The organism is Agrobacterium fabrum str. C58 (assembly GCF_000092025.1).
Classification (GTDB): domain Bacteria; phylum Pseudomonadota; class Alphaproteobacteria; order Rhizobiales; family Rhizobiaceae; genus Agrobacterium; species Agrobacterium fabrum.
This window is the reverse complement of the sequence record NC_003062.2, coordinates 2520001-2635343: the sequence shown is the minus strand read 5'-3', so window position 1 is coordinate 2635343 and position 115343 is coordinate 2520001. Positions and strand designations below refer to the sequence as shown.

The 115343-nt window shown below is 59.1% G+C and carries 99 protein-coding genes, 1 pseudogene and 1 riboswitch (2 of these 101 only partly in view); of the genes and pseudogenes, 56 read left to right on the top strand and 44 right to left on the bottom strand.

Features of this window, described 5'->3' with window-relative positions; all coding sequences use genetic code 11:
- The 5 genes from tsaD to ATU_RS12885 form a co-directional block, all read left to right on the top strand.
- Positions 1-834 carry the 3' portion of a tRNA (adenosine(37)-N6)-threonylcarbamoyltransferase complex transferase subunit TsaD gene (gene tsaD, locus ATU_RS12905; protein ID WP_010972465.1) on the top strand. 264 nt of this gene lie to the left of the window's left edge, so only the last 834 of its 1098 coding nucleotides appear in the window; the start codon falls outside the window, past its left edge; it ends in the stop codon at positions 832-834.
- Positions 834-1817 carry an NAD(P)H-dependent glycerol-3-phosphate dehydrogenase gene (locus ATU_RS12900; RefSeq protein WP_010972464.1) on the top strand — a complete coding sequence of 328 codons (984 nt, stop codon included), beginning with the start codon at positions 834-836 and terminating at the stop codon, positions 1815-1817. Before tsaD ends, ATU_RS12900 begins: the two co-directional genes overlap by 1 nt.
- 87 nt (positions 1818-1904) lie before the next feature.
- The gene (locus tag ATU_RS12895; RefSeq protein WP_010972463.1) at positions 1905-2198 is read left to right on the top strand and encodes a YciI-like protein; all 294 of its coding nucleotides are present in this window, start codon (positions 1905-1907) and stop codon (positions 2196-2198) included.
- A 6-nt stretch (positions 2199-2204) separates the two neighbouring features.
- On the top strand, positions 2205-2648 hold the full coding sequence (locus ATU_RS12890; protein ID WP_010972462.1) for an EVE domain-containing protein: 444 nt from the start codon (positions 2205-2207) through the stop codon (positions 2646-2648).
- 7 nt (positions 2649-2655) lie between these two features.
- Positions 2656-3300 (top strand): class I SAM-dependent methyltransferase, encoded by a 645-nt coding sequence (locus ATU_RS12885; RefSeq protein ID WP_010972461.1) that lies wholly within the window; start codon positions 2656-2658, stop codon positions 3298-3300.
- Here ATU_RS12885 and ATU_RS12880 read toward each other — a convergent pair whose 3' ends face one another.
- Positions 3301-3669: a hypothetical protein gene (locus ATU_RS12880; protein WP_035257985.1), complete on the bottom strand. Its 369-nt coding sequence runs from the start codon at positions 3667-3669 to the stop codon at positions 3301-3303.
- Positions 3670-3974: 305 nt separating this feature from the next.
- Here ATU_RS12880 and sdhC point away from each other — a divergent pair, with 305 nt between their 5' ends.
- The 16 genes from sdhC (at position 3975) to ATU_RS12800 (ending at position 20974) form a co-directional block, all read left to right on the top strand.
- On the top strand, positions 3975-4367 hold the full coding sequence (sdhC, locus tag ATU_RS12875; protein ID WP_006310797.1) for a succinate dehydrogenase, cytochrome b556 subunit: 393 nt from the start codon (positions 3975-3977) through the stop codon (positions 4365-4367).
- 12 nt (positions 4368-4379) lie between these two features.
- Entirely contained in the window at positions 4380-4760 is a 381-nt protein-coding gene (gene sdhD / locus ATU_RS12870; RefSeq protein WP_003504989.1) for a succinate dehydrogenase, hydrophobic membrane anchor protein, read from the top strand.
- A gap of 7 nt (positions 4761-4767) precedes the next feature.
- Complete coding sequence (gene sdhA / locus ATU_RS12865; protein WP_010972459.1) at positions 4768-6609, top strand: succinate dehydrogenase flavoprotein subunit; 1842 nt, start codon at positions 4768-4770, stop codon at positions 6607-6609.
- Between the two features lie 15 nt (positions 6610-6624).
- Positions 6625-7404 (top strand): succinate dehydrogenase iron-sulfur subunit, encoded by a 780-nt coding sequence (locus ATU_RS12860; RefSeq protein WP_010972458.1) that lies wholly within the window; start codon positions 6625-6627, stop codon positions 7402-7404.
- 205 nt (positions 7405-7609) lie between these two features.
- Positions 7610-8152, top strand: coding sequence for a protease inhibitor Inh/omp19 family protein (locus tag ATU_RS12855; RefSeq protein ID WP_010972457.1), 543 nt, complete (start codon positions 7610-7612; stop codon positions 8150-8152).
- 92 nt (positions 8153-8244) lie between these two features.
- Positions 8245-9408 (top strand): cell division protein ZapE, encoded by a 1164-nt coding sequence (zapE, locus tag ATU_RS12850; RefSeq protein ID WP_010972456.1) that lies wholly within the window; start codon positions 8245-8247, stop codon positions 9406-9408.
- 178 nt (positions 9409-9586) lie between these two features.
- Positions 9587-10549, top strand: a complete 963-nt coding sequence (gene mdh, locus ATU_RS12845) for a malate dehydrogenase (protein ID WP_010972455.1) — start codon at positions 9587-9589, stop codon at positions 10547-10549.
- 33 nt (positions 10550-10582) lie between these two features.
- On the top strand, positions 10583-11776 hold the full coding sequence (sucC, locus tag ATU_RS12840) for an ADP-forming succinate--CoA ligase subunit beta (protein WP_010972454.1): 1194 nt from the start codon (positions 10583-10585) through the stop codon (positions 11774-11776).
- Positions 11777-11793: 17 nt separating this feature from the next.
- A complete protein-coding gene (gene sucD, locus ATU_RS12835) occupies positions 11794-12696 on the top strand; it encodes a succinate--CoA ligase subunit alpha (RefSeq protein WP_006310787.1) in 903 nt (300 codons plus the stop codon).
- Positions 12697-12871: 175 nt separating this feature from the next.
- The gene (locus ATU_RS12830; RefSeq protein ID WP_010972453.1) at positions 12872-15868 is read left to right on the top strand and encodes a 2-oxoglutarate dehydrogenase E1 component; all 2997 of its coding nucleotides are present in this window, start codon (positions 12872-12874) and stop codon (positions 15866-15868) included.
- 53 nt (positions 15869-15921) lie between these two features.
- Positions 15922-17154, top strand: a complete 1233-nt coding sequence (odhB, locus tag ATU_RS12825; RefSeq protein ID WP_010972452.1) for a 2-oxoglutarate dehydrogenase complex dihydrolipoyllysine-residue succinyltransferase — start codon at positions 15922-15924, stop codon at positions 17152-17154.
- A 69-nt stretch (positions 17155-17223) separates the two neighbouring features.
- Positions 17224-17637, top strand: a complete 414-nt coding sequence (locus ATU_RS12820; protein WP_010972451.1) for an MAPEG family protein — start codon at positions 17224-17226, stop codon at positions 17635-17637.
- An 11-nt stretch (positions 17638-17648) separates the two neighbouring features.
- Positions 17649-18296 (top strand): LysE family translocator, encoded by a 648-nt coding sequence (locus ATU_RS12815; protein WP_035258084.1) that lies wholly within the window; start codon positions 17649-17651, stop codon positions 18294-18296.
- Between the two features lie 63 nt (positions 18297-18359).
- Positions 18360-19766: a dihydrolipoyl dehydrogenase gene (lpdA, locus tag ATU_RS12810; protein WP_010972449.1), complete on the top strand. Its 1407-nt coding sequence runs from the start codon at positions 18360-18362 to the stop codon at positions 19764-19766.
- A gap of 126 nt (positions 19767-19892) precedes the next feature.
- Positions 19893-20393: a cytochrome b gene (locus tag ATU_RS12805; RefSeq protein ID WP_006310780.1), complete on the top strand. Its 501-nt coding sequence runs from the start codon at positions 19893-19895 to the stop codon at positions 20391-20393.
- 86 nt (positions 20394-20479) lie between these two features.
- Entirely contained in the window at positions 20480-20974 is a 495-nt protein-coding gene (locus ATU_RS12800; RefSeq protein WP_035258082.1) for a DUF2867 domain-containing protein, read from the top strand.
- On the opposite strand, the gene ATU_RS12795 is transcribed toward ATU_RS12800, so the two are convergent.
- Entirely contained in the window at positions 20952-22049 is a 1098-nt protein-coding gene (locus ATU_RS12795) for a TraB/GumN family protein (protein ID WP_010972447.1), read from the bottom strand. The genes ATU_RS12800 and ATU_RS12795 overlap by 23 nt on opposite strands.
- A gap of 80 nt (positions 22050-22129) precedes the next feature.
- A complete protein-coding gene (locus tag ATU_RS12790; protein WP_010972446.1) occupies positions 22130-23077 on the bottom strand; it encodes a tyrosine recombinase XerC in 948 nt (315 codons plus the stop codon).
- Positions 23078-23198: 121 nt separating this feature from the next.
- On the opposite strand from ATU_RS12790, the gene ATU_RS12785 reads away from it, so the two are divergent.
- The 8 genes from ATU_RS12785 to fdhD all read left to right on the top strand — a co-directional run bounded on the left by ATU_RS12785 (position 23199) and on the right by fdhD (position 32255).
- Positions 23199-25415, top strand: coding sequence for a primosomal protein N' (locus ATU_RS12785; RefSeq protein WP_010972445.1), 2217 nt, complete (start codon positions 23199-23201; stop codon positions 25413-25415).
- 80 nt (positions 25416-25495) lie between these two features.
- A complete protein-coding gene (locus ATU_RS12780) occupies positions 25496-25882 on the top strand; it encodes an AGROH133_08824 family phage infection protein (RefSeq protein ID WP_006310775.1) in 387 nt (128 codons plus the stop codon).
- 261 nt (positions 25883-26143) lie between these two features.
- Positions 26144-26710: a F0F1 ATP synthase subunit delta gene (locus tag ATU_RS12775; RefSeq protein WP_169539095.1), complete on the top strand. Its 567-nt coding sequence runs from the start codon at positions 26144-26146 to the stop codon at positions 26708-26710.
- The gene (gene atpA / locus ATU_RS12770; RefSeq protein ID WP_006310773.1) at positions 26710-28239 is read left to right on the top strand and encodes a F0F1 ATP synthase subunit alpha; all 1530 of its coding nucleotides are present in this window, start codon (positions 26710-26712) and stop codon (positions 28237-28239) included. The genes ATU_RS12775 and atpA overlap by 1 nt, the downstream gene beginning before the upstream one ends.
- Positions 28240-28270: 31 nt before the next feature.
- Complete coding sequence (locus tag ATU_RS12765) at positions 28271-29149, top strand: F0F1 ATP synthase subunit gamma (RefSeq protein WP_006310772.1); 879 nt, start codon at positions 28271-28273, stop codon at positions 29147-29149.
- Positions 29150-29172: 23 nt separating this feature from the next.
- Positions 29173-30627, top strand: a complete 1455-nt coding sequence (gene atpD, locus ATU_RS12760) for a F0F1 ATP synthase subunit beta (protein WP_006310767.1) — start codon at positions 29173-29175, stop codon at positions 30625-30627.
- Between the two features lie 131 nt (positions 30628-30758).
- On the top strand, positions 30759-31169 hold the full coding sequence (locus ATU_RS12755) for a F0F1 ATP synthase subunit epsilon (protein ID WP_006310765.1): 411 nt from the start codon (positions 30759-30761) through the stop codon (positions 31167-31169).
- A 270-nt stretch (positions 31170-31439) separates the two neighbouring features.
- Positions 31440-32255 carry a formate dehydrogenase accessory sulfurtransferase FdhD gene (fdhD, locus tag ATU_RS12750; RefSeq protein ID WP_010972442.1) on the top strand — a complete coding sequence of 272 codons (816 nt, stop codon included), beginning with the start codon at positions 31440-31442 and terminating at the stop codon, positions 32253-32255.
- A 30-nt stretch (positions 32256-32285) separates the two neighbouring features.
- On the opposite strand, the gene ATU_RS12745 is transcribed toward fdhD, so the two are convergent.
- From ATU_RS12745 to ATU_RS12725, 5 genes are all read right to left on the bottom strand, one after another.
- Complete coding sequence (locus ATU_RS12745; protein WP_035257979.1) at positions 32286-34022, bottom strand: methyl-accepting chemotaxis protein; 1737 nt, start codon at positions 34020-34022, stop codon at positions 32286-32288.
- A 372-nt stretch (positions 34023-34394) separates the two neighbouring features.
- Entirely contained in the window at positions 34395-34871 is a 477-nt protein-coding gene (locus ATU_RS12740) for a chemotaxis protein CheW (protein WP_003504949.1), read from the bottom strand.
- Between the two features lie 168 nt (positions 34872-35039).
- Positions 35040-39200 (bottom strand): translocation/assembly module TamB domain-containing protein, encoded by a 4161-nt coding sequence (locus ATU_RS12735; protein WP_010972439.1) that lies wholly within the window; start codon positions 39198-39200, stop codon positions 35040-35042.
- A gap of 45 nt (positions 39201-39245) precedes the next feature.
- Positions 39246-41171 (bottom strand): autotransporter assembly complex protein TamA, encoded by a 1926-nt coding sequence (locus ATU_RS12730; protein WP_010972438.1) that lies wholly within the window; start codon positions 41169-41171, stop codon positions 39246-39248.
- Positions 41172-41346: 175 nt separating this feature from the next.
- Positions 41347-41598, bottom strand: a complete 252-nt coding sequence (locus ATU_RS12725) for a YMGG-like glycine zipper-containing protein (RefSeq protein WP_004443753.1) — start codon at positions 41596-41598, stop codon at positions 41347-41349.
- Between the two features lie 370 nt (positions 41599-41968).
- On the opposite strand from ATU_RS12725, the gene hemA reads away from it, so the two are divergent.
- Positions 41969-43186: a 5-aminolevulinate synthase gene (hemA, locus tag ATU_RS12720; protein WP_035257975.1), complete on the top strand. Its 1218-nt coding sequence runs from the start codon at positions 41969-41971 to the stop codon at positions 43184-43186.
- Between the two features lie 35 nt (positions 43187-43221).
- On the opposite strand, the gene dxr is transcribed toward hemA, so the two are convergent.
- Positions 43222-44415, bottom strand: a complete 1194-nt coding sequence (dxr, locus tag ATU_RS12715) for a 1-deoxy-D-xylulose-5-phosphate reductoisomerase (protein ID WP_010972436.1) — start codon at positions 44413-44415, stop codon at positions 43222-43224.
- Between the two features lie 130 nt (positions 44416-44545).
- On the opposite strand from dxr, the gene ATU_RS12710 reads away from it, so the two are divergent.
- Positions 44546-45247, top strand: coding sequence for a phosphatase PAP2 family protein (locus ATU_RS12710; protein WP_035258076.1), 702 nt, complete (start codon positions 44546-44548; stop codon positions 45245-45247).
- A gap of 34 nt (positions 45248-45281) precedes the next feature.
- Positions 45282-46538, top strand: a complete 1257-nt coding sequence (locus ATU_RS12705) for an FAD-dependent oxidoreductase (RefSeq protein ID WP_035257972.1) — start codon at positions 45282-45284, stop codon at positions 46536-46538.
- A gap of 6 nt (positions 46539-46544) precedes the next feature.
- Here the strand turns inward: ATU_RS12705 and ATU_RS12700 are convergent, their stop codons facing one another.
- The 4 genes from ATU_RS12700 to ATU_RS12685 are packed head-to-tail and all read right to left on the bottom strand — an operon-like array spanning position 46545 to position 50437.
- Positions 46545-47471, bottom strand: a complete 927-nt coding sequence (locus ATU_RS12700) for an ROK family protein (protein WP_010972433.1) — start codon at positions 47469-47471, stop codon at positions 46545-46547.
- A gap of 3 nt (positions 47472-47474) precedes the next feature.
- Positions 47475-48641, bottom strand: coding sequence for an N-acetylglucosamine-6-phosphate deacetylase (nagA, locus tag ATU_RS12695; RefSeq protein WP_010972432.1), 1167 nt, complete (start codon positions 48639-48641; stop codon positions 47475-47477).
- Complete coding sequence (locus ATU_RS12690) at positions 48638-49660, bottom strand: SIS domain-containing protein (protein WP_006310751.1); 1023 nt, start codon at positions 49658-49660, stop codon at positions 48638-48640. The genes nagA and ATU_RS12690 overlap by 4 nt, the downstream gene beginning before the upstream one ends.
- A gap of 24 nt (positions 49661-49684) precedes the next feature.
- On the bottom strand, positions 49685-50437 hold the full coding sequence (locus ATU_RS12685) for a GntR family transcriptional regulator (RefSeq protein WP_010972431.1): 753 nt from the start codon (positions 50435-50437) through the stop codon (positions 49685-49687).
- A 440-nt stretch (positions 50438-50877) separates the two neighbouring features.
- On the opposite strand from ATU_RS12685, the gene ATU_RS12680 reads away from it, so the two are divergent.
- From ATU_RS12680 to ATU_RS12660, 5 genes are all read left to right on the top strand, one after another.
- Positions 50878-52059 carry a Gfo/Idh/MocA family protein gene (locus ATU_RS12680; RefSeq protein WP_006310749.1) on the top strand — a complete coding sequence of 394 codons (1182 nt, stop codon included), beginning with the start codon at positions 50878-50880 and terminating at the stop codon, positions 52057-52059.
- Positions 52060-52072: 13 nt separating this feature from the next.
- On the top strand, positions 52073-52957 hold the full coding sequence (locus ATU_RS12675; protein ID WP_006310748.1) for a carbohydrate ABC transporter permease: 885 nt from the start codon (positions 52073-52075) through the stop codon (positions 52955-52957).
- Positions 52954-53811, top strand: a complete 858-nt coding sequence (locus tag ATU_RS12670) for a carbohydrate ABC transporter permease (protein ID WP_006310747.1) — start codon at positions 52954-52956, stop codon at positions 53809-53811. The genes ATU_RS12675 and ATU_RS12670 overlap by 4 nt, the downstream gene beginning before the upstream one ends.
- Positions 53812-53849: 38 nt before the next feature.
- Positions 53850-55082: an extracellular solute-binding protein gene (locus ATU_RS12665; RefSeq protein ID WP_006310746.1), complete on the top strand. Its 1233-nt coding sequence runs from the start codon at positions 53850-53852 to the stop codon at positions 55080-55082.
- A 188-nt stretch (positions 55083-55270) separates the two neighbouring features.
- On the top strand, positions 55271-56383 hold the full coding sequence (locus ATU_RS12660; RefSeq protein WP_010972429.1) for an ABC transporter ATP-binding protein: 1113 nt from the start codon (positions 55271-55273) through the stop codon (positions 56381-56383).
- Between the two features lie 150 nt (positions 56384-56533).
- On the opposite strand, the gene ATU_RS12655 is transcribed toward ATU_RS12660, so the two are convergent.
- Positions 56534-57019 carry a hypothetical protein gene (locus ATU_RS12655; RefSeq protein ID WP_010972671.1) on the bottom strand — a complete coding sequence of 162 codons (486 nt, stop codon included), beginning with the start codon at positions 57017-57019 and terminating at the stop codon, positions 56534-56536.
- A 243-nt stretch (positions 57020-57262) separates the two neighbouring features.
- Here ATU_RS12655 and ATU_RS12650 point away from each other — a divergent pair, with 243 nt between their 5' ends.
- The 6 genes from ATU_RS12650 to ATU_RS12625 all read left to right on the top strand — a co-directional run bounded on the left by ATU_RS12650 (position 57263) and on the right by ATU_RS12625 (position 64432).
- Positions 57263-58126: a MurR/RpiR family transcriptional regulator gene (locus ATU_RS12650; RefSeq protein ID WP_006310742.1), complete on the top strand. Its 864-nt coding sequence runs from the start codon at positions 57263-57265 to the stop codon at positions 58124-58126.
- Between the two features lie 77 nt (positions 58127-58203).
- Positions 58204-58986 carry an SDR family oxidoreductase gene (locus ATU_RS12645; protein WP_010972428.1) on the top strand — a complete coding sequence of 261 codons (783 nt, stop codon included), beginning with the start codon at positions 58204-58206 and terminating at the stop codon, positions 58984-58986.
- A gap of 44 nt (positions 58987-59030) precedes the next feature.
- The gene (locus ATU_RS12640) at positions 59031-60950 is read left to right on the top strand and encodes a beta-N-acetylhexosaminidase (protein WP_010972427.1); all 1920 of its coding nucleotides are present in this window, start codon (positions 59031-59033) and stop codon (positions 60948-60950) included.
- Between the two features lie 12 nt (positions 60951-60962).
- Positions 60963-62396 (top strand): M81 family metallopeptidase, encoded by a 1434-nt coding sequence (locus ATU_RS12635; protein WP_010972426.1) that lies wholly within the window; start codon positions 60963-60965, stop codon positions 62394-62396.
- Between the two features lie 63 nt (positions 62397-62459).
- Entirely contained in the window at positions 62460-63665 is a 1206-nt protein-coding gene (locus tag ATU_RS12630) for an MFS transporter (protein ID WP_010972425.1), read from the top strand.
- Positions 63666-63691: 26 nt separating this feature from the next.
- On the top strand, positions 63692-64432 hold the full coding sequence (locus ATU_RS12625) for a copper homeostasis protein CutC (protein WP_010972424.1): 741 nt from the start codon (positions 63692-63694) through the stop codon (positions 64430-64432).
- On the opposite strand, the gene ATU_RS12620 is transcribed toward ATU_RS12625, so the two are convergent.
- The 7 genes from ATU_RS12620 to ATU_RS12590 all read right to left on the bottom strand — a co-directional run bounded on the left by ATU_RS12620 (position 64398) and on the right by ATU_RS12590 (position 74080).
- Positions 64398-65549: a glycosyltransferase family protein gene (locus ATU_RS12620; RefSeq protein ID WP_010972423.1), complete on the bottom strand. Its 1152-nt coding sequence runs from the start codon at positions 65547-65549 to the stop codon at positions 64398-64400. The genes ATU_RS12625 and ATU_RS12620 overlap by 35 nt on opposite strands.
- Entirely contained in the window at positions 65546-66793 is a 1248-nt protein-coding gene (locus ATU_RS12615; protein WP_035257964.1) for a glycosyltransferase family 4 protein, read from the bottom strand. The genes ATU_RS12620 and ATU_RS12615 overlap by 4 nt, the downstream gene beginning before the upstream one ends.
- Positions 66794-66836: 43 nt before the next feature.
- Complete coding sequence (locus ATU_RS12610) at positions 66837-68045, bottom strand: glycosyltransferase family protein (protein WP_006310733.1); 1209 nt, start codon at positions 68043-68045, stop codon at positions 66837-66839.
- Between the two features lie 72 nt (positions 68046-68117).
- The gene (locus ATU_RS12605; protein ID WP_006310732.1) at positions 68118-69293 is read right to left on the bottom strand and encodes an ABC transporter permease; all 1176 of its coding nucleotides are present in this window, start codon (positions 69291-69293) and stop codon (positions 68118-68120) included.
- Positions 69290-70288, bottom strand: coding sequence for an ABC transporter permease (locus tag ATU_RS12600; RefSeq protein WP_010972421.1), 999 nt, complete (start codon positions 70286-70288; stop codon positions 69290-69292). The genes ATU_RS12605 and ATU_RS12600 overlap by 4 nt, the downstream gene beginning before the upstream one ends.
- A 1-nt stretch (position 70289) precedes the next feature.
- Positions 70290-72191 carry an ABC transporter substrate-binding protein gene (locus ATU_RS12595; RefSeq protein WP_010972420.1) on the bottom strand — a complete coding sequence of 634 codons (1902 nt, stop codon included), beginning with the start codon at positions 72189-72191 and terminating at the stop codon, positions 70290-70292.
- Positions 72188-74080, bottom strand: coding sequence for an ABC transporter ATP-binding protein (locus ATU_RS12590; RefSeq protein WP_010972419.1), 1893 nt, complete (start codon positions 74078-74080; stop codon positions 72188-72190). Before ATU_RS12590 ends, ATU_RS12595 begins: the two co-directional genes overlap by 4 nt.
- Before the next feature lie 209 nt (positions 74081-74289).
- Between ATU_RS12590 and ATU_RS12585 the strand changes: the two genes are divergently transcribed.
- Positions 74290-75252 carry a glycosyltransferase family 32 protein gene (locus ATU_RS12585; protein WP_035257959.1) on the top strand — a complete coding sequence of 321 codons (963 nt, stop codon included), beginning with the start codon at positions 74290-74292 and terminating at the stop codon, positions 75250-75252.
- On the opposite strand, the gene ATU_RS12580 is transcribed toward ATU_RS12585, so the two are convergent.
- Both ATU_RS12580 and ATU_RS12575 read right to left on the bottom strand, forming a co-directional pair.
- Positions 75244-75987 carry a polysaccharide deacetylase family protein gene (locus ATU_RS12580; protein WP_006310727.1) on the bottom strand — a complete coding sequence of 248 codons (744 nt, stop codon included), beginning with the start codon at positions 75985-75987 and terminating at the stop codon, positions 75244-75246. The two genes, ATU_RS12585 and ATU_RS12580, sit on opposite strands and share 9 nt — an antisense overlap.
- On the bottom strand, positions 75984-77081 hold the full coding sequence (locus ATU_RS12575) for a glycosyltransferase family 4 protein (RefSeq protein WP_006310726.1): 1098 nt from the start codon (positions 77079-77081) through the stop codon (positions 75984-75986). The genes ATU_RS12580 and ATU_RS12575 overlap by 4 nt, the downstream gene beginning before the upstream one ends.
- Positions 77082-77208: 127 nt before the next feature.
- Between ATU_RS12575 and ATU_RS12570 the strand changes: the two genes are divergently transcribed.
- Together ATU_RS12570 and ATU_RS12565 are read left to right on the top strand one after the other, a co-directional pair.
- Positions 77209-78549, top strand: coding sequence for a nucleotide sugar dehydrogenase (locus tag ATU_RS12570; RefSeq protein ID WP_035257956.1), 1341 nt, complete (start codon positions 77209-77211; stop codon positions 78547-78549).
- Positions 78550-78553: 4 nt separating this feature from the next.
- Positions 78554-79036, top strand: a complete 483-nt coding sequence (locus tag ATU_RS12565) for a class I SAM-dependent methyltransferase (protein WP_006310724.1) — start codon at positions 78554-78556, stop codon at positions 79034-79036.
- A 37-nt stretch (positions 79037-79073) separates the two neighbouring features.
- Here the strand turns inward: ATU_RS12565 and ATU_RS12560 are convergent, their stop codons facing one another.
- The 4 genes from ATU_RS12560 to ATU_RS12545 all read right to left on the bottom strand — a co-directional run bounded on the left by ATU_RS12560 (position 79074) and on the right by ATU_RS12545 (position 85304).
- Positions 79074-80768: an adenylate/guanylate cyclase domain-containing protein gene (locus tag ATU_RS12560; RefSeq protein WP_010972416.1), complete on the bottom strand. Its 1695-nt coding sequence runs from the start codon at positions 80766-80768 to the stop codon at positions 79074-79076.
- A 267-nt stretch (positions 80769-81035) separates the two neighbouring features.
- Positions 81036-81896 (bottom strand): MBL fold metallo-hydrolase, encoded by an 861-nt coding sequence (locus ATU_RS12555; RefSeq protein WP_010972415.1) that lies wholly within the window; start codon positions 81894-81896, stop codon positions 81036-81038.
- A gap of 191 nt (positions 81897-82087) precedes the next feature.
- Entirely contained in the window at positions 82088-82543 is a 456-nt protein-coding gene (locus tag ATU_RS12550; protein ID WP_006310720.1) for a cyclic nucleotide-binding domain-containing protein, read from the bottom strand.
- Between the two features lie 43 nt (positions 82544-82586).
- On the bottom strand, positions 82587-85304 hold the full coding sequence (locus tag ATU_RS12545) for an ABC transporter ATP-binding protein (protein WP_006310719.1): 2718 nt from the start codon (positions 85302-85304) through the stop codon (positions 82587-82589).
- A gap of 343 nt (positions 85305-85647) precedes the next feature.
- On the opposite strand from ATU_RS12545, the gene ATU_RS12540 reads away from it, so the two are divergent.
- Entirely contained in the window at positions 85648-87468 is a 1821-nt protein-coding gene (locus tag ATU_RS12540; RefSeq protein ID WP_169539094.1) for a serine aminopeptidase domain-containing protein, read from the top strand.
- On the opposite strand, the gene ATU_RS12535 is transcribed toward ATU_RS12540, so the two are convergent.
- The 5 genes from ATU_RS12535 to ATU_RS12515 are packed head-to-tail and all read right to left on the bottom strand — an operon-like array spanning position 87436 to position 93224.
- Positions 87436-89892: a glycoside hydrolase family 2 protein gene (locus ATU_RS12535; RefSeq protein WP_010972413.1), complete on the bottom strand. Its 2457-nt coding sequence runs from the start codon at positions 89890-89892 to the stop codon at positions 87436-87438. The genes ATU_RS12540 and ATU_RS12535 overlap by 33 nt on opposite strands.
- Positions 89889-90872 carry a DUF1839 family protein gene (locus tag ATU_RS12530; RefSeq protein ID WP_035257950.1) on the bottom strand — a complete coding sequence of 328 codons (984 nt, stop codon included), beginning with the start codon at positions 90870-90872 and terminating at the stop codon, positions 89889-89891. Before ATU_RS12530 ends, ATU_RS12535 begins: the two co-directional genes overlap by 4 nt.
- A gap of 6 nt (positions 90873-90878) precedes the next feature.
- Positions 90879-91787 (bottom strand): amino acid--[acyl-carrier-protein] ligase, encoded by a 909-nt coding sequence (locus tag ATU_RS12525; RefSeq protein WP_035257947.1) that lies wholly within the window; start codon positions 91785-91787, stop codon positions 90879-90881.
- Positions 91788-91791: 4 nt separating this feature from the next.
- Positions 91792-92973, bottom strand: a complete 1182-nt coding sequence (locus ATU_RS12520) for an acyl-CoA dehydrogenase family protein (protein ID WP_010972410.1) — start codon at positions 92971-92973, stop codon at positions 91792-91794.
- The gene (locus tag ATU_RS12515) at positions 92973-93224 is read right to left on the bottom strand and encodes an acyl carrier protein (RefSeq protein WP_003504852.1); all 252 of its coding nucleotides are present in this window, start codon (positions 93222-93224) and stop codon (positions 92973-92975) included. Before ATU_RS12515 ends, ATU_RS12520 begins: the two co-directional genes overlap by 1 nt.
- 182 nt (positions 93225-93406) lie before the next feature.
- Positions 93407-93518: riboswitch (TPP riboswitch) on the top strand.
- A gap of 95 nt (positions 93519-93613) precedes the next feature.
- Between ATU_RS12515 and thiC the strand changes: the two genes are divergently transcribed.
- From thiC to ATU_RS12485, 6 genes and pseudogenes are all read left to right on the top strand, one after another.
- The gene (thiC, locus tag ATU_RS12510; protein WP_010972409.1) at positions 93614-95437 is read left to right on the top strand and encodes a phosphomethylpyrimidine synthase ThiC; all 1824 of its coding nucleotides are present in this window, start codon (positions 93614-93616) and stop codon (positions 95435-95437) included.
- A gap of 1 nt (position 95438) precedes the next feature.
- A pseudogene (gene thiO / locus ATU_RS12505) lies at positions 95439-96441 on the top strand (glycine oxidase ThiO).
- On the top strand, positions 96410-96607 hold the full coding sequence (gene thiS / locus ATU_RS12500; protein WP_010972407.1) for a sulfur carrier protein ThiS: 198 nt from the start codon (positions 96410-96412) through the stop codon (positions 96605-96607). The pseudogene thiO and the gene thiS overlap by 32 nt, the downstream one beginning before the upstream one ends.
- Positions 96608-96611: 4 nt before the next feature.
- The gene (locus ATU_RS12495; protein WP_010972406.1) at positions 96612-97385 is read left to right on the top strand and encodes a thiazole synthase; all 774 of its coding nucleotides are present in this window, start codon (positions 96612-96614) and stop codon (positions 97383-97385) included.
- Positions 97386-97473: 88 nt separating this feature from the next.
- Entirely contained in the window at positions 97474-98478 is a 1005-nt protein-coding gene (locus ATU_RS12490) for a P1 family peptidase (protein WP_010972405.1), read from the top strand.
- A 3-nt stretch (positions 98479-98481) separates the two neighbouring features.
- Positions 98482-98877 (top strand): winged helix-turn-helix domain-containing protein, encoded by a 396-nt coding sequence (locus ATU_RS12485; protein ID WP_010972404.1) that lies wholly within the window; start codon positions 98482-98484, stop codon positions 98875-98877.
- Here the strand turns inward: ATU_RS12485 and modC are convergent.
- The 4 genes from modC to ATU_RS12465 form a co-directional block, all read right to left on the bottom strand.
- Positions 98846-99922 carry a molybdenum ABC transporter ATP-binding protein gene (modC, locus tag ATU_RS12480; protein ID WP_010972403.1) on the bottom strand — a complete coding sequence of 359 codons (1077 nt, stop codon included), beginning with the start codon at positions 99920-99922 and terminating at the stop codon, positions 98846-98848. The two genes, ATU_RS12485 and modC, sit on opposite strands and share 32 nt — an antisense overlap.
- Positions 99919-100626, bottom strand: coding sequence for a molybdate ABC transporter permease subunit (modB, locus tag ATU_RS12475; RefSeq protein WP_010972402.1), 708 nt, complete (start codon positions 100624-100626; stop codon positions 99919-99921). The genes modC and modB overlap by 4 nt, the downstream gene beginning before the upstream one ends.
- Before the next feature lie 53 nt (positions 100627-100679).
- Entirely contained in the window at positions 100680-101471 is a 792-nt protein-coding gene (gene modA, locus ATU_RS12470) for a molybdate ABC transporter substrate-binding protein (RefSeq protein ID WP_010972401.1), read from the bottom strand.
- Between the two features lie 233 nt (positions 101472-101704).
- Positions 101705-102988 carry an NAD(P)/FAD-dependent oxidoreductase gene (locus ATU_RS12465; RefSeq protein WP_010972400.1) on the bottom strand — a complete coding sequence of 428 codons (1284 nt, stop codon included), beginning with the start codon at positions 102986-102988 and terminating at the stop codon, positions 101705-101707.
- Positions 102989-103118: 130 nt separating this feature from the next.
- On the opposite strand from ATU_RS12465, the gene ATU_RS12460 reads away from it, so the two are divergent.
- Positions 103119-104045 (top strand): LysR family transcriptional regulator, encoded by a 927-nt coding sequence (locus ATU_RS12460; protein ID WP_010972399.1) that lies wholly within the window; start codon positions 103119-103121, stop codon positions 104043-104045.
- Positions 104046-104147: 102 nt separating this feature from the next.
- On the top strand, positions 104148-104384 hold the full coding sequence (locus ATU_RS12455) for an Lrp/AsnC ligand binding domain-containing protein (protein WP_006313966.1): 237 nt from the start codon (positions 104148-104150) through the stop codon (positions 104382-104384).
- 351 nt (positions 104385-104735) lie between these two features.
- Here the strand turns inward: ATU_RS12455 and ATU_RS12450 are convergent, their stop codons facing one another.
- The 3 genes from ATU_RS12450 to epmA form a co-directional block, all read right to left on the bottom strand.
- A complete protein-coding gene (locus ATU_RS12450) occupies positions 104736-104924 on the bottom strand; it encodes a hypothetical protein (RefSeq protein ID WP_006313965.1) in 189 nt (62 codons plus the stop codon).
- A gap of 379 nt (positions 104925-105303) precedes the next feature.
- On the bottom strand, positions 105304-106368 hold the full coding sequence (locus ATU_RS12445) for a lysine-2,3-aminomutase-like protein (RefSeq protein WP_035257942.1): 1065 nt from the start codon (positions 106366-106368) through the stop codon (positions 105304-105306).
- A complete protein-coding gene (gene epmA / locus ATU_RS12440) occupies positions 106365-107429 on the bottom strand; it encodes an EF-P lysine aminoacylase EpmA (protein ID WP_010972397.1) in 1065 nt (354 codons plus the stop codon). Before epmA ends, ATU_RS12445 begins: the two co-directional genes overlap by 4 nt.
- Positions 107430-107680: 251 nt before the next feature.
- On the opposite strand from epmA, the gene efp reads away from it, so the two are divergent.
- Entirely contained in the window at positions 107681-108250 is a 570-nt protein-coding gene (gene efp, locus ATU_RS12435; protein WP_006313960.1) for an elongation factor P, read from the top strand.
- A gap of 120 nt (positions 108251-108370) precedes the next feature.
- Here efp and ATU_RS12430 read toward each other — a convergent pair whose 3' ends face one another.
- From ATU_RS12430 to ATU_RS12410, 5 genes are all read right to left on the bottom strand, one after another.
- Complete coding sequence (locus tag ATU_RS12430) at positions 108371-109825, bottom strand: efflux transporter outer membrane subunit (RefSeq protein ID WP_010972396.1); 1455 nt, start codon at positions 109823-109825, stop codon at positions 108371-108373.
- A gap of 149 nt (positions 109826-109974) precedes the next feature.
- Complete coding sequence (locus ATU_RS12425) at positions 109975-113064, bottom strand: efflux RND transporter permease subunit (protein WP_010972395.1); 3090 nt, start codon at positions 113062-113064, stop codon at positions 109975-109977.
- Between the two features lie 53 nt (positions 113065-113117).
- Positions 113118-114320 carry an efflux RND transporter periplasmic adaptor subunit gene (locus ATU_RS12420; RefSeq protein ID WP_010972394.1) on the bottom strand — a complete coding sequence of 401 codons (1203 nt, stop codon included), beginning with the start codon at positions 114318-114320 and terminating at the stop codon, positions 113118-113120.
- Positions 114321-114519: 199 nt separating this feature from the next.
- Positions 114520-115179, bottom strand: a complete 660-nt coding sequence (gene ameR / locus ATU_RS12415; RefSeq protein WP_010972393.1) for a TetR family transcriptional regulator AmeR — start codon at positions 115177-115179, stop codon at positions 114520-114522.
- 3 nt (positions 115180-115182) lie between these two features.
- Positions 115183-115343: the final stretch of a phosphoribosylaminoimidazolesuccinocarboxamide synthase gene (locus ATU_RS12410; protein ID WP_010972392.1), read on the bottom strand. It continues 790 nt past the right edge of the window; 161 of the gene's 951 nt are visible here — the last part of the coding sequence; the start codon falls outside the window, past its right edge — the gene reads right to left on this strand; it ends in the stop codon at positions 115183-115185.

The following is a 115343-nucleotide window of genomic DNA, read 5'->3' as shown; positions in this document are numbered from 1 at the left end:
GGCCCTGGGCTCATCGGTGGGCTACTGGTGGGGCTGATGACCGGCAAGGCCATCGCCAAGGCGGCCGGCAAACCGCTCTACGCCATCAATCATCTGGAAGGCCACGCGCTGACGGCGCGACTGACCGATGGTCTGTCTTTTCCCTATCTGATGTTGCTCGTCTCCGGCGGTCACACCCAACTGGTGCTGGTGCGCGGGGTGGGGGAATACGAGCGCTGGGGCACCACCATCGACGACGCGCTCGGCGAGGCCTTCGACAAGACCGCCAAACTTCTCGGGCTGCCCTATCCCGGTGGGCCTGCCGTCGAGAACGCGGCGGCGAAGGGTGACCCGGACCGTTTTCCGCTCCCGCGCCCGATGGTTGGGGAAGCACGGCTCGATTTTTCCTTCTCGGGCTTGAAGACAGCGGTGCGGCAGGCTGCGACCGCCATCGCGCCGCTTTCGGAGCAGGATATTGCCGATATCTGCGCCTCCTTCCAGAAGGCGGTGTCGCGCACCCTGAAAGACCGTATCGGCCGTGGCCTTGCGCGTTTCAAAGTAGAATTTCCGCATATCAATGGAGAACCGGCTCTTGTGGTGGCCGGCGGCGTAGCCGCCAACCAGGAAATCCGCCAGACCCTGCAGGCACTTTGCGATACACACGGCTTCCGCTTCGTCGCGCCGCCGCACCGGCTTTGCACCGATAATGCTGCGATGATCGCCTGGGCGGGTCTGGAGCGCATGGCGGAAGGCAGGCAAGCCGATGCGCTTGAGGTCGCGCCGCGCTCTCGCTGGCCGCTTGACGGTAGCGCGGAGACATTGATTGGTTTCGGTAAAAGGGGAGCCAAGGCCTGATGCAGCGGGAAAAAATCGTCGTCATCGGCGCCGGTGCCTTCGGAACCGCGCTTGCCGTCGTCATCGCGCTGGAAAACCGGCATGATGTGACCCTGCTCGGCCGCGATCCGTCGCTGATGGCCGATCTAAGGAACGAACGCGTACACGAGGCCGCCCTACCGGGTGTGGAGTTGCCGGATGCACTTGGATTCTCGGCCGAGCCTGACGTGCTGGCTGGCGCCAGTATCGTGTTGTTCGCCATGCCTTCGCAGGCCCATGCCGACGCGGCCCAACACTATGGCCCTTATCTGGCCAGTGACTCTATCATCGTCACCTGCGCGAAAGGTATCGACCGCAACTCCGGTCGTCTGCTGACGGAACTTCTGGAGACGGAACTGCCGCATCATCCCATTGCTGTTCTGTCCGGGCCGGGCTTTGCTGCCGATATCGCGCGCGGCTTGCCGACCGCCATGGCGATTGCGGCGGAGGACGCCACGGTTGCCGAACGGCTGGCGACCACGATTTCGGGCAAGACCTTCCGGCTTTATGCCTCGACGGACCGCATCGGCGTGCAGCTTGGCGGTGCGCTGAAGAATGTTCTCGCCATTGCCGCCGGCATTGTCGAAGGAGCGGGGCTCGGCGATTCCGCCCGGGCGGCGCTGATTTCGCGTGGGCTTGCCGAAATGTCTCGTCTCATCGTCGCCATGGGCGGCAAGGCCGATACGGTGCGCGGTCTTTCCGGCCTCGGCGATCTGGTGCTGACCGCCACCAGCCACCAGTCGCGCAACCTGCGTTTCGGCATCGCGCTTGGCCGGGGTGAGGGCAAGGACATGTCCGGCGGGCTGGTGGAGGGTGCCTTTGCGGCAGCCGTTGCCGCTCGGCTCGGCGAACACCACGCAATCGACATGCCGGTGACCGAGGCGGTGGCCGCCATTATTGATGGCAATCTGGATGTGGCGAGCGCCATGCAACAATTGATGACACGGCCGATCACCACCGAATGAGGTGAGGCGGTCGAATAATATTTTACGCATGTCCTGGTCCCAAACCGCTGACCCATTTGGGAGACATGCTCTAGCAAGGAGACGACAATGCTGTTTGCCTTTATCTGCAAGGACAAGCCCGGCCATCTGAACGTGCGCATGGAAACGCGCCCCGCTCATCTGGAGCATCTGAACAGGCTGAACGCCGAGGGCACGCTGAAGATCGCCGGCCCGTTTCTGGATGCCGAAGGCAAGCCGAATGGCAGCCTTGTGATCGTGGAGGCGTCCGATATCGATGCGGCGAAGGCTCTCGCCGATGCCGATCCCTATGCCAAGGCCGGCCTGTTCGAGAGCGTGGATGTGAAGCCCTATAACTGGGTCTTCAACAATCCGGGAGCGTGACCGGAGATGGCGAATTATTGGCTGTACAAGTCCGAGCCGTTCAAGTGGTCCTGGGAAATGCAGAAGGCCAAGGGCGAGACCGGCGAAGAATGGACCGGCGTGCGCAACTATCAGGCCCGCAACAACATGCGCGCCATGAAGATCGGCGACAAGGGTTTCTTCTATCACTCCAATGAGGGGCTGGATGTCGTCGGTATCGTCGAAGTCTGTGCCTTGTCGCATCCGGATTCGACTGCGGAGGGTGATCTGAAGTGGGATTGCGTTGATATCCGCGCCGTCTGCGATATGCCGCAGCCGGTTTCCCTGAAGGATGTGAAGGCGAACCCAAAGCTCGAAAAGATGTCGCTCGTCACCTCGATGCGGCTTTCCGTGCAGCCGGTGACGGAAGAGGAATATCTTGAGGTCTGCCGCATGGGCGGCCTCGCCAATCCGCCGAAATCGCCGGACTGATGCTTCGGTGAGGACCGATCCCGAGCGCTTCATTCTCGACAATGCTGCCATCATGCATCCGCCGCATGTGCCGGAATTGCGTCTTCATCTCGCCACCGAGGCGCACGAGCTTTGGCTGAAGACGGAGGAGGAACTGGAGGAGATCGGCCTGCCGCCGCCCTTCTGGGCCTTCGCCTGGGCCGGCGGGCAGGGGCTTGCCCGTTATATTCTCGATCACCCTGAAAGCGTTTGCGGCAAGCGTGTGCTGGATTTCGCCAGTGGCTCCGGTCTGGTTGCCATCGCGGCGGCAAAGGCCGGTGCAGCAAAGGTTCTCGCTGCCGACATCGATCCGTGGACGGAAACGGCCATTCGCTTGAATGCGGCGCTCAATGGCGTGGATATCGGTTTTACGGGGCTCGACCTCGTCGGCAAGCCGGTCGATGCCGATGTCCTCTTGGCTGGCGACGTGTTCTACGACCGCGCTTTTGCCGATCTTCTCGTGCCGTGGTTTGTGGAGCTGACGGAGAAGGGTATGATCGTGCTCGTCGGCGATCCGGGACGGGCCTATCTGCCCAAAGAGCGGCTTCGCGCCGAGGCGACCTATCAGGTGCCGGTGACGCGGGCGCTGGAAGACAGCGACGTGAAGAAGACCACGGTGTGGCGTTTTATCTGATCAGGGCCTGATGATGCAGACGCCATGTTCGTATGCGCAGGCATCGTCTGCGTTTTCGGCATGGACAGAGATGATTTTCGCCTTGGGCGCAAGTTGCAGGCCCGCTCGATCCGTAATACCTTTTCGTGAAAATCCGCTGCTGATCGCGAAATAATTGCCGTTTCCACGCACCCGCAGGGCCGATATGCCGCCGACATAGGTGCCGCCGGGCAGGGCGGATGGCAACCCATCGGTAGAGAAGCTTACTTCGGATTGATGATGCCGATATGGGTGGCGGCCATAAAAATCTTCTGCCGCTGCCGGTGGCACAAAGGTTAAAATGGCGCCTGCAACCATCATGATCAGGGCGGCGATTCGGCGCTGTAACATGAGCTTCATGCTCCGGTTTTATTGGTTAACCGCTCGTAAATTACACCTTTTCTGAATTACGTAAAGGTAAATATTTTGAGGGCGTAAATCTTGGAAACGCTCGATTTTTTATTTTGACATGAAAAAATCCAAAAAAAATTCGTGAACCAATCGATTAAATTCGAATCGGTCATGAAATGTGCTTGTGATGACGCCCCCATGTGATTAAACGTCGCGGTTGGTGCAATGCACATTCTTTCGTCATGTGCTGTTGCTTGGGGGCGTCCTGTCTGAATGGACGCACGGGAAAACGCCGCGAGGTTCTGATGGCGAATGTGACAAATAACCGGCCTCTGTCGCCGCATCTTCAAATTTACAAGCCTATCCCGACGATGGTTGCATCCATCGTGCACCGCATCACGGGCGGGGCGCTTTATTTCGGGACGCTTCTGGTCGCCTGGTGGCTGATCGCGCTTGCTTCGGGCCCTGCCTATTACGACTGGGTCAACTGGGCGATGGGCACGATCATCGGCAGGCTCATCCTGATCGGCTATACCTGGGCTCTGGTTCACCACATGCTGGGCGGTCTTCGCCACTTCATGTGGGATTTGGGTCATGGCTTCGACAAGCACTTTACCACCAAGCTGGCAAAGGCCTCGTGGGTCGCGTCGATCTGTCTGACCGCGCTGATCTGGGTCATTGTCCTGATCGTGCGCTGAGGAGATTTTTTCATGGATATGCGTACACCTCTCGGAAAGGTTCGCGGTCTGGGCTCCGCCAAGGAAGGCACCGACCATTTCCTGCGCCAGCGCGTCACCGCGGTCGCCAACGTTCCGCTGCTGATCTTCTTCGTGATCTTCCTCATCAAATATGCCGGTGCGCCTTATCCGGAAGTCGTCGCCGCGCTGTCGAACCCGCTCGTTGCGGTCATCATGGCTCTGGTGCTGGTGTCCGGCCTCATCCACATGAAGCTCGGCATGCAGGTCATCATCGAAGACTACGTTCACGCCGAGGTTTCGAAGCTCGTTCTTCTGATGCTCAATACGTTTTTCGCGATTCTGATTGGCGGTCTTTCCATCTTCGCCATTCTGAAAATCGCATTCGCAGGATAAGTCCGCCATGGCATCGATCAGTTCACCTTCCCAGAATGGCAAGGCCTACACCTATGTCGATCACTCCTATGACGTGATCGTGGTGGGCGCCGGTGGCGCCGGTCTACGCGCAACGCTCGGCATGGCGGAACAGGGTTTCCGCACGGCCTGCATCACCAAGGTTTTCCCGACCCGCTCCCACACGGTCGCGGCGCAGGGCGGCATTGCCGCATCGCTTACCAACATGACGCCCGACTGTTGGCAGTGGCACCTTTACGACACCGTAAAGGGCTCCGACTGGCTGGGCGACGTCGATGCGATGCAATATCTCGCCATGGAAGCGCCGAAGGCGGTCTATGAGCTGGAACATTACGGCGTGCCCTTCTCGCGCAATGCCGAGGGCAAGATTTACCAGCGCCCGTTCGGCGGTCACATGCAGAATTACGGCGAAGGCCCACCGGTACAGCGCACCTGTGCTGCCGCCGACCGTACCGGCCACGCCATTCTGCACACGCTCTATGGCCAGTCGCTGCGCAACAATGCGGAATTCTTCATCGAATATTTCGCGCTCGACCTCATCATGGCGCCAGATGGTCGTTGCACGGGCGTCGTTGCCTGGAACCTCGATGACGGCACGATCCATCGATTCTCCGCCAAGATGGTGGTGCTGGCGACCGGCGGTTACGGCCGCGCCTATTTCTCGGCGACCTCTGCTCACACCTGCACCGGCGACGGCGGCGGCATGATTGCCCGTGCCGGCCTGCCGCTTCAGGACATGGAATTCGTACAGTTCCATCCAACCGGCATTTATGGCGCAGGCTGCCTCATCACCGAAGGCGCGCGTGGCGAAGGCGGTTACCTCGTCAACTCAGAAGGCGAACGCTTCATGGAGCGTTATGCGCCATCGGCGAAGGACCTTGCCTCCCGTGACGTTGTCTCCCGCTGCATGACGATGGAAATCCGTGAAGGCCGCGGCGTCGGCAAGAACAAGGATCACATCTTCCTGCATCTGGATCACCTCGATCCTGCGATCCTGCATGAGCGGCTTCCGGGCATTTCCGAAAGCGCCAAGATTTTTGCCGGCGTGGACGTGACGCGCGAGCCCATCCCGGTTCTGCCGACGGTTCACTATAATATGGGCGGTATTCCGACCAACTATTGGGGTGAAGTGCTGAATGCCGATGCCAATAACCCGGAACGTATCGCGCCCGGTCTGATGGCCGTCGGCGAAGCCGGTTGCGCCTCGGTTCACGGTGCCAACCGCCTCGGCTCCAACTCGCTGATCGACCTCGTGGTCTTCGGCCGCGCCGCCGCTATTCGTGCAGCACAGGTCATCGACCGCGATGCGCCCGTTCCTGCGCTCGACATTGCGGCCTGCGACAAGATCATGGAGCGCTTCGACAGCCTGCGTTACGCCAATGGCTCGACGCCGACGGCGGTGCTGCGCGACAAGATGCAGCGCGCCATGCAGGACGATGCGGCCGTTTTCCGCACGCAGGAATCGCTGGAGAGCGGTTGCCAGCGTCTTTCCGCCATCTGGAAGGAGCTGCCGGACGTCAAGGTCACCGACCGTTCGATGGTCTGGAACTCCGATCTGGTCGAGACGCTCGAGCTACACAATCTGATGGCCAACGCGATCACCACGGTCTATGGCGCTGAAGCGCGCAAGGAAAGCCGCGGTTCACACGCCCGTGAGGATTTCGTCGATGGTCCTTTCGGCGGTCGCGACGACGTGAACTGGCGCAAGCACACGCTCGCCTGGGTCAGCCCCGAAGGGGACGTCAAACTCGATTATCGCCCGGTTCACACCGACCTGATCGCCGACGGCATCGATCCCAAAAAGATCGAGCCGAAGGCGCGCGTCTACTGATTTGAGGAACTGGATATGGTTGAACTCGCTCTCCCCAAGAATTCCCAGATCAGCGAAGGCAAGGTCTGGCCGAAGCCTGACGGTGCCAAGAATGTGCGCGAATACCGCATCTATCGCTGGAACCCGGATGACGGTCAGAACCCGCGCATCGATACCTATTACATCGATGTCGATGATTGCGGGCCGATGGTTCTCGATGCACTGCTTTACATCAAGAATAATATCGACCCGACGCTGACGCTGCGTCGCTCCTGCCGCGAAGGCATTTGTGGTTCCTGTGCGATGAACATCGACGGCACCAATACGCTTGCCTGCACCAAGGGTATGGAAGAGATCAAGGGTACGGTAAAGGTTTATCCGCTGCCGCATATGCCTGTCGTGAAGGACCTCGTTCCCGATCTGTCGAACTTCTACGCCCAGCACCGCTCCATCGAGCCCTGGCTGAAGACGGTGTCTCCGACGCCCGCCAAGGAATGGAAGCAGAGCCATGAGGATCGTCTGAAGCTGGATGGTCTTTACGAGTGCATCCTGTGCGCCTGCTGCTCCACCTCCTGTCCCAGCTACTGGTGGAATGGCGACCGTTATCTCGGCCCCGCCGTTCTGCTGCAGGCCTATCGCTGGCTGATCGACAGCCGCGATGAGGCAACCGGTGAGCGTCTCGACAATCTCGAGGACCCGTTCCGCCTTTATCGTTGCCACACCATCATGAACTGCGCACAGGCTTGCCCGAAGGGCTTGAACCCGGCCAAGGCGATCGCGGAAATCAAGAAGATGATGGTCGAGCGTCGCGTCTAACGGCGATTCGCTTGAGAGAGAAAATCTATCCGGCCGCGGTCTCGACCGCGGCTCTTTTTACAACCGGGCCTGGGAAAATTCGGTAAAAATCGACCGAAATGGTAATTATCCCGGCCATCGCTTGCGCAAGGTAAGGCTTTGGTAATAATTCAGCCTTCTTGTTTGATCATGGTCTTTCCGGAAGCGAGAGAATCGGGAGCTTGATATGCAATTCAGATATGTGGTGACGGGCCTAGCGGTTGTGATGAGCCTTGCCGGTTGCCAACGTACCTCCTACGATTACAACAATAACGGCAGCAACAATCCCGGTTATACACCGCCGTTGCAGGCGCAGCCGGTGCCCTCGGTCCAGTCCGGCGCCTTGCCGCCGCCTGATGGCGCTTCCGGCAGCCAGTTCCCATCGGCGCCTGCATCCGCAGCACCTGGCGGCGTGAATGTCGCTTCTGCTGCTCCTCCGGCAACGGCGCTCGACGTGACCAAGGAATCCATGGTTGGCAACTGGCGCGTTTCCAATGGCGGTGCCAATTGCGACATGTTCCTGACGCTCACCAACCTCGGCAGCGGTTCGCGTGGCGGCACGCGTGGTTGCTCGGGTGAGCTGACGGCAATGGGTTCCTGGGAAGTGTCCGGCAAGATGGTCCTCTTCAAGAACCGTTCGGGCGATACGATCGGCCGCGTCTACAAGAGCGCCGATGCGCGCTTCGACGGCACGACCAATAGCGGCCAGCCGCTCAGCCTCAGCCGATGAGCCTATCCGGTGCAGCCGGATCGCTTCGCTTGTTCTGAGCCATTCCATTCCTCGCGGGTGCTTTGCTGCGCCCGCGACCGGAGCGCTTTTTCATGAAGCCATTGCCTGATTACAATCATAGTGTCGTTGAACAACTCAACGCATTGACGGCAGCTGGCACCTTGCAGGCCGATGCCGCCCAGCTGGGGGTCGCGGCTCATCTCGACCGCATTCTTGCCGATCTGAAGGCGCGCAAGCCCGCCAGGAAAAAAAGCGCGCTCGGCTGGATGTTCGCGCGCAAGGCCGGGCCCGCCGCCTTCGTCAAGGGATTATATGTTCATGGCAGCGTCGGCCGCGGCAAGACGATGCTGATGGACATGTTCTACGAGATGGCGCCCGTCTCTTCGAAACGGCGTTGTCATTTCCACGAATTCATGGCGGATGTGCATAATCGCGTGCATACGCACCGGCAGAAACTGAAAAATGGCGAGACCAAACAGGCCGATCCCATTCCGCCCGTCGCGGCCCAGCTTCTGGCGGAAGCAGAGCTTCTGTGCTTCGACGAGTTCACCGTCACGGATATTGCCGATGCAATGATCCTCGCCCGGCTGTTCAGCGAGCTTTTCGCCAATGGTTGCACATTGGTGACGACCTCCAACGTGGTGCCTGACAATCTCTACAAGGACGGGCTCAATCGCGGCCTGTTTCTGCCCTTCGTCGATCTGCTGAAAAAATATGTTGAGGTGGTAACTCTGGACAGCCCGACAGACTACCGGATGGAGAAGCTGGAGAGCCTGCCAGTCTATATCACGCCGCTCGACGGTTCAGCGGATCAGGCGATGGATATGGCATGGCGGCACATGACTGCCGGCCATCTCGTCGCGCCGACTGAGATACCCATGAAGGGCCGTTCCATTCTGGTGCCGCGCGCCAGCGGCCGGGTTGCCCGTTTTTCCTTTTCCGACCTTTGCGAAAAGCCGCTCGGAGCTTCCGACTTTCTCGCCATCGCCAATCGTTTCGATACGGTCTTCATCGATCACATTCCGCTTCTCAATGCCGACAAGCGTAACGAGACGAAGCGCTTTATCATCCTCATCGATGCGCTTTACGATCACACCGTCAGGCTTTTCGCCTCTGCCGCCGCCATGCCGGAAGACCTGCTGGGCAAGCGCAAGGGGACAGAAGGTTTCGAGTTCGATCGCACCGCCTCGCGCCTGTTTGAGATGCGCAGCGCCGATTACCTGGCGCTCCACCACGAAAAGCGGCAGAAAGTTTGACACTTTCGTGACGCATTATCTTACGTTTACGTAAGAAAATAATGATCTAAACGATTGAAAATACTCATCAGAAAAGAATCTGTTGCCAATTTTGGCCAATGGGGCTAATCGAAGTGCGACAATTTGGCTGCCGGTTTGGCGCGGTAAAATTGAATTGAAGCTCAAGAGGAAGCATTCGATGGCTCGCAAAAAAATTGCACTTATTGGTTCTGGCATGATCGGCGGCACGCTGGCGCATCTCGCCAGCCTGAAGGAACTGGGCGATATCGTCCTCTTCGACATCGCCGACGGCATCCCGCAGGGCAAGGGTCTGGATATTGCCCAGTCCGGCCCGGTTGAAGGCTTCAATGCAAAGCTCTCCGGCGCTTCCGATTACGCCGCCATCGAAGGCGCAGACGTCTGCATCGTCACCGCAGGTGTCGCCCGCAAGCCCGGCATGAGCCGCGATGATCTTCTTGGCATCAACCTCAAGGTCATGGAACAGGTCGGCGCCGGCATCAAGAAATATGCTCCGAACGCTTTCGTGATCTGCATCACCAACCCGCTCGACGCCATGGTCTGGGCGCTGCAGAAGTTCTCCGGCCTGCCGAAGAACAAGGTCGTCGGCATGGCTGGCGTTCTCGACAGCGCACGCTTCCGCCTGTTCCTTGCCGAAGAATTCAACGTTTCGGTCCAGGACGTCACCGCCTTCGTTCTCGGCGGTCATGGCGACACCATGGTGCCGCTCGCCCGTTATTCCACCGTTGGCGGCGTTCCGCTTACCGATCTCGTCAAGATGGGCTGGTTGACCGCCGAACGTCTTGAGCAGATCATCCAGCGCACCCGTGACGGCGGCGCGGAAATCGTCGGCCTCTTGAAGACCGGCTCGGCCTATTACGCGCCGGCCGCTTCGGCTATCGAAATGGCCGAATCCTACCTCAAGGACAAGAAGCGCGTTCTGCCCGCTGCTGCCCACCTTTCGGGCCAGTATGGCGTAGACGACATGTATGTCGGCGTGCCCACCATCATCGGTGCCGGCGGTATCGAGCGCGTCATCGAGATCGAACTGAACAAGGAAGAAGAAGCCGCCTTCCAGAAATCCGTCGGCGCTGTCGCTGGTCTTTGCGAAGCCTGCATCAACATCGCTCCGTCGCTGAAGTAATAACTTCAAGCGGTTCCAAACAGGGATTATTCCATGAATATTCACGAATATCAGGCTAAGGCTCTTCTGAAGGGCTACGGCGCGCCGGTTGCTGAAGGCGTCGCCATCCTCAAGGTCGAAGAAGCCGAAGCTGCCGCAAAGCAGCTTCCCGGCCCGCTTTACGTCGTCAAGAGCCAGATTCACGCTGGCGGTCGCGGCAAGGGCAAGTTCAAGGAGCTCGGCCCCGACGCCAAGGGCGGCGTTCGCCTAGCGAAGTCGATCGAGGAAGTCGTTTCTCATTCCAGGGACATGCTCGGCAACACGCTGGTAACGGCGCAGACGGGCGACGCCGGCAAACAGGTCAACCGCCTCTACATCGAAGACGGTGCGGACATTGCCCGCGAACTCTATTGCTCGCTTCTGGTTGACCGTTCGGTCGGTCAGGTCGCATTCGTGGTTTCCACTGAAGGCGGCATGGATATCGAAGCTGTCGCCCATGACACGCCGGAAAAGATCCACACCATCGCCATCAACCCGGAAAAGGGCGTGAGCGACGCTGACGTTGCCGCAATCTCCAAGGCTCTCGAGCTTGATGGTGTTGCAGCCGAAGACGCCAAAGCGCTGTTCCCGATCCTCTACAAGGCCTTCAACGAGAAGGACATGGCTCTCCTCGAGGTTAACCCGCTGATCGTCATGGAAAATGGCCATCTGCGCGTTCTCGACGCCAAGATGTCCTTCGACGGCAACGCGCTGTTCCGCCATGAAGACGTCAAGGCGCTGCGCGACGAGACCGAAGAAGACGCCAAGGAAATCGAAGCCTCCAAGTGGGACCTCGCTTACGTGGCGCTCGACGGCAACATCGGCTGCATGGTCAATGGTGCCGGTCTCGCCATGGCGACGATGGACATCATCAAGCTTTACGGCAAAGAGCCGGCAAACTTCTGTGACGTCGGCGGCGGCGCCGGCAAGGAGAAGGTTGCGGCAGCTTTCAAGATCATTACGGCTGACCCGAAGGTCGAGGGTATCCTCGTCAACATCTTCGGCGGCATCATGAAGTGCGACGTCATCGCCGAAGGTGTTATCGCCGCGGTGAAGGAAGTCGGTTTGCAGGTTCCGCTCGTTGTTCGCCTCGAAGGCACCAACGTCGAACTTGGCAAGAAGCTCCTGAACGAATCGGGCCTTGCGATTACGGCTGCTGACGACCTGGACGACGCAGCCAAGAAGATCGTCGCGGCGATCAACGGCTAATTGAGGGACCGGAAATAATGTCTATTCTTGTTAATAAAGACACCAAGATCCTCGTTCAGGGTCTGACCGGCAAGACCGGCACCTTCCACACCGAACAGGCGCTTGCTTATTACGGCACGCAGATGGTCGGCGGTATTCACCCGAAGAAGGGTGGCGAAACCTGGACCGGTTCCAAGGGCGAAAGCCTGCCGATCTTCGCAACGGTTGCCGAAGCCAAGGAAAAGACCGGTGCAGATGCATCCGTGATCTATGTTCCGCCGGCAGGTGCAGCAGACGCGATCATCGAAGCCATCGAGGCTGAGATCCCGTTCATCACCTGCATCACCGAAGGCATCCCGGTCATGGACATGGTGCGCGTCAAGGCCCGCCTCGACCGCTCCAAGTCGCGCCTGCTCGGCCCGAACTGCCCCGGCATCATGACGCCGGAAGAATGCAAGATCGGCATCATGCCGGGCTCCATCTTCCGCAAGGGTTCGGTCGGTATCGTTTCGCGCTCCGGCACGCTCACCTATGAAGCCGTGTTCCAGACCTCGAACGAAGGCCTCGGCCAGACGACCGCTGTCGGCATCGGCGGCGACCCGGTCAAGGGTACCGAGTTCATCGACATCCTGGAAATGTTCCTGGCCGACGACGCCACCCAGTCGATCATCATGATCGGCGAAATCGGCGGTTCGGCTGAAGAAGATGCGGCGCAGTTCCTGATCGATGAAGCCAAGAAGGGCCGCAAGAAGCCGATGGCCGGCTTCATCGCGGGCCGTACGGCTCCGAAGGGCCGCACCATGGGCCATGCCGGCGCTGTCGTTTCTGGCGGCAAGGGCGACGCAGAGTCCAAGATCGCAGCCATGGAAGCGGCGGGCATCAAGGTTTCGCCTTCCCCGGCGCGCCTCGGCAAGACGCTGGTTGAAGTCCTCAAGGGCTGAGACCACATGAGACCGGTAACGGGCGGCGCGGTTTTAACGCTGCGCTGCCCGATGCCGCAAGAAGATAGACAGACGGCATACCGCCCTGGCGGCAGACAGAAATAATCAAAGCGGCAGGCCGGTGAACGGCCCTAACGGCATCGAGGAGGCGGACGGACAAGTCCGCAGGAACACAATGGCAAGGCAAGAAGCGAACGAGCAGTTTCAGATCACGTCGTTTCTGGACGGCGCGAATGCAGCCTATATCGAGCAGCTCTATGCCCGGTACGAAGAGGATCCCTCTTCCGTGTCGCCGGAGTGGCAGAGCTTCTTCAAGGCACTGTCCGATAATCCGGAAGATGTGAAGAAGGCGGCCAAGGGCGCCTCCTGGAAGCGTGCCAACTGGCCGATCCCGGCGAATGGCGAACTGGTCTCCGCACTCGACGGTAACTGGGCCACGGTCGAAAAGGCCATTGAGAAAAAGGTCCAGGCGAAGGCTGAAGCCAAGAGCGCCGATACAGGCAAGCCCGTCAGCGAAGCGGAAGTGCTGCAAGCGACCCGTGACAGCGTTCGCGCCATCATGATGATCCGCGCCTACCGCATGCGCGGCCACCTGCACGCCAAGCTCGATCCGCTCGGCATCGCCAGCGCCGTCGAGGATTACAACGAGCTTTCGCCGAAGTCCTATGGCTTCGAGGAAAGCGACTACGACCGCAAGATTTTCATCGATAACGTGCTCGGCCTCGAATATGCGACCGTGCGCGAAATGGTCGAGATTCTCGAGCGTACCTATTGCTCGACGCTCGGCGTCGAATTCATGCACATGTCCAACCCGGAAGAAAAGGGCTGGATTCAGGAACGCATCGAAGGCCCGGACAAGGGTGTGGATTTCACGCCGGAAGGCAAGAAAGCCATTCTGTCCAAGCTGGTCGAAGCCGAAGGTTACGAGCAGTTCCTCGACGTGCGTTTCAAGGGCACCAAGCGTTTCGGCCTCGATGGCGGTGAATCGCTGATCCCGGCACTCGAGCAGATCATCAAGCGCGGCGGCCAGGACGGACTGGAAGAAGTCGTGCTCGGCATGGCCCACCGCGGTCGCCTGAACGTTCTGACCAACGTGATGGGCAAGCCGCACCGCGCCGTGTTCCACGAGTTTAAGGGCGGTTCGTTCAAGCCAGACGACGTTGAAGGTTCGGGTGACGTGAAGTACCATCTCGGTGCCTCCTCCGACCGCGAATTCGACGGCAACAAGGTTCACCTGTCGCTGACGGCCAACCCGTCGCACCTTGAAATCGTCAATCCTGTCGTCATGGGCAAGGCCCGCGCCAAGCAGGACCAACTGGCCAAGACATGGGACGGCGACATCATTCCGCTGTCCGAACGCGCCAAAGTGCTGCCGCTGCTTCTGCACGGCGATGCCGCTTTTGCGGGTCAGGGCGTGGTTGCCGAAATTCTCGGTCTTTCCGGCCTGCGTGGCCATCGCGTTGCCGGCACCATGCACTTCATCATCAACAACCAGATCGGCTTCACGACCAATCCGGCCTTCTCGCGCTCGTCGCCTTATCCGTCCGACGTTGCGAAGATGATCGAAGCGCCGATCTTCCACGTCAACGGTGACGATCCGGAAGCGGTGGTCTATGCGGCGAAGGTCGCGACCGAATATCGCATGAAGTTCCACAAGCCTGTCGTCATCGACATGTTCTGTTACCGCCGCTTCGGCCATAACGAAGGCGATGAGCCGGCGTTCACGCAGCCGAAGATGTACAAGGTCATCCGGGGCCACAAGACCGTCGCCCGTATCTATGCCGACCGCCTGATCGCGGAAGGCCTGATCACCGAGGGCGATTTCGAGAAGGTCAAGGCCGACTGGCGCGCTCATCTCGAGCAGGAGTTCGAGGCAGGCCAGTCCTACAAGCCTAACAAGGCCGACTGGCTGGATGGTCAGTGGTCCGGCCTGCGCGCCGCCGACAATGCCGATGAGCAGCGTCGTGGCAAGACCGGCGTGCCGATGAAGCAGCTGAAGGAAATCGGCAAGAAGCTGTCGACCATTCCTGAAGGTTTCACCGCGCATCGCACGATCCAGCGTTTCATGGAAAACCGCTCGCAGATGATCGAAACGGGCGAAGGCATCGACTGGGCTATGGCGGAAGCGCTGGCTTTCGGTTCGCTCGTTGTTGACGGCCACAAGATCCGTCTTTCCGGTCAGGATTGCGAACGCGGCACCTTCTCGCAGCGCCACTCGGTTCTTTACGATCAGGAGACCGAAGAGCGTTACATCCCGCTGGCGAACCTCGCCCCGACGCAGGCCCGTTACGAAGTCATCAACTCGATGCTTTCGGAAGAAGCCGTTCTCGGTTTCGAATACGGCTATTCGCTTGCCCGCCCGAATGCGCTGACGCTCTGGGAAGCCCAGTTCGGCGACTTCGCCAACGGCGCGCAGGTGGTGTTCGACCAGTTCATCTCCTCGGGTGAACGCAAGTGGCTGCGCATGTCCGGTCTCGTCTGCCTTCTGCCGCATGGTTATGAAGGCCAGGGCCCGGAACATTCGTCCGCTCGTCTGGAACGCTGGTTGCAGATGTGCGCCGAAGACAATATGCAGGTCGCCAACGTTACGACGCCGGCTAACTACTTCCATATCCTGCGCCGCCAGATGAAGCGTGACTTCCGCAAGCCGCTGATCCTGATGACGCCGAAGTCGCTGCTGCGTCACAAGCGCGCCACCTCGTCTCTGGCGGAACTGGCCGGCGAGTCCTCCTTCCACCGTCTCCTGTGGGACGATGCTGAAGTCATCAAGGACGGCCCGATCAAGCTGCAGAAGGATGCGAAGATCCGCCGTGTCGTCATGTGCACCGGCAAGGTCTATTACGATCTTCTCGAAGAGCGTGAAAAGCGCGGTATCGACGACGTCTACCTGCTGCGCGTCGAACAGCTTTATCCGTTCCCGGCAAAGGCGCTCATCAACGAGCTTTCCCGTTTCCGCCACGCGGAAATGGTCTGGTGCCAGGAAGAGCCGAAGAACATGGGTTCGTGGTCGTTCATCGATCCTTACCTGGAATGGGTTCTGGCGCATATCGACGCCAAGTACCAGAAGGTCCGTTACACGGGCCGTCCGGCGGCCGCCTCTCCGGCGACCGGCCTGATGTCCAAACATCTGGCGCAGCTTGCTGCGTTCCTGGAAGACGCGCTGGGAGAGTGAGAACTCTCCCGCATCGCCCCGTAAAAAAGACACCCGAATAACGGAACTAGATCATGGCCACTGAAATCCGCGTACCAACCCTCGGCGAATCCGTCAGCGAAGCGACCGTCGGCACCTGGTTCAAGAAGGTCGGCGATACCGTCAAGGCCGACGAACCTCTCGTTGAACTCGAAACCGACAAGGTTACCGTCGAAGTCCCGGCCCCTGCGTCAGGCGTTCTCACCGAAATCGTTGCGCAGAACGGCGAGACCGTTGGTCTCGACGCGCTTCTCGGCCAGATCGCCGAAGGTGCTGCCGGCGCTGCGACTTCTGCACCTGCGGCAAAGCCTGCTGCGCCCGCCGCCGCACCGGCACCTGCCGCAGCCGTAGCCGCCGCTCCGGGTGGCAGCGCCATGCCACCGGCACCTGCCGCTGGCAAGCTGCTTGCCGAAAACAACCTGTCTGCCGATCAGGTTGACGGTTCGGGCAAGCGTGGTCAGGTTCTGAAGGGCGACGTTCTTGCCGCTGTCGCCAAGGGCGTTTCGGCACCTGCCGCCGCACCGGCACCGGTTGCCGCCCCCCGTCCGGTTTCGGCCGAGCAGGATCAGGTTCGCGAAGAGCGCGTCAAGATGACCCGTCTGCGCCAGACGATCGCCCGCCGCCTGAAGGACGCGCAGAACACCGCCGCCATGCTCACCACTTACAACGAAGTGGACATGAGCGCGGTCATGGACCTTCGTAACCGCTACAAGGACGTGTTTGAAAAGAAGCACGGCGTCAAGCTTGGCTTCATGGGCTTCTTCACCAAAGCCGTGACCCACGCGCTGAAGGAGCTGCCTGCTGTCAACGCTGAAATCGACGGCACGGACATCATCTACAAGAACTATTGTCACGTCGGCATGGCTGTCGGCACCGACAAGGGCCTCGTCGTTCCTGTTATCCGTGATGCCGACCAGCTCTCCATCGCCGGCGTCGAAAAGGAACTCGGTCGCCTTGCCAAGGCAGCCCGTGACGGTTCGCTCGGCATGGCGGACATGCAGGGCGGCACCTTCACCATCACCAATGGTGGCGTCTACGGTTCACTAATGTCTTCGCCGATCCTCAACGCACCGCAGTCGGGCATTCTCGGCATGCACAAGATCCAGGAGCGCCCGGTCGCCATCGGCGGTCAGGTCGTCATCCGCCCGATGATGTATCTTGCGCTCTCCTACGATCACCGTATCGTTGACGGCAAGGAAGCCGTGACCTTCCTCGTTCGCGTCAAGGAGAGCCTCGAGGATCCGGAACGTCTGGTTCTCGATCTCTGATCGGTATTGCTTTTCGTTTCAGCGGGGCTTCAAGTGAACCCCGCTGAAAGACCACCCGGGAGAGCAGACGTGCAGCCGACATTTCTTGCCGCTTCGCCTTTTTTGCCGCTTATCGGTCTAAGCGTTTTTCTTCTCGTCGCGCATGTCCTGTTGCAGGGGATGACGGCGACCAGAGAACTGGGGCGTGAATGGAATGCCGGTCCGAGAGACGGTGAGCTGAAGCCGCAGGGCAAGCTCTCCGGTCGCGCTTCGCGCGCATCGGCGAATTTCCGGGAGACCTATCCGGCTTTTCTGGCACTGGCTTTCGGCGTTATCATGGCGGGCGATCCCGCCGGAATTGCGCTTATCGGCGCGTGGCTGTGGTTGATCTGCCGCATCATCTATATTCCGCTCTATCTGGCTGGTGTGCCCTATATCCGGTCTTTCGTCTGGTTGGGTTCAATGCTTGGACTTGCGCTGATGTTTGTTGTGTTGATGTTCTGAGGTCTGATGTGGTGCACCAATATCTTATCGAACTGACATCGCTGATGGCCATTTTCGCTTTCGCAATCGTATCGCCGGGCGCCGATCTTGCGATGGTCATGCGCCAGGCCATGGTGCATGGACGCAAGCAGGCCATCATCACAAGCTTCGGCGTCGGAACATCGCTGATGTTCCATGTTACCTATACGATCCTTGGACTTGGCCTCATAATTTCCCAGTCGATCTATCTCTTCAACATCGTCAAATGGCTCGGTGTCGCCTATCTGATCTATATCGGCATCAAGGCGCTGCGCGCCGGCAAGACCGAATTGCCGACGGCGGAAGGTGGTGAGGACGGCGTTCGAGCCAAAAGCGACCAGACCGGGCTCAAGGCCTTCACGCTCGGTTTTGCCGCAAACGCGCTCAATCCCAAACCGGTGTTCTTCTTCCTGTCGATCTTTTCGACGGTGGTTCACGCGCATACACCTGTTGGCATCAAGTTCGGATATGGGCTCGTCATGGCAAGCTGCCTTATCCTGTGGTTCGTCGGCGTCAGCCTGTTCATGACGACGCCGCGCATGCGCGCCGCATTTCAGCGCGCCAGCCAATGGATCGACCGTACCAGCGGCGTGGTCTTCATCGCACTCGGCATAAAACTCGCAACGGAAAAAGCGGCCTGAGTTTCAGGTCAAACGGAAGCAGGGCGGTTCAAATCCTGCCCGATATCAATCAGGAACAGAAATATGGCATATGATGTAGTTGTAATCGGAACGGGTCCCGGTGGTTATGTTTGCGCGGTCAAGGCGGCACAGCTCGGCCTCAAGGTCGCAGTGATCGAAAAGCGCGCGACCTATGGCGGCACCTGCCTCAATGTCGGCTGCATTCCTTCCAAGGCGTTGCTGCACGCCTCCGAAACCTTCGCGCATGTGGCCCACGGCGTTGATACGCTTGGTATCGAAGTCGCCGCTCCGAAGCTGAACCTCGAGAAGATGATGGGGCACAAAGACGGCGTGGTGAAAGCCAATGTCGACGGCGTTGCTTTCCTGTTCAAGAAGAACAAGATCGATGCTTTCCAGGGCACTGGCAAGGTGGTTTCCGCCGGCAAGGTTTCCGTCACCAACGACAAGGGTGAGACCCAGGAGATCGAAGCCAAGAACATCGTCATCGCCACCGGTTCCGATGTTGCCGGCATTCCGGGTGTCAAGGTCGATATCGATGAAACCGTCATCGTGTCCTCCACCGGTGCGATTGCTCTTTCCAAGGTTCCGGAAAAACTCATCGTCGTTGGCGGTGGTGTCATCGGTCTCGAGCTTGGTTCGGTCTGGTCGCGTCTTGGCGCGAAGGTGACCGTCGTCGAATATCTCGACAACATTCTCGGTGGCATGGATGGCGAAGTTTCCAAGCAGTCGCAGCGTCTGCTCGCCAAGCAGGGTCTCGATTTCAAGCTTGGCGCCAAGGTGACGGCCGTTGAAAAGACCGCTGCCGGTGCAAAGGTCGTATTCGAGCCGGTCAAGGGCGGCGCGGCTGAAACGCTGGAAGCTGATGTCGTGCTGATCTCCACGGGGCGCAAGCCCTACACCGAAGGTCTCGGCCTTGCGGAAGCCGGTGTTGTGCTCGACAGCCGCGGGCGTGTCGAGATCGACGGCCACTACAAGACCAATGTCGATGGCATCTATGCGATCGGCGATGTGGTGAAGGGCCCGATGCTGGCACACAAGGCGGAAGATGAGGGCGTTGCGCTTGCTGAAATCCTCGCCGGCCAGCGTGGCCATGTGAACTACGACGTCATTCCGGCCGTCGTTTATACGCAGCCGGAAATCGCTTCCGTCGGCAATACAGAAGAGGAACTGAAGGCCGCTGGCGTCGCCTACAAGGTCGGTAAGTTCCCCTTCACCGCCAATGGCCGCGCCCGCGCCATGCAGGTGACGGATGGTTTCGTGAAAATCCTTGCCGACAAGGAAACCGACCGGGTTCTCGGCGGCCATATCGTCGGCTTCGGCGCCGGCGAAATGATCCACGAGATCACCGTGCTGATGGAATTCGGCGGTTCTTCAGAGGATCTTGGCCGCACCTGCCACGCGCACCCGACCATGTCGGAAGCCGTGAAGGAAGCAGCACTTGCCACCTTCTTCAAGCCGATCCACATGTGATCGGCATTAAGCCTGACGTTCGAATATTAAATTTCAGTCATCTGTTGAACCCCGGCTTGCCATGCAGGCCGGGGTTTCTCATACTCGTGCCATAGCCTGTCTAACCTTTTGATAAAAGGCAATAAAATGGCATCTTTCAGTCAAGTTTCCTTTTCCATTCCGCAGCGTGTCATTCACTGGGCAATGGCGCTTCTGATCTTCTTCAATCTGCTGTTTCCCGACGCCATGGCCCACGCCTACCGGCTGATGCGGCGGGGTGAGACGCTGACGCCGGACCAGATTTCTTCGGCCAATATCCATGCCTATGTCGGCTTTGCCATCCTGCTCCTTGCGGTTCTGCGTCTCTGTCTTCGCTTTTTCCAGGGCGTACCGCCGCATCCGGCCGAAGAACCGCGTGCGTCGCAAATTGCCGCCAAGGCGGCCCACTTCACCTTTTATGTCCTGTTTTTCATTCTGCCGCTTTCCGGCATCGCTGCTTATTACTTCGGCATCGCAACGGCAGGAGAGCTGCATTCCGGTCCCTTCAAGGCTGTGATGTGGGTGCTGATCGCCGGCCATGTCGCAGCCGTTCTGGTTCACCAGTTCTACTGGCGCACCAATGTCCTGAAGCGCATGACGCACGGCTAGGGTCTGAGCGGCGGTTTGTCGCGTTTTCGGTTCGACGGAAAAAGACGATGGTGGCCCTTGCCGCACCGGGCGGCTGGGGTACAGAGATGCGAAACAACGAAGACATATTGCCGGGCGCCGACTGGTGCGATCGCTTTCAGGGAGAGATGATGACACCGGGAATGAGCTCGCTCGACGTGAGCAGGCTCCTTTTCGATCATCCTCCGGCATGGATTAGCGGGCTGATGGCACTTCGAAACCGCGTCGTTTCGCTTTTTGGGTTAAAAACAGTCGAGTTGGTAGCTGGCGCTTCGGCGGGCGGATTTCCGGTCCTGTCCTCCAGCCGGGAGCAGACCGTGCTGGGCTTCGATGACCGCCATCTCGATTTCCGGATCGTCGTTGACCTGGAAGAACAGGAATGCCGCCAGCTGGTGAGTGTCACCACCCTCGTGCGGCGCAAGAACCTGTTCGGGCGGCTCTATCTTTTTGCCGTCGGACCGTTTCACCGCCGTATCGTGCCGGCGACCATGCGGCCGTTCTGCACCGATGTCCGGCCTGTCAGCACCGAGACTGCGTGGTTCAGTCGACCCGCGTCAGGGTGAAGCCCTCTGCGCGCAGCAGTTCGACAAGGCCTTCCTCGCCGGGCAGATGCAGTGCGCCGACGGCCATGAAGACATTGCCCTTGGCAAGCTCGGGGGTGGCCCTGTCGGCCATGACGTGATTGCGGTCGGTGATGATACGTTGTTCGAAGGCGGCGTAGCCCTGTTCGCTTTCTACCGCTGTCTTTTTGGGGTCGATGCTTTTCAGCATGGGCATGGTCATGCCGATATCGCCGGCGACATAGAGATCGGTCATGGTCGTCATAACGTCATCCATACGGTCGCCGAGTTCCAGCGTTTCAATCAGCGCCTGTAGATGGAATTCCATCGGCAGTTCGGACATGGCCGTCAGCTGCTCCACCATGGTCTCCAGCCCGACAAGCCGCTTTCCATCCGCAATCGCGTCTTCGGCCAGCTTCTTGTCGAGAAAGGAGAGACCGGTTGCCTTGCGGGCGAATTCGCAGGCGGGCAGGGCGACGAAGCTCGACAGCATCCAGGGCTTCATGCGCGAAACCGCATTCAGCGGAATGCCGCGCTCCTTCAGGCCTTTTTCGAGGCGCGCGACATTTTCGGACGACAGGATGTCGGTGATCGATTTGCCATTCAGAAACATGGTGAGTTCTGGTTTGCTCAGCAGCGATGCCGCGACCTTCTTGTCGTCGACGATTTCGTCCGACTCCACGATGACAGTCGCTGCCTTTTCGAAAGCGGGGCTGGCGGCGGTTGGCATTTCCAGAACGCGCGGATCGGTGACATGCATGGTACCGAGAAGATAGGACGGGGCCGTGCCTGCCTTTTCGATGCGCCAGAAATTGCCCTTGCCGTTCGGAATGGCGGCCGCTTCCTGTTCGATCTTTGCGAAAGCTTGCGGATCGGTCTTGCGCATCTCTACGAGAATGTCGCTGCCCGTGCAGGCGATCTTCTGCTCCGCAGCCCCCGCTTCACTGAGTGACAGCAGGGTCATGAGCAGGATGGCGACGGCGGTGACATGCAGGGCCGCCAGCAGCCAGAGCAGGGCGTCGCCGGTCTTACCCATCAGGGTGGCGGTGAGATTTTCGGGTTTTATCAGGCTGTGCATCGGTCCAATCCGGTTCTTGTTCGTTTATAGAACGGCGGTTTGGACGTCTGGTTAATGTTTACGGTTAACCAATTCCTGCTTCAGGCACGTGGGTGGGCGTTGTCGTAGATTTCCAGTAGTCGTGCGGTATCGACGCCGGTATAGACCTGTGTTGTGGAGAGGCTCGCATGGCCAAGCAGTTCCTGAATGGTGCGCAGGTCCCCGCCGCCGGCTAGAAGATGGGTGGCGAAGGAATGGCGCAGCGCATGCGGGGTGGCGTTTTCCGGCAGGCCGAAAGCGCCGCGCAGCTTCTGCATTTCCCGCTGGATGATGGCGGGCTGAAGCTTGCCGCCGCGTGCGCCCAGGAACATCGGTTCGTCCGCGGCCAGAGCATAGGGACATAGCTTCCTGTAGGTATCGACCGCTTCCGTCACTACCGCAAGCAGCGGCACGATCCGCGTCTTGTTGCCTTTACCGGTGATGCGCAGGCTGCGGGTGCCGGGTGGAAAATCGGCTGGCGTGAGACCCAATGCCTCGGAAATGCGCAGCCCGCAGCCATAAAGCAGCGAAAGGACCGCGGCATTGCGGGCGGCGATCCAGGGTTCTTCATTCAACTGTGCCTCGGCCGTGGTGATTTTCAGCGCCTGCCGGTCGGTGAGCGGTTTCGGCAGGGATTTCGGCTGTTTTGGCGCGCGCATGGCGGTCGCACCCGCTGCGTTGACGAGACCTTTCTTCTGCAGATGATGAAGAAGCGAGCGCAGTCCTGCCAGATGCCGGCCGAGTGAACGCGCGCCGGCGCCTTCCTTGCGCCGGTTGGCCAGAAAAGCACGCAGATCGACAGGGCGCAGATCGGCTATATCTCTTATGGCCGCGGGCCTGCCGATATAGCCGGTCAGGAATCTCAGAAACTGGCGCGTGTCGCGCTCATAGGCCTCGACGGTGTTGTCGGCAAGGCGGCGCTCGCCGGCAAGGGTGGCGAGCCAGGACTGGCGCTCGTTCAGGAGATCGGGTTCGGCAAATGTCAGGATTTCGGTCACGCGGTACTCCATTCCATCCCCCGAAACTATGCTCTTATGGTCAGTATTTGGTTAAGAGGTGGACTTTGCCGGGCGCGCCCACTACACCCGGGCGGTTTCCTTTTTCCTGTCGCCGGGGCATGGTCGCCACATCATGGCAAAAGATTCGTCCGATCTGTTTGGGGCTCTATTTGACCCGCCGTCGCCCACGCGCACGGTGCCCGTTCTTGTGCCCCTGCCGGCTCCGGGGCCTTATAGCTACGCCGTGCCCGAGGATATGGTGGTCGAGACCGGTTCCGTCGTGCAGGTGCCGCTCGGTCCGCGGCAGGTTTTCGGCGTGGTGTGGGACGATGCCGGCGAGAAGGGCGTCGATCCGAAGAAGCTGCGGCCCATCACCAAGAGTTTCGAGTGCCCACCGCTGAAGGTGGAGATGCGCCGCTTCGTGGACTGGGTCGCTGCCTATACGCTGTCTCCGCCCGGCCTCGTGGCGCGCATGGCGCTGCGTGCGCCTGCCGCCTTCGATCCCGAACCGATGATCGAGGGGCTGCGGCTGACCGAAGGCAGGCCGGAGCGCCTGACTCCCGCCCGCGAGCGGGTAATGGAGCTGGCGGCCGAAGGCCAAGGCTGGACGAAGAGCGGACTTGCCCATGCGGCCGGCGTCTCGACCAGCGTCATCGACGGTCTCGTCAAGCAGGGCGTGTTCGAGACGGTCTTTCTGCCCGCGCCACCTGTCGTGGCCGAGCCCGACCCTGATTATGTCGAGCCACGTCTGGAAGGCCCGCAGAAGCAGGCTGCTTCGGAGATAATTGAAGATGTGCGCAAGGGTGGCTTTCATGTCTCGCTGATCGACGGCGTGACCGGGTCCGGCAAGACCGAGGTTTATTTCGAGGCGGTGGCCGAAACGCTGCGACAAGGCAAGCAGGTCCTTATCCTGCTGCCGGAAATCGCCCTGACGGCGGCGTTTCTTGAGCGTTTTCAGGATCGCTTCGGTGCGAAACCGGCGGAATGGCATTCGGATCTGTCGCCGCGCATGCGCGAAAAGGTCTGGCGGCAGGCGGTGACGGGTGAGATAAAGGTGGTGGCCGGCGCGCGCTCGGCGCTTTTCCTGCCCTTCGACAATCTAGGCCTCATCATTGTCGATGAAGAGCACGACCCGGCCTACAAGCAGGAAGACCGCGTCTTTTATAATGCCCGTGACATGGCTGTCGTGAGGGCGCGGATCGCCGAATTCCCAGTCGTGCTGGTTTCGGCCACGCCGTCGGTGGAAAGCCAGGTCAATGGCAGTTCCGGGCGTTACAACACCATTCATCTGCATACCCGCTTCGGCGATGCGGCGATGCCGGACCTGCATCTCGTCGATATGCGCCGCCATCCGCCGGAAAGGGGAGGGTTTCTCTCGCCCGTCCTGCTGCGCGGCATCGGCAAGACCATCGAAAAGGGCGAGCAGTCCCTGCTCTTTCTCAATCGCCGCGGTTATGCGCCGCTGACGCTCTGCCGGGTTTGCGGTCACCGTTTCCAATGCCCACAATGTTCCAGCTGGCTGGTGGAACACCGTTTCCGCAATCAATTGCAGTGCCACCAATGTGGCCACAACGAGCCGACGCCCGACCATTGCCCGGAATGCGGAACCTTCGATCATCTCGTGGCCTGTGGGCCGGGGGTGGAGCGGATCGCCGAGGAGGTTGAGAAACATTTCCCCGAGGCCCGCACCATCGTGCTGTCTTCCGATCTCATGGGCGTCAAGCGGCTGCGTCTGGAGCTTGAGGCGATCGTCAAGGGCGAGGCGGATATCGTCATCGGCACGCAGCTCGTCGCCAAGGGACATAACTTCCCGCTGATGACGCTCGTCGGCATCGTCGATGCCGATCTCGGCCTTGCCAATGGCGATCCGCGCGCGGCGGAGCGGACGTTCCAGTTGCTTTCGCAGGTGACCGGCCGTGCCGGACGAACGGGATTGAAGAGTCACGGCCTGCTGCAGACCTACCAGCCGCAGCACCCGGTGATGCAAGCGATCGTCTCCGGTGATGCCTCGGCCTTTTATGAAAGGGAGATCGTCGAGCGGGAAAAGGCCGTTCTGCCGCCCTTCGGCCGCCTCGCTTCGATCATCGTCTCCGCCGATACGCGCGCGGAGGCGGAAACCCATGCGCGTGGATTGCGAGCCGCGGCTCCGCAGGTCACCGGCATCATGCTTCTCGGCCCGGCGGAAGCGCCGCTGGCACTGATCCGTGGCCGTCACCGTTTTCGTCTGCTGGTGCACGGGCGGCGCAATTCCGACATGCAGTCTTTTCTTCGCACGCTTCTTGCGAGTGGCCCGAAGGAGCGTGGCAGCGTGCATGTGCAGCTCGATATCGATCCGCAAAGTTTCCTTTGAACTTTGCCAGAGAGGGCGTTTTCCCGCTGTCGTGACCGTGTCATAACGCGAGCGAACAACATAATGATTTGGGGAACGAGATGGAGTTTTATTTTCCGGCCGAATTCGGCGAGCAACTGGCCTTCGGCGCGGCGGTGGTATCAGCCATCATCGGCCTGTTTTTCATGTTTGCACCGGGGTTGACGCTTCGCGCCTTCGGTCTGCAGCCGGCTGGCGAGCGCAGGGATGGTTATGCGCTCGCGCGCTCGTCGCTTGCTGGCTTTTATCTCGGTCTCGGTGCTGCCGCGCTCCTTCTCGCCCAGCCCATGGTCTATCTCGCCTTTGGTGCGGCATTCGGCCTCAGCGTCTTCGGCGGCATTCTCTCCATGCTGTCGGATGGTGGCGCAACCATGCGGAATTTCTTACTTCTGGTTGTGCACTTTCTGCTGTCCGCACTCGCGTTGAGCTACGTCTTCGGGCTGGTCTGAAGCGGGCTTTTTGGCATTTGTGCCGCAGATACGCCGCATCCTGAGCGAAATCGGAAAATTTAAACGCATTCCCCCTTGCCCAAACGGCGCTTTCCGCTATTACGCGTGTTGCGAGTCCCGGCGTCCTATGCTAGACGGACCGCGAAATTGGGAAAAGGCAGGGGGGAATTCCGGTCTTTTTCGGGGAAATTGAAACGATTTCAAGAATTTGATGCGGTGGAGCCCCATCGCTGATGGTCTTGGACGATTAGCAGGGAAAAAGTGCCCGTGGCAGAGACCTCCCAGGGAACATCCGGTGTAGCGGAAAGGTATGCGTCGTCGCTTTTCGAGCTTGCTTTGGAAGCGGGTACGGTCGAAGCGGTTCAGGTCGAACTGGACAAGTTCGGCGCACTTCTCGACGAAAGCGACGATTTGAAGCGTCTGGTTGCGAGCCCGGTGTTTTCTGCCGAGGATCAATTCAAGGCAATCAGCGCGATTTGCGAAAAGGCCGGCATCGCTGGTCTCGCTGTTAATTTCCTCAAGGTTGTTGCGAATAACCGCCGTCTCTTTGCCGTTCCCGGCATGATCCGCGCCTACCGCACCATTGCCGCCGCCCACCGCGGCGAAATCACCGCCGAGGTCACCTCGGCACATGCGCTCGACGAGGCGCAGGAAACTGAACTGAAAGCGGCGCTGAAGAGCGTTACCGGCAAGGATGTGGCGATTTCCGTTACCGTCGATCCTTCGATCCTCGGTGGCCTGATCGTCAAGGTCGGTTCGCGCCAGATCGATACGTCTCTTCGCACCAAACTTTCCACCCTTAAGCTTGCACTGAAAGAGGTTGGCTGATGGATATCCGCGCCGCGGAAATTTCCGCAATTCTGAAAGATCAAATCAAAAATTTCGGCAACGAGGCGGAAGTCTCGGAAGTCGGTCAGGTGCTTTCCGTCGGTGACGGTATCGCCCGCGTTTATGGCCTCGACAATGTTCAGGCCGGCGAAATGGTCGAGTTTCCCGGCGGCATTCGCGGCATGGCGCTCAACCTCGAAGCCGACAACGTCGGTGTGGTTATCTTCGGCTCGGACCGTTCCATCAAGGAAGGCGACACCGTAAAGCGGACTGGCGCTATCGTTGACGTTCCCGTCGGTCCGGAACTGCTTGGCCGCGTCGTCGACGCGCTCGGCAACCCGATCGACGGCAAGGGCCCGATCAATGCCGCCAAGCGTTCGCGCGTTGACGTCAAGGCTCCCGGCATCATTCCGCGCAAGTCGGTCCATGAGCCGATGTCGACCGGCCTCAAGGCCATCGACGCGCTCATCCCGGTTGGCCGCGGCCAGCGCGAGCTCGTCATCGGCGACCGCCAGACCGGCAAGACCGCCATCATTCTCGACACGATCCTGAACCAGAAGGCCATTCACGACAATGGTCCTGACGGCGACAAGCTTTATTGCGTCTACGTCGCTATCGGTCAGAAGCGTTCGACCGTTGCCCAGTTCGTAAAGGTTCTGGAAGAACGCGGTGCGCTGCAGTACTCGATCATCGTTGCCGCAACGGCTTCCGATCCGGCTCCGATGCAGTACCTCGCTCCGTTTGCCGGTTGCGCCATGGGCGAATATTTCCGTGACAACGGCAAGCACGCTCTCATCGGTTACGACGACCTTTCCAAGCAGGCCGTTGCCTATCGTCAGATGTCGCTTCTGCTGCGTCGTCCTCCGGGCCGCGAAGCTTATCCGGGCGACGTTTTCTACCTTCACTCCCGTCTTCTCGAGCGCGCTGCAAAGCTCTCCGACGAAATGGGCGCTGGTTCGTTGACGGCACTGCCTGTTATCGAAACCCAGGGTAACGACGTTTCGGCCTTCATTCCGACCAACGTGATCTCGATCACCGACGGCCAGATCTTCCTCGAAACCGACCTGTTCTATCAGGGTATCCGTCCGGCTGTTAACGTCGGTCTGTCGGTTTCGCGTGTTGGTTCCGCCGCTCAGATCAAGGCGATGAAGCAGGTTGCCGGTTCGATCAAGGGTGAACTCGCCCAGTATCGCGAAATGGCTGCTTTTGCTCAGTTCGGTTCGGACCTTGACGCTTCCACGCAGCGCCTGCTTAACCGCGGTGCCCGCCTGACAGAGCTTCTGAAGCAGCCGCAGTTCTCTCCGCTCAAGACGGAAGAGCAGGTTGCGGTGATCTTCGCTGGTGTCAACGGTTACCTTGACAAGATTCCGGTCGCACAGGTCGGCAAGTTCGAGCAGGGTTTCCTCTCCTACCTCCGCTCGGAAGGTAAGGCGATCCTCGACACCATCCGCACGGAAAAGGCTATCAGCGACGATACCAAGGGCAAGCTCAAGGGCGCTCTTGATAACTTCGCCAAGTCTTTCTCTTAAATCAGGGCTCTTTTACTCGGACGGATAACGGATGCCTTCACTAAAGGATCTGAAAAACCGCATTGCCTCCGTGAAGGCGACGCAGAAGATTACCAAGGCGATGAAAATGGTCGCCGCGGCGAAGCTTCGGCGCGCCCAGGAAGCTGCGGAGGCCGCCCGGCCTTATTCTCAGCGCATGAGCGCCGTTCTTGCCAACATCGCCACGGCGGTCGAGGCGGACGTTGCTCCGGCGCTGATGACCGGCACCGGCAAGGACGACGTGCATCTGCTCGTCGTCTGCACGGCTGAACGTGGTCTTTGCGGCGGTTTCAACTCGCAAATCGCCCGTTTTGCCCGCGATCAAGCCCGCAAGCTGATTTCCGAAGGCAAGACGGTCAAGATCATCACGGTCGGCAAGAAGGGTTACGACAGCCTTCGCCGCGAATTTGCATCGCTCATCATCGAGCGTATCGAACTGCGTGACGTGAAGAAGGTCGGCTTTGAAAACGCCGACCAGATCGCCAAGAAGGTGATCTCGCTCTTCAACGCGGGTGAATTCGACGTCTGCACGCTGATCTACTCGGAATTCAAGTCCGTCATCAGCCAGATCCCGACCGGCCTGCAGCTCATTCCGGCCGCAACGCCTGTTGTGGAAGCGGCTGAGACGACGCAGACCGCCGTCTACGAATATGAGCCGGATGCGGCTTCTATTCTGGAAGACCTTATTCCGCGCAACATTTCGGTTCAGGTTTTCCGGGCTCTGCTCGAAAACGTTGCCGGTGAAATGGGCGCCAAGATGAGCGCGATGGACAATGCAACGCGCAATGCCGGTGAGATGATCAACAAGCTGACGCTTTCCTATAACCGTCAGCGTCAGGCTCAGATCACCAAGGAACTCATTGAAATCATTTCGGGCGCGGAAGCGCTCTGAGGTAAGGAAAGAGGGTAAGGATAATGGCTAAGGCAGCTACCCCCAAGAAAACCGCAGCGGTGAACGGCGCGGGCAAGGTTACCCAGGTTATCGGCGCTGTTGTCGACGTGGCGTTCGAAGGCGAACTGCCTCCGATCCTGAACGCGCTCGAAACACAGAACAATGGCAACCGCCTCGTTCTGGAAGTCGCGCAGCATCTCGGCGAAAACGTCGTGCGCACGATCGCCATGGACTCGACCGAAGGTCTGGTTCGCGGTCAGTCCGTTGCTGACACGGGCGCACCGATCGAGGTTCCTGTTGGTCTGGAAACGCTCGGCCGCATCATGAACGTCATCGGCGAGCCGGTTGACGAAGCCGGTCCGATCGTAACGGCCAAGAAGCGCGCCATCCACCAGGACGCACCGTCTTACGTCGAGCAGTCGACGGAAGGCCAGATCCTCGTCACCGGCATCAAGGTCGTCGACCTTCTCGCTCCTTACGCCAAGGGCGGCAAGATCGGCCTCTTCGGCGGCGCCGGCGTGGGCAAGACGGTTCTCATCATGGAACTGATCAACAACGTCGCCAAGGCGCATGGTGGTTACTCGGTATTCGCCGGCGTGGGTGAGCGTACCCGCGAAGGCAACGACCTTTATCACGAAATGATCGAGTCGAACGTCAACAAGCTCGGTGGCGGCGAAGGCTCCAAGGCTGCGCTCGTGTACGGCCAGATGAACGAACCGCCGGGCGCCCGCGCTCGCGTCGCTCTGACCGGTCTGACGATCGCTGAAAACTTCCGTGATGAAGGCCAGGACGTTCTGTTCTTCGTGGACAACATCTTCCGCTTCACGCAGGCTGGTTCTGAAGTGTCGGCTCTGCTCGGCCGTATTCCTTCGGCCGTGGGTTACCAGCCGACGCTGGCAACCGACATGGGCCAGATGCAGGAACGCATCACCACCACGAACAAGGGTTCCATCACCTCGGTTCAGGCAATTTACGTTCCCGCCGACGACTTGACCGACCCGGCGCCGGCAACCTCGTTCGCGCATCTTGACGCAACGACGGTTCTGTCGCGTTCGATCGCTGAAAAGGGTATTTACCCGGCTGTTGACCCGCTCGACTCCACCTCGCGCATGCTCGACCCGATGATCGTCGGCGAGGAGCACTACGAAGTTGCCCGTAAGGTTCAGTCGACCCTGCAGCGCTACAAGTCTCTCCAGGACATCATCGCCATCCTCGGCATGGACGAACTGTCGGAAGAAGACAAGCTGACGGTTGCCCGCGCCCGCAAGATCGAGCGCTTCCTGTCGCAGCCGTTCTTCGTTGCTGAAGTCTTCACCGGTTCTCCGGGTAAGCTCGTCGCGCTCGAAGACACGATCAAGGGCTTCAAGGGCCTGGTCAACGGCGAATATGACAGCCTGCCGGAAGCAGCTTTCTACATGGTCGGTTCGATGGAAGAAGCCATCGAAAAGGCAAAGAAGCTGACTGCTGAAGCCGCCTGATTATAAATTGGTGGGCGCGTGGTTTTACCGCGCGCCTTCCGACCAATGACAGCGAAACCGAAATGGCTTTCGCCTGCGTTGTTAAAAGACAAGTCCGTGACGCCCGCGTAATTGAAAAGAAGTGAATAGCCATGGCTGACAGTTTCAAATTCGATCTCGTTTCCCCGGAGCGTCTGCTCGTTTCCGAAACGGTTACGGAAGTCGTCATCCCGGCTACGCTGGGTGAAATGACCGTTCTGGCCAATCATGCGCCGACGATGACCACGATCAAGCCGGGTCTGGTGACGGTGAAGTTCGCCTCTGGCGAAACGCACAAATACGTCGTGTTCGGCGGTTTTGCCGATATTCTTCCGACAGGTTGCACGCTTCTCGCCGAATCCGCTGTTTCGGCTGACGATATGTCTCCTGATACGCTGCAGAAGCGCATCGATGCGGCCAAGGCCGAAATCCAGGAAGGCAATCATCACCACGAGCATCTTACCAAGCTTGAAAAGCACCTCTATGAGCTGACGAACCTGCATGAGGTTCTCGTCGCTGCTTGAAAGCACCGGGCGGGTTCGAAAGAATGACTGCCCACAAAATATTTAAAACAGAAAGCGGCCGTTTCGGTCGCTTTTTTGTTTTCAGCTGTCTCCTGCTTCTTCCGCTTGGGATATGGCGGGTTGTCGCCCAAGGCACGTCACGCGGCATTGGCTCGCGTCTACCGAAATCGATTCCGATTTTTCAGGTGATGGGCTAGATGTGAAGACGAAGAGGAATACCGCTTTACCGGTCATAGATCGATGTGGTGGTGTGTTTTCCGTCATGGAGGAATGATCGTCGTGTCGGTAGAAGCAAGTTATCGAAGGGTTGCCAGAACCGCTTTGCGAGAGGGCACGCCTGCCACAGGTGAGCGTGCCGTGCCGGAAGAGGTGCCGGTTGCCTTTTCTTACGGTGGCAGCACCCATGCCGTGATGATGGCCAGCCCTGCCGATCTTATCGATTTTGCCGTTGGCTTCAGCCTCACCGAGGGCATCATATCGATGCGTTCCGAAATCCAGGCCATTGAAGTGGTCGAGGCGGGGCAGGGTTACGATGTCCAGGTGGATTTGACGGATGCCGAGGCCGATGCGCTGCGGGCAAGACGACGGCATATGGCCGGCCCGGTTGGCTGCGGTCTCTGTGGCATTGAATCGATAGAGCAGGCGGTTCGTGTCGTGCCGGATTTGAGCAGCGTGAAATCGTCGGTCCACGGCAACGATATCGTTGCGGCTGTGAAAGCCCTGAACGATGCACAAACCCTCAATCGTGAAACAAGGGCTGTTCACGGTGCCGGGTTTTATAATCCGCGCGAGGGGCTTTTGGCCGTGCGCGAAGATGTCGGCCGCCACAATGCGCTCGATAAATTGGCCGGTGCGGTGGTGAATGCGGGCATTTCCGCGCAGATGGGTATTGTGGCGGTTACCAGCCGCCTGTCGGTGGAGATGGTGCAGAAGACGGCGATCCTCGGCTGTCCGGTTCTGGCCGCGATCTCCGCCCCCACGGCGCTCGCCATCGAAACTGCCGATAGAGCGGGTATCACGCTTGTTGCGTTGGTCCGGGGTGAAGACTTCGAGATCTTCACCCGTGCGGACCGTATTATTCTATAGCCTCGGCGGTTGGCTTCGGCATAGGCGGGTTTAGAATTCCGCCCATTCGGCTGCCGCATTGCCATGCGCCCTTGCCGTGGCATATCGCGGCTGAGGTGTCGGTAGCCGGGATATGCTGGCGGCTTTTTTATCGATGGGCTGGGCAGATGATATCTGTCCGTCGCCGGATATTTTGAACTGTCGCAGCAATACATAGAGGTTGTCGGCCTCACTGGCGAGGCCGTGGCTGGCGGCAGTGGTTTCTTCCACCATGGCGGCATTTTTCTGGGTCGCCTGATCCATGACGTTGACGGCCTGATTGATTTCCTTCAGCCCGTTCGCCTGTTCGCGCGATGCCTCGACGATTGCCGAGACATTGATATCGATTTCGCCCATCTGCGACTGAATATCCCGCAAGGCCCCACCGGTTCTGCCGACGAGATCGACGCCGTTGGCGACCTGTTCGCGGGAGGTGTTGATAAGCGATTTGATTTCCTTGGCCGCGACGGCGGAGCGTTGCGCCAGCTCGCGAACTTCCTGCGCCACAACGGCAAAACCCTTGCCGGCCTCCCCGGCGCGGGCGGCTTCGACCCCTGCATTCAGCGCCAGAAGATTGGTCTGGAAGGCGATGTCGTCGATCACGCCGATGATATTGGTGATTTCGCCGGAGGAACGCGAAATCGCGTCCATGGCGGAAATCGCCTGCTGAACGACGTCGCCGGAATGTTCGGCATGTTCCCTCGTCCGCAACACCAGCTTGCCCGCCTCGGCGGCACGCTGGCTGGCATCGGTCACGGTGGTGGTGATTTCTTCGAGAGCGGCCGCAGTTTCTTCCAGCGAGGCCGCCTGTTGTTCGGTGCGTTGCGAAAGTTGATCGGCGGCGATGCGGATTTCGCCCGAGCCGGAGGCGATTGTCGAGGCATTGTGGGAGATCGTCTGCATGGTGGCCTGTAGCTTGCCGACGACCTCATTAAAGTCCGCACGCAGCTTCTCCATGCTGGGCACGAAGCTGGTGTCGAGGCGCTGCACGAGGTCGCCCGCGGCCAGCGCCTGCAAAGCATCGGCAAGCACAGTAATGGCGCTCATGCGCGGGGTCACGTCGGTGGCGAATTTCACCACTTTCACGACTTTTCCCGCCTCATCCAGGACCGGGTTGTAGGCGGCCTGGATCCATATTTCCTTGCCGTTCTTTCCATAGCGGACAAATTCGTCCGAAATGAACTCTCCCGATGCCAGCCGCTGCCAGAAATTGGCGTAAGCCGCGGATGCCGTATAGGCCGGATCACAGAACATGCGATGGTGTTTGCCCTCGATTTCCTTCAGGTCGTAGTTCACCGTTGCGCAGAAGTTCGGATTGGCGGTGATGATCGTACCGTCGGGGAAAAACTCGATGGTGGCCTGAGAGCGGGATAACGCCTCCAGCTTGCCTGCATCTTCGACGGCCTTGATCCTCTTGGCGGTGATGTCGGTCGCGATCTTGACGACTTTGTAGGGTTTGCCCGAACGGAAGACAGGATTGTAGGATGCTTCGATCCAGACGGCTGATCCATCCTTGCGGATGCGGCGATACTCCTTCGCCTGAAATTCGCCGCGCGCAAGAGATTCCCAGAACTCCTGATAGGCGTGCGATGCGGCAATCTCCCGGTCGCAGAAGATGCGATGGTGCTTGCCGACGATTTCTGCGAGATCATAACCCAGCGCCATGCAGAAATTGCGGTTTGCGGTGAGAATATTACCCTTGAGATCGAATTCTATGACCGCCTGCGATCTGGATATCGCATCGAGCATATTTCGATTGTCTGCGCTTTTTCCTAACCCCAGCATTAACGTCCCCCAAATATCGGTCCACGGGCGGCTCGCCGCACCCAAGGTGCGGTCCGCGCCGTATCATGTTGAACAACGAACAGGTTTTGCCGCCATGGGCAGCAATGCAGGCACTTGCGACTTTACGGCCTTCGTCAGCTATCGGACCCTGATGAGATATGACGCGGGTGAGGTTACTGTTCGTTGGCTTTTAATATTAGATATCTATAATATTAAAATGTTCTTATTTAAGTTGTGGGCGCGCGGGAAAACAAAAACCGCCGGGGGTGCTCCGGCGGTCTGGTTCTGTTGTCGATGACAGCAGTGAAACGCTTGCGTCAGACTGTCATCGCCTGATCAGGCGGCAAGATCTTCGGCTTCTGTTCCCTTGAACATCTTTGCGAGGTTCAGGAAGCAGATCATGCCGTGTTCGTTGGCAATGATGCCTTCGGAATAGGACTTGTCGAAAGACGCCGAGATTTCCGGAACCGGCTGTACCTGGTTTGCCGGGATCGTGAGGATGTCCGAAACGCGGTCAACCAGCATGCCGATGACCATGTTGTGCACTTCGGCCACCACGATGGCGCTTCGTTCATTGGCGACGGTGCTCTTCATACCGAGCTTGTGGGCCAGATCGATGATCGGAATGACCGAGCCGCGCAGGTTCATGACACCGATGACGTCTTTCGGCGCGTGGGGAATGGGCGTGGAAGGCGCCCAGCCGCGGATTTCGCGGATGGTCGTCGTCTTCACGCAGAACTCCTGATCATGCAGGCGGAATGCGATGATTTCGAGCGTCTCACCGCCAAAATTGGTAGAGTTAATCATTGCCATCAGAATTCTTCCCAATGCTCGCTGTGGAGGCCGGCGCAAGTGCACCGACACTTGCATGTGCGAATTTGGCGTTCTGCCTGGTGCCTGAACAGCCGGAAATACCATTTCCGTCTTCAATGGAAGATTCGTATCATGAGATGGTTTCGCAAACCTAAATGCGGAGCCGTCTCAATATTCCTTCTCGTAAAATATCCCGGCCGCACCTTCGCCATTGCCGCCTGCTTCGCCGCGCAATTTCACGCCGCGCCCGACATCGAGGTTGATAATCGCCTTTGCGCCGGATTCGCCGCTCTGCTGCAGCTCAAGATAGGTTCTTTCATTGAGATATTTGCCGGCGGAAACGCGGGCCTGTCCCTCGGAATCCGTGGAAATATCGAGATCGTCGACACCGAGATTGCTTCGGAGCTTGTCGAACAGCGAGGTTGAGCGTCCGCCGGCAAGCTGGGCGGCGGCATCGGCCAGCCGCGCGATCTGCAGCGCGGAGAGTTTCGACATGGATTGTCCGAAGATCAGCTGCGCCATCACCTCGTCCTGCGGCAGCGCCGGTGCGGAGGAGAAGGCAAAGGTCGGGTCGTTGGCATTGCCGGAAACGGATACGGTGACCGTGGTCGAACCGACCGTCGAATCCGCCTTCATATCGAGAACCGGGACAAGGCCGCCGCCGAAGGTGATATTGCCTGTCGTGAAATCCAGGCGGCGGGTGAGGATTTCCAGCCGGCCGCGGCGCATTTCAAAGCCGCCGGAGATGACGGGAACGGCAGCCGTGCCGCGGATGGTCAGATTGCCGGTCAGTTCCGCATCAATGCCGCGGCCGCGCACGAAGATGCCGCTCGGCGCATTCACCTGCAGATCGAGATTGATGGTAGAGGAGCTTCCGCTGCCGCCCTGGTCCGCTCCGAGCGCCTTGGCCTGAGCGCGTACCTTTGGCGGTGCGTTCTTGTGTTTGACATCGATTTCCGTCAGCGAGGCCGGAAGTTTCTCCGGAATGGTGATGGCGCTTCTGTCGAGCGTCAGGTTGCCACCGAGCGCTGGCGAATTCAGCAGTGGTCCTTTCAGCGTCAGCGTGCCGCTCACCACTGTCGTTACCAGCGTACCGTCATTATAACCGGCGCGATCGAGCGTGATCGAAATATCAGCGGGGAAACCCGAGCCGCCGGCAATGCCGACGCTGCCGGTTCCGGAGATCGTTCCACCGCCGACGAGTTTGCCCGTCAATCTGGAAATGACGGCACGGTCGCGGTCAAACTTGATCGTTGCGCCCAGGCCATTGATCGTCAGGTTCCGGCGCACATCCGTCAGGCGCGTGCCATCGGTGGTGATGCTGCCGGTCACCACAGGTGCGGATGCAGTGCCGGAGATATTGACGTCGATGGCGGCGGTGCCATCCACATCAAGGCCCTGTGCGGCGGTTTGCGCCGCAACGGCGCTGAAAGGCAGCCGGCCGGAGAATGCCATGGAAAGTGGGCGATTGCCGGCGATGCCGAGCGAGCCGCCGCCGGAAAGCGACATGCCGCCTTGACCGGTCACGTCAGTGTCGATCTGCAAGTTGCCGCCGGCGAACCGGCCATTCGCCTTGATGCCAAGGGCGGCAAGTCCCGCGGCGCGCGTCTGGGCGACCTCGGCATTGGCCCAGTTCAGATTATAATCAACCGAGGGGTCGGATGCCGCGCCCTTGGCACTGACGGTACCGGATATGCTGCCCGCTGCATCCAGCCCGGCGGCAAAGGCGTTGGCGAGGCTCGCGGGAAGCGAGCGGATATCGGCCTTGATATCGAGGGTCGAACCGGCGGTGCCGTTGACCTCTACGCGACCATCGCCCGTGATGATGGTCAGATCGGCGATGCGAGCCGTACCGTTCTGGATGGCGATGGTGCTTGGTTTTTCAAGCCGCACCGGAATTCCCTTGGGGGCGGCCGAAAAGGTGTCGACCCGCACCGTCATGGGTGAACCGCCGGTATCGGCGCTGCCTTTCACCACCAGAGGCGCATTGTCATAGCGGCCGTTGACATCGAACGCAGTCGTTGTGCCCGAATGTCCGATGGTGGCATTCAGGCCTGAAATCGCCGCCGTACCGGCATTGACGCTGTCGGCGCTGATCTTGCCGTTGATGGCAAGCGCCTTGATGTCATCGATCGAAATATCGGCGGCCAGTTTTGAAATCGTTGTCGTGCCCTGGCGGATATTGCCGCCATTTGCCTTTATCGTCGCGGCGATCTTGCCGTTGGCGTTGCTCAGCGCGATATCGCCGGCAATATCGCCATCCGCCTGCTGTGCGGCCAGTGCGGCCAGCAGGGCGAGATCGGGGAAATTGAAGGAGAGATTGCCCGTCGGCAGGAACTGTTGCGAAAATTGCAGCTTCCCGTTCAGAATGTTGCGGCCTACGGCGACATGAAGTTCGGGTATTGCCGTGCCGTTCTCGGTCTGCACCACATTGGCGTTGGCGTCGATCTTCTGCCGGTCGAGGCTGCCGCTGGCCGTGAATTTTGCCTGCGGTGCGGCCGGGTCGGCCTTGCCGGAGGCATTAACCTTCAGTGCTTCGAGTTTTCGACCGGCAAGGATGGCACTTTCGGAACTCAGCGTCACGTTGAAATCAGGGGCGGCGAGCGCGCCGCTGGCTTCGATTGCAAAATCGGCGATGCCCTTCGCCTGCGGCGTCAGCTTTTCCAGTGCCGGGAATTTACCCTTGAGGTCGGCGCTTAGTGCATCATTTTCGAGGCTGACATTACCCGCCGCCTCGATCGTTCCTGACTTGATGACGAGGTTCTCGATACTGGTGCGTCCACCGATGGTCAGGTCGATGTCGCCCTGGAGGGCGATGGTGGTGTCGAATTTTTCCGCGAGTGCCGGTGGAAGCGTGGCGGGCAACGCGAAGAGCTGGACGCTTGACGTCAGGCGGTTATCAGCGAGATCGAAACTGCCGTTCAGCGTGCCGCCGACGCTGGCGCTTTCCAGCGTTGCGCCGTTAAAACCGATGGCGGAAGAGGTAAGACTGAGCGGCGCCTTGATGGTAAGAGGCGCGCGTACCAGCCGGTCGATATCTGGACTGACGAAGGATGATTGCGCGACGGACAGGACGGTGGCGATCGTGCCGCTGCGGTTGGTGATATTGAGATCGGCGCTCTCGGCGGTCAGTTTGACATCGTCAAGCCGGCCTTGTGGCAGCGCGAGGCTGCGCAGGGAAACCGTGGTGTTGAGGTGTGCGGCATCCGCACCACCCTTCAGGGAAAGATCGAGGCCGTTGATGAGGGCCTGAATTTCACCATTGCCGAGTGGCCAGCGGAAATCCACGGGGCCGGCGGTGCCGATGAGATTGGCAGCCAAATCGTTCTGACCATTCGGATCGACGGTGCCTGATGCCGTCAGCAGCAACGCACCGGTCTCAAGCGTACTGCTACCGATTTCGATGCGGCCCTGCGGGTAGAGTGTGGCATTCGCGTCGAGTTTCGTCTCACCGGCAAAAAGCTGGCGGAACGCAGGTGGCAGCAGCAGATCAGGCTGGCCACCGCCTGCAATTTCGATACGGCGCGTTCCGTCGTCGCCAAGGAGATGACGGCCGGTAACGTTGACCACCGCATTGCCGGCGACATTGCCGCGCAGGGTGCCCGTCCAGCTGGAAAGCGGGCCTTCGCCATTGAGGTCTATCGCCACCGCAGGCGTGCCGGGAAGCGAAAGCAGTGTGGCGAGCAGGCCACCTTCGGGTTCCTTCATCTCGGCTTTCAGCTTCAGCACGTTCTCATTCGGCAGGAATGCAACGTCGGCATTGACCTCCGCATCCACTGCATTTCGCCTGTGAGCGGTGAGCGAAAGCCGCATGTCGTCCTGGGCGGCCTTGAGGTTGCCTTCCGCCGTCAAGTCGAAGGCGCGGCCGAGAAGCGATTGCCCAAGGCTGATATCCGGGAAGCTGAAATTATCGATGACGATTTCAATAGGAAGGGAAGAACCGCCGGAGCTCTTGCCTGTCGTCTGCTGGGCCGGCAGCGGTTGGCGCTCCACATCGATCGATCCGGCCGAGACATGATCGGCATGGAAGGTGCCGGCAAGCAGTGACAGTGGCGACCAGTCGACGGCAATCTGGTTCAGGCGGGCATAGGGCCCCTGCCGATCTGAAAGCGTGACGTTGTCGAGCCGCAGGCGGCCGGTCAGAAGGCCGCCCGGAGGCGAAATCTCGATCGTCTGATCGGGTGTCGATACGAGCGATGAAATCTGGTTTGCGGCAATCCGGGCGCCCATCGGCGTAAAACCGACGAACAGAACCGCAAGCAACACCAGCACCACGCAGCAGAGTGCAGCGTAGCCTAGCCATTTCAGCAATCGAATCAACGTTTTCATCAAGGGTAATCTACACTCTGTTGCAAGGGTGTTCGACTGCGGCGTTTAAAAAGACTGGCCGATGCCAGCATAAATGCCGAAATTGTTGCCGCCGTCGTATTTTTCGAGCGGCATGGCGACATCGAGACGCAGAGGCCCGAAGGGCGTCGCGTAACGCAGGCCGATACCGGCACCGGCCCGGATATCGGAGAAATCGGGTGTTACCCCATCAGAAACGACGCCGGCGTCGAAAAACGGCACAAGGCCGATGGTATCGGTGACCTTGATGCGGGCCTCAACGGAGCCAACCACGTAGGAGCGGCCGCCAGTCGCATCGCCCGCCGCATTATAGGGCGAAATCTCCTGGTAGCTATAGCCGCGCACCGATCCGCCGCCACCGGCGAAAAAGCGGCGGGTGGTCGGTATATCCTGTAGATCGCTGCCGCCCACCAGAACACCGCCGGAGAGCTTTCCTGCCATGATCAACCGGTCTTCGGCACCAAGTCCCTTATAGCCGGTGATAGAGCCTTCGAAAGAGGAGAAGAACGTGCCATTGAGCGCTTCATAGCTTGGCTTGGCGGCCAAGGATGCGCGAAAACCTTCGGTCGGATTAAGCTTATCGTCGCGCGTGTCGCGCACAAATTCCAGCGGTATCGAGGTCGTCAGATATTCGTTTTTGCCGAATGCATCTTCGGTATCGGCCCATTGGACCTCCAGACCCGCGGCGGCTGTATCCGTATCGTTCAGTTCGTAGGCGAAACCCGCCGTGCCCGTCAGCGTTTTGGCCCTGTAGGTGTCCGGGTTTTCGGTCTTGGCAATCAGGCTGGTCTTGAACGTCGTGCGGGGGTTGAACATCCCCGGCTTGGTGAAGGTAATGCCCGCCGAATAATCCATGCCTTCGACGCTCGATGCCTCCGCAATACGCGAGACAGAGCCTTCGATGCGCAGTGATTCCGCCTGTCCGAAGAGGTTACGGTGACCCCAATATCCTTGAAGCCCGATACCTTCGGTCGTCGAATATTGCGCGCCGACGCCAAAATAACGGTGCTTGCCTTCGGACACTTCGATGGTGAGCGGAATGGTGCCGTCGCGGGCAAGCGTTCCCGCTTCCTTGATCGTCAGGCTGGAAAAGACGCCGAGCTGGCGCAGGCGGTCGGCGGCCTTGCGCAGCTTTTCCGGCGAATAGGGCTCGCCGCCATTAAGGCGCGAATAACGGCGAATGAAGTCGCCATCGACGGTTTTTTCGCCGGTGACGGTGACTGCGCCGAGCGGCGCGACGGGGCCACCTTCAGCTGCCATTGTAATGTCGACCGTATTCGTCGCGTGGTTTGCGACCGCCTCGCGTTTCGTCAGTTTCGCGAGCGGCCGGCCTTCCGCCTTCAGATCATCGATCAGCTTGTTGCCGGCGCGGATAATTGCCAGAGACCCGGCATCACCGCCGGCGATCAGGCCGTATTCATCAAGATTGCGGCCCGTTACATCGCCTTCAAGGCGAACGTTGCCGAGGGTGAATTTCGGGCCCGGCGTTACCGTTATGACCATGGGTACAGGCGTGCTGTGATCGAAAACCGGGTTGGGAGGCAGGTCATCAACGTTCTTTCCGGCCACGGTCACGTTGACGATGCCGCCGTAACGGGCGTTTTCATAAAGTGCCGCGATCAGCCTGTCCCTGTCGTCTCGCGCCTTTATCAGAAGGCCGAGATCGCCGGAGGCAGGTTTGTCCTTGTCGGCCAGAAGAAGCGAGCTGTTTTCCAGACTGCTCTTCAGGGACTTGTCGGCGTCGGCCGCGTCAAGCGTGACGGCATATTTGACCGGGTTGATAACTTCGACCTCCGGTTCTTCCGAACCCCAGAGGCGCATGCCGAACAGTTTGAAGGCGAAAGCATCACGGGCAAACGCCGGATACAGGGCGAACGTCAAAGCAACCGCAAGCGCGGTGCCAGCTTTCCGATACGCAATACCTGTCTTCGGGTTAGTTCGTGTTCTTCGCATAAGCTGCTTTATGGTTGAGCATTTATTGTCGCCCTAACCCGTTTCCTGTCCGTTAACATTGCAATTTAATCATAAATAAACGGCTTTGAGGACCCTCGCGCTGATGTTTTGCCGCCATTAACGCAAAAAGCCCCGGGTGACCGGGGCTTCTGTGCAACTGTATGTCGTGCAGCGATTAGCGGCAACGTGCCGTGTAACGCTGGCCATACTGGTCGCGATAATAGCAATAGCCCGGCTCGGAAGCGTTACCGATCAGAGCACCGCCCACGCCGCCGATGGCTGCGCCAACTGCTGCGCCACGAACGTTACCAGTGACCGCACCACCGATAACAGCGCCGGAAACGGCACCGATCGAAGCACCCTTTTCGGTCTGCGTGCAGCTTGCAAGCGACAGGCCGACCAGCGCAAATATGATTGCCTTTTTCATGAAACTCTCTCCAACGTTACAATGAGCTCTTCGGCTCGGTAGGCGTCCCATATTTATCTGCGGCGACTGCTACCTCCGACCGCCACAGATAACTAACAATTCGATGTCGTTTAGGGAAGCCTCGTCTTTCGGCATTCCTTCGAGCGTAAATCGATTGCGTGCCAGACAACGGCGCCACGCGGAAAAGGTTCCAAATCTCTCGGTTTTTTGATGTGAATCAATTTTGCACTTTTCATAAGCGTCTATAAACGGTTTATTGGAATGGTTCAAAACAACGGCGAATTGACGCAGACGTGGTTAAAGTGGCCCGAAAGGGTTGACGGTCCCGGTGTCGGAGCGGAAAACGGTCTGGTCAATTCTGGAGCATGGCATGGACTTCGAGGCATTTTTTACGACGGAACTGCAAAGCCTGCATTCTGAGGGGCGTTATCGCGTTTTTGCGGATATCGAACGCCAGCAGGGCAATTTTCCCCGCGCGACACGGTACAATGCCAATGGCGATCGCAAGGACGTAACCGTCTGGTGCTCCAACGACTATCTCGGCATGGGCCAGAACCCGAAAGTCATCGAAGCCATGAAAGCCGCCATCGATCACTGTGGCGCGGGTGCGGGAGGCACCCGGAACATTTCTGGCACCAACCATTATCATGTCCTGCTGGAGCAGGAACTCGCCGATCTGCACGGCAAGGAATCAGCCCTGATTTTCACGTCGGGTTATGTTTCGAACTGGGCAACCCTCGGCACTCTCGGCCAGAAAATTCCGGGCCTCATTATCTTCTCCGACGCGCTCAACCACGCATCGATGATCGAGGGCATTCGTTACGGTCGTTGCGAGCGGGTGATCTGGAAACACAACGATCTCGAAGATCTCGAAGCGAAGCTTAAGGCTGCCGATCCCAATGCGCCGAAGCTGATTGCCTTTGAATCCGTCTATTCGATGGATGGCGATATCGCGCCGATCAGGGAAATCTGCGATCTGGCCGACCGTTACGGCGCCATGACCTATCTCGACGAAGTCCATGCCGTCGGCATGTACGGCCCGCGCGGTGGCGGCATTGCCGAGCGCGAAGGCCTGATGGATCGTCTGACGATCATCGAGGGTACACTTGGCAAAGCCTTCGGCGTGATGGGCGGTTATATCACCGGCTCCACCGCAGTCTGCGATTTCATCCGTTCTTTCGCATCCGGCTTCATCTTCACGACGGCCCTGCCACCGTCGCTTGCCGCCGGCGCTATCGCGTCGATCCAGCATCTGAAGGCTAGCCCCTTTGAGCGCGCGCGCCATCAGGATCGGGTCCGCAAGCTGCGCGGTCTTCTCGATGCCCGCGGCATTCCGCATATGGACAATCCAAGCCACATCGTGCCGGTCATGGTCGGCGATGCCGCCAAGTGCAAGTGGATTTCGGATATCCTGCTCGACAATCACGGCGTCTATGTGCAGCCGATCAATTACCCGACCGTGCCGCGCAAGACAGAGCGCCTGCGTATTACACCGACACCGCTGCACACTGATGCCGATATCGAGCAGCTTGTCGGTGCGCTGCATCAGCTCTGGTCGCATTGCGCACTGGCGCGTGCGGTGGCTTAAGGCAACCGTTCAGATTGAAGAGGTCAGGGCCGCGTTCACGCGGCCTTTTCTTTTGTGGCGATGAGTTCCAGTGCATGGCGGCGGGCCTCTTCGTCTGCCGAAAAAACGTCGTCCATCGTCTCGGCGGTGCGGCCGTCATGCATACGGTCCATCACCGTTTCAACAATTTCGGCCATGTCGAGAAAACCGATGCCACCAGCGACAAAGGCGTGAAAGGCGGTCTCCTCGGCTGCGTTCAGGGCCGCGCCCTGCAAACCGCCACGCTCCAGCGCCATGCGCGCAAGCCGCAGCGCCGGGAAGCGGGCTTCGTCCGGTGCTTCGAAATCGAGCCGTGCCAGTTTCGCGAAATCCAGGCGCTCGACGCTTAGATTGCCGCGCTCAGGATAGGTGAGGGCATAGGAGATGGCGGTGCGCATGTCGGGAGAGCCGAGCTGCGCGATATAGGAGCCGTCAGTGTAGCCAACCATCGAATGGATGATCGATTGTGGATGGACAATCACGTCCACCTGATCAGGCCTGAGATCGAAGAGATATTTCGCCTCGATCATTTCCAGGCCCTTGTTGAACATGGAGGCACTGCCGATCGAGACCTTCAGCCCCATCGACCAGTTGGGATGGGCGCGGGCGATATCCGCCGTGACGTTGGACATCTCGTCCCGCGACCAGGTGCGGAACGGCCCGCCGGAAGCCGTCAGCACGATGCGTTCCACCGCCTGTTTGTATTCACCCGTCAGGCACTGGAAGATTGCGCTGTGTTCGCTGTCGACCGGGATCAGCCGGCCGCCGCCCTGTTTGACAGTGCGCAGAAAAACATCGCCCGCCGAAACGAGGCATTCCTTGTTGGCAAGTGCAATATCGGCACCACGCCGGGCGGCCGTCAGTGTCGGGGCGAGGCCGGGGGTGCCGGCAATCGCGGCCATCACCCAGCCGGCATCCATCGAGGCTGCCTCTTCAAGGCCGGCCATGCCTGCGGCGACTTTGATGCCGGTGCCTGCCAGCGCCGATTTCAGCGCTTCATATTTATCATCGTCCGCAGTGACCGCGAGCTGCGCGCCAAATTCCCGCGCCTGTTCGGCCAGAAGCGCGATGTTTCCCGCGCCGGTCAGCGCCATGATCTCGAACCCGTCGCGGCCACCCAGTTGACGCACGACATCCAGAGTATTGGTGCCGATGGAACCCGTCGAACCCAATATGGTCAGCTTGCGTGGCATTTCACTGGCATTCGTCATCTTCAGCCCGTCGGTTTTATTGGCAGAATTAGGCTCTACTCGCGAAAACCCGCCATAACAAGGACAAAGCCCAGGCTATTGTTTTTGTGAGGCGCAAAGCCATATGCAAGAAAAAGACAAGAGGATGTTGATGCGACGTTTCGTGGTTTCCAGCGGCTGGATTTTTGCGGCAAGCCTTGTGCTGGTTCTGGTTTTCATTCCTTTCGATCCGCGCCTTTCCGAAACCGCGCAGGCACTGCCGGGCCGAATAGTCACCTTCAATCGCGCTATTACCGATTTCGGAACCTTCCGCTGGATGCTTTACTCCACGGGCGCGCTCGCCATTCTTGCTTATGTTGCCGCGCGTGTCCTGCAGGCGCAGACCTATGGCGGGCGGCTGAGAACGGCGTGGCGGCTTCTCGCTTATTTTTTCCTGACGATCGGCACGGCGAGTATTCTCGTCCATACGCTGAAATTCCTGATCGGGCGGGCGCGGCCGGAGCTTTTTCTGGAAATGGGCGCCTACAGCCTCACGCCTTTTACCGGCGACAATCTTTATGAGAGTTTCCCCTCAGGCCATTCGACGGCTGCCGGGGCGTTTTTCGGTGTTTTCGCCATGCTGATGCCGCGCTTCCGCTGGGCGTTCCTGCTGCTTGCGCTCGTGATCGGCGTTTCGCGTGTCATCGTCGGTGCGCATTATCCAAGCGATGTCGCAGCCGGGCTGCTGCTCGGCCTGTGGACGGCCATGGCCTTCGCCTTTATCTTTGCCCGGTTCGAAATGCTGTTCCGTTTCGACGCACAGGGCTGGCCGCAGCCGAAGAATGCAAGCCCTCCGGCGGCTGAAACAAGATAAAGAGATTTAACGGGACCGGATGGGGGCGAGGGTGATGGAAGACGCGAAAGCCGGGCATGAAAAGGACGGCAGAGCCGTTCAGAATATCCACACCTGTGTTGCCGTGGCCGGTGGCGGACCGGCAGGCATGATGCTCGGCCTGCTGCTCGCCCGCAGCGGTATCGATGTTGTTGTCGTCGAGAAACACGGGGATTTTCTGCGCGATTTTCGTGGCGACACCATCCATCCTTCCACGCTTGAATTGATGGAACAGCTCGGTTTCATCGACGAGTTCTTAAGCCTTCCGCATACACGCGCGCCGCGGCTGAACGCGGTTATCGGTGGTGAGCGCGTCACGATTGCGGATTTTTCCCGCCTGCCGGTCCGGCATCGGTTCATCGCCTTCATGCCGCAATGGGATTTTCTCAATTTCATCGTCGGCAAGGCAGGGCAATATGAAAATTTCCGCCTGCTGATGAATGCGCCGGTCACCGGCCTCATCGAACGGGACGGGCGCGTCGGCGGCCTCACCGTCGAAACGCCGGAAGGGGTCATCGAGATCGCTGCCGATCTGGTGGTCGGTGCAGATGGCCGCAACTCCATCGTCCGTGAGGCGGCAGGGCTCGAGGTCCAGCGCTTCGGCATCCCGACCGAAGTGCTGTGGCTGCGCCTTTCGAAACAGCCTGACGATCCGACCGAAACCATGGGGCATGCCGGCTCGCGACAGGGTTTCGTGATGATCAACCGGGGTGACTACTGGCAATGCGGTTATGTGGTGCGCAAGGGATTTTTCGCGGACATAAAGCTGGAGGGGCTTGAGGCCTTTCGGTACAGGGTCGCGGAAATCTGCCCTTTCCCACGCGAAAGGCTCGATGAGCTCAAGAGCTGGGACGATGTGCATCTCCTTACCGTTCGTATCGACCGCCTGAAGCGCTGGTGGAAACCCGGTCTGATCTGCATCGGCGATGCGGCCCATGCCATGTCGCCCGTCGGCGGCGTCGGCGTCAATCTGGCCATTCAGGACGCGGTTGCCGCCGCCAATATATTGGTGCCGGTGCTGGTGTCCGGCCGGGCCATTCGTGATGATGACCTCGCCGCAATCGAAAAGCGGCGGTCCTTCCCGACCAAGGCCACGCAGTTTCTGCAGCGGATGATGCGTATCGGTCGCAAGAAAGGGCAAGAGGAAAGAGCGGAAAAGCCCAAAGGCCCGCCTGCCTTCGTGCGGGCGATTATTCGATTTCCGCTTCTTTCCCATCTGACTGGCCGGCTGGTGGGGCTGGGTTTCCGTCGGGAAAAGATTGAGACGCCGTGAGAGCCATCAGGACGGGCGGGCGATCTCCTGCGCATATTTCAACCCGATAACGGCTGATCCGATCAGCCCCGGCTCGATGCGGCAGATGGCGGGCACGACCAGTGGACGGTTGAAGCGCCGGAGAATGCGGCCCCTGACTGCTTCATCCAATGCAGCGAGAAGCTCCCGCGAGTTCGAAAGCCCGCCGCCCACCGGCACAATGGTCGCGCCGGTAACATTGATCACCATCGCCAGCGGCGAGGCGAGAATATCGATGAGGACATCGATGGTTCTGGCGGCTTTTGCATCGCCCGCCTGCCAGGCGGCGATAATATCCTCGCTCGTCATCTCCTGCCGGTGCAGATGCGCATGCAGCTTTTCCATGCCGCGGGCGCTGCCGATGGCGTCGACACAGCCGGTGAGGCCACAGCCGCATTCGAAGCGGGGCAGCGAGACCGGCGGATTGCCGGCCGATGTCGCGGCCACGGGACCATGCCCCCATTCGCCGGCAAAACCGCCATGGCTGTTGATGAGCTTGCCGTCGATCACCAGCCCGCCGCCGACACCGGTTCCAAGGATGACGCCGAAAACCACGCGGTGGCCTTGACCCGAGCCGATTTCCGATTCGGCGATCACGAAACAATCCGCGTCATTGGACACGATGACGGGAAGGTTGAGGGCTTTTTCCAACTCGTCCTTCAAGACCCGGCCATGAATGCTCGGAATATTGGCAACGGTGGCCTTGCCGGTGTCGGGATCGATGACCCCGGCAATCGACAACGAAACGCAACCGGGCGTGCCGCCGCTCGCATCGATGACGGATTTGAGGCCGGCGGCGAAGTCTTCGAAACTGGTTTTCGGCGTTGGTATGCGTGGCACGGGGCGAATGTCGTCCGGGGTATGGGCAATCGCGCCCTTGATGGTCGTTCCGCCAATATCGAAACAAACGATCATGGTTCACACTCCGGAATGCACGGCATCGTAGGTTTTTTCTCCGCCAATCCAGGTCGAATGCATCTGGAGGCCGGGCGTCAGCACAACAAAATCGGCATCGAAGCCGGGCAGCAGTTTTCCCTTGTCCGATGCGCCAACGGCCTGTGCAGGATAGGCGGATGCCATTCTCAAGGCTTCCTCCAGCGGCATCTCCAGCTTTTCATACATGAAGCGGACGCAGGAGAGCATGTCGATATCCGCCCCAGCAAGCGTGCCGTCTTCAAGTGTCAGTCGGCCGCCATTGCGATAGACGCGCCGGCCATTCAGTTCGAAACCATCGTCATCCGTGCCGATGGTCGACATGGCGTCGGTGACGAGGAAAATCCGGCCCGGGCCATTCTTGGCGCGTAGCGCAATGCCGATGGCGGCGGGATCGACATGAAATCCGTCAGCGATCAGCCCGCAATCCAGCCCGCCATTCGAAAGGGCGGCGCCAACCAGACCCGGTTCGCGATGGCCAAGCGGGCTCATGGCGTTAAAAAGATGTGTCACCATGGAAGCGCCGGCCTCGATATAGGCCGTCGCAACATCAAGGCCGGTATCGGTATGGCCGAGACTGACCACGATGCCGGCTTTTCTCAGCGCTGCGACCTGTTCCTCGGTGACGTTCTCAGGGGCAATGGTCGTCATCACGAAGGCCAGTTCCGCCTTGCAGCCGATCAGAACGGCAAGATCGGCCGTCTCCATCTTGCGGACCAGCGCTGGATCATGGGTGCCCTTGCGTGCGACGGAAAGATGCGGCCCTTCGAAATGCAGGCCCAGAAAGCCCGGCACCTGCTTCTTGCTGGCGGCAATACCCGCCTGCGCTGCTTTCGAGATTACATCCGGCCGGTCGGTAATGAGCGTGACCATCAGCGCCGTCGTGCCGAACCTGGCGTGAGCGGAACAGATGCGGGCAATGCCTTCGACATCCGGCTGGTTGTTGAACATCACCCCGCCGCCGCCATTGACCTGGAGATCGATGAATCCAGGCGCGATCAGCAGTCCCTTTACATCGATCATCTCGGCTTCGGCTGGCACGCTATCTGAGATGGCGGTGACATGCCCGTCACCGACCACGAGCACTCTGCCCTCGTGCCATGCGGCGCCGTCGAAAATGCGGGCGCCAACAAATGCCTTGATGCCGCTCATTGGGTTTCCGTTACCTTCTTCAATGCCACGGGTGCATCCGGGTTGAAGCCGCGTGCGCGGGATAATTGTTCGATAAAGCCGTAAAACGGCGCAATCAGCAGCAATGCATCGGTCAGCGGGTGGTTGGTCTCCACGAAGGGCAGGGGCTTGGCCGGGCTGCCCTTTGTGGAGGTGACGAAAACATTCGCACCTTTATTGGCAAGGCTTGCGGCGATATCCGTGACCGACGTCTCGGCACGGTCGCGGGCGGCAAAGGCGATGACGGGGAATTGCGGCGCCACCAGCGAGACCGGGCCATGCATGACCTCGGCCGAGGAATAGGCTTCGGCATGCAGCTCGCAGGTTTCCTTGCATTTCAGCGCAGCTTCTGCGGCAATGGCGAGCGCCGGACCGCGGCCCAGCATGTAAAGCGATTCTTCGCCCTTCACCGCCTCGCCGATGTGGCTCCAATCGAGCGCGATGGCCTTGGCGAAATTCTGCGGCAGGGCGCTGACGGCCCTGGCAAGCAGGCTGTCTTCCGTCCATTCGGCAAGGATAGCCAGACCGGCAACGATGGAATTGACGAAGGATTTGGTCGCTGCAACCGCCTTTTCCGGCCCCGCCTGGATATTGATGGCGTGGTCGGCCGCCTCACCCAGTGGGGATGGCAGGGTGTTGACGAGCGAGAAGGTGAGCGCGCCGCCCTTGCGGGCGCTTTGTGCGAGGGCAACGATGTCAGGGCTCTTGCCGGATTGCGAAACGGCGAAGGCTGCTGCCCGTTCCAGCCGCAGTTTCGTCTGATAGATGGAGGCGAGGGAAGGCCCGAGCGAGGCGACCGGCAGACCGGTCTGCAATTCGATGGCATATTTCAGGAAATGTGCGGCATGATCGGAGGAGCCGCGGGCAATGGTAACGACGACTGCCGGGTCACGGGCCTTCAACTTGCTGCCTGCCTCCAGGAAGTCGGTCTTGGCATTGTCCAGCAGGCGGGCGACAGCATCGGGAATCTCATCGATTTCCTGGCGCATCAGGGTTGTCATCGTTTCATGTCCTTGATCAATGTTTTACTCTGGACCCATCGTCAGTTCGGCGACAAGGTCGTAGGCATCACTGCGGTAAAGCGCGAGGGATATTTCCATGAGGCGCCCGCTTTCGAGATAGGCCATGCGCTGAACGGAAAGCGCTGCCGAGCCCGGCGGGACCCCAAGCAGAAGGGTTTCCTCATCCGTGAGATTGCGGGCCGAGATGCGCTGAATGGCGCGCACGGGGCGAATGCCGCTCTTTTCAAGCTCCAGATAAAGCGAATTTTCGACGAGTTGCGGATCGGGCAAAATATCCCCCGGCAGGCTGGTGACTTCCAGCGCGATCGGCTGGTCATTGGCAAGACGCAGGCGCGTGAGCCGTGCCACCATGGCGGACTGGGAAAGGCCGAGTGTCATCATCTCATCGCCGGTGGGGTGGAAAAGACCCCTGTCCAGCCATTGGGTGCTTGCCGTCATGCCGCGCCGGCGCATGTCCTCGGTAAAGGAGGTGAGCTTGGTCAGCGGCTGTTGCATGCGGGTGATGGGCTTGACGACAAAGGTGCCCGAACCATGCCGGCGAACGAGAAGGCCGTCGCGGACGAGATCATCCACCGCCTTGCGCACCGTGACGCGGCTGACGCAGGCGCTTTCAGCAATGTCGCGTTCCGGCGGCAGGGCGTCGCCATGCTTCAGGCGGCCGCCATTGATGGCGTCTTCGATCGTCTGGCGCAATTTCAGGTACAGCGGACCGCCGCCTGATTGCAGGTCCTCCAGATTAAGCGCTGCCCCGTTCATCCATAACCTCTGTCACAATCCGATATGGCTGCTTCTGGCTATACCACAGAAGACGCGATCGGCAATACCAAAATAGGACCATTAGCGAACTTGTATGATTAATCGGAGCTTTTTTCGTTCAAATGCCTTAAATTAAGGCTTTGTGATCGAAATATCCGCATTAACCAAAAAAATTTTCCCATTGCCGTAATTGCTCTAGACGATTGGCATTTTTTTGGTATTGTTTTGGCATCGGTTGCCGGTGAATAGCTGTTGCGCGTCCCGCTGGCCTGGAAGAATCGGTTTCTTATCCGCGACTTGCCAGAGTAAATCGAATTTTGCTTGACCGTTCTGAAAACTAATTTCATCATGGTCAGAAATTATCGCAGATAACTGAATAACCAACACAGAAATGGTTGCTTCTGCGAAAATTATTTACGAGTGAGCAGGGAACAAAGTTCATGAAGGTGGGAATTATCGGACTCGGATTCCGTCTCGGTTATCTGGGCTACGTTTTTCACGAGATCGACAAGGATTTCGAGATCGTCGGTTATGTCGATCCTCATCCGGCAGGTCTGCCGGGTTTGCAGGAAAAGGGCATTTCTGCCGGCAAGGTCTATGACAGCCCGGAAGCGCTGATCGCCGGCGAAAAATTCGATCTCCTGATGATCGGCTCGCCGAACCACATGCATCTGGAGCATATCCGCATCGGGCTTGAAGCGGGTTGCACCATTTTTTCTGAAAAACCCATCGTCGTCAGCATCGAGGAAAGCCTCGAGCTCGCCCGGTTGCTCAACAAGCACGGCCATGAGCGGCTGCTGGTCGGCCTCGTCCTGCGTTATTCGCCGCTTTACCGCGATCTGCGCGCCGCGCAGGCTGAAGGCAAGCTGGGTGAGGTCGTCTCCATCGAGGCTTCCGAACATATTCCGCCCTATCATGGCGCATTCTTCATGCGTGACTGGCGGCGTTACGAGAATTATTCCGGCTCCTTCATGCTGGAAAAATGCTGCCACGATCTCGATCTCTATAATGGCGTGGTTGGTGCCCGGCCGCGTTTCGTGTCGAGCTTCGGCGGGCGCAAGAGCTTCACGCCGGCGAACGCGCCGCAGAATGACGGCATCAACGACATGGAGGTCTACCATCGCAAGCCGAGCGGCTGGATGGGCTCCGACAAGGTCTTCGACAGCGATGGTGACATCATCGATTACCAGACGGCAATCGTCGAATATGAAAATGGCGCGTCGCTCGCCTTCCATACCAATCTCAACGTTCCCGACGATTTCCGCCGTTTCTGCGTCATCGGTGCAAAGGGCATGGCCGAGGGCGATTTCGTGCGCGGCTTCCTGAACGTTCACAATGCCCGCACCAATGAAAAAACCGTCGCCAAGACCTATTCTGCGGCAACCACGCTCTCGCAGCATTATGGCGCGGATGAGCAGATGGCCGAGGATGTGATCGCCCATATCGTCAGGGCTGCGCCCTTGCCAGTTTCCGCGCTCGACGCGATCGAGGCCGGCATTCTGGCGCTTGCCATGGATGAAGCCCGCCATGGCCGCAAGGTGGTCGATCTCAAACCGGTGTGGGAGGAGTACGATCTTGCGCTGCACGGTCAGCCTAAATCCCCCGCCGTGAAATCGGCTTGAGGAGGGCTGCGTAATGGATGCAAAACGCAGCGCAGTCATCTTCGCCTGGTTTCTTCTTCTACCGGCGCTTTTCTACATCACACTGATCGTCGCCTATCCGCTCGTCGACACATTCATCCTGTCTTTCACCGATGCGTCGCTTAAAAAAGTGACGAATTGGGTCGGCTTCATCAATTACGAGAAAATCTTCAACGCGACTTTTGCCGATGTCATCACGCGGACCTTTGTCTGGACGTTCTTTTCCGTCTCGATAAAGATGATCATCGGCACATTTGGTGCAGTGCTGTTGAACTCCGCCGTTCCCGGCCGTGCGCTGTTTCGCATCCTGACCATGCCGCCATGGATCGTGCCGATGGCTATCGGCATCTTCATGTGGGGCTGGATGTATAACGGCCAGTTCGGCATGATTTCCGGGGTGCTGCAGAATCTCGGCCTGGTGGACGGCCCGGTTGCTTTTCTTGCCTATGGCAGGACCGCCTTCTGGGCGACGATCGTCACCGATGTGTGGATCGGCGTGCCGATGGTGACGCTTTATCTTTTGGCCGCAATCCAGTCCATTCCGCAGGATCTCTACGAGGCAGCGTGGACGGACGGTGCCAGCCGCTCCTATCGCTTCCGTCGTATCACGCTGCCGCTGATGCTGCCGGCCATGATCACCATGTCGGTCCTGTCACTGATTTCGACGTTCAATTCCTTCGATATCATCTGGATCCTCACGCGTGGTGGTCCGAACGGCGAAACCACAACGATGATCATCGACACCTACAAGACGGCGATAGGCGCTTATAAATATGGTGAAGGTGCAGCGCGCGCGGTGCTCATCTGCATCTTCCTGTCGATCTTCACCTTCTTCTATTTCCGCATCACCCGCCGTTTCTCGCAGGAGGCCACGCGATGACCGACAGACATGCGAGGATCAACCGCTACACCTGGTATGAAATGGTCGGAATCTATTGCGGTATCGCCGTGTTCCTGGCCTTCGTGCTGGCGCCCTTCGTCGAAGGCTTTCTGGTGTCGCTGAAGCCGCTCAGCCTGCTGTTTTCTTCACCCTACAGGTTCTGGCCGGAGAACGGTTCCTTCGAGGCCTACCGGACGATGTGGGTGAGCGTGCCGGGTTTCGCGCTTTATATTTTCAATTCGTTCTTCATTGCGGGTTCGATCACCCTGATCGTGCTTGTGCTCGTCATTCCCGCCTCCTATGCCTTCGCGCGTTTCGAGTTCAGGGGAGCCGGCCTGTTGCTCGGAATATTCCTTGCGGTGAAGATGTTCTCCGGCGCGGTGCTGCTCATCCCGCTGTTTCGGTTGATGCGGTCCATCGGGGTGCTGAACACCTATTTCGCGATGATCATTCCCGGTGTCGCTTTCATCATCCCCACAGGCATCCTGCTTCTCGTGACCTATATGCGCCGTATCCCGCGGGAGTTGGAGGAAGCGGCCTATGTGGATGGGGCGAGCAGGCTCTATACGCTTCGCAGGGTAGTTTTGCCGATCGCAACCCCGGGCATTGCCGTTGTCGCGATCTCCTCCTTCATCGAGGCCTATGCGCAGCAATTCATCTACGCGCTGACCTTCAACTCAAAGACGGAATACATGCCACTGCCGGTGGGGCTCTTTGCCTATTTCGGCCGGCAGGAGGTCGTCTGGAACGAACTGATGGCGGCGAGCTTCGTGGGCATCGCACCGGCGATGATCGCGATCTTCCTGATGCAACGATATCTCGTCGGCGGGCTGACCGCCGGCGCGGTGAAATAAGCAATAACCGGAACGACTACCAAAACGGGAGACTAAATATGGCACTGAAACATTACGGATTGGCGCTCTGCGCTTTCGCATTTGCCGGTTCCACCGCCCTTGGCACGGTGGTGGCACATGCCGCCGACAAGGAGATCAGCTGGATCTATTGCGGCGACAAGATGGACCCCATCCATGAAAAATACATCAAGGAATGGGAAGGCAAGAACGCAGGCTGGAAAGTCGTGCCTGAGGTTGTCGGCTGGGAGCAATGCCAGGACAAGGCCACCACGCTTGCAGCCGCCGGCACGCCGGTTTCCATGGCCTATGTCGGTTCGCGCACGCTGAAGCAGTTCGCGCAGAACGATCTGATCGTTCCGGTGCCGATGACCGAAGACGAAAAGAAAACCTATTACCCCAACATCGTCGACACGGTCACCTTCGAGGACACGCAATGGGGTGTGCCGGTCGCTTTCTCGACCAAGGCGCTCTACTGGAACAAGGACCTGTTCAAGCAGGCCGGTCTCGATCCGGAAACGCCGCCGAAGACCTGGGCTGAAGAGATCGCCTTTGCCAAGCAGATCAAGGAAAAGACCGGTATCGCCGGTTACGGCCTGCCCGCCAAGACCTTCGACAACACCATGCACCAGTTCATGCACTGGGTTTACACCAATAACGGCAAGGTCATCGATGGCGACAAGATCACCGTCGACAGCCCGCAGGTTCTTGCAGCCCTGAAGGCATACAAGGACATCACGCCTTACTCCGTTGAAGGTCCGACGGCCTATGAGCAGAATGAAATCCGCGCCATCTTCCTCGATGGCAAGGTCGGCATGATCCAGGCCGGTTCGGGTGCTGCAACCCGTCTGCAGGCAACGAAGATCAACTGGGGCATCGCAACCCTGCCGCTTGGCCCTGAAGCCAAGGGTCCCGGCACGCTGCTCATCACCGACAGCCTCGCCATCTTCAAGGGAACCGGCGTGGAAGAAAAGGCGACCGAATTCGCCAAGTTCATCACCTCTCCCGGCCCGCAGGGCGAATACGAGTTGCAGGGCGGCGCTGGTCTCACCCCGCTTCGTCCGTCGCCGAAGGTTGATGAGTTCATCGCCAAGGATCCCTTCTGGAAGCCGCTGATCGACGGTATCGCCTACGGTGGTCCCGAGCCGCTCTTCACCGACTACAAGGGCTTCCAGGACGTGATGATCGAGATGGTGCAGTCTGTCGTGACCGGCAAGGCAACACCGGAAGATGCGGCAAAGAAGGCATCCGCCGCTCTCGAGCAGTACAAATAATTCCTCATGAATACGGATGCGGGCGCAAGGCCGCCCGCATCCGGTCAATTTCGCCGCGGGAATTCCTGCGCTCTTTCTGGCGCTCCCTCCCGTGTCTTTCAACGGTTCCGATCCGGTGTGGTTTTGTACCTGTTTCGGACCATCTCTGAACGTGGCCGGATGTCGGCCACTGACGGGAGAGGCAAGTCTTGGGTCAGCTTTATCTCAACAACGTCCGCAAGAACTATGGACATTTCGAAGTCATCAAGGGCGTTCAGCTCGACATCAGGGATGGCGAGTTCGTCGTTTTTGTCGGCCCTTCGGGATGCGGCAAATCCACATTGCTGCGCATGATCGCCGGCCTTGAGGAGATTTCCGCCGGTGACGTCGTCATAAACGGCGTGAAGGTCAATGAGTTGCCGCCGGTCAAGCGCGGTATCGCCATGGTGTTCCAGTCCTATGCGCTTTATCCGCATATGACGGTTTTTGAAAACATCGCATTTCCCCTGCGTGTCGAGAAGATGGCGGAGGAAAAGATCAAGCAGAAGGTCGAGGGTGTCGCGAAGATTCTCCAGCTCGACCAGCGTCTGCAGCAGCGCCCCGGCAATTTGTCCGGCGGCCAGCGCCAGCGCGTGGCGATCGGCCGGGCCATCGTTCGCGAGCCGAAGATATTCCTGTTCGACGAGCCGCTTTCGAACCTCGATGCGGCGCTTCGCGCCGATATGCGCATCGAATTGACCAATCTTCACAAGACGCTGAAGGCGACGATGATCTATGTCACCCATGATCAGGTGGAAGCCATGACCATGGCCGACCGTATCGTGGTGTTGAATGCCGGTGAAATCGCCCAGGTCGGCGCGCCGCTCGAGCTTTACCACAAGCCAGCGAACCTGTTCGTGGCGGGCTTCATCGGCAATCCGAAAATGAATTTTCTGAAGGTCACCTGCAAATCGGTCAGCGCCGAGGGTGTGACGGTGGCCTATGAGGGCCAGACGATCACCGTGCCGGTGGAGCCTCGTGCCGGTCTTGAGGGCAAGCAGCTGACGCTCGGCATTCGTCCGGAACATACCGGTCTCGAAGCAGCCGATCTCAACATCAAGGTCGCGCCGAGCGTTATCGAGCGCCTTGGGGTGAATACCATTGCTTATGGGGTCGCCCCGACGGGTGAGAATTATTGCGCTCTGCTTCCCGGCTCCGCGCCTGTCGTCGTGGATGAGCCGATCGTCACCGGCATCAAGGCTTCGGATTGCCATCTGTTCGATGAAAGCGGCATTGCTCTCGATCGTCGAGTCGACCTGTCAGTCCTCAAGCTGATTCAATAGGAACGGAGCCGGGCCATGCATTCTGTCGTTTTATGCCCGGCTTTTCCTGATGCGATCCGTTTTCGGCGCTTTTCGTCTGTCGTCCCGAGGCGAAAAGACAACGCCGGGCTTTTGGCCCGGCGTTCAAGGTTCTCTTGCGTGCCGGCTCGATCACGGCATGGGGTTGGGCATGTAGCCGGTAAAGCCGCTGATCTTCCAGCGGCCCTGATGCAGCCGGCAATAATAGAGTGTTTGCCATTTCATGGCGTCGAAGCTGCCGTCGGCCTTGCGAAGCCCGCCGTCGAACTTCTTGCGAACCAGCGCGGTCTCACCTTCCAGTTCGATTTCTTCCAGCGTGGTGGTGGTGAAGATCGCATGGCGCGGGTCTTCGGAAAATTGCTGGGTCTGGAAATCCTTCGCCTGTTTCAGCCATTCGTCGCGATAGGCGGCGAGCGAGGGGAAGGACAGGCGCCAGTTGTCCGGGTTTGCATCGCGATTGGCATTGATACCGAGGAAACCGTCCTCGACGAAATCATCCGCGACCTTCGACCAGTCGGCAGCGAGGAAGGCATCGATATCGCGCGTCACCAGCATCTCCCAGATGGAATGGCGGGCGGTGTCGGTTTCGGTAAAGGGGTTTTTGAATGGATCACGCATGGCCTGGGTCCGTTGTTGAAATTATTTTCAAGATTTGGAGATTTCTCTGGTGAATATTGTTGGCATATGCTCATCTCGCAATTAACAGAGAAAATGATTTTCAAATCAAAGGCATCCGTCATGTCGTCGAGGGGACGAAACATGATCGATTCGTGGGTCTATGCGGTTGACGGGCGCGCTTTATTAGGGTGCATCGGCAAAGGGGCCAAGCATTAAGTTTTGGCGGAACGGAGACCGGTGAGCATGGATATTTTTGCAAGGATACAGGACGACAAGGGGCAGTTCTCGCAGTCAGAACGGCGGATTGCCGATATTCTGGTTTCGGACTTCGAATTCGCCGTCAATGCGTCTATTATCGAGCTTGCAGCCCGCGCAGAAGTCTCGCCGCCGACGGTGACGCGGTTCTGCCGTCGTCTCGGTTGCCAGAGCTTTTCGGACTTCAAGGTCAGCCTTGCCAAGACGGCCTATGTAGGTGTCCGGTATCTCACATCAGAACCTTCCAGCACCGGCCCTTCCGATGTCGCGGAAGAGGTGCTGGCAAAGGCGCAGGAAGCGCTGTTCCTGCTGCACAAAACACTCGATCCCGCGCTCGCTGATGAAGCGGCGGTCAAGATTGCCAATAGCGGCATGATCTATGCCTTCGGCGCCGGCGGCAATTCCTCGATGATCGCTTCGGAAATCCAGAACCGGCTGTTTCGGCTGGGTTTGCGTGTTTCGACCAGCGCCGATCACAGCATGCAGCTGATGATGACGGCAGCGGCGCGCAAGGAAGACGTGATTATCGGTTCGTCTTTTTCCGGTCGCAACATGGAACTGGTGAAGTGTTTCAGGCTGGCGCGGGAAATGGGGGTCACCACCATCGCGCTTACCCAGAGCGACACGCCTGTCGCTGCCGCGGCCGATATGGTGGTGGCCGTTAATGTGCCCGAAGGGAACAATATCTTCCGCCCTACCTCATCACGTTACGCCTATCTGGCCGCCGTCGATATTCTTGCGACGCTCGCTGCCTATCAGCAGCGGCAGAGATCGATGGTGACGCTGCGTCACATCAAGCAGCAGCTGGTGGAGCATCGTGACCCGGACGACAAGCAATTGCTCGGTGACTGAGGGCGAGAAAAAATACAGGCGGTTTCGCCTGAGGCCCCTGTGGTGGGTCGGAAAGTTTTAAGGGAGTTGTAAAGGTGATGAACGACAGGAAAGACCAGCTCGCCATCGTAACCGGTGCGGCAGGGGATATTGGCCGGGCGATTGCTGCGGCACTTTCTGAAAGCCATAAAAAGGTGGTGCTGGTCGATATCGATGCCGACGCCCTGTCCGATGCGCTTTACAAGCTTTCCGGTCCGGGCTTCGTTGCCAAGACCTGTGATGTCACTGATCCGCAGGATCTTGCGCGGCTGGCCGCCGAGGTCGCGGAGTTTGGCGAAGTCGCCACCCTCGTCAATAATGCCGGTGCGGCACGGGCCGTCAGCCTGCACGACACAACGGCTGAAATCTGGCGCAAGGACAATGCGCTCAATCTGGAAGCGCCGTTTCTCTGCTTCAGGGCTTTCGAGGAGGCGTTGAAGCGCACCCAGGGCTCTGTCATCAATATCACATCCGTCAATGGCATGGCTGTGTTCGGCCATCCGGCCTATAGCGCGGCAAAGGCCGGGTTGATCCATCTGACCAAGCTGATCGCCGTCGAATACGGCAAATTCGGCATCCGCGCTAACGCAGTCGCGCCGGGCACCGTCCGCACGCAGGCATGGGAGGCGCGCGCTGCCACCAATCCCCAGGTCTTCGAGGAAGCCAAGCACTGGTATCCGCTGCAGCGGATCGTCAGACCCGAGGATGTGGCCAATGCGGTTGCTTTTCTCGCTGGCCCGCAGGCTGCCGCCATCAGCGGCGTGTGCCTGCCGGTCGATTGTGGGCTGACGGCAGGCCAAGCGCCACTCGCCCGGACATTTTCGCAATCCGAACACTACTGACCGAAACCCTCTGACGGGTTCAATGCGCAATAAAGGGGAGCATCATGGCGCTCGCACAGTATCGTCTCGAAAATTCATGGCATCCGCTCGCTGAGTCGGCATCCGGCGGTTTCACCTTCACGCTGGTCAATCTATCCCACGAACCACTGAAGGATTTTCGCATCGTTTATACGTCGCTCACGCGCACAGTGGACAAGCCGGTGTGCGGCAACGCCATCTATCTGCGTCGCAACGCCAATTTCCATGAATTTGCACCCCCATCCGGTTTCGTGCTGGAGCCGGGCAAATCCTGGCGCTTCACCGTCGATGGCCTGTTGAGACCTGCCCGGCATCGCACGGATGGTGCAAAATCCGCCTATGTCAGCCTTGCCGATGGCACACATCGCGCCGTGGATGTGGGTGACCTGATGCTGGATGGGCGCCACAGCGAGCCGGCGCCGGTGCTGCTTCCCGAAGGCAAGCTCGATCTGCCCTTCGCCATCCAGCCCTGGCCAGCTGAAATCGATGCCGAACCGGGTGAAGGCTTTCCCGTAGCACTTTTCCCGATGGAGGACGCCAGGGCGGAGGAAGCGCTTGCGGTGGAAACCGTGCTGTCGCTGTTCCGCAGGCTCTTTGCCGTCGGGCATGTGCCTTTCAGCCTTGCGCCGGTGCATGAGGGAAAACCGCTGCGTTTCAAGCAGCATAGCGGGCTCGAAGCGGAAGGTTACCGCATCGCTTTTTCCAACGAAGCCGTCACCGTGGAATATTCCGCCGCTGCCGGCCTGCAATATGGCCTGACGGTTCTGGCGCAGCTGCTGCATGGCGCGCGCATTGATCCGAAGTTCCGTTTCCCGGCCTCCGGCACCATCAGCGATGCGCCGCGTTACAGCTGGCGCGGCTGCCATCTGGATGTCTCGCGGCAATTTTATCCGACCGATGATGTGCTGCGGCTGATCGATATTCTCGCATGGCTGCGCATGAACCGCTTCCATTGGCACCTGACGGATGACGAGGCGTGGCGTCTCGAAATCAAGGCTTATCCCTTGTTGACCACCGTCGGCGCGACGCGCGGTCCGGATGGGCCGCTTCTGCCGCAGCTCGGCAATGGCGCGGAACCGGTTTCCGGCTATTACACGCAGGATAATGTGCGCCTGGTTGTGGCGCATGCGGCGGCACTGAATGTCGAAATCGTGCCGGAGGTGGATATTCCCGGTCACAGCACCGCGGCTCTTGTTGCCTATCCGGAGCTGACGGACGGGCAGGAAGCGCCGGACAGCTATCGCTCGGTGCAGGGATATCCCAATAACGCGCTCAACCCGGCCATCGAGCCGACCTATGAGTTCCTCGGCAAGATTTTCGACGAGATGGTGGAGCTGTTCCCATCGCGGCTCATCCATATCGGCGGCGACGAGGTTGCGGATGGCTCGTGGCTCGCTTCGCCACTGGCCAAGGCGCTGATGGACAAGGAGGGGCTGGACGGCACCTTCGGCATCCAGTCTTATTTCATGAAACGCATTCAGGGGATGCTGCATGAGCGCGGTCGCCAGCTTGCCGGCTGGGACGAGGTTTCCCATGGCGGCGGCGTCGATCCCGCTGGAACATTGCTGATGGCATGGCAGAAGCCAGAAGTCGGGCTTGAGCTTGCAAGGCAGGGTTATGACGTGGTGATGACGCCGGGTCAGGCCTATTATCTCGACATGGTGCAGGACGAAGCCTGGCAGGAGCCCGGCGCAAGCTGGGCCGGCACGGTTCCGCCGTCGCATACCTATGCTTATGAGGCGGTCGGCGATTTCCCTGACGAATTGAAGGAGCGGATGAAGGGTGTTCAGGCCTGCATCTGGTCCGAACATTTTCTCAACCGTGCCTATTTCAACCATCTGGTTTTCCCAAGGCTGCCGGCCATTGCCGAGGCGGCATGGACGCCAAAGGCGCAGAAGGACTGGCTGCGGTTTTCCGCCATCGTTCCCTTGAACCCGGTTTATTGAGGGGAAGGCGAGATGCGTATTGCCGTTGGTGGAATCCATACCGAATGCAGCACCTATTCCCCTGTTCTGATGGGGCAGGAGGATTTTCGCGTGTTTCGGGGCGCGGTGCTTCTGGAGGCCGAATATTTCAATTTCCTCGGGGAAGGCGGAGCGGAGGTATTGCCGCTTCTGCACGCCCGTGCTGTGCCGGGTGGCCCGGTCTCGCGCGGGGCCTATGACGCATTCAAGCAGGAGTTCCTCGAACGCCTGAAGGCCTCGTTGCCGCTGGACGGGCTTTATCTCGCCATGCATGGTGCGATGAATGTCGAAGGCATGGACGATGCGGAAGGCGACTGGATTTCCAGTGCCCGTTCCGTGGTCGGGCCGGATGTCGTGGTCTCTGCGAGCTACGACCTGCACGGTAATGTCAGCCAGACCATCATCGACCAGTTGGATATATTTGCCGGCTACCGAACTGCGCCGCATATCGATGTGCGCGAGACGATGGTGCGGGCTTGGACGATGTTGCTGAAGGCCTTAAAAACGGGAGAAAAGCCCGGCGTGGCCTGGGCGAAAATTCCCGTTCTGCTGCCGGGTGAAAAGACCTCCACGGAAGACGAGCCTGCCAAAAGCCTCTATGCTATTCTGCCGGATCACGATGCGCGGCCCGGCATATGGGATGCAAATTTCATGATCGGTTACGTCTGGGCCGATGAACCTCGGGCAACCGCTTGTGCGGTGGTGACGGGAACCGACAAAGCCGCCGCGAAAGCGGTTGCCAACGAGATCGCGCAATCCTACTGGAGCGCCCGGCAGGATTTTCGTTTCGGGCCTGTGACGGAGCCGCTCGACGCCATCATGGATATTGCGGAGAAAACGACCAGCCGGCCGATCATTCTCGCCGACTCTGGAGACAACCCGACCGGCGGAGGGGTGGGTGACCGCGCCGATGTTCTTTCGGCGCTGATTGAGCGTAACTGGCAGGGCGCTCTTCTGGGCGGCATCACCGATCGGCCTGCTGTCGAGGCCTGCTTTGCGGCAGGCGAGGGCGCATGCCTTTCCCTGAAGATAGGCGGCAGTCTCGATCCGCAAAGCCCGTCTGTCACCGTCGAAGCCCAGGTTCTGAAACTGGACGATCCCGGTGCTGCCGATCAACGGCAAGCGGTGGTCAAGATCGGTGATATCACGGTCATTCTGGCGGCGCGACGCCGGCCCTATCACATGATTTCGGATTTCACCCGTCTGGGCTTCGATCCAAAAGAGGTCAGGCTGCTGGTCGTCAAGTCAGGTTATCTTTCGCCGGAGCTCGCGCCCATCGCCAACCCCAACCTCATGGCATTGACGGAAGGGGTTATCAATCAGGATATCGAAAACCTTCCCAATCACCGCCGGTCCGGCGATTTTTACCCTTGGAAGCCGGATTTCGACTATACACCCGAACCCATCATTTCGGCCCGCTGGCAATGACAGCGGGCCGGTAGCTTTTACCCCAGCGATCCGGCGGGGCCGGATCATCTCAGGCGAATATCCATGCCGTCGGCTCTTTCCATCGTCATCAACAATCCGTCGATCCGCATCGGGGCGCTCGCCATCCTGTTTTTCGGCTTTTCGAATGCGGCGACCGCGCCCTATCAGGCGGTCATCGGTATTCGTGAAATCGGGCTGAGCAACAGCGTCTATTCGTTGCTGATGCTGTTTGCCGCCGTCATCAATGTCAGCGCCAGCGTGCTGATGGGCATCGTCGCCGACAGGCTGGGCGAATACCGCAAGCCCATGCTGCTCATCGCGCTCTTCGGCGTCAGCGGTTATATGCTGGTTTATCTGGTCGGCAACGCCACGGCTTTCGTCAGTGCCAAGCTTATTCTGCTGCCGATTTTCGGGGCGATGAACTCGCTGATCTTCGCGCATGTGCGCGCCGATGCCCGCAATCTTTCGACGGGCGACATGATCGCCGTGAATTCGATCATGAGGGCCACCATCTCGCTGTCCTGGGTACTGGTGCCCGGCATTGTTGGCATTTTTCTGGTGAATTCCGGCAATATGCTTCTGGCGTTCCTGTTTTCGGGTGTCTGCGCGCTCATCTGTTTCCTGCTGGTTGCTTTCTGTCTGCCACGCGCGGCCACGCCGGCGGTCGTCAATAACGAAGCGCGCTTCGGCCTCATGGCTTCGCTTGCGGAAATCGGATCGCGGCGGGTGCTTTTGCGGATCATCGCCATCGCCCTGATCTGCTCCATGCTGCATCTGAATGATTCCATCCGCTCGCTCATCATCACCGGACAGGCAAAGGGTACGGTTGCGGATATCGGTATCGTCGCGGGTATCGTCGCCGCGCTGGAAATTGTCTTCATTCTCCTCTGGGGCTGGATCGAAAAGAAGGTGCCGCAGACGCTGACGCTGGCGGCGGGTGCGGTGCTTTACGCCATCTATCTCATCCTGCAGGGGCTCGCTTCCGCGCCGTGGCACATCTACGCACAGACCGTCATCAGCGCGCTCGGTGCCGCCGCCATCATCAGCATTCCCATCACCTACCTGCAGGAATTGATCGCCGATCGCCCGGGGCTCGGAAGCTCGCTGATCGCGGTCAATATCTTCCTCGGCGCTGGTCTCGGGGCGCTGATTTTTGCCGTCGGAACCTTGGTCTCCAGCTATTCGGGAACGTCGATACTGGGTGCGATCGTCGGTCTGGGCGGTGTTTACATGCTCTACACGCTTGATGGGACCGGCCGCCGCAGGTAACGGCCACCCTGATGAAAGAGGTACCAATGATTCTCGAAATTTGCGTGGACGATGTGGCCGGTCTGGAAGCGGCTGTCAGGGGCGGGGCCGACCGGATCGAGCTTTGTGCGGCGCTGTCCGGCGGCGGCGTGACGCCATCGGCGGGGTTCATGCAGCGGGCTGCGACCTATGGATTGCCGGTGAGTGTCATGATCAGGCCGCGCGCCGGGGATTTCGTGTTCACGCACGACGAGGCCGATGTGATGAAACGCGATATCGATGCGGCGCGCGCGGCGGGGCTTTCCGGCGTTGTACTCGGCGCATCGCGTGGCGATGGCTCGCTTGATATGGCTTTGCTTGAAGACTTGCGCCGTCACGCCGACGGAATGGATGCGACGCTGCACCGGGCGTTTGATGTCGCGCCGGATATGGAAGAGGCCCTGGAGGCTGCCATTTCGCTTGGCTTTCCACGCATCCTGACCTCCGGCGGCGCGCGTTCGGCGCTAGAGGGCGTAAAGACGCTGGCGCGCCTATCGGAGCTTGCCAAAGGCCGGATCGTCATCATGCCCGGAGCGGGTGTGCGTCCGCAAAGCGTTCAGGCTTTGCTGGATAGCTTTCCGATTACGGAAATCCATGCCTCCTGTTCCGCAGTTCCGCTTTATGATCCGGAAAGCAGGGTGGCTAAGCTCGGTTTCACCGGCGCTGGGCGCAAGGCGACGGATGAGGCCGCCGTGCGCGAACTAAAGACGATCCTCAGCGCTCATCATAAAGGCGGTGCAACGCTCTAGCAGTGCCGGCCGCCCCATCGAGATCGAGGTGGATCTTGTCCGGTTCCGGCAGCGCCAATGCCGCCTTGATGGCATCGGCCATGGATTGCGCGGAGATGTGTTTTTCCTCAAGCACCTGTGCGAGCCCTAGTCGCGCCAGTCGTTCCGCGCGGGCGCTTTGCTCCGTTTCGCCACCGGCCGCGAATGGGATCAGGAGCGAGCGGCATTTCGCCTGGAGAATATCGCACACCGTATTGTAACCCGCCTGTGAGACCGAAAGCCGTGCACCGGCAAGCAGGCTGGCGAAATCCTTGCGGAAGCGGAAGACGGAGACATTGTCCGGCGCTTCGGCGGAGATCGCATCGAAATCCGCCTGCGGCATGTTGGGACCGGTGACAAGGCACCAGCTTTTGATGCCAGCGAGCAGCGGGGCCGCTTCAAGGGCTGCCCGGATGAGGGCTGCACCGACGGCACCGCCGCCTGCGGAAACGACAATATCGAATTTTTCCGCCGGCTCCGGCGGTGGCAGCGGGGCGACGAGCCCGGTATAGACAATGCGCTGGCTGATCTCGCCGGCGAGGGGAAAAGTATCTTCCAACCGGGCGAAATCGGGATCGCCGTGCACGAGCACCGCGTCGAAATGTTTCTTCACCAGGGATACGGTCTCTTCGTCCCGGCCCGGCTTGGTCTTTTCCTGCAGAATATCGCGCAGCGATGTCATGACGAGCGGGCGTGGTTCGCTGTCCTCGATCTCGTCCAGCAGTGGCAGCAATTCGAAGCGCACCTGCCTGCGGCCGAAAGGGAAAGCCTCGATGATGACGATATCGGGCTTTGCGCCGTGATAGGCGCCGATCAGCATGTCGGTCCTGAGGTTCTTGAAGGCCTCGTCCACAGGCTTGCCGGAACTGTCGACCAGACCGGAAAAGCTGCTATCGCTGACGGCGATCGGTGGTAGTTCGACATGGCGGATGCCCTCACCCGGAAAACCCGGAACCGGGGTGCCGCCGGTGACCAGAACGACATCGAAACCATCCGCCTGCAGCGCATTGGCAACGCGGCTGGCGCGGGCGATGTGGCCGATGCCGAGGAGATGCTGCACGTAAAAGAAAACGGAAGGACGCTTTTCCATCTCGGTCATGGTGTCTTTTCCCACTCGGTCTCGAACAGAGCCTTTAACTCGGCAATGCTAGTGCGATGGTCGAACGCCGTTCGTACACGGTTTTCGGCGGCAGCGCCCAGACGCTGACGCAATTGCGGATCGGTGATGGCGGTGCGCAGCGCTTCTGCGAAGGCTACCGGATTTTCCGGTTCCGTCAGCAGGCCGTTTTCGCCATTCACGAAGAATTCCGGGATGCCCGATATATTGGTGGAAATGCAGGTCAGCGCCTGGCTCGCGGCCTCCACCAGCACATTGGGAAGGCCGTCGCGGTCGCCATCGCTGGTAATGCGGCAGGCAAGCGCGAAGAGGTCCGCCTCGCGGTAATTTTCCAGCACCTGCTTCTGGTCCATGGCGCCGGTCCAGACGATCCTGTCGGCAATGCCGAGTTCACCGGCCAGTTTTTTCAGCGCGGAGAGTTCATCGCCACCGCCGATATGGGTGAAGCGCCAATGGATTGTCTGGGGAAGCGAGGCGAGCGCCCGCAACAGAATATCGATGCCTTTTTTCTTGACCGCACGACCGACGCTTAAAATCCTGACCGGATCATCAGCGGTTGACCCATCCCTTTCGGGGCGAGGTCCATCGAAATGTGGAAAACGGGTGAGATCGAGCCCGTGATAGCTGAGATGCACATTCTGCTTTGCGCCGGAGAGCTTCTGCAGGTGCTGGAAACCGCCGGCAGTGCAGGTCACGGCCCAGCGGGCGCTTTGCAGCTTGGCTGCGAGGTCACGGTCGCTTGAGGTCCAGATGTCCTTGGCATGGGCGGAAATCGTCCAGGGCGTGCCTGTTATGAGATGGGTATAGGCGGCGACGGAGGCGGGCGTGTGGATGAAGTGAACATGCAGCCATTCGGCATCCACAGGCCATTCATGAGCCAGTACCGCGGCCTGCCCGAAACGGCGAAAGCGGTTGCGGCTGAGATCATGCGGCAGGTCGCTGAAAAACCGGCGAAGTGCCTTGGTAAAGCCCGGCTTTTTACGGCAGGCCCATAGCGCCTTCAGAACCCGCAGGGGCTCCTCATGCAGATATTCCGGCAGATATGTGACGGGCGCGCGGATTTCATCGTGAACGGGGTGGCGCTTCTTGTCCGTCGGACGGCGCATGGACATGAGTTCGAGTTCCAGCCCGGCCTTTTCGAGCCCCAGAAGCTCCTGGGCGATGAAAGTCTCGGACAGGCGCGGATAGCCCTTGAGGAGAACCACGATTTTTTTTGTATCGGTCACGTTGCGCGTGTCTCTTTTGAAGCAGTGTTGGTTGGGAAGCCGATCACGCGGTGAGCGTAATCGGTGCCTTCTCGCTCTCGTGCGGCAGCCATTCCGCAATCCGACGCGATATGTTTTCCAGACCGTCGAGCTTCAGATTCTGGGAGTTGACGGAAGGAGGCGCGCGGTTGGGCAGGGCTTTGAGAGCCTCTGCCATTTTTGCGGGGTTCTCTGCGTCTTCCGGCAAAAGCATGTCGAAAAGGCCAAGCTCCGATGCGCGGGTGGCGCGGATGAGCTGCTCTTCCCGCGGCACCGTGCGGGGCACGACGAGAGCGGGTTTGTCGAAGGACAATATTTCGCAGACGGTGTTGTAGCCGCCCATCGAGACAACGGCCTGGGCCCCGGCGACGAGGTCTTCCATGCGGTTGTCGAATTCGATGATCTCGATATGCGGGATATCGGCAACGCTGCTCATGAAGCGCTGGCGCTGATCCGCGGGCATATAGGGGCCGAGCACGACAAGCGCTTTATGCGTCAGTTCCGGGTCATGGTGATAGGCGTTGATGACGTCATCTATCAGTTCACTGCCATCGCCGCCGCCGCCGGTGGTGATGAGAAGATAATCGCCTTCCGGCCGGTGTGCCACGGTTTCGGCCTGGGTTTTGGATCGTTGCAGGAAACCGACGAAATCCATCTTGTCGCGCACGGTCTGCGGAACGTCGAGCCCTGTCAGCGGGTCGTGGAAATCCGGCGGGCCGTAGACCCAGACATGGTCATAGAACTGGCCGATCTTGGTCATGACGTTGTTGCGCTTCCACTCGGCCTCGAGCAGTTGCGGGGCATCCATGACGTCGCGCAGGCCAATGACGAGCTTGGTGCCCTGTCCCTTGAGATAGGCAAGCGTTTCCTCCACCTCGCCGCGCAGGCCCATGGGCTCCTTGTCGACGATGAAGATGTCAGGCTGGAAGCTCTCGGCGGTGTGATAAATGATGGATCGGCGCATCTTCAGCGTTTCCTGGAGATCGATATGCCTGTCCATCGAGGTGTATTCGCCGTTGCGCAGCTTGATGACGCTCGGGATTTTCACGAAATCGACGCGGGCGCGATAATCGAATGCACCGGCAATGGTCGCGCCCGATATGATGAGGACGTTGAGGCCACGATAATCCTCCACCAGCGCATGCGCGATGGTGCGACACCGTCGCAGATGGCCGAGCCCGAAGGAATCATGGCTGTACATGAGAATGCGCGCGTCGTTCAAACGAGGGCTCATGGGCCACACCTCTTTTTGCCTTCCACAAAAAAGGCGATGGCTGAAGGGCAATAGATCAAGGTGTATTCCATTTTATCTGAAGGGGTCCGCAGCATCACGTAGTCCGTCGCCGAAGAAATTAAAGGCCAGAATGACGAGAACGACCGGGATCGTCGGGATGAGAAGCCACGGATATAGCGCAATGACGCTGACGCTGCGCGCCTCCGTGAGCAGAATTCCCCAACTTGTGATCGGTGGCCTGAGACCCAGGCCGAGGAAGCTCAGGGCGGTCTCGCCGAGAATCATGCCGGGTATCGTCAGGGTGGCCGAAGCGATGAGATGCGACATGAAGCCGGGGATAAGGTGTCTGCCGATGATGCGCGGTGTGCCGGCACCCATCAATTGCGCAGATAAAACATAGTCTTCCTCGCGAAGCGCCAGAAGCTTCGAGCGCACGGCGCGCGCAAGGCCCGTCCAGTCCAGCATGCCGAGAATGATGGTGATGCCGAGATAGACGAGGATCGGACTCCAGGTCACCGGCATGATGGCCGCCAGCGCCAGCCAGAGAGGAATGCTGGGGATGGATTGCAGCACCTCGATGATGCGCTGGACAATCAGGTCAAAGGTGCCGCCGCGATAGCCCGCCAGACCGCCGATCACAATGCCGAGAACGAAGCTCATGGCAACACCGAGAAGACCGATGGTCAGCGAGATGCGCGCGCCGTAGATAATCCGCGACAGCACATCGCGCCCCAGCCTGTCAGTGCCGAGCAGGAACATTTCACCGCCTTCGGCCGGGCATACAAAGTGGGTTCTGCCCTCAAACATGCCCCAGAAGCGATAGGTATCGCCCTTGCAAAAGAAGCGCAGCGGCTGGATATCCGTCGGCACATCCCGGTAGACGCGCCTCAGATTGTCCATGTCGAGCGTCATTTCCCGGCCATAAACGAAGGGACCGACAAATTTTCCGTCGTCGAAGAGGTGGATAGCCTGCGGCGGCGCGTAGATATGCTCGATATTGCGGGTATGAAGATTGTAAGGGGCGAGGAACTCGCTGATCAGGATCGAAAGATAGATCAGCGCCAGAAACGCGCCGGACCACACAGCGATCTTGTGCTGGCGGAATTGCCACCACATCAGCTTCAGCTGTGATGCCTTGCTGAAGGCCGCCATTCCAGAGGTGTTGGGTTCGATGAGCGACGGGTCGAAGGGTGCCGTCGAGACGTAATGGGGCAGCGCTTCGCCTGATTTCGGAATGGATGAAGTCATTTGACGTTACCACCTCCGAAGCGGATGCGCGGGTCGAGTATGGCAAGGGCGATATCCGACACCAGAACGCCGATCACCGTCAGGAAAGCCAGGAACATCAGGAACGAGCCGGCAAGATACATATCCTGGCTTTGCAAAGCCCGGATGAGCATGGGGCCAGTGGTTTCGAGCGACAGAACGACGGCGGTGATTTCAGCGCCTGAGATGATGGCGGGCAGGATCGAGCCGATATCCGAAATGAAGAAATTCAGCGCCATGCGCAGCGGATATTTGATCAGCACCTTAAAGGGGTGCAGCCCCTTGGCGCGGGCTGTCACCACATATTGTTTCTGCAACTCGTCCAGCAGATTGGCGCGCAGGCGGCGGATCATGCCGGCAGTGCCTGCCGTTCCGATGATGAGGACGGGGATCCAGATATGTTCGAGGATCGATTTGAACTTCGCCCAGCTCATCGCCTGGTTCAGATATTCCCGGTCCATCAGATGGCCGATGGAGATGCCGAACCAGATATTGGCGAAATACATCAGGATCAGTGCCAGCATGAAGTTGGGAATGGCGATGCCGAGCAGGCCGAGGAAGGTGAGCCCGTAATCGCCCCAGCTGTATTTATGCGTGGCGGAATAGATGCCGATTGGAAAGGCAAGAATCCAGGTGACGATGATGGTGACGAAGGAGACCAGAACCGTCAGCCAGAGGCGGTCTCCCACCACATCGCTGACCGGCAGCTGATATTCGAAGGAATAACCGAAATCGCCGACCAGCATGCCGGTCGCCCAGCGGAAATAGCGGATCGGTGCCGGCTGATCGAAACCGTAACGGGTGCGCAATTCCTCGATTTCGGCAAGGTTTGCCGTCTCGCCCATCGCGCGCAGCTCGGCGACGTAGCTTTCGAAATAATCGCCCGGCGGCAGTTCGATGATGGTGAAGACCAGCATCGAGATCAGGATCAGCGTGGGGATCATGACGAGGATGCGCTTGATTATATACCGCAGCATATCAGGCGTCTCCGTCATACCAGAAGGCATCCGGCATATAGACGCCGAGATAGGATGTGGGCTCATAACCGAAAAGCGCCTTGTCCGGCACATTTCGCATGCGTTTGACATGGACGACGGGTTGCAGCGCGCCGTTGACGATGCCGATCGAAAACACCTGCTGGGTATAAATACCGAGCATTTCCAGCCAGATCGCCTCCCGTTCTTCCTCGGTGACGCTTCTGCGCCATTTTTTGAGGAGATTGAGAAGATGCGCCGCCTCCGGCAGGTCGGGCTCCTTGCCCTCGCGGCCGCCGGACAGATAATGAATGCCCCAGACCGGCCATTGCAGCTGATCGTCGCCAGTGGGCGCGAGACCGGAAGGCAGCATGTCAGGTGTGGGCACGCCATTGTCCATGCCCATCCATACCGACATCAGCACCTCGCCGCCCATCGCGCGCTTGCGGAAGACGTCGCGCTGGGTGGGGCGCACCGAAACCGCAATGCCGATATGTCGCCAGTGATCCGTCACCAGTTCCATGACATCGGTTTCGAGTGTGCTTTCGCCTGTCGTTTCGACGATGATATAGGCGGGTCGACCATCCGGCAGGAGCCGAAGGCCGGCATTGTCGCGCTTGTCGAAACCCGCTTCATCGAGCAGCCTGTTGGCCGCCGCACGATCGAAAGCGCTCCAGGCGTCCGCAAATTCCTGCCGGTAAAGCGGACTTTCCGGGAGCACGGTGTCGGCGCTTTCCTTGGCCAATCCGTAAAAGCAGACCATGTTGATTTCATGCCGGTTGATCGCGAGCGACAGGGCGCGGCGCACGCGCACGTCCTGGAAAGCGGTGCGCCAGACCGGATCGGCGCAATTGAGATTGGGCAGCAGCGCGATGCGCGAGCCTTGAGAGCGTTTGTAGAGATTGACCTTCAGGGGGAAACGCTTTTCCGCATCCTTCAGGAAAGTGTAATCGGCGAAATCGAGGCCGAAATATTGCAGGTCGCTATCGCCCGATGCCGTTTTGGCCGAGATGATATCGGAGGAGGTGACGTTCAGCAGGAAACGGTCGAGATAAGGCAGTTGCAGGCCGTTTTCGTCGACGCGGTGATAATAGGGGTTGCGCTCGAACACGAATTGCTCGGCCGGCGGCGAGGTCGTGTTTCGCCATGCGTCGAGAGTCGGCAAAGCGGGGTTCTCCGGCCGGACCTGCCGTGACATCTTGATATGCAGCCCGCTCCAGTCATCCGCCTTGTTCTTCTTGATAAGCTTGGCGAGATTTTCCGCGGTCTGATATTTGACGTGGAACTGCTTCATGTAAGCGGCGGGAAGGAACAGCCGCGCAGGCGAGGCCGCCGCGAGCTTTGCCAGGAAATCCGGGTTCGGGCCTTCCCAAGTGTAACGCACCGTCAGCCGGTCGACGACTTCGATCAGCGGTGGATTATTGTTGACCAGAAGTTCGATCGGTGGACCGCCCTTGTGAATTTCCTTGTTGAGGGCGACATCCTCCCAGAAATACCGGAAATCCTCGGAAGTGAAGTCGCTGCCATCGGACCATTTGTGGCCCTCGCGCAGCTTGAAGGTGAAGATGCGCTCTTCCTGAACCTCGTAGCTTTCGAGGATGTCCGGATGCAGTTCGAATTTTTCGTCATAACCGACAAGGCGGGCATAGTTGCTGATCGGCATGAGCCGGATGTCACGCTGTCCGCCAATGAGCATGCGCACCGAGCCGCCATGTTTTCCCGGTTCGCGGCCAAGCGCTTTCATGTCGATGACGCGCGGGTTTTTCGGCAGGCGCTCGGCCACGTCGGGCAATTCGCCCTTTTCGCGTTTGTCCTTGAAATAGGCCGGGTCGACATAGGCGGCGCGCGCATAGGCCGGCAGGAAGACGGAGGCCAGCAAGGCGAGCGTGGTGCGGCGCGTGATCAAGGGCGAAGCTCCCTGATATCGGCATTGCCGTTGGCAAGGACGAAATGGCCTTCGCCGAGATCGGCTGATATCATCTCGCAATCACCCTCGTCCCGGAACTGCTTACCCCAGTCGAATTTGCCTGTCGCGCTGATCTTGCCGATGGTGCGGAAATCGAGCGGACGATCGAGATCGGGGAAAGGCACGGCGGCCAGCAGAGATTTCGTATAGGGGTGAATCGGGGAGCGCATCAGGATTTCCCGCGGTGCCAGTTCCACGATACGGCCCTCGCACATCACGGCCACGCGGTCTGCCATATAGTCCACCACCGCGAGATTATGCGAGATGAAGAGATAGGTGAGCCCGAGATCCTGCTGCAAATCCTTCAGCAGATTGAGGATCTGCGCCTGCACCGAGACATCGAGAGCGGAGACGGGTTCATCGCAGATCAGCAATTCGGGACCGAGCGCCAGGGCGCGGGCAATGCCGATACGCTGCCTCTGGCCGCCAGAGAAACTATGGGGATAGCGGTTCAGCGCGCTTTCGCCGAGGCCGATCGCCCTGACGAGACCACGGACTTTTTCCGCGCGGTATTTCGCATCGCCCCGCCCGTGGATTTCGAGCGGCTCGCTCAGGATATTGCCGACGGTCATGCGGGGAGACAGCGATGAAATCGGGTCCTGGAAGACCATCTGTATCTTCGACCGCAGCTCTTTGAGATCACCGTCCTTCGCATTGAGGACGTCGATATCGCCTTCCGGCCGGTGAAAGGTTATCGAACCCTCATCCGGCCGGACGGCGCGCATGAGGATTTTACTGACGGTGGTCTTGCCGCTGCCGCTTTCGCCGACCAGCCCGAGGCATTCGCCGCGACAGATTTCAAAACTGACGCTGTTGACCGCCTTCGTGGCATTGGCGTCGCTTTTGCGGAACCAGCTGGATTTGCGGGTCGTGAAGGTCTTGCTGATGTTGTCGACGGTCAGAAGCGGGCCGGGGGTTTTGTTGACCGCGGCGGTCTTTTTGCCGACGAGGCTTTCGTGGTCCACCTTGATTTCGCGCAGCGCCTTCAGCCTTTCGCCGGGCTTCATGTCGAAATGCGGTACGGCGGCCATCAGGCCCTTGAGATATGGATGGCCCGGCGCCTTGAAAATGTCATCGACCGTGCCGGCTTCCATGATCTCGCCCTGATAGATCACGGCCACTTCGTCGGCGATGTTAGCGACAACACCGAGATCGTGGGTGATGAGCAGCATGCTCATATTCAGCCTGCTCTGGAGATCGCGCAGCAGCTTGAGGATTTGTGCCTGTATCGTCACATCCAGCGCGGTTGTCGGCTCATCCGCAATCAAAAGTGCAGGCCGACAGATGAGTGCCATGGCGATCATGGCACGCTGGCGCATGCCGCCCGACAGTTCGAAGGGATACATGTTCACGACCTTCTTGGGTTTGGAAAACCCTACGAGATCGAGTGTTTCATACATTTTTTCCGCGCGCTCTGCCGGCGACAGGATGCTGTGGATTCTGAGCGCTTCATCGATCTGGTTGCCGATGGTGTGCAGCGGCGAAAAGGAGGTCATGGGCTCCTGAAAAATCAGACCGATGCGATTGCCACGGATCGAGCGGATTTCCCGGCCGTCCTTCGGCAATTGCAGCAGATCGATGGGGCCGGCGGCGGCGTTTTCAGGGTCGGTAAACAGCACGCGGCCGTTCACCCGCGCCGTTTTGGGATGGATGCCCATGATGGTCTGGCCGATGACGGACTTTCCCGAGCCGGATTCGCCGACAAGAGCCGTCACTTTTCCCGGGAGAATGCGCAGGCTGGTATCCCTGACGGCATCAATGGTGCCGCCCATGAGAGAAAAAGAGACCCGCAGATTTTCAATACGGAGCAAATCTGCGCCAGCGCTCATGCCAAAAGGTTCCTTGCCGTCTCTTTATCTTGCCTTGTGACAATTGTTCAGGAGGGCTTAAACTCACGTTATCGCAGGGTTTGTTGTCTGTCTATGCCTCTGAAACATTGAATTGTTTAGCAAATTCAAAGCCGGCTTCCGAAATGTGGCGGCTTGCCCGACCGTGCATGTTTGGTGCTATGTTAACGGGCGCTTTTGAATGAGGATCCATGTCCGACAAGAAATATTACGACGCTCAGTTCGATAAGGCCCGGCAGTTGCAAAATGAAGGGCAATATGCGGAAGCAGACGCGCTTCTCTTATCGTTGGTTGCAGCAAAGGACGCGCATCTGATGGGCGAGCGAACTGTGCTGGGCCTGCCGCGCCGACTGCATGCCGCGCGGCTGCGCCTCGCCAAGGCCGAAGGCGATCTGGTTGCCAGGATCGGTTATCAATATACGCTGGTTCCGCCGCCGGATATGCTGGCAAAATATACGCAGTTTTCCGCCGAAGACCGGCGCATGATTAATCGCAAAAGCCGGGAGGATGTGCCGCGGCTCATTCACCAGATATGGATCGGGGAAAAAGCGCCGCCGATATCGGTCAAAGCCTGGGCCGCCCATGCCGCGCGGCATGGTTACGACTATCGACTCTGGCGGGAGGCAGATCTTGAGCGGGAGGGTGTGTTTTCGAATGCCATCTTTAACAGGATGCTCAGTGAGGGCGATTATCCCGGCGCGGTGGACGTGGCGCGTTACATCCTGCTGGAGCGTTTTGGCGGTATCTATCTCGACTGCGACTGGTATCCGGCGCGCGACGATAGGAGTTTCGATGCTTTCGTGCCTCTGGCAGGGCTGACGGCGTTTGACGAAAAAACGCCGCGCGATACGGGGCAGGGGAGCATGCTGCTTGCCAATTCCTTCATTGCTGCCCCAGCCGGACATCCGGTCTTTCGCAAGATGCTCGATTCCTTTCCAGGGATCATCGAGGAAATGCCGCGTGCGCCGGCCTGGTGGTCGACCGGTCCGCTGATCTTCACCGTCATCGCCCGGGCGGGCAGTATCAGCCTTGCGCCGGCGTCGTTTGTCGCCGTGACCCTTGCCGACCGCGCACCGCTGGAGGAGGTGGAGGCGATCAGGCGGGAACTTGCCACGCAGGACAGCGGGATGCTGATCGCCTGGAAGTCATGGTGATATCTCGTTGACGAGATCGTTCGAGGAACGCCAGCGGGCGGCGGGATGCCCTGTCGTCACCTCGAAAAGCTGCCGCAGGAAGCGCCAGACAGTATCGTCATGCACAAGATGATGGGTGAGGATACCGGTCGTGCCGCCCTCTTCGGCGGTGCGCAGTATGCGGGCTGCGGTCTCGGAAAACAGGATATCATTGTCACGGCCGCCGCGGCTGCCGTGCCAGTCGATGACATCGACATGGGTGTTCAGGCACGGCGGCACGGTGTTTTTCTCGGGGCCGAAGACGGATAAAGCGCGATATCCGATATCCGCCAAACTCGTCACGATACCGGCATCGACACGATTCCACGGCGGCACCAGCATCGGCACAAGACGCCTGCCATGCAGGTCGTGGAGCTTATCCAGTCCGGATTGCAATTCATCAAGCACGATGGCCGGGTCGCGATGCGGCCCGAGTTCCTGTTTCTTTTCCTTGTCCCCGGCGTAATTCACATGTGACCAGCCATGGACGGCGACGTCAGCAATATCCGAGGCATCCAGATGTGTCGCAAGCTTATCCGTCGTCATCTCGGGAATGACCGCGAGCGTAACAGGGACGGAAAAGCTACCGCAAAGATCAAGCAGTATGTCGAGAGCGAGCGTCGGTTCCACCGCATCGTCGTCCCGCAGCCAGAGATCGGCCTTTATGCCGCGCCGACTGCATTCATCCAGTGCCGCGGTGAGTTTTTTCAGACTCATGATCTTCGTGCCTTTGCCTGCAAAAGAATTTGGTTCAGCGTCGTTGCGGCGTTTTCCAGAGATCGTTCATTGATGACGAACTGGCGGGCCGCTTTTGCCAGCTCCTCACGCTGTCTGTCATCGCCGAGCAGGGTCCTGATTGCCTCGGCGTAAGCGGCTGTATCATTTTCCGGTGTCAGTAATCCTGTCGTGCCGGATTTTACCACCTCGGGAACGCCGGCGACTTTTTCGGCCACGACAGGCAGACCGGCGGCCTGCGCTTCGAGATAGGCGAGACCATAGGCCTCGCCATGACCCGGCCAGACATAAAGGGAAGCTTTTGAAAGAAGTGTCGCGATTTCTGTCGGGCTTTTTTCCCCGTGCCAGCCAAGGCGATGATCGGGAAACGCGCTGAACATCGTCTCCACGGCCGCGCGTTCCGGGCCGTCGCCGATGATATCCAGCGTCCAGTCGAGAGTCTCAGGCAGTAAAGCCAGCGCTTCGGACAGGGTACGATAGCTCGAGAGCTTGTCGCCCGCCCGCATCATGGCGACGGTGATCAGCCTTGCGGGCTCCGGCCGGGGTATGTTGCTGAGAAATGCCCCGGCGTCGATGAATGGTGGCAATATCGCCCATTGCAGGGTGGGGGAAGCGCGCACAAGCCCTTCACGGTCCCGCGCGGTGAAGCAGATATTGACCGCGGCCCCGTTCAATGCGGCGAGCAACCCGTCCTGAATCGCCTGCCAGCCCATGCCGTTGCGTTTCGGCGAATAGGATGCCTCTGCAGTCACATATGCGATGCCGAAACGGTGCACGAGTTCCGGGCCGAGCAAATCCGGAGCCTTGTAATAGGGGTGATAACAAAACCAGAGGTCCGGTGCGCCCTCCTGCCGCCAGCGCTCCGCTATCGCTTCGATTTCGCGTCCCGCCTCATCGATCAGCGCTGGCCGCGCCGGATCGTCCGGCTGTTTCAGAAAGCTGCGCAGTTCCGAGGCGACGAAAACCTCATGGCCAGCCATCGTCATCGCTTTCATCAAAAGTCGGGCCATCAGCCGGTCGCCGGAGGGAACGGGATGGTAGGGTGACTTGAGCGGCGAATAAAAGGCGATCTTCATGCGGATGGTTGTGCGTCGCCTGCGGCTTGGGCGTCAACCGGAATTTGAAAGGGCCGAGCCTTGACAGGTCGGTCATTCTTGCCCAACTGAAAGGCATCTTTTGCACATGCGCGGAGCGTGACACGCTTTGACTTCCCCAGACATTTCCCGGACCCTGCTTTCCAGCATCGAAAACAAAAGCGCCAAAGCGGGGGTGATCGGCCTCGGCTATGTCGGCCTGCCGCTTGCCATGACGGTCGCTAAGGCCGGTTTCAAGGTCGTCGGTTTCGACATCGACCCCGGTAAAATTACCGCGATCGAAGCGGGCCGCAGCTATATCGAGGCGGTTTCCGATGAGGTGCTGGCAAGTGTGCGGCAGGATGACGGTTTCGTTGCCACCAGCGATTTTTTGAGGCTGGCCGAATGCGATGTGATCGCCATTTGCGTGCCGACGCCGCTGACGAAATATCGCGAGCCGGACCTTTCTTATGTCGAAAAGACCTGCCGGGATATTGCCGCACATCTGCGCAAGGGGCAGCTCGTGGTGCTGGAATCGACCACCTATCCTGGCACGACCGACGGGGTGGTGAAGACCATTCTGGAGAGCACCGGCCTCGTCTCTGGCGTCGATTTCTTCATCGGCTTTTCGCCCGAGCGGGAAGATCCGGGCAATCGCGATTTCGAGACCTCGACCATTCCGAAGGTTGTCGCCGGTGACGGCGAGGCTGCCGGAAAGCTGATGGCCGCCTTCTACGGCTCAGTGGTGAAGAAGATCGTTCCGGTTTCGACCAATGCCACGGCCGAGGCGGTGAAAATCACCGAAAACGTCTTCCGTGCCGTCAATATCGCGCTCGTCAACGAACTCAAGGTCGTCTACGAGGCGATGGGCATCGACATATGGGAAGTGATCGACGCGGCAAAAACCAAGCCGTTCGGTTTCATGCCGTTTTATCCCGGTCCCGGTCTCGGCGGTCATTGCATACCGATCGACCCTTTCTACCTCACCTGGAAATCGCGCGAATATGAATTGCCGACGCGGTTCATCGAGCTTGCCGGCGAAATCAATACCGGCATGCCGCGCCATGTCGTCGGGCGGGTTGCTGAAGCGCTGGATATCCATTCGGGGAAGGCGCTCAGCCGCTCGAAAGTGCTGGTCGTCGGTCTCGCTTACAAGAAAAACGTGCCCGACATTCGCGAAAGTCCGTCGCTGAAGCTCTTGGAGCTTATTCAGGAGCGCGGTGGCGATGCGGCCTATTTCGATCCCTATGTGGCGGAAATCCCGAAAACCCGGGAATATAGCCACCTTATGGGCATGAAATCCATATCCTGGGACAGGGAGACCATCGGCAGCTTCGATGCCGTTCTTGTCGCGACGGATCACGACAATGTCGACTATGCCGCGCTTAGCGACTGGGCGCCGCTGATCATCGATACACGAAATGTCTTCGCGCGCCGGGATATCGCCGCAAAACACATCATCAAGGCCTGATATTATGAGCAGACTGGACAGTTTCATTCGCCGTTTGAGCGCACAGCGCGATATCCTCAACCATGTCGAGGCCGATCTCGATCTGCCCGATCAGGGCGCGCTCATGGAAATCGGGCTTGGAAACGGGCGCACTTTCAATCACCTGCGGGAACTGTTTCCCAACCGCCGTATCATCGCTTTTGACAGGGCCATGGGTGCTCATGCCTCTTCCGTTCCGGCGGTAGAGGATCTCGTGATCGGTGAAATCTCGCAAACCGCTCCGGCCTTCATCGGCACGGACGCGGCGATGGTGCATGCCGATATCGGCACGGGTTATCCGGAAAAGGACGCGGTTACGCTCACATGGTTGCCCGATCTTGCCGCGGGCATGCTGGCAAAAGGCGGTATCGCCATCAGCGGTCTGCCGCTCGACCATGCCATGCTGAAACCGCTGCCGGTGCCGGAAAGCGTGCCGACGGATCGCTATTTTCTCTATCGCAAGATTTGACGGTGGACCGCCCGACGACAAAAGCGCCGTGACTGTCTCATAGATAACGCTCGCTCTCTTCTCTTGAGAGCAGATACACTTTCATCTGCGAGTTTCGTCCGCGAATGGCGATGTTTTCGCTTCTGAGATCGGCAATATCCTGTCCTGCCTGGATGATGGCCGGTTCGGAAACGACGATGGCGGCGCCGAATTCCTTGGCCTTGGATTCGAGCCGGCTTGCCACATTCACGGTATCGCCTATGGCTGTCAGGGTTTTTGCCGCGCCATATCCCATCACGCCGACGATGCTCGGGCCGGAGTGAATGCCAACCACCACTTCCAGGCGGACGGCGAATTGTTTCTCCAACCCTTCGTTCAGGATGGCGATATCCCGCAATATGGTTGCGGCTGCCTTCATGGCGTTGCGGCAGGCCCGGTCCGTATCCTCGCCAAGTCCAAAAAGGGCCATGGCGCCATCGCCGATGAATTTGTCGAGATGACCATCGGCCTGTTCGACGGCCTGGCCGACGATGGTGAAGTAGCGGTTCAAAAGGAAGACCACATCATAGGGCAGCTTCGCTTCCGACAGCGTGGTGAAATTGCGCAGATCGCAGAAGAGAATGGCGATTTCCTCTTCCCGACCGGGGCGGGCCGACTGCGCATCCGCGGGCAGATCGCTTTGCTGGGGCGGTGAAACGAGAAGCGCGATGTCGAGATCGCTGGTGGGGCGCAACTGACAACCGAGCCGCACGTCCGAATCGGCGTGGATACGCCGGAGCGTGGTCTGCTCGATATCTCCGGGTGGCGGAAGCGGGCCCTTGCTGTTCAGAACCTTGACGCGACAGGTCGAGCAGCGCCCCTTGCCGCCACAGACCGAGTAATGCGGGATGCCCGCGAGCCTGCTGGCTTCCAGAATACTGAAGCCGGCCGGAATACGCGCCTGCACGCCCTGTTCATAGTGGATTTCAATCGCGGTCAGCCTTTGCCGGAAGCTTCGCACACCACGCAAAACGAAGACCAGCATCACCGCGCCGGCGAAAATTGCCTCGGTCGCACCTGTGATGAACCGGATCCGCGTTTCCATCTCCCTTTGCAGCGGCAGTTCGTCTCTCTGGATAGTGTTATCCGTAAGCCCCGGAGGAAGTGCATATTTCCGATCTACCTCTTCCAGCCAGCGGCCCGCATCGCTGAAGCCCAGCAAGGCCAGAAGCGGCAGCATCACAGCCACCGTCATGAACAGCCCGGCGATTTTTGGATACCAGTCGCGATAACGCAGCCAGAAATAGAGGCCGATGCATCCATGGGTCCAGATGACAATCAACGCGAGGCTCTGCCACGCTCCGCTGACCGGATTGTTTATCCACAGCCTCCGGATGACGGAATAATAACCGACGTCGATGCCATAAAGCATATGTGAGGCGCGGATATTGACCGCATGGCCGATGATCAGAAACGGGATCGACAGTCCGAATATGACCTGAAGCGCCTCGCGCAGCGGCATGCGCAATGTCCTGCGCAGATAAAGCGAGCGCAGTACAAGGCAGACATGCACCACGACCGACCCGTAAAAAAGCAGGCTGCTGACAGGATTAAGCCAAATCAAGCTGAACCATTTCCGCGCCCGTTCAGCCGTGTCGATGGAGATGAGTGCAAGGGAATGATTGGAGAGGTGGGAAAAAACGAAAGCAAATAGGATGAGACCGGATGCGATCCGGGCGCGTCTTAAATTGGTTTCCGAAAAGAAACGGATCATGCAAATCCCATCAAATGGCCGTTCGGAATAGAATCATCATGCAATACGGGTGGCTTAATCTTAGGTCGTCTCGCCGAATTTCCACGCGGAAAACGGGATATGCGTCTCCTGCAAATACCCTAGATGCAGTCCCGCTCGTGGCAATATCGTGAAGCAATTGATCGGCAGCGGTCAATTGTGCGTGTTCGCATACAAGCGTGGTGAGGAACGTCCACCGCCAGATCGAAAAACGGTCGAAGGCCGCTCCACACCGAGGTCTGATGAGGATCAGATTTCTATGACCTGACCGTCCATCGCCGCGAATGCGCCGTTAAATTCAGCTTTCGCCTGCTTTTCGATATCGTCCAACTCCTCGTCGCTGCGGCTTGGAGCGTGGTGGATGAAGCCAACATTTTTTGCGTCGGCAAGTTTGGCAAGGCGGATTGCCTGTTGCCAGGAGGAATGGCCATAACCGCGGTAAAGGCCCATTTCCTCATCGGTGAACATGGCGTCATAGAGGAAGAGATCGACATCCCTGATGAGATCAAGAACGGTTTCGTCGATGCTGGAGGGCTCATGTTCGGTGTCGGTGATGATGGCCAGCGACTTACCTTCCCAGTCCAGCCGGTATCCGATGGCATTGCCGGGATGGTTGAGCATTCCGGTTCTGATCGACAGGCCGGGGTGGACATCGAGCACGTCGCCCGCCTTGAAGTCACGGGTGGCGATCTTTGCGCAGCAAATCTCCAAGGGCACGGGGAACCAGGGAGGGCTCATGAAATCCTTGAGCATTTCCCGGGTGGTCATGCTTCCGGCCAGATGGCCCGACCAGATGGCGACATCGTTGGAGCTGTTATAAAAGGGCTTGAAATAGGGAAAGCCGACGATGTGGTCGTAGTGACAGTGCGAGAAGAACAGGTTGACGTCGGTAATGCCTTCCGCCCGCAGGGCAAGACCAGCGGGATGCAGGCCGGAACCGGCATCGAACAAAAGAACGTGATCACCGCATCTCACCTCGATGCAGATGGTATTCCCGCCGTATTTTCGGAAGTTTTCACCTGAAACGGGAAGCGTTCCCCGCGCACCCCAGATCTTTACCCGAAAATTTCTATTACTTTCCCGACTTCTCGTGTCGGAATCGAACGCCATGGCACACCCCAATAACAACGGAATCTTGCACGCTTTCCTCCCATGAAAGCCCGTTGTTTCTATAGATTCTTATATCCGCACATTTCTGGCGGGCCCCTTTACCCCTTATTCAGTCAGCATTTCATTTATATTGCAATAGTACGACATTTATTTTTCCAATATCGCCATTCAAGGTAGCAAGGAATTGTCGTTTATGTCTTGGCGCCTGCGCGCGCTTTGCTCAGTTCCGCCGTCGTCTGGGTAAGGCGTTCGGCGAGAACGCGCATGACCTTTATGGTAATGTCGGGGAAATCGGACATGAGCTTGAAGAACTGTTCCTTGCCGATGCGCAGGGCTTCCACATTGGTGGAGGCACGAATGGTCGCGGTTCTGACGCTGTCACAGAGAATGGCGATTTCACCGACGATGGCGTTGCCGGTCATTTCCGCCACTTTCAGCGTGCCCGATGGGGAATCGACCAGAACATCCACTTTTCCAGTCAGGAGAACATAGGCCGCATCGCCGACATCTCCCTGCCGAAAAAGTGTATCGCCAGCATGATAGGACACCCGGTCGGATGCGAATGCGAGCAGCTTGAGTTTGGATGGTTCCATTTCCGAGAAAAACGGAACCCTTTTCAACATCTGAATTTCGTCTTTAAACAGCATTGCCTTACCCTGTTCTTGTTCCACCTCGGTCACATTCTTGGATTTATGTCGCGACCATGTCCTTGAATGTACCGTTTTCCTCGGCGAGAGTCTCGTAACTTCCGTCAGCCGTGATCAGGCCCTGATGAACGACGATCACCCGCTCGAACATGCGTGAGAGGTGCGCATTCGACAGAACCCACACGATCGAGGGGTTATTGTTATTCTGTTTCAGGAGTGTGATGACCCGTTCGACAATTTCCTCCTGCTGTCGGGGATCAAGACCGGGAAGGGGGCGGTTGAAGACATAATAATCGGATTTGCGGATCAGCGCCCGCGCGAGATTGAGCTTCTGGCGCTGAAGCGGTCCAAGCCGCTTGCCGCCGGCACCCAGGTTGAAATCCAGCCCCACCGCCAACACGCGCTCATAGACGCCCTGCTTGCGCATGACATCCGCGACAATTCGGGTAATGCGCCGCGAGGCGTCGGTATAACGATGGCTCACCTTGCCGAAGAGAATATTATCCAGAAGGCTGGTGGCGCTCATGTATTTGGTCGGATCGTAGATTTCGATCACGTTTTTCAGGCTGTCGGGCAGGTTTTCGTGGAACATGTGCCGAACTTCGACGATCCGGTTCATGATTTCCGGTGACAGCAGGCCGAAACGCTGGCGAGGTTCTATGTAGAAGAAGCTCAGCCGCAGCATCGCGCGCTTTTCGCTTTCATTGGCCTCGTCGAAACTCTTTCCCTGAAGCCGTTGCATCATCTGCTGATAGACTGGAATGTCATCGGGCGTCATGAAGGTGAGCTGCTGGAAGAAGGGGTGGTCTCCCGGCAGGTCGGCAAAGATTTCCACGATGTTTTCGGCAATCGTGTATCCCATTTCGAACAGGGTTTTGACGAGGCCGGTTTCGCGCATCAGCGATCGGAAATAGTCGCTCTCGATGACGGTCCTGATCGTCTGGGAAGAATCCCGCATGGTGCCGAACAACAGGTTTTCACCGACTGTCGCTTCGCTATTGTAGCTCTCCAGTTCGAAGGGCGCGATGAGGCCGCTCAGATTTTCCTTTTCAAGTTCGGCGCGCAGCACATGCCGCAGTTCCACGATGCGGGCGGCAAGATGCAGATCGGTCAGAGGATCGATCGACGAGCGCAGGGCAAATTCCAGAATATCCTGTGACAATTCCACGCTGTCGAGCACGGCCAGAACGGCCTGGATGAGGTTCTCCGGCTTGCCGTCGCCGGCCGGGCTCGAGGCGTAGTCGATCCATTCGCTGTTGATGTCGATCAGCGGATTGCCCGCCATCTTGGCTTCGCGGATTTCCCACTTGCGATGCTCCAGCGCAGCGCCTTCGTAGTTCTTTTCCGCAAGCGGCGCATGTTTGAGGCCGTAAAGAAGATTGTCCTTCAGGCTGGCGTGGAAAAAATAACTGTCCGACGAGACATAGGAAATTCGCCGCCCGGTGAGCGACTCCGGCAGTTCCAATATGTCGACATCGTTGATGCTGACCTTGCCTGAGGTCGGCCAGAGTGTGCGGCCGATCGCATCCGCCAGCGCCTCGGCTCCCGAGCCGCCGACGATGGCGATCACCTCGCCCGGCTCGATCTTGAGCGACGCCTGCTCCAGAAGCCGGCTGCCGCTATCATCCTCGAGCGTCAGATTGGCGATGACGAGCGGCGCGGTGATTGCCGCGACGGTTCCCGGGGACAGTTTCTGCACCTTGTCGTCGATCATGTTCGGCGTATTGAACTGTTCGAAGACCTGCTCGTATTTTACCTGGACATCCTGTCGCGCCTGATCCCAGTCGATCAGTTCCTTCAGCGGTCCCGGCAGTTCCTTATAGGCGTTGATGACGGCGACAAGCTGGCCGACATCAAGGCTGCCCTTAAGGGTCAGATAACCACCGAGCGCATAAAAGAAGAAGGGCGTGAGCTGCGCGAGGAAGTTATTGATAAACTTGACCAGAAACTTCCACTGGTAGAGATCGTAACGGATCTTGAAGATGTCGCCGAGCCGGTGTGAGGCATCGGCGCGCTCGAAATTAGATGTGTCATAGGCGTGGATGGTGCCGATACCATCGACCATCTCGCCGATACGTCCGGCAAGCTGGCGCGCGCTCAACTGCCGCTGGCGGCCAAGTTCGATGAGGCGGCGGCGCATTTTGGGGATGATGCCGACCTGTATGGCGGCCATGAAAGCCGCGATCAGACCGAGCCATAAATTCTGCACGAGAATGAAGAAGAGCGCGGAGAGTGCCTGGCCGCCGAGAAGCGCCGGCTGTACGAAGGCATCGCCGGTAAAGCCGCCGAGCGGTTCCACCTCGTCCTTCACCATACTGGAGATTTCAGCGCCTTTTACCCGCTTGAAATGCGTGGGCGGGAAACGCAAAATCCGGTCAATAAGTTCGAAACGTATACGCCTGAGAAGCCGCTCGCCAAGGCGGCCCTTGTAGGTGTTGATGTAATATTTGAAGAGCCCGTTGATGATGACGAGTGCAAGGAATGTCAGGCTGAGCCCCATCAGCATCGACATGCGGTTGAGTTCGATCCCGGGGAAGAGCGTCACGGTGCCCCAATAGGGAATATCGACCGTGAGATGCATGAAGAGCTGCGTTGCGTTCGCCCCTTCGAAGCCGTCCCCTTGGATAGGCCCATTGACGATCTGTTTGGGCAGATCGAAGGCGAGAAAATAGGGGATCATGGACAGGGCCACGATCAGCAGAATGAAAAGCTGCTGCCGCCTCGTGTGCGACCAGATATAACGCGTAAGGCTTTGTTCCATATAAAACTTCTATGACCTGGCGGGCGAGGCCCGGCGTGTTGGTTTGCGCGGTGTCTAGACAATCCGGTGGCCGGGTGGCGCAACCTCCTCCTGCAAATAAATGTGGGACTCGCTATTTATCAGTATATTCAAGCGGTTTCGAGCAAAATAGCGGGCCTGTCGAGACTTGTCCGTTACCCCGGCGATTGTTTTGCAACGTGTGGGTGGCTGGCGATATAAATACGACTATATTTTTAGAGTTCTCTAATATTGTTGTTTTTATTGTAGAACAGGCGTTAAGACGCTTCGATATAATGATCCCGTAATGGTTGAGCCGGATACTGGCGCAATGATGGCAAGGTCGATGGCGATAGATATCTCAGAGCGTACAGGCAGCGATCCATCTCTTGATGCATTGTCGCTTTCCGGCATCGGCCTGGATGGGGCGATTGCACATCCCGTCTCTTTTGACGGGCTAGCTGGAATTTTCCATCCCGCACGCAGGGATGTGAGGCAGGCCCATGCCGTTCTTTTCGTCAGTCCCTGGGGCATGGAGGAGCTGTGCAGCCGCAAGTTTCAGCGGGTTCTGGCCGAGAGGTTGGCGGCTCGCGGCGTTGCGAGCCTGCGATTTGACTATCTCGGCGCGGGTGATGCCTTCGATCCTGAAGATGCGGGTCGTGTAGCGGACTGGCTTTCCGACACGCGTGCTGCATTCGCTTATCTGAAGCGTCTTTCCGGATGCGCGGAGGTGATGGTCGTTGCGCAGGGGCTCGGCTGCCTGATCGCGGCGCAGGCCCTTACCGATGCAGTGGGTGCCGGTTCCATGGCGTTTCTGGCGCCTGTCGTTTCCGGCCGTGCCTATCTGCGCGAACTGGCGATGTGGTCATCCATGATCGATGACGGCCTTGGCCTCCGGCCCGGTCAACGTCTCGCGGAGGCGGGAGCGATTGCGGGCATGACCATGCCTGAAGGTGTTGCGGATGCGGTAAAGAAGACCAATCTTGCCAATCTCGCGGCCGCTCCGGCGCACACCATTCTGGTCCTGTCGCGACCCGGTCGCGTGACCGATGCCGATTTCGCCAAACATCTCGCTGCAATCGGCTGTGAGGTGGAGGAGGCAGCGTTTTCCGGCTATGACGATCTCGTTTCCAGCCCCACACTCTCGAAAATTTCAGGTGATGTGGTGAACCGGCTGGTGGATTGGGTTCTGTCTCAAACCCATGCCGAAAGCCCCGCCAATACCGGGGAGGATATCATCCTCAATGCCCCGCAGCGCGGCCGTGGTTTCATCGAGCAGTCGGTGCAGTTTGGCGATGGCGGGCGGCTCTTCGGTGTCTTCTGTCGGCCGCATGACCGAGAGGCAGTGTCTTCGGTTCTCCTGCTTGGCGCCGCTTACGACCGGCATGCGGGCTGGGGCAGGCTTTCCGTGCAGATGGCACGTACTTTGGCGCGCGAAGGCGTTGCCTCATTGCGCTTCGACGCTGCAAATATTGCCGATAGTCCGCCCGTCAAAAACGCACCCGATCAGGTTCTTTACGATGCCGCGCAGAATGACGACGTGGCCGCCGCGCTCGATTTTCTCGGCACGCGCGGCAAGGGGCCTTTCATCGCGGCGGGCCGGTGCAGCGGCGCCTATCTCGCTTTTAATGGCGCGCTCGCCGATGACCGGATCGGTGCCGTGATCGCGGTCAATCCAGTTGTTTTCCACTGGCGCAAAGGGCTTTCGGTGGACGAGGCGCTGCATAAACGGCCGCGTTCCTTCGGGGAATACAGCCAGCGTTTTCGCCAGGGTGCGACATTCAAGCGTCTCATCAGCGGCGATGTCGATGTGGCAAGCGCCGGGCTAAACATCCTCAAGGCGACGATGAAGCGGCTTTCGACAAAAACGGCAAGGTTGTTTCGCAGGGGCAGCGAGGAAGGGCGGGCCGTCTTCGGCGCTTTCGACAGGCTGAAGGCGAAGAATACCGCCGTCCATCTGCTCTATAGCGACAACGACGATGGCCTCGAGCATTTCCAGTATTATTTCGATGCCGACGGTGACGGGCTGGCGGCCTATCGCAACGTATCGCTGACCATCATTCCCGATGCCGATCACAATCTCTCAACACCGGAAGCGAAGACAATCTATATCGAAACGGTGAAGCGGCTGGCTCTAGAACGAAAACCGCCGGCTGGAGCCCAGTGACACGACCTCTCCGGAGGGAGGGGCTTCGGTTGTGGCGGTCTCCGGTAAAAGGCCGATTTTTCTGGCCTCGCCAGGGCCGAGATGGAACCAGCTTTCGCAGGCGCGGTAGCCCTCTGCCGTGATATGGACAGATTGCGCCAGCCGGTCCGTGCCGATTTCGAGGGACCAGTGGCCGTTTGTTTCGCTGATTGCGACCTGAAGGTTTGCGGCATGCAGCGCCTTTTTCCGGCCGAGCGGAAAATGGAAGGCGTCGGCGATGACATGCCCGGTTGCAATATCCCGAAGGCGAGCGATTGTCACATCGTGGGATGGCGGGCCGAAGCGGTAGGCATAGGTCGTATCGAAAAAAGCGCCGAACAGGTCGGTTGCGGCAATCGTCTGGCTCTCTCGCGGCAACAGTGCGAGGGGCCGTTTGGCATGAACGACGGGCTGTAAACCTTCGCGCAGGCAGGTCAGCTCCAGCATGGTATTCAGGCTGTCGCCGGTATCGTTGAGGATGTGAATGTCGAGCCCGTTGGTACCTTCGTCGGAAAGGCTGACCTGAACGGGGCGGAACGCTCTTTTCAGCGCATGCCAGACGGATTTGGGCCGGCCGGCGGCGTCGATGATACCCCAGCCTGCACCTGGAACAAGATCCTGCAGCGTCCAGACCAAAGCGCCCTGACAGGAAGAGCCGCTGCGCCGCCATTCGGCGAACGTCGCCTCCATCACCTCGGCCGTCGCGGCGCGCGACATGTCGAGATAAAGGGCGCCGTCTTCCCGCCGCAGCACATCCGGTTCCGCCTCGTAAAGCAGCTTCAGATAATGATCGCGGACATCCTCGAAATCCCAGGAAGCGCCGCGGTCACGCGGTGTTCGCGCTTTCCAGCGCGGATCGTGAACGGCCACGCCGGGAAGATATCTGTCCAGCGTCTCCTGTTCCGGAATATTGGCGAAGGCGAGACATTCGGCGGCGAAACGCAGATCGGCGCGGCGGGCATCTTCCAATGGCCGGCAATAGGCACCAACGCCGTAATAGTGGCCCACGCCGGCATTGGGGAAGAAGGGCAAAGCGCCGCCGGAAGGGGAATTGGCAACATAGGCCGCATCCGGCCGCTTTTCGGCGACCAGTTCCGGCAGGATTTCTTCGGTCAGTGTGCCCTTCCATATCTGTTCCGGCAAGCCGAGCATCGCGCCCTGCTGGTACATTTCACTGCCGCCGCAGAAAATGGCAAACGATGGAGAAAGTGCCGTCGATTCGAGGAGTTGCTCGATTTCCATAACGATATGCTGACGAAGGCCATCGTCCTTCGCCGGGTAATCGAAATTGGCAAGCATGGCATCCTGCCAGACCATGATGCCAAGTTCGTCGCAAAGCGCGAAGAATTCCGGCGTCTCATAGGCCATGGTGCCGCCCACGCGGATCATGTTCATACCGGCTTCGGCGGCTTTTTTTAGCCATGGCTCGTAGTCCGGCCGTGTTCCCGGCAGGCGCACAATATCGGCCGTCGTCCAGACCGCACCGCGGCAGAAGACCGGCTGACCGTTTACCTTGAGGCCGAAACCATTGCCGTCTTCGCCGTGATCGATCTCCACCTGGCGGAAGCCGGTGCGTCCGAGCCTGTGTTGGTTGCCGTCCAACTCCAGAACGACCTCGTGCAGCGCGGGCCTGCCATGAGTGTGCGGCCACCAGATTTCGACGCCGGGAATGATGAGTTCGCCGAGGAGTTTGCCGTCTTCAGCCTTCGAAAGATTGATGCTGTAACCAGCACAAATCAGCCGTGCGGACTGTATATCGCGGTTCGCTTGAAGAACGATGCTGACCTTTCCCGTGCCGGTATCGTCAAGCGAAGACCGTAGGGTGCACAGCACGCCGTCCTGTTTGATGAGGCTGATAGGTCGCCACGGGCCTGCGGAATGGATTTCCGGGCACCAGCCGGGCATATAGCCAAGCGCCGTGGTACGGATCAGCCGCAGCCCCTGCGTATTCATCATCTGCGGCCGCCAGCGAGCGCGGGGACCGGGTTTTTCAAGCCGGGGTGCCAGCGCCCGGAAGCAGATCGAAAGCTCGTCTGCGCCCGTCATCTGGACCGGCACTTCCAGCCTTTCGAACATGCTTTGGCTCGCGGCAATCAGCTCACCGTTGAAGAAGATCTCGGCAATGGTGGAAAGACCATCGAAGCGCAGGATGGCCCGTTCCCGGGCGTCTGAGATCATCGTCAGCCGATACCAGGCGTCCCTGTCATTTAGGGCGACGGGGGCAAGGCGATCGAATTTCCCGGCCGCTTCCAACGCTTGCCCCACGGTGCCGGGAACGGAGACATGAAGGCTTTCGAGCGATGCCGGAATATCGGACGGGGTCTCGCAGGCATCGGCGGGCGTTAGTGTCAGCGTCCAGCCTTCACTCAACACTTCTTCGCTTTCGCCGGGAAGATAGGTCCTCACGCCGCCTCGCTGGCATCAGATAGTTTTTCGCCAAGGCTTTCCATTAAACCATCCCATGCATCGGCGGCCGGATCGAGCACGGTGGCCAGCGCATCGAACTTACGACGCGTGACGGCGCGGGCAAGCTGGAATTGCACGGTTTTAGCGACCTCCGAGATCTTGAGCGCGTGGTCTCTCGCGTCAGAAAAACCTTGCTTGTCCAGCCATTCGAGGTGGCTTGCCGCCAGTTCGAAATTGGCGCCGAGCTGCCGCAGCGTGTTGAAGGCGTATTTGTGGAAGAAGCCGAAGGGCCTGTCGGCAACCTTTTCCACCTGGGCCGGAAACACTTTTGCAAAAGCCCGGACCGGGTTGGCGGAAGGGCGCCTGGAAAAATGAAACTTCAAGAGCCGTTCGGCCGTCTTGCGAATATGCGCCGGTGAAGGATTGCTGTCTGCGAATTTGGCAAATTCGGTATAGGGCAGAAACGGCGGGTCGGTCTCGGCCAGATGATGCTGGAAGAGCCCGTCAAAATCCTCGCCGGAGAGATGAAAAAAGCCGGCATTGTGGAAATAGTCCAGTTCCCGCTTTTCGAGATCGAGCCGGTTGATGGCGACGGTAGTCTTGCCGTGCTCCTTCTGATAGCCGACCCCATGGGTGTCGGGCATATAGAAGCTGTCCATCTCGATCAGGCAGATGCGGCCGCGCTCCAACTGCGTCGCGATGTGGTCTTCCACTTTGTCGAAGATCGCGAGTTCCGTGGCGCGAACGCCATAAAGGGCTTCGAGATCTTCCAGCGGCACCTTGAAAAAGGTGAACTGGTCGCCTTCGAAATCCTGCGTAAGGGTGAAACCGAACATGGCTTCCGGGGATAAGCCTTTCGAGGCCAGCACTTCGATCCATAAATCGATGTAGCAATTGGTCTCCGGCCACATTCTTTCGGAGGAATGAAGCGGATGCTGCACATAGGTGTTGGGATCGAGGCCCGGAAAAATCTGCCGCATGGATAATCAGCCCCAGAGGGTTTCCACGACCTTTGCAGGCCATTTCTTCACGTCGAGACCGTGATGCGCAAACAGCGCCAGCGCGATGCGCTCCAGCCCGAACCCGACGCAGGCGGTGTGGGCGACATCGCCATTTTCGAGGTTCAGGCCCCATTTCTGGCCGAAGGCATCCTGATGGTAATTGAAGCTCATGCAGGCCGTCGGGTTGGTTGCTGACGTGACCGGGATCAGTAGCTCGAATTTCAGGTTCTGGTCGCGCTGGTTGTTGGCCAGCATCTTGCCGGCGCGGCCAAAGAAAGGATCGTTGGCAATATCGATGGTGACGTCGAGGCCGACTGCCTTCATCATCTCCACGCCACGATCCATCCAGGTCTGGCGGAATTCGGTGACGTCGGACTCAGTGCCCATGCAGACATATTCGCGCATGCGGAAAAGCTGCTGGCGGGCGGGATCCTTGGAGGGTTCATGGCGGAAGCAATAAGACTGGATGTCATAGAGACCGCCGCCGGCGGGAAGGGCACCACGTTTGGCGATCGTCGGATATAGCGGGTAGCAGGCCGCCGGCGTCAACACGATGTCGGTGGCTTTCTGGTCCTTGGTCCAGTCGCCACCCTCATCCATTGATTTCAGCAGGCTGACATGGTCGAGTTCGCAGCCGCAGAAGGAATGGACCGTGCCGGCGAGCTGCGGAAAGCTCTTCATGTAACCGCTCTTTTCGAAATAGGCGCGGTTGATGCCCGGCGGAAAACGGATCGCTTCAGCGCCATCGGCGCCACCCGTGCGGTCGATCAGCCGCTCGAATGCGGCAATGACGTCCTCGAACTGGCCGCTGCGTCCATAAAGACCGTCCACACCCGTTTCAATCAGCAGGCCTTCTTCGAACAGTCGATCGAGGAACGATGTTTGCATGTCCATGGTCTTATCCCAAGAGGCTGGTGTCCTGCCTGTGAACCAGCAGGAGATTGGCGGAATTGCCGAGAATACGGTCATTGGAAATCATTAGCCGGGCGGAATGCGCGTCGCGCAGATGCCGGCCGAGACTATAGGGCGTGCCGTTCTTGTAGCCCATGATGCCGCAGACCAGCATGGCGTGATCGATGATCTCAAGAATGGTTTCCGAAGAGCAGATTTTCACATTGTTCATCGCCACCGCGAAGGCCATGGACATCAGCTTTTCGGGATCGCTCTTGGTGTCCTCGTAGGCCTTGATGCCGGCGATGATGTTGGATTTGACCACCTGCAGTTTGGTGGAAACCTCGGCAAGGCGGATTGCGCCGGGAGGGGCGGTGCCGGGCGATTTGCGCGCCGCGGCTCTGACAAAGGATTGCGCGCGCAGCACGGCGTCCGAGGCGATGCCATACCAGACGGCGCTCCACAGGAGATGCGAGCTTGCAAGCATGGATTGCGCGGCGATTTCCGCGAAAGGCTTCGGGAAAATCTGTGCCGCCGGCGCTTCGCCGCGAAACAGGAAACCGTCCGAACAGGTGCCACGCATGCCGAGCGTATCCCAGACATGGGTCTTTTCAAGCGTGTACTGATTTTTCAGGAAGACGGTCATCACCTGATCGGCGGGTGCGGCATCCTTGTGGGCGCGTGAGGTGATGAGGATCGCATCGGCATTGCTGCCGTAGGAAATGACGGTGGCATCCTTTTCCAGCCGACAGCTGTCTCCTTCGACCTCGATCGCGCAGATAGAGTTGCGCAGATTGCCGCCAATGCCGCCTTCGGTGGTCGCGGAGCCGAGCAGTAGCTGTTCGCCGGCAACGCGGCGCATAAAACCCGGATGCCAGGTGCTGTCGACCCCATGTTCCACCAGGCTGGACAGCTTGATGTGGTGCATGGCGAAAATCATTGCGGTTGCCGAACAGGCCTGGCCGAGCCGGGCGCAGATATCGGCGATCTCTTGAATGGAGGCGCCTTCGCCGCCGAGTGAGGAGGGCACCTGAATGCCGAGGAGACGTTCGCGGCGCAAGGCATCGACGGCTTCCTGCGGGAAGCGGCCGGTGACATCCACGTCATCCGCATGCTTTGCGGCAATGGTCGCGACACGGCCCGCGCGCGCGGACAGCGTTTCATCCTGCGGCGCTACGGTCACGTTCATCAGGCAGCCTCTTTACCATCCAGAATGAGCTTAACGGTGTCTTCAATGGCCTTGATGCTGGCGAAAGACTTGCGGTTCAACAGGTTATCGGGGAATTCGATATCGAATGCTTCTTCGATACCCAACATCAGTTGTACGGATGCGAAGGAAGAGAGGCCTGCCGCATAAAGATCTGCTTCATCTGCAATCGTATCGACGGGGGTGGGAAGCTGGCCGAATTTTGCCAGTATTTCACGAATAGTCGCATTCATTCCGACGTATCTCCAATGAAATCAACATTAGGAAGGTTTGTGCTTATCGTTATGCCGCAAACGATAATATTCACCTAAACCGTTAGGTTAATTACAACTAACGGCAGCATGCGTCATTCCCGCACCTTTGCCAAGCGTTGATGAGCGGCCTTGACAAAAGGCGGGCAGTGTCTTTTGCTGTGGCCATTCACCAGGGGTGTCCCGTCAAGGGGCTGAGATTCTGCTTTCATGCGCAGTGACCCGTTGAACCTGATCCAGTTCATACTGGCGTAGGGACGGTGCAAAGACCTGATGTCGGGCAGGCGCATGGCGCCGTGAGTCGGCACTTCGGTATTTTCCATCATTCCGGCTCGAACTGGGTCTCCACAGTCAAACTTTGGAGCCTCAAGATGAATATCGTTGCCAAGACCATCCCGCTTGTCGTCACCACCGGGCCGCATGCCGCTTCCACGAAAATCCATAAACCGGGAATTTTGCATCCGCATATTCGCGTGCCGATGCGCGAGATCGCGGTGCACCCAACGGCGGGCGAACCGCCGGTGACGGTGTATGATTCCTCCGGTCCCTATACCGATCCCAGCCATCCCGTCCTGATCGAAAACGGTCTTCCGCGCCTGCGTCATGACTGGGTCGTGGCGCGCGGTGATGTCGAGGCTTATGAGGGACGGCACGTCAAGCCGGAGGATAACGGCTTTGCAACCGGCGAACGCCTGACGCCGGAGTTTTCCGTGCGCCACCAGCCGCTGAAAGCGACGGCGGGCAAAGCGGTGACGCAGCTTGCCTATGCGCGGGCCGGCATCATCACGCCGGAAATGGAATTCATCGCCATCCGCGAAAATCTCGGGCGCGAGGCCGCAAAGGAAAAGCCTACGCGGGACGGCGAGAGTTTCGGCGCGCATATCCCTGATTATGTCACGGCGGAATTCGTGCGTCAGGAAGTGGCATCGGGTCGCGCCATCATTCCCGCCAATATCAACCATCCCGAACTTGAGCCGATGATCATCGGCCGCAATTTTCTGGTGAAGATCAACGCCAATATCGGCAATTCCGCCGTTACCTCCTCCATGGCGGAAGAGGTGGAGAAGATGGTCTGGGCCATCCGCTGGGGTGCGGATACCGTCATGGACCTCTCCACCGGCCGTAACATCCACAATATCCGCGAATGGATCATTCGCAATTCACCGGTGCCGATCGGCACGGTGCCGCTTTATCAGGCGCTGGAGAAGGTCAACGGCATTGCCGAAGACCTCAACTGGGAGGTGTTTCGCGATACGCTGATCGAGCAGGCGGAGCAGGGCGTCGATTATTTTACCATCCATGCCGGGGTGCGGCTGCATTACATCCCGCTCACCGTCAACCGCGTCACCGGCATCGTCTCGCGCGGCGGTTCGATCATGGCCAAGTGGTGTCTGCATCACCACAAGGAAAGTTTCCTCTATGAGCACTTCGAGGAGATTTGCGACATCTGCCGCGCTTATGACGTCTCTTTCTCGCTGGGTGACGGCCTGCGTCCCGGCTCGATTGCCGACGCCAATGATGCGGCGCAGTTTGCCGAGCTGGAGACGCTGGGCGAGCTGACGCAGATCGCCTGGGCCAGGGATTGCCAGGTGATGATCGAAGGCCCCGGCCATGTGCCGATGCACAAGATCAAGGAAAACATGGACAAACAGCTGAAGACCTGCGGCGAGGCGCCTTTCTATACGCTTGGGCCGCTCACGACAGATATCGCGCCCGGTTACGACCACATCACCTCAGGCATCGGGGCGGCGATGATCGGCTGGTTCGGCACGGCCATGCTCTGCTATGTCACGCCGAAGGAACATCTCGGTCTGCCTGACCGCAACGACGTGAAGGTCGGTGTCATCACCTACAAGATCGCCGCCCACGCCGCCGATCTTGCCAAAGGCCATCCGGCCGCGCAGGTACGGGACGATGCGCTGTCGCGCGCGAGGTTCGAGTTCCGCTGGGAAGACCAGTTCAACCTGTCGCTCGACCCGGATACCGCGCGTTCCTTCCATGATGAGACCCTGCCGAAAGAGGCTCACAAGGTTGCGCATTTCTGCTCCATGTGCGGGCCGAAATTCTGCTCGATGCGGATTTCCCACGATATCCGTGCCGAGGCGCAGAAGGAGGGACTGGAAGCCATGGCCGCCCGCTTCAAGGAGGGTGGTGAGCTTTATATGCCGCTGCCGACGCCCGCGAGCGCTGAATAAAATGCGTGTTCTCGTCAAGGGAACGGGGGTCGCCGGTTTGACGGCGGCCTTCGAACTGGTACGGAGTGGCGTCACCGTGGAGGTTTCGGAGTGCCATGCCAAACCGTCCCGCGGCGCGTCCTTTTTTGCAGGCGGCATGCTGGCGCCCTGGTGTGAGCGTGAAAGCGCGGAAGAGGCGGTTCTGACACTCGGCCAGGCGGCGCTTGACTGGTGGGATGAAGCGACGCCCGACCTTGTGGTCCGCAACGGCACGCTGGTGGTCGCGCCCGCCCGTGACAAAGCGGAGCTTTTGCGTTTCGCATCGCGGACCAGCGGCTATCGCTGGGTGGACGAGGCCGAAATCGCCGATCTGGAGCCCGATCTTGCAGGCCGCTTCCGGTCCGGGCTTTATTTTCCGGATGAGGGGCATCTCGATCCGCGCCTTGCGCTTGCATCGCTGTATCAACGGCTTTGCAGCATGGGTGTGCGGTTTCATATGGGTGTACCCGTGGATGAACGGCCGTTCGACCGGGTGGTGGATTGCACCGGGCCTGCGGCAGTGGGCAAGATTCCCCGCCTTCGTGGTGTGCGGGGAGAGATGCTCTATCTCGCCACGTCGGAGGTTTCTCTCTCCCGTCCCGTCCGGCTGCTGCATCCGCGCATTCCGCTCTACGTCGTGCCGCGCGAGCCCGGCCGTTTCATGGTGGGCGCGACGATGATCGAGACGGAGGACGCGGGGGCAATTTCCGCCCGTTCGATGATGGAATTCCTCAATGCCGCCTATGCCGTGCACCCGGCCTTCGCGGAAGCGGAGATCATCGAGACCGGCACGGGCGTGCGTCCCGCCTATCCCGATAATCTGCCCGACGTCACCGAGGACGGGCGGACGATCTTCATCAACGGCGCGTACCGGCATGGCTTTCTGCTCTCGCCGGCGATGGCGCGAAAGGCGGCCGGCATCGCCTGCCAAACTCTCTCGAAAGGAACAGGATCATGAAACTTCTTGTCAATGGCGACGAGCTTGATCTCGCTGCCGAGACGCTGGCCGGTCTGCTCGCCAGTCTCGACTACGAAGGCGAGTGGCTGGCGACAGCGGTCAATGGCGATCTCGTGCATTCGGAGGAACGCGCCGGTTACGTGCTGAAGGCGTTCGACCGTGTCGAAATCCTTTCGCCGATGCAGGGAGGTTGAGACCATGCTGACGCTTTATGGCCGCGAGGTCTCGTCCCGCCTTCTGCTCGGCACGGCGCGTTATCCGTCTCCCGCTGTGCTTGCGGATGCGGTGCGGGCCAGCAATACGGATATTCTGACGATTTCGTTGCGACGGGAAATGGCAGGGGCCAAGAAGGGCGGTCAGTTTTTCGAGCTGATCCGCGAGCTGGATCGCCATATCCTGCCCAATACGGCTGGTTGCCACACCGCCAAGGAAGCGGTGCTGACGGCGAAGATGGCCCGCGAGGTATTCCGTACGGACTGGATCAAGCTGGAGGTCATTGGCCATCACGATACGTTGCAGCCCGATGTCTTTGCGCTTGTCGAGGCGGCAAAAATCCTGTGTGACGAGGGTTTCGAAGTCTTTCCCTATACGACGGACGATTTGGTCGTGGCCGAGAAACTGCTGGAGGCTGGTTGCAGGGTGCTGATGCCCTGGTGCGCGCCGATCGGCAGCGCCATGGGGCCGCTCAATCTGACGGCGCTGAAATCGATGCGGGCGCGGTTTCCCGAAGTACCACTGATCGTGGATGCCGGTATCGGCCGGCCCTCCCATGCGGTGACCGTGATGGAGCTTGGTTACGATGCCGTTCTCCTCAACACGGCGGTTGCGGGTGCGGGCGACCCAGTCGGCATGGCGGAGGCTTTTGCCCGCGCCATAGAGGCAGGCCATCAGGCGTATCTTTCGGGGCCGCTGGAGCCACGAGACATGGCCGTTCCTTCGACCCCTGTTATCGGGACGGCGGTTTTCTCCTGATCGCCGCTTTCCGCCAAGGTCGGGCATGTCACCTTTTGCGTTGACAGTGTCCCGTGGCGGCGGGATACCGGGAGTAAAGGGGAACAGCATGGCGGCACACAACAATCTTCTCACGGATATCGACGGTATTCTGGTCGGCAATGTCACCGATCTCTCCCTCGGCTCCGGCGTTACGGCGATTGTTTTCGAAAAGCCTGCCGTTGCTTCCGGTTCGGTTCTCGGCGGTGCGCCCGGCGGGCGCGATACCGGCCTGCTGGACCCGTCCATGACGGTTGAAACGGTGGATGCACTGGTACTTTCCGGTGGCTCCGCCTTTGGGCTGGATGCGGCGGGCGGTGTTCAGGCCGGATTACGTGAGATCGGTCGTGGCTTGCAGGTGGGCTCCACCCGTGTGCCCATCGTGCCGCAGGCGATCCTCATGGATATGTTGAATGGCGGGAATAAGGATTGGGGGCTGCATTCGCCCTATCGTGAGATGGGATATGCGGCTTTCAAGGCGGCGGGCCGTGACCCTTTCGAACTTGGAACGGCGGGTGCAGGAACGGGCGCGACGACCGCGACTTTCAAGGGCGGGCTCGGTTCGGCAAGCGCCATCAGTTCTGGCGGATACAAGGTTGCGGCAATCGTTGCCGTCAATGCCCTTGGTTCCGCAACCGTCGGCACGAGCCGCCATTTCTGGTCAGCACCTTTTGAAGTGCATGGCGAATTCGGCGATCACGGTTTTCCCGCTCGTTTTACAGCGGATGATACGGCGCTTCGCCTCAAGGGCGTCAATCTCACCGCGACGACCATCGGCGCCGTGGTAACCGATGCGGTGCTCACCAAGGCGCAGGCCCATCGCCTCTCCATCATGGCGCATGACGGGCTTGCGCGTGCGGTTCTGCCCGCCCATCTGCCGAGCGATGGCGACACCATGTTCGCGGCCGCGACTGGTGACAAACCTCAGGAGGGCGGCGCTCATTTTGCCGAGCTTTGCTATCTCGCGACAATAGTGATGGCGCGGGCGGTGGCGCGCGGCGTCTATGAGGCGACGGCGTTACCTGTGGATGGGGCGCAGAGGGCCTATCGTGACATTCATGGCCGGGGTTTTTGAACCATGAGCGAGAAACGCCTGCCACTGAAACCCGTTCTCCGCATCGATTTTCCACCCGGAGAGCGTCTGGGGCACGGCAAGGTCGAGTTGATGCAATTGATTGCCGAGACCGGATCGATCTCCGCCGCCGGTCGGGCAATGGACATGTCCTATCGACGCGCATGGCTGCTGGTAGATGCGCTGAACCACATGTTCAGGCAGCCGGTGATCTGTTCCCAGCGTGGGGGCAAGCAGGGTGGCGGCGCAGCACTGACTGTCTTCGGCGCCGAATTGCTGGAACGTTATCGTGGCATGGAAGAGCGGATGAACGAGGCCCTGCGCGAGGATATCGACTGGCTGGAGGCCAACCGCAACCCGCAAGATGCGCTCAATAGGGATCGAGAGCCGCCGACTTTATAATCGCATGAACCGGTTTGCCGGGTTCCAGATGCAGCCGCTCGCGGGAGAGGTCGGTGATGCGCGACTGGATAATATCGCCGCCGCAATCCATCTGTATCGTCACCATTCCGTCTTCGCTCTCCGAGATACCAGTGACATGGCCCTCGAGAATGTTGAGCGCGCTGAGACCCTCGGGTTTTACCAGAGCCAGCATGACATCACGTGCAGGTATCAGCACCCGTGCAGGGGTGCCGGCTGTTGCCTTTTTTGCCGGAACCTGCAGGAGCGCCGCATTGAGCCTGACGGCGGCAAGCCCGTGTCTTTCATCGAAGCTTTCGATATTTCCCGAAAGGATGCTGCCTGCTTCCCGGCGCTCGAGATAGGTGCTGAAATCGGGTCTCGACAGCACCTCGGCCGCTTTTCCTTCAGCCTCCACCTTGCCGTCTTTCATCACCACGACGCGGTCTGCGAGGCGGGCGACTTCCTGGATGGAATGGCTGACATAAACGATCGGGATTTTTGTCTCGTCGCGCAGCCGCTCGAGATAGGGAATGATCTCGGCCTTGCGCTGCTCGTCCAGCGAGGCGAGCGGTTCGTCCATCAGCAGCAGTCTTGGCGATGAGAGTAGTGCGCGACCGATGGCGACACGCTGTTTTTCCCCGCCCGAGAGCCTGTTAGGGCGACGCTGCAGAAGATGGCTGATGCCGAGCATGTCGATGATGCGGTCGTCATTCGCATTTGTGTCTTTGCCCGTGGTGAACCATCTGCCGTATCGCAGGTTTTGTGCGACGCTGAGATGCGGGAAGAGTCGCGCCTCCTGAAAGACATAACCGAAGCGGCGCTTATGGGCCGGCAGAAACAGGCGCTTTCCACTATCGGCCAGCACTTCGCCATCCAGCGAAATCTGTCCTTCATCCGGCCGCAGCAGACCGGCGATGATGCGGATCATCGATGTCTTGCCGGAGCCGGAACGCCCGAAAAGGGCGGTCACTCCGCCTTCGGAAGTGAAGGAGGCGTCGAGTTCAAAGGTGCCGAGGCGGTGACGGGCGGAGACTGAAAGCGTCATTCCATGCTCACCCGTTTGCCGATGATACGGGCCAGAAGCTCCGAGACGAGCAGCGCCAGTATGGAAATCACGACCGAAACGATGGTGAGGCGCAATGCGCCGGCATCGCCGCCCGGAACCTGCGTGAAGGTGTAGATGGCGGCGGACAGCGTCTGGGTCTCGCCCGGAATATTGGACACGAAGGTGATGGTCGCACCGAATTCGCCCATGGCCTTGGCGAAAGCGAGGATCATGCCGGCGATGATGCCGGGCAGCGTCAGTGGCAGGGTGACGGTAAGGAACACCCAGAGCGGGCTTGCCCCCAATGTTCCCGCCGCCTCTTCCAGCTTGCGGTCCACCGCTTCGATGGAGAGACGGATGGAGCGCACCATCAGCGGAAAGGCCATGACGGCGCAGGCAAGTGCCGCACCTGTCCAGCGAAAGGAAAAGACTATGCCGAACCAGCTATCGAGAAATTGGCCGATTGCGCCTCTGCGGCCGAAGAGGACCAGCAGCAGAAAACCGGTGACGACGGGTGGCAGAATGAGGGGCAAGTGGACGATGCCGTTGAGCAGCGATTTGCCCCAGAAGCGGCCGCGCGCCAGCGCCACGGCCACAGCGATGCCGAAGGGCAGGCTGGCCAGCATGGCGATGGAGGACACCCACAGGCTGAGCCTGATTGCCGTCCATTCTTCAGGGCTGAGTGTCCACCAATGCAATGCCATATCCTGCAATCGTCATGTTTCATGGCCCGCCGGAAAGCGGGCCTGAAGCAAGCTTATTTCAAAACGGTAAAGCCTTGCTTTTCGAAGAAAGGCGTCGCCTTCGCGGACTTTAGGAAATCCAGATAGGACTTCGCTGCCGGAGATTTTGCTTCCGAGAGAATGGCAACCGGGTAGATGATCGGCGGATGGCTGTCTTCCGGGAAGGTGCCGACGATTTTCACGCCGGGATCGGCGGCGGCGTCGGTCTGGTAGACGATGCCATAGGGGGCTTCGCCGCGCGAGACGAGTAGTAGTGCTGCGCGCACGCTCTCTGCGCCGGCGACTTTCTTTTCGACCGAGGACCAGACGCCGAGTTTTTCCAGCGCGGCCTTGCCGTATTTACCAGCAGGAACGGAATCGACTGCACCCATGGCGAGGCGACCATCGCCAACCAGAGCCGCAAGATCAAAGCCCTGCTTGATATCGACCGGTTTTGCCTTGTCTGCGGGCGCGACGAGAACGATGCGGTTGCCGAGAAGATTGGAGCGGCTGTCGCCATTGATCAGCTTCTTGTCGACGACATAGTCCATCCATGCGAGGTCGGCAGAGATGAAAATATCCGCAGGCGCGCCCTGTTCGATCTGCTTGGCGAGCGCTGAGCTTGCGGCATAAGAAACCGTCGCTTCGTTGCCGCTTTCCTTGGCCCATTCCGCATTGATGGCGTCGAGCGCGTTTTTCATGCTCGCGGCGGCAAAAACCGTAACCTTCTCGGCGGCATGGGCCGGAACAGCCACAAAGGAGGCCGCCATCCAGAAGGATGTGGCGGCGGCAATGGTTTTGAAGAAGCTGCGGCGCATAAGTCTCATGATGTCCCCCAGGGTCAGATGTATTCCGATGAATATAACGATAGGCCTATAGGGCAATCATTATATTTTCAAGGATATATCGATAGGGTGAGTAAAAGAGGCGGTTACTGATATCTCTGCGAGGAGATGGTTGAGGCTGAAAACCCTGACGCCATCATGCTTGGGCCTGCCCCGAGCATCTGCAACCTGTCGGTTTCATGCGACTTTCAAGCTGCCGTCACCGGCTCTCGCTGTCAAAAACGCTCGCCGGCGAAATGGGCGATCTGCGCGCCCGCCTCGTAATAGGCTTCCTTCACGGCGCGGAAAGCCTGCGCTTTCGGCTCCGTCACCGGCAAGGGAAGATCGGCTTCGGCGATCTCGCCGAGAATATGCTGGGCAATCACCTTGCCGAAGGCCGTCCCCGGGGCGATGCCGCGGCCGTTGTAACCCGAGAAGCCGATGACATTTTCCGCGAATTTGTGGAAGCGTGGCACGGCATTGTCCGTCATGCCGATCTGGCCATACCATTCACATTCGAATTCCGTGTCACCCAGCTGCGGGAAAAGCCGCTTCAGCGAGCGTTTCGCCCAGGCACGATGAATGGCGGTGCCGGTGCCACGCAGTGCACCGACACTGCCGAAGACGAGCCGACCGGCCTTGTCCATACGGAAGGATGACAGGATTTCCTTCGTATCCCAGCAGCCCTGCCGACCGGGCAGGATGCTTTTCTGAAGGTTGTCGCTGAGCGGCCTGGTCGCGAAATTGAAATAGGGCAAGTAAACCTGTTCCTCGCGGATAATCTGCCAGGGGCCGGTGCTGTAGGCCTCGGTTGCGACGACAATCCATTTTGCCGTTACCGATCCTTCCGGCGTTTTCACCACCCATTTTGCGCCGTTGCGGCCGGTTTCGTTGACCGGGCTTGCCGTATGCAGCCGGACGCCCGCCTTTAGTGCTGCGCCGGCAAGGCCACGAACATAGGCCAGTGGCTGGATCGTGCCGGCGCGGCTGTCGAGAAGCGCACCGGAATAGGCGGTGCTGCCGATATAGCTCGCTGTCTCGTCAGCATCGAGAACTCGAACCGGCGCGCCTCTCGCCGACCATTGTTCGCAACGCTCGCGGATTTCGGCGAGTCCTTTTTCGCCGACGGCGCAATGCAAAGTCCCATTTTTCTCGATCTCGCAGGGAATGCCGTGTTTTTCCACGAGTTCGCGGACGAGAACCGGAGCGTCGCCCAGAAGATCGAGCAGCCGCTCTCCGTAGGTCTCGCCCAATACATCTGGAAGCTCTTTGGGCATGACCCACATGCCGCCATTGATGAGGCCGACATTGCGCCCCGCGCCGCCGAAACCGATCTCTTTCGCTTCCAGCAGGATGACGTCGAGACCGCCTTCGGCAAGATGCAACGCGGCAGATTGCCCGGTGAAACCACCACCAACGACCACGACGTCGGCAACCGCATCCCCTTGCAGCGCCGGTGTCACGGGCGGCTGCGGCGCGGTCTTTTCCCAGAGGCCATGCGAGCGCGGGTCGTTATACATCGTTCCACCATAGTGCGGGCGAGTTCATTTGATTTGCGTATGAGTGACAAGCCCTTGTTTATGAGACTTTACAAGCCAGTCTGTCTGTTGAATATCGACATATCGTCAAGAGTTCATTCCGTGAGGGAATATGGTTCTGCCGCCGCGCCGTTTTCTGCCGTCGCTTTCGCTGCTGGCGGCTTTCGAGGCTGCATCGCGCACCGGCAGCGTTACCGCAGCGGCAAGGGAGCTCGGCCTGACACAGGGTGCGGTCAGCCGGCAGATTCTGGCGCTTGAAGAGCAGCTTGGTGTGGCACTGTTCCTGCGTGAACGGCAGACCATCCGCTTGACCCGGGCGGGGGAAGGTTACGCGCGGGAAATCCGCGAGGCTTTGCGGCGTATTTCGACGGCGTCCCTCAATCTGCGCGCCAATCCGGATGGTGGCACGCTCAATCTCGGCGTGCTGCCCAGCTTCGGCACACGCTGGCTGGTGCCCCGCCTTCCGGATTTCATCGCCCGGCATCCCGGCATTTCGGTCAATCTTCTGACGCGGTCGTCGCTGTTCGATTTCCGCACCGATACCGTCGATGCGGCGATCCATTTCGGTTTGCCGCATTGGCCGGGCACCGAACTGGCTTTCCTGATGCATGAAAAGGTCATTCCGGTGTGTAGCCCGGCTTTCAAGGAACTTTACGGGCTTTCTCGGCCGGATGATCTGCTGCATGTACCACTCCTGCACATGACAACCCGGCCGGACGCCTGGGAACAATGGTTTCGCAGCCATGATGTGCGTTTCGACAATGTGCACGGCATGCTGTTCGATCAGTTCACGACGATTGCCGAGGCGTCGAGCGCTGGCGTCGGGGCTTCGCTTGTGCCGTCCTTCATGATCGAGGAGGAATTGCGAAGCGGACGTCTGGTCTCAGCCGTTGCGGGGGAAGTGGAAAGCGAAGAGGCCTATTATCTTGCATGCATGCCGGACCGCGCGACCTATCCGCCCCTTGAAAGTTTCCGGCGCTGGATCGTTTATCAGGCCGCAATCGGCAGGGATGTCGCCGGCGAAGACTTTTCGGCGTAAATCGGGGACGGTCTTGCAAGAGCGCCGCGGCTAAGCCAATAGTGCGCCATGACGTGTGGCGGACGGCGCCACGCACCGCAAATTCCAATACGGGAGGTGTCCATGAAGCCCATTTTTGTTCAGCTTCAATGCGAGCCCGGCAAGACCTATGATGTCGCCGATGCCATTTATAAAACAGAACTCGTTTCCGAGCTTTATTCCACCAGCGGCGAATATGATCTGATGCTGAAAATCTATCTTCCGCAGGAGGAAGATATCGGCAAATTCATCAATCAGCATATCGTCAATATTCCCGGCATCGTCCGTTCGCTGACGACGCTGACCTTCACCGCGTTCTGACTCTATTCCGATCCTTTGACAGGACATCCGCGTGGAGGGAAAGCCTTTTCAGCGTAAAGACTTGGTGGCGAGTGGCAGCCTTAAGGCTTGTTGCGGGCAACAGGAATGAGGGAAGAATTTGGAGCGTCAGGAAGGCCGTATACACAGCCCTTGGCTCCAATCCTGATTTACAGGTACTTTTTCAGCTCACTGCATCAGAACTTTTGAGACGTCGCGAATGGCTTGTGGTCAGCCGCTCAGACGAATTGATACACTAAAAGCGCGCCATCGACCCCGTGTTCGGGATACGATATCGGGCGCGCTTTGGTTTTGACGGGGACGTGGCAGCGATTGCGTAACGGGTTTCCCGCATCAGGCCGCGGCCAGATTCCGGCTGCGCACCAGATCGCGGATCGCGATGCGCACGTCGTCGGCGCTGTCGAACTTCTGTTCGTCCAGGTCGTGAACGTGGAACTTCACCGCGATGAACTTCAGCCGGTCGTTGTCCGGTATGACGATGCCGACGGGTTCGCCAGCGAATTCAATAACTTGCTTTTGCATAGGTATACTCCCGCTGTGGCTCATTAACACAGCATGTTGTCGAACTGATTTTCAGAAAATTGAGACCGTCAGGTCACATTCGACAGCAGCGGGAACACGTGGATTTAAATCCAGCATTCCAGGACACAAGACCAAGGATTGCGTTGATGTTGATATGTTTTGACATGACACACTCCCTGTATTGGTGTTGGCCCAGAATCAGGAGACTCGTTCTCCAGTTCCACACTGATAATCCAGACCAGCACTAAAATCAATGCTGATTGTTATAGGTAGAATATTTTTCTTTATGATGACAGGAGAGGGGCGGAAATGTGAAATTTTTGTTTTCGTGGGAAGCCGCCGCGAAAAGCCCGGCGTGGCGAGCTTTTTATGCTTTTTTTTAATAGCTGCCGGATGTCGCCGGCGGGTAAATATGATCGTTTCCGTTGAAGTCGGAGACGGAGTAACAGCCATCGCGGGTTTTTTCGGCCGCATTTCGGCCGATCATGGCCTTGCCGTGACCGCCGGGGATGTCGAGAACATAGGTCGGCTGGCAAAGACCGGAGACATGCCCGCGCAAGGCGGAAACGATTCGCTGCCCCTCTTCGATCGTCAACCGGAAATGGCTTGTGCCCGGGGCAAGATCGGGATGGTGCAGATAATAGGGCTTGATACGGTTTTCGACGAAGCTGCGCATCAGGTCGGCCAGAACCGCCGGATCATCGTTGATGCCCTTCAAAAGAACGGTCTGGCTGACCATGGCTATGCCGGCATCGATCAACCGTGCGCAGGCGTTTCTGGCAGCATCGCCGAGTTCGCGGGCGTGATTGGCATGCAGGGCGACATAGGTGGTTTTGCCGCTCGCCTTCAATGCTTCGATCAGTGGCGCGTCAATGCGGTCGGGATCGACAACCGGCACGCGGGTATGGAAACGGACGATCTTGACGTGCGGTATGTCCCTTAGCCGTTTCATCAGGTCTGACAATCGTCGTGGCGAGAGCACCAGAGGATCGCCACCGGTGAGGATGACCTCCCAGATAGCCGGGTTCTCTTTTATATAGGCGAATGCAGCGTCCAGCTCTTCCGGGCTCATCATCCCGTTGCCCTGCGGGCCGACCATTTCGCGGCGGAAACAGAAACGGCAATAGACCGGGCAAACATGCACCGCCTTCAAAAGCACGCGGTCGGGATAACGGTGAACGATGCCGTGGACGGGGCTATGGGCGTCGTCGCCGATCGGATCGTCGCGTTCTTCGGGAAGATGGACGAGTTCGGCGAGGTCAGGCACAAATTGCCGGGCGATCGGATCCTGCGGATCGTGACTATCCATCAGCCCGGTAACCGCTGGCGTGATGGCGAGCGCATAACGCTGCGTCACCGCGCGCAGACCCTCAAGCGCCTCTGCTTCGATCAGCCCCGCTTCGAGCAGCGCTTCCGGTGTCTTGATGGTTTCAAACCTTGTCATCGTCCATATTCCGCGACGGGCGCCCACATGACGAGATCGATGCGGGGTGCGCCGGTTGCCAACATCACCAGCCGGTCGAAACCGAGCGCTATGCCGCTTGCCGGGGGCATGATCGCAAGTGCGGCCAGAAAATCCTCGTCCAGTGGATAGGTCTCTCCATAAACCCGCAGTTTCTCGGCCATCTCCATTTCGAAACGGCGTCTCTGTTCGGCAGCATCGGTCAATTCACCGAAGGCATTGGCAAGTTCCACGCCGCAGGCATAAAGCTCGAAGCGTTCCGCCACTCGGGCATCGCCAGGCGATTTGCGGGCAAGGGCCGCTTCGCTGGTGGGATATTCATCAAGAATGGTTGCGCGGCCGAAACCGAGTTCCGGCTCCACGCGCTCGACGATGACGCGGCTGAACATATCCGCCCAGGTATCGTCATCGGCCACACGAATGCCGGCATTGGTGAGGCTTGCGGCGAGGTGCCGTTCATCCGTTTCGCCATTGCGGCCGATGGTCGCCAGAAGATCGATACCGGCATAACGTTCGAAGGCCTCGGCAACGCTCAGACGTTCCGGCTCGAGGAAGGGATCGACACTGCGGCCGCGATAGGTGAAATGTTTCGTCCCGGTTGTTTCGGCCGCAAGCGCCAGAAGATTGGCGCTGTCCTTCATCAGGCTCTCATAGGTTTCGCCGACCCTATACCATTCCAGCATGGTGAATTCCGGGTGGTGCAGGGGGCCCCTTTCCCGGTTCCTGTAAACATGAGCGAAACAGGAAATGCGTTTTTCACCGGCGGCGAGCAGCTTTTTGCAGGCGAATTCCGGCGAGGTATGGAGATAGAGCGGCACGGCCTCGCCGCCCGGCGTCAGGCCGTCGGTGGCAAAGGCGTGCAGATGCGCTTCATTGCCGGGGGAAACCTGCAGGGTCGCGGTATCGACTTCCAGAAAATCGGCACGGGCGAAATAGCCGCGGAAGGCCGACTGGATCGCGTTGCGGCCAAGGAGAAAAGCGCGGCGATCGGCGTGGACATCAGGTGTCCACCAGGGCGACATTGTCTCGTTGCTTGCGCGCATCGTCTGTTCTTTTCTGTCTTCTCTGCGGCGCCCGATTGCGGGGAAACAGTCCGCAAAACGCCTGAATGCATCATTTAAAGCAATTCCGGGCGGAAAACCGCTAGGCACTCCTCCGCGAATTGCTGTAGAAGGCTGGCAATTCGCGCGGATTTAAGGTAGTTGCGCCCCAGAAAAAAGACAAAACGTCTGCCGGGGCCGGTGCTGCCGCGCAGTCCTTTACGACGCATTTCATCGAGTTACAAGGAAGTCATATGGTCAAGGTTATCGCCTCATCTGTCCGCAAGGGCAATGTTCTCGACGTGGACGGCAAGCTTTACGTCGTTCTCACCGCGCAGAACTTCCACCCGGGCAAGGGTACGCCGGTCACGCAGGTGGACATGCGCCGCATCGTTGATGGCACGAAGGTCTCCGAGCGCTGGCGCACCACCGAGCAGGTCGAGCGGGCTTTCGTCGAGGACCTGAACTTCCAGTTCCTTTATGAAGATGGCGAAGGCTTCCACTTCATGAACCCTGAGAACTACGATCAGGTCGTGGTCGATGTCGAGACGATGGGTGACCAGAAGGCCTATCTGCAGGAAGGCATGACCTGCGTTCTTTCCATTCACGAAGGCAATCCGCTGGCTGTCGAACTGCCGCGTCATGTCACGCTGGAAATCGTGGAAACGGAACCGGTTGTGAAGGGCCAGACGGCTTCTTCTTCCTACAAGCCGGCAATTCTCTCCAATGGCATCCGCACGATGGTTCCGCCGCATATCGATGCCGGCATCCGCGTGGTCATCGCAACGGAAGACAATTCCTACGTCGAGCGCGCCAAGAACTGAGCCTGAAGGCTGGGTAAGCACAAAGCACCGGGCGACCGGTGCTTTTTTTATTTTGTGACGTGAAATAACAAAAAGCCCGCGTCGAAACGCGGGCTCTTTGTTTGTCTTTTTTGGCGCTGGTTACATACGCTTGGCAGCAACAGCAGCGGCGATCGTCGGACCACCCTTCGATGTGGCCGTCTGGCCAACGGCGTAACCGCCGCCGAGTGCAACGCTCAATGCTACGTAATCCTGCGCCGCCTGCTGGATGGCCGTTGCAAGCTGTGACTGGGCGTCGGAGACGTTACGCTGGGCGTCGAGAACATCAAGGAGCGAGGACGCGCCATCGCGATAGCTGGCGGTCGCCAGCGAGAGCGCCTCCTGATAGGAGGAAACGGTTCTGCGATACGCACTGACCGTCTGCTGATCGCGATTAAGCGCAGTCAGGGCGTTTTCGACTTCTTCCACCGCATTCAGAACGGTCGCCTTCCAGGCAAGGTACTGTTCACGGGCAACGGACTTCTGGATGTCAACGCCAGCGCGCAGTCTTCCGCCATCAAGGATCGGCAGCGTGATCGAAGGGCCAAAGCCCCAGCCATTGGACGTGCCGCTCGCACCATTGCTGATTTTGGTGAAGCTCGGTGTAATCGAACCGCTCAGCGTGATGCTTGGATAGAGCTGCGCCTCTGCAACGCCAATATCCGCCACCGCAGCCGCGAGCTGGCGTTCAGCAACGCGGATATCCGGTCTGTTGCGAATAAGGTCGGCCGGAATACCAGTACGCGGAATGGTGCGGGCAACAGGCTGGCGCGCGCCTCTTTGAAGCTCCATCACAAGCGAGTCGGCTGGCATGCCGAGCAGGGTCGCGATGCGGTGTGCTGCGCGACGGAAATTCGTTTCCAGCGCCGGCATTTGAGCAAGCGTGGAATTCACGAGACCTTCGGACTGAACGACGTCCAGGCGGGAAGCCGCACCGGCGTCCAGCTGCAACTTCGTCAGGCTGAGTGTCTCGCGACGAGAACCGAGGTTCTGACGGGCGATCGCCAGACGCTCCTGATAATAGCGCACGTCGATGTAGGCGGACGTAACAGCGGAGATCAAGGTCAGGCGCTGAACGTTGGCCGTTGCATAGGCGGCATCGAGCGATGCGCCCGCGCTTTCCTGAGCGCGACGGTATTGGCCGAACAGGTCCAGCAACCAGCCGACGTTGAAAGCATTGCTCGTCGTGTTGGTGACGTTATCGTTCGTGGAAGGCAGGCTTCCGCCGCTGCCCTGGGTCTGGTGACGGAATGTGGAGGTCAGGCTCGGTAGAGAGCCCGCGCCAGCCACGGTAATGTTGGATTGAGCCTGATTGATGCGCTCGATCGCCTGCAGAACCGTCAGGTTCTGCGTGAGGCCGGTGGAAACGTAACCATTGAGGCGGCTGTCGTTGAATGCATTCCACCATGCCACGGTGCTGATGTCGCCATTACTGGTTTTTCCGGCTTCCGCAAACTTGCCCGGCAATTGAATTTCCGGCGTCTGGTGGTCTGGCCCGACAACACAGCCTGAAAGCAGCAGCATTGTCAGGGGAAGAGTGGCGCGAATAGACAGCATGTAATTTTCCCAATTCTTAGGTTGGCTTACCGAGCGCGGCTTGCTGAAAAATGGGCTGCGCGGTCGATATGCCCTAGAAACGTGCATTAGCCAAATCGGCTACATTTCTAGCAGCGTATTAACGGTTGGCACAGCCCATTTTTGTTTTGTTAACGCCTTGAAAGGCGGCGAATGATGACGAAAAAGGACGGAACGAAGAAAATTCCGAGCAGTGTTGCAGAAAGCATACCACCCAGAACCCCAATACCGATTGCATTTTGTGCGGCGGAACCCGCTCCGGTTGCGATTGCGAGAGGCACAACGCCGAGGATGAAGGCAAGCGACGTCATGATGATCGGGCGCAGGCGCAGCTTCGCTGCCTCCAGCGCCGCTTCCACCAGACTTAACCCATGCTCCTGCCTCTCCTTGGCGAATTCGACGATGAGGATCGCGTTTTTCGCAGCAAGGCCGATGGTCGTCAGCAGGCCAACCTTGAAGTAGACGTCGTTCGTCTGGCCGAAGAAATGGGCCGCAGTCAAGGCACCGAGGACGCCCACCGGGACGGCCAGGATGACCGAGAAGGGGATCGACCAGCTTTCATAGAGGGCAGCAAGGCAAAGGAACACGATGAGAACCGACAGCGCGTAGAGCATCGGCGCCTGTGAACCGGAAAGTCGCTCCTGATAGGAAATGCCCTGCCACGCCACGGTGTAACCGCCCGGCAGGCTTGCCGTCAGACGTTCCATCTCGTCCATGGCTTCACCGGAGGCCACGCCCGTGCCCGCGGTACCTTCCAGCGAGATCGCGCCTGTACCGTTGAAGCGGGCGAGAGACGGCGGCGCGTTGACCCACTTCACCTCGCTGAAGGAGGAGAATGGCACCATCTCGCCGGTGGTATTGCGGGCATACCAATATTTCAGGTCGTCCGGCTGCATGCGATAGGGCGCGTCACCCTGGACATAGACGGGCTTGAGTTCGCCGTTCAGGGTGAAGTCATTGACATCCCGGCCGGCAAAGATCGTCGACAGCATGAGGTTCACGGAGGACAGATCGACGCCCATGGCTCCCATCTTCTCCTGATCGAGAACGATCTTCATCTGGGTTTCATTGTCCTGGCTGTCGCTTCGAAGCGAGCTGATCTTCGGATTGCCTGTCGCAAGCGCGATCAGTTCCTTCGATGAGGCGGTCAGGGCATCGGTGCCGTTGCGGCCGCTATCCACGAGATACATCGAGAAACCGCTCGAGGTGCCCATGCCCTGAATGGCCGGTGGCAGAAGCGGGAACACCTGCGCATCGCGGAAACCGAAGAAGGTGCCCATGGCGCGCTGCACAATGGCACCGGCATGTTGATCGGGCGCGGTTCGTTCAGCGAAATCCTTGAGTTTGGTGAAGACGATGGCGTTGTTCTGGCCGGAACCGCTGAAGCTGAAACCCAGCACGCCGAAAACCGATTCGACATTGGCAGCTTCTTTTTCGCGGAAGTAGTTTTCGACCTGCTTGACCACCTCGTTGGTGCGTTCGATGTTGGAGCCGGTCGGCGTCTGGATGATCGTCAGAAGCACGCCCTGGTCTTCCTGCGGCAGGAACGAGCTCGGCAGCTTGCTGAAGAACCAGACGCAGCCACCGATGACGACCGCGAAAATGATCATCACGCGCAGCGGACGCTTGAGCAGATACCCGATGGACGACACATAACCGTCCGTCGTTTTGCCAAAGCCGCGGTTGAACCATGCGCCCGGTCCACGCTTTTTCTTATGGTGGTCGATCGGCTTTAGCATGGTGGCGCAAAGCGCCGGCGTCAGAACGATGGCGACCACGGCGGACAGCAGCATGGCCGACACGATGGTGATCGAGAACTGGCGATAGATGATGCCGGTTGATCCACCGAAGAAAGCCATCGGAATGAACACGGCGGTCAGGACGAGCGCGATGCCGATGATCGCACCGGTGATCTCGCCCATCGATTTTTCGGTCGCCTCGACCGGTGACAGGCCCTCTTCCGACATGATGCGCTCGACGTTTTCAACGACGACGATGGCGTCATCGACGAGAAGGCCGATCGCAAGAACCATGGCGAACATGGTTAGCGTATTGATCGAGTAGCCTGTCAATGCCAGCACGCCGAATGTTCCCAACAGAACCACCGGCACGGCGATCATCGGAATGAATGTGGCCCTGAGGTTTTGCAGGAACACCAGAAGCACGACGAAGACGAGGATGATCGCCTCGATCAGCGTATGCACCACTTTCTCGATCGACAGCTTTACGAAGGGCGTCGTGTCGTAGGGATATTCGATCGAAACGCCTTCCGGCAGCGAGCCTTCGACATTGGTCAGAGCCGCTTTCACGCGCGCTGCCGTGTCGAGCGCGTTCGCACCGGTGGCGAGGTTGACCGCGAAACCGGCCGAAGGGCGGCCGTTGGAGCGGGAATCGCCGCCATAGGTTTCCTGGCCGATCTCGATGCGGGCAACGTCGCTGAGGCGGACCGTTGCGCCGTCCTTTTCGACTTTGAGGATGACCTTCTCGAAATCTGCGACAGTGGTGAGCTGGCTCTGCGCCGTTACCGTCACGTTGAGCTGCTGGCCCTTGACGGCCGGTACGGCGCCGAGCGAGCCGACCGAAACCTGGGTGTTCTGGCTTTGAATGGCGCCGGTAACGTCGGCCGTGGTCAGCTGGTATTTGTTGAGCTTGAACGGATCCAGCCAGATGCGCATCGCATATTCGGAACCAAAGACGTTGATGCTGCCCACGCCTTCGAGACGCTTGATCTGGTCTTCGACACGCGAGGAGAACACGTCGCCGAGATCGGCCGAGTTGCGCTTGCCGTCGGTGGAGATCAACGCGCCGACCATCAGAATGCTCGATGTCGAGCGGCTGACCTGCAGACCCTGCTGCTGCACGGTATCGGGCAATTGTGACTGGACGAGCTGCAGCTTGTTCTGCACCTGAACCTGCGCGATATCAGGCAGGATGCTGTTACCGAAGGTCAATGTCACTTCGGCGCTACCTGTCGAGGATGACGAGGTCATATAGGTGAGGTCGTCGAGGCCGGTCATGCCATCCTCGATGATGGTCGTCACCGATTTTTCGACGGTTTCGGCACTGGCACCATTATAGGTAGCGCTGACGCGCACCGTCGTTGGCGCGATATCAGGGTATTGCGAAATCGACAGCGTCCAGATCGCAAGGACGCCGCCCAGCATGATGACGATGGCGATAACCCATGCAAAAACGGGGCGCCGGATGAAGAAATGGGCCATGGCAGTCCTGCCTTACCTTTTACGAGCTTCGACCGAGGGTTTCGTGCTCATGCTTATTTCGTGGGGGCGGCGGCAGGCGGAGCTTGCTGCGGCAGAACGACGATACCGCGATCGTCGATGGTCACTTCAACCGGTGCGACAGTGGCGCCTTCGGCAATCCACTGGAAGCCGTCGACGATGAGCTTGTCGCCATCCTTGACGTTTTCCGTCACCAGCCAGGCATTGCCCGATTGCTGGCTGGACGGGAAGGTGCGGGTTTCCACCTTGTTTTCCGCCGTCACGAATTTCGCGGTCAGTTCGCCGCTGGCGTTGCGGCTCGCGGCGCGTTGCGGAATGCGGAAGCCCTTTTCCTTGCCGATGGTCAGCGTGGCACGGACATAGGTGCCGGGAAGCAGAAGATCATCAGGGTTTTCGAACAGGGCACGGATGGAGAAGGTGCCCGTGGTTTCGCTCACCGCCATGTCGGACATGTCGATCTTGCCGTCATGCTTATATTCAGTGCCGTCTTCCAGCGTCAGATGGATGCCGGTCTCCTTCGTGTCGCCACCGAGCTGACCAGAGGAGATTGCCTTTTTAAGACGCAGAAGATTGGTGCTGGATTCCATCAGGTCGATATAGATCGGATCGATGCGGCGCAGCGTCGTCAAGGCCGTGGTCTGGTTTGCCGTCACCACGTTGCCGATGCTGAAGGCGGTTGCGCTGGTAATGCCGTCGAAAGGCGCGCGGACTTTAGTGAGATCGAGGTTGATTTCCGCCGTTTCCAGCGCCGCCTTGGTCTGGGCCACATCGGCTTGCGCCTGCAGCAGCGTCACCTTGGCGTTTTCATATTCGATCTGCGTCGCACCGCTGTTGACCAGCCGCTCGTAGCGCGCAAGGTTTGCCTGGGCGCTCGGAACGCTGGCTTCCGCCTTCGCCACGCTTGCCTTGGCCTGTGCCACTTCCGCCAGATAGGTGTTGTCCTCGATCTGGTAGAGAACGTCGCCCTGCTTGACTTCGCTGCCTTCCTTGAAGGGAATTTCGCGGATGATACCGGTCACACGCGGGCGGATTTCCGCCGTCTGGAACGCGCTGGCGCGGCCGGGAAGAACGGTGGTCAAAGGATATTCGCTGGTCTTCATAACGATGACGCTGACCGGAGACGGCGGACGCTCGGCACCCTGGCCGGCGGACTTGCTGCTTTCGCCGCCATCGCTGCATCCCGCCAGAACCGCGGTTACACACAGAGAAGCAAATAGGGGTAAAATACGTCGGCTCATCGTTCTTCCCTGCGTATCGGTCGCATTCAACTATAAGCGCAATGTCGCTCGGCGGATGCGCGTCCGGAGACAGACACGACAGGCGAAGGCCTTGAAAGGGACCCGATTCGCTCATTCTGTCCGGACCGCCACGCGCATAGAAGCGCAGGCTTATGCGCTTCGCAAGCAATTGCGAGAAGGTGACGTAAATTGGGAATCGTCACTTAGCAAGCGGATTGCGTAATCCCGCATCGATTAAATCAACGAGTTGATCACAACGTGTTGCCAAATTGCCGATATCTTCCTGTGCGATGAGGACGGGATGGATGACGCTCGTCAGGGCGTGGAGCACGGTTTCCGCGAGCACGGGAATGTCGGTGGCGATATAGAGCCCCGCCTCGACGCCGTCCCGAATGATTTCCGCCAGGAGTTTCGCGATGACGGACTTATAATAGTCGCCGCATTTCATATCCTGCTTGGCGGTCATCAGGATCATCTCGAAGACATAGGGATTTTTATTGAGATCCTGGTGGTGCTGCTCCATCAGGTTGCGCGCAAGATGACGCAACCTGTCAAGCGGCGCATGGCTCTTGTCGAGCGGACAGATCTGCCGTTCAAAAACGCCGATCTGTCCGAAGCCGATGGCATCGACGAGCGCATTCTTCGAGCTGAAATGTTTGAAGACATTGGCGGGAGACATGTTCAGTGCCGAGGCGATATCGGCAATCGCCACCGCATTGAAACCGCGCTCGCGGAAAAGCTCTTCGGCCTTGGCAAGAATGTCCCGCCGGGTTTCCTCGGCGGAACGGCGAGGCCGGCGCCGCACGGGAAGGTCACTTTTCCTGTCGCCCTTTCTCACCTGATCAATCGTTTTGTTCACGGGTCAGACTCCGGGGAAGAACGGCTCCAGATTCCGGCGTACTCTCGCCAACGGCGTCTCGCCGCTATCGTCGGGAACGAAGCGCTGTCCGGTGATGCGTTCATAAGCATCAATATAGACCTGCGAGGTCTGCAGGACGAGATCCTCAGGAATTTTGGGAACGG

Bases quoted from the DNA above. Each gene is read 5' to 3' on its own strand.
- ATU_RS12465 (WP_010972400.1), bottom strand. From the start codon at position 102,988: ATGTATAACGACCCGCGCTCGCATGGCCTCTGGGAAAAGACCGCGCCG.
- ATU_RS12590 (WP_010972419.1), bottom strand. From the start codon at position 74,080: ATGAGCGCTGGCGCAGATTTGCTCCGTATTGAAAATCTGCGGGTCTCT.
- ATU_RS12755 (WP_006310765.1), top strand. From the start codon at position 30,759: ATGGCTGACAGTTTCAAATTCGATCTCGTTTCCCCGGAGCGTCTGCTC.
- ATU_RS12740 (WP_003504949.1), bottom strand. From the start codon at position 34,871: ATGGCAATGATTAACTCTACCAATTTTGGCGGTGAGACGCTCGAAATC.
- ATU_RS12710 (WP_035258076.1), top strand. From the start codon at position 44,546: ATGCGACGTTTCGTGGTTTCCAGCGGCTGGATTTTTGCGGCAAGCCTT.
- ATU_RS12805 (WP_006310780.1), top strand. From the start codon at position 19,893: ATGGCATCTTTCAGTCAAGTTTCCTTTTCCATTCCGCAGCGTGTCATT.
- ATU_RS12765 (WP_006310772.1), top strand. From the start codon at position 28,271: ATGCCTTCACTAAAGGATCTGAAAAACCGCATTGCCTCCGTGAAGGCG.
- ATU_RS12830 (WP_010972453.1), top strand. From the start codon at position 12,872: ATGGCAAGGCAAGAAGCGAACGAGCAGTTTCAGATCACGTCGTTTCTG.
- ATU_RS12745 (WP_035257979.1), bottom strand. From the start codon at position 34,022: ATGCTCGATGCGATATCCAGATCGCAGGCGGTCATAGAATTCGATCTC.
- lpdA (WP_010972449.1), top strand. From the start codon at position 18,360: ATGGCATATGATGTAGTTGTAATCGGAACGGGTCCCGGTGGTTATGTT.
- ATU_RS12555 (WP_010972415.1), bottom strand. From the start codon at position 81,896: ATGGCGTTCGATTCCGACACGAGAAGTCGGGAAAGTAATAGAAATTTT.
- ATU_RS12800 (WP_035258082.1), top strand. From the start codon at position 20,480: ATGCGAAACAACGAAGACATATTGCCGGGCGCCGACTGGTGCGATCGC.
- ATU_RS12635 (WP_010972426.1), top strand. From the start codon at position 60,963: ATGCGTATTGCCGTTGGTGGAATCCATACCGAATGCAGCACCTATTCC.
- ATU_RS12645 (WP_010972428.1), top strand. From the start codon at position 58,204: ATGAACGACAGGAAAGACCAGCTCGCCATCGTAACCGGTGCGGCAGGG.
- ATU_RS12520 (WP_010972410.1), bottom strand. From the start codon at position 92,973: ATGAACGTGACCGTAGCGCCGCAGGATGAAACGCTGTCCGCGCGCGCG.
- ATU_RS12625 (WP_010972424.1), top strand. From the start codon at position 63,692: ATGATTCTCGAAATTTGCGTGGACGATGTGGCCGGTCTGGAAGCGGCT.
- ATU_RS12550 (WP_006310720.1), bottom strand. From the start codon at position 82,543: ATGCTGTTTAAAGACGAAATTCAGATGTTGAAAAGGGTTCCGTTTTTC.
- ATU_RS12495 (WP_010972406.1), top strand. From the start codon at position 96,612: ATGCTGACGCTTTATGGCCGCGAGGTCTCGTCCCGCCTTCTGCTCGGC.
- modC (WP_010972403.1), bottom strand. From the start codon at position 99,922: ATGACGCTTTCAGTCTCCGCCCGTCACCGCCTCGGCACCTTTGAACTC.
- ATU_RS12530 (WP_035257950.1), bottom strand. From the start codon at position 90,872: ATGCGGCAGATTTTTCCGGGCCTCGATCCCAACACCTATGTGCAGCAT.
- ATU_RS12855 (WP_010972457.1), top strand. From the start codon at position 7,610: ATGCAATTCAGATATGTGGTGACGGGCCTAGCGGTTGTGATGAGCCTT.
- ATU_RS12450 (WP_006313965.1), bottom strand. From the start codon at position 104,924: ATGCAAAAGCAAGTTATTGAATTCGCTGGCGAACCCGTCGGCATCGTC.
- ATU_RS12785 (WP_010972445.1), top strand. From the start codon at position 23,199: ATGGCAAAAGATTCGTCCGATCTGTTTGGGGCTCTATTTGACCCGCCG.
- ATU_RS12580 (WP_006310727.1), bottom strand. From the start codon at position 75,987: ATGAGTCTGAAAAAACTCACCGCGGCACTGGATGAATGCAGTCGGCGC.
- ATU_RS12880 (WP_035257985.1), bottom strand. From the start codon at position 3,669: ATGTTACAGCGCCGAATCGCCGCCCTGATCATGATGGTTGCAGGCGCC.
- modA (WP_010972401.1), bottom strand. From the start codon at position 101,471: ATGAGACTTATGCGCCGCAGCTTCTTCAAAACCATTGCCGCCGCCACA.
- ATU_RS12420 (WP_010972394.1), bottom strand. From the start codon at position 114,320: ATGAGCCGACGTATTTTACCCCTATTTGCTTCTCTGTGTGTAACCGCG.
- ATU_RS12515 (WP_003504852.1), bottom strand. From the start codon at position 93,224: ATGAATGCGACTATTCGTGAAATACTGGCAAAATTCGGCCAGCTTCCC.
- ATU_RS12540 (WP_169539094.1), top strand. From the start codon at position 85,648: ATGGCGATAGATATCTCAGAGCGTACAGGCAGCGATCCATCTCTTGAT.
- ATU_RS12675 (WP_006310748.1), top strand. From the start codon at position 52,073: ATGGATGCAAAACGCAGCGCAGTCATCTTCGCCTGGTTTCTTCTTCTA.
- ATU_RS12895 (WP_010972463.1), top strand. From the start codon at position 1,905: ATGCTGTTTGCCTTTATCTGCAAGGACAAGCCCGGCCATCTGAACGTG.
- ATU_RS12860 (WP_010972458.1), top strand. From the start codon at position 6,625: ATGGTTGAACTCGCTCTCCCCAAGAATTCCCAGATCAGCGAAGGCAAG.
- sucC (WP_010972454.1), top strand. From the start codon at position 10,583: ATGAATATTCACGAATATCAGGCTAAGGCTCTTCTGAAGGGCTACGGC.
- ATU_RS12460 (WP_010972399.1), top strand. From the start codon at position 103,119: ATGGTTCTGCCGCCGCGCCGTTTTCTGCCGTCGCTTTCGCTGCTGGCG.
- zapE (WP_010972456.1), top strand. From the start codon at position 8,245: ATGAAGCCATTGCCTGATTACAATCATAGTGTCGTTGAACAACTCAAC.
- ATU_RS12730 (WP_010972438.1), bottom strand. From the start codon at position 41,171: ATGCGAAGAACACGAACTAACCCGAAGACAGGTATTGCGTATCGGAAA.
- ATU_RS12640 (WP_010972427.1), top strand. From the start codon at position 59,031: ATGGCGCTCGCACAGTATCGTCTCGAAAATTCATGGCATCCGCTCGCT.
- ATU_RS12600 (WP_010972421.1), bottom strand. From the start codon at position 70,288: ATGCTGCGGTATATAATCAAGCGCATCCTCGTCATGATCCCCACGCTG.
- ATU_RS12620 (WP_010972423.1), bottom strand. From the start codon at position 65,549: ATGACCGAGATGGAAAAGCGTCCTTCCGTTTTCTTTTACGTGCAGCAT.
- thiS (WP_010972407.1), top strand. From the start codon at position 96,410: ATGAAACTTCTTGTCAATGGCGACGAGCTTGATCTCGCTGCCGAGACG.
- hemA (WP_035257975.1), top strand. From the start codon at position 41,969: ATGGACTTCGAGGCATTTTTTACGACGGAACTGCAAAGCCTGCATTCT.
- nagA (WP_010972432.1), bottom strand. From the start codon at position 48,641: ATGAGCGGCATCAAGGCATTTGTTGGCGCCCGCATTTTCGACGGCGCC.
- odhB (WP_010972452.1), top strand. From the start codon at position 15,922: ATGGCCACTGAAATCCGCGTACCAACCCTCGGCGAATCCGTCAGCGAA.
- dxr (WP_010972436.1), bottom strand. From the start codon at position 44,415: ATGACGAATGCCAGTGAAATGCCACGCAAGCTGACCATATTGGGTTCG.
- ATU_RS12525 (WP_035257947.1), bottom strand. From the start codon at position 91,787: ATGGACATGCAAACATCGTTCCTCGATCGACTGTTCGAAGAAGGCCTG.
- ATU_RS12790 (WP_010972446.1), bottom strand. From the start codon at position 23,077: ATGGAGTACCGCGTGACCGAAATCCTGACATTTGCCGAACCCGATCTC.
- ATU_RS12890 (WP_010972462.1), top strand. From the start codon at position 2,205: ATGGCGAATTATTGGCTGTACAAGTCCGAGCCGTTCAAGTGGTCCTGG.
- ATU_RS12560 (WP_010972416.1), bottom strand. From the start codon at position 80,768: ATGATCCGTTTCTTTTCGGAAACCAATTTAAGACGCGCCCGGATCGCA.
- ATU_RS12565 (WP_006310724.1), top strand. From the start codon at position 78,554: ATGAGCAGACTGGACAGTTTCATTCGCCGTTTGAGCGCACAGCGCGAT.
- ATU_RS12685 (WP_010972431.1), bottom strand. From the start codon at position 50,437: ATGAACGGGGCAGCGCTTAATCTGGAGGACCTGCAATCAGGCGGCGGT.
- ATU_RS12605 (WP_006310732.1), bottom strand. From the start codon at position 69,293: ATGACTTCATCCATTCCGAAATCAGGCGAAGCGCTGCCCCATTACGTC.
- ATU_RS12575 (WP_006310726.1), bottom strand. From the start codon at position 77,081: ATGAAGATCGCCTTTTATTCGCCGCTCAAGTCACCCTACCATCCCGTT.
- ATU_RS12795 (WP_010972447.1), bottom strand. From the start codon at position 22,049: ATGCACAGCCTGATAAAACCCGAAAATCTCACCGCCACCCTGATGGGT.
- ATU_RS12585 (WP_035257959.1), top strand. From the start codon at position 74,290: ATGTCCGACAAGAAATATTACGACGCTCAGTTCGATAAGGCCCGGCAG.
- ATU_RS12700 (WP_010972433.1), bottom strand. From the start codon at position 47,471: ATGATCGTTTGTTTCGATATTGGCGGAACGACCATCAAGGGCGCGATT.
- ATU_RS12735 (WP_010972439.1), bottom strand. From the start codon at position 39,200: ATGAAAACGTTGATTCGATTGCTGAAATGGCTAGGCTACGCTGCACTC.
- sdhD (WP_003504989.1), top strand. From the start codon at position 4,380: ATGGATATGCGTACACCTCTCGGAAAGGTTCGCGGTCTGGGCTCCGCC.
- ATU_RS12455 (WP_006313966.1), top strand. From the start codon at position 104,148: ATGAAGCCCATTTTTGTTCAGCTTCAATGCGAGCCCGGCAAGACCTAT.
- ATU_RS12670 (WP_006310747.1), top strand. From the start codon at position 52,954: ATGACCGACAGACATGCGAGGATCAACCGCTACACCTGGTATGAAATG.
- sdhC (WP_006310797.1), top strand. From the start codon at position 3,975: ATGGCGAATGTGACAAATAACCGGCCTCTGTCGCCGCATCTTCAAATT.
- ATU_RS12780 (WP_006310775.1), top strand. From the start codon at position 25,496: ATGGAGTTTTATTTTCCGGCCGAATTCGGCGAGCAACTGGCCTTCGGC.
- ATU_RS12900 (WP_010972464.1), top strand. From the start codon at position 834: ATGCAGCGGGAAAAAATCGTCGTCATCGGCGCCGGTGCCTTCGGAACC.
- ATU_RS12445 (WP_035257942.1), bottom strand. From the start codon at position 106,368: ATGACAAGGTTTGAAACCATCAAGACACCGGAAGCGCTGCTCGAAGCG.
- ATU_RS12430 (WP_010972396.1), bottom strand. From the start codon at position 109,825: ATGCTGTCTATTCGCGCCACTCTTCCCCTGACAATGCTGCTGCTTTCA.
- ATU_RS12490 (WP_010972405.1), top strand. From the start codon at position 97,474: ATGGCGGCACACAACAATCTTCTCACGGATATCGACGGTATTCTGGTC.
- atpA (WP_006310773.1), top strand. From the start codon at position 26,710: ATGGATATCCGCGCCGCGGAAATTTCCGCAATTCTGAAAGATCAAATC.
- ATU_RS12610 (WP_006310733.1), bottom strand. From the start codon at position 68,045: ATGAGCCCTCGTTTGAACGACGCGCGCATTCTCATGTACAGCCATGAT.
- modB (WP_010972402.1), bottom strand. From the start codon at position 100,626: ATGGCATTGCATTGGTGGACACTCAGCCCTGAAGAATGGACGGCAATC.
- ATU_RS12655 (WP_010972671.1), bottom strand. From the start codon at position 57,019: ATGCGTGATCCATTCAAAAACCCCTTTACCGAAACCGACACCGCCCGC.
- sdhA (WP_010972459.1), top strand. From the start codon at position 4,768: ATGGCATCGATCAGTTCACCTTCCCAGAATGGCAAGGCCTACACCTAT.
- ATU_RS12650 (WP_006310742.1), top strand. From the start codon at position 57,263: ATGGATATTTTTGCAAGGATACAGGACGACAAGGGGCAGTTCTCGCAG.
- ATU_RS12725 (WP_004443753.1), bottom strand. From the start codon at position 41,598: ATGAAAAAGGCAATCATATTTGCGCTGGTCGGCCTGTCGCTTGCAAGC.
- ATU_RS12705 (WP_035257972.1), top strand. From the start codon at position 45,282: ATGGAAGACGCGAAAGCCGGGCATGAAAAGGACGGCAGAGCCGTTCAG.
- ATU_RS12485 (WP_010972404.1), top strand. From the start codon at position 98,482: ATGAGCGAGAAACGCCTGCCACTGAAACCCGTTCTCCGCATCGATTTT.
- ATU_RS12680 (WP_006310749.1), top strand. From the start codon at position 50,878: ATGAAGGTGGGAATTATCGGACTCGGATTCCGTCTCGGTTATCTGGGC.
- sucD (WP_006310787.1), top strand. From the start codon at position 11,794: ATGTCTATTCTTGTTAATAAAGACACCAAGATCCTCGTTCAGGGTCTG.
- ATU_RS12690 (WP_006310751.1), bottom strand. From the start codon at position 49,660: ATGACAACCCTGATGCGCCAGGAAATCGATGAGATTCCCGATGCTGTC.
- ATU_RS12630 (WP_010972425.1), top strand. From the start codon at position 62,460: ATGCCGTCGGCTCTTTCCATCGTCATCAACAATCCGTCGATCCGCATC.
- efp (WP_006313960.1), top strand. From the start codon at position 107,681: ATGGTCAAGGTTATCGCCTCATCTGTCCGCAAGGGCAATGTTCTCGAC.
- ATU_RS12665 (WP_006310746.1), top strand. From the start codon at position 53,850: ATGGCACTGAAACATTACGGATTGGCGCTCTGCGCTTTCGCATTTGCC.
- thiC (WP_010972409.1), top strand. From the start codon at position 93,614: ATGAATATCGTTGCCAAGACCATCCCGCTTGTCGTCACCACCGGGCCG.
- ATU_RS12545 (WP_006310719.1), bottom strand. From the start codon at position 85,304: ATGGAACAAAGCCTTACGCGTTATATCTGGTCGCACACGAGGCGGCAG.
- atpD (WP_006310767.1), top strand. From the start codon at position 29,173: ATGGCTAAGGCAGCTACCCCCAAGAAAACCGCAGCGGTGAACGGCGCG.
- fdhD (WP_010972442.1), top strand. From the start codon at position 31,440: ATGATCGTCGTGTCGGTAGAAGCAAGTTATCGAAGGGTTGCCAGAACC.
- ATU_RS12425 (WP_010972395.1), bottom strand. From the start codon at position 113,064: ATGGCCCATTTCTTCATCCGGCGCCCCGTTTTTGCATGGGTTATCGCC.
- epmA (WP_010972397.1), bottom strand. From the start codon at position 107,429: ATGCGCGCAAGCAACGAGACAATGTCGCCCTGGTGGACACCTGATGTC.
- mdh (WP_010972455.1), top strand. From the start codon at position 9,587: ATGGCTCGCAAAAAAATTGCACTTATTGGTTCTGGCATGATCGGCGGC.